The organism is Mesorhizobium sp. M0778, assembly GCF_040320105.1.
GTDB lineage: Bacteria > Pseudomonadota > Alphaproteobacteria > Rhizobiales > Rhizobiaceae > Mesorhizobium.
Window position 1 is genome coordinate 1 of the sequence record NZ_JAMYPA010000020.1, and the last position, 111,062, is coordinate 111,062.

General features: G+C 62.8%; 115 protein-coding genes, 1 tRNA gene and 2 pseudogenes (1 of these 118 running past the window's edge). 49 read left to right on the plus strand and 69 right to left on the minus strand.

Annotated features, from left to right (window positions below; translation table 11 throughout):
* Positions 1-272: 272 nt before the first annotated feature.
* Both pncB and gcvA (NKI22_RS23825) read right to left on the minus strand, forming a co-directional pair.
* The gene (pncB, locus tag NKI22_RS23820; RefSeq protein WP_352816671.1) at positions 273-1,577 is read right to left on the minus strand and encodes a nicotinate phosphoribosyltransferase; all 1,305 of its coding nucleotides are present in this window, start codon (positions 1,575-1,577) and stop codon (positions 273-275) included.
* Positions 1,578-1,771: 194 nt separating this feature from the next.
* Entirely contained in the window at positions 1,772-2,746 is a 975-nt protein-coding gene (gcvA, locus tag NKI22_RS23825) for a transcriptional regulator GcvA (RefSeq protein WP_352467794.1), read from the minus strand.
* A 180-nt stretch (positions 2,747-2,926) separates the two neighbouring features.
* Here gcvA (NKI22_RS23825) and speB point away from each other — a divergent pair, with 180 nt between their 5' ends.
* The 4 genes from speB (at position 2,927) to NKI22_RS23845 (ending at position 6,255) form a co-directional block, all read left to right on the plus strand.
* On the plus strand, positions 2,927-3,988 hold the full coding sequence (gene speB, locus NKI22_RS23830) for an agmatinase (protein WP_352548068.1): 1,062 nt from the start codon (positions 2,927-2,929) through the stop codon (positions 3,986-3,988).
* A gap of 138 nt (positions 3,989-4,126) precedes the next feature.
* The gene (locus NKI22_RS23835; protein ID WP_352548066.1) at positions 4,127-4,936 is read left to right on the plus strand and encodes a transporter substrate-binding domain-containing protein; all 810 of its coding nucleotides are present in this window, start codon (positions 4,127-4,129) and stop codon (positions 4,934-4,936) included.
* Between the two features lie 6 nt (positions 4,937-4,942).
* A complete protein-coding gene (locus NKI22_RS23840; protein WP_352816675.1) occupies positions 4,943-5,611 on the plus strand; it encodes an amino acid ABC transporter permease in 669 nt (222 codons plus the stop codon).
* On the plus strand, positions 5,608-6,255 hold the full coding sequence (locus NKI22_RS23845; RefSeq protein WP_023722520.1) for an amino acid ABC transporter permease: 648 nt from the start codon (positions 5,608-5,610) through the stop codon (positions 6,253-6,255). The genes NKI22_RS23840 and NKI22_RS23845 overlap by 4 nt, the downstream gene beginning before the upstream one ends.
* 16 nt (positions 6,256-6,271) lie before the next feature.
* Here NKI22_RS23845 and NKI22_RS23850 read toward each other — a convergent pair whose 3' ends face one another.
* Positions 6,272-7,675 carry an MATE family efflux transporter gene (locus NKI22_RS23850; RefSeq protein WP_352816677.1) on the minus strand — a complete coding sequence of 468 codons (1,404 nt, stop codon included), beginning with the start codon at positions 7,673-7,675 and terminating at the stop codon, positions 6,272-6,274.
* A gap of 229 nt (positions 7,676-7,904) precedes the next feature.
* On the opposite strand from NKI22_RS23850, the gene NKI22_RS23855 reads away from it, so the two are divergent.
* Complete coding sequence (locus tag NKI22_RS23855) at positions 7,905-8,486, plus strand: histidine phosphatase family protein (RefSeq protein ID WP_031195179.1); 582 nt, start codon at positions 7,905-7,907, stop codon at positions 8,484-8,486.
* Between the two features lie 14 nt (positions 8,487-8,500).
* Here the strand turns inward: NKI22_RS23855 and NKI22_RS23860 are convergent, their stop codons facing one another.
* The 9 genes from NKI22_RS23860 to gcvA (NKI22_RS23900) all read right to left on the minus strand — a co-directional run bounded on the left by NKI22_RS23860 (position 8,501) and on the right by gcvA (NKI22_RS23900) (position 18,421).
* Entirely contained in the window at positions 8,501-10,087 is a 1,587-nt protein-coding gene (locus NKI22_RS23860) for an FGGY-family carbohydrate kinase (RefSeq protein WP_352958949.1), read from the minus strand.
* Positions 10,084-10,767, minus strand: a complete 684-nt coding sequence (locus NKI22_RS23865) for an HAD family hydrolase (protein ID WP_352484350.1) — start codon at positions 10,765-10,767, stop codon at positions 10,084-10,086. Before NKI22_RS23865 ends, NKI22_RS23860 begins: the two co-directional genes overlap by 4 nt.
* Positions 10,768-10,782: 15 nt before the next feature.
* Positions 10,783-12,261 (minus strand): mannitol dehydrogenase family protein, encoded by a 1,479-nt coding sequence (locus NKI22_RS23870; protein WP_023722525.1) that lies wholly within the window; start codon positions 12,259-12,261, stop codon positions 10,783-10,785.
* 70 nt (positions 12,262-12,331) lie between these two features.
* On the minus strand, positions 12,332-13,102 hold the full coding sequence (locus tag NKI22_RS23875; protein ID WP_352938744.1) for an L-iditol 2-dehydrogenase: 771 nt from the start codon (positions 13,100-13,102) through the stop codon (positions 12,332-12,334).
* Positions 13,099-14,103, minus strand: coding sequence for an ABC transporter ATP-binding protein (locus NKI22_RS23880; RefSeq protein WP_352484353.1), 1,005 nt, complete (start codon positions 14,101-14,103; stop codon positions 13,099-13,101). Before NKI22_RS23880 ends, NKI22_RS23875 begins: the two co-directional genes overlap by 4 nt.
* Before the next feature lie 50 nt (positions 14,104-14,153).
* Positions 14,154-14,978, minus strand: a complete 825-nt coding sequence (locus tag NKI22_RS23885) for a carbohydrate ABC transporter permease (RefSeq protein ID WP_352484354.1) — start codon at positions 14,976-14,978, stop codon at positions 14,154-14,156.
* An 11-nt stretch (positions 14,979-14,989) separates the two neighbouring features.
* The gene (locus tag NKI22_RS23890; RefSeq protein ID WP_031195183.1) at positions 14,990-15,862 is read right to left on the minus strand and encodes a carbohydrate ABC transporter permease; all 873 of its coding nucleotides are present in this window, start codon (positions 15,860-15,862) and stop codon (positions 14,990-14,992) included.
* A 113-nt stretch (positions 15,863-15,975) separates the two neighbouring features.
* Positions 15,976-17,286, minus strand: coding sequence for an ABC transporter substrate-binding protein (locus NKI22_RS23895; protein ID WP_352846872.1), 1,311 nt, complete (start codon positions 17,284-17,286; stop codon positions 15,976-15,978).
* Between the two features lie 223 nt (positions 17,287-17,509).
* On the minus strand, positions 17,510-18,421 hold the full coding sequence (gene gcvA / locus NKI22_RS23900; RefSeq protein ID WP_023722531.1) for a transcriptional regulator GcvA: 912 nt from the start codon (positions 18,419-18,421) through the stop codon (positions 17,510-17,512).
* A gap of 110 nt (positions 18,422-18,531) precedes the next feature.
* Here gcvA (NKI22_RS23900) and NKI22_RS23905 point away from each other — a divergent pair, with 110 nt between their 5' ends.
* Positions 18,532-18,717 carry a hypothetical protein gene (locus tag NKI22_RS23905; RefSeq protein WP_352481509.1) on the plus strand — a complete coding sequence of 62 codons (186 nt, stop codon included), beginning with the start codon at positions 18,532-18,534 and terminating at the stop codon, positions 18,715-18,717.
* A 75-nt stretch (positions 18,718-18,792) separates the two neighbouring features.
* Here NKI22_RS23905 and NKI22_RS23910 read toward each other — a convergent pair whose 3' ends face one another.
* Positions 18,793-19,752, minus strand: coding sequence for a sugar-binding transcriptional regulator (locus tag NKI22_RS23910; RefSeq protein WP_023722533.1), 960 nt, complete (start codon positions 19,750-19,752; stop codon positions 18,793-18,795).
* Positions 19,753-20,111: 359 nt separating this feature from the next.
* On the opposite strand from NKI22_RS23910, the gene NKI22_RS23915 reads away from it, so the two are divergent.
* A complete protein-coding gene (locus NKI22_RS23915; protein ID WP_352852147.1) occupies positions 20,112-20,744 on the plus strand; it encodes an HAD family hydrolase in 633 nt (210 codons plus the stop codon).
* Between the two features lie 111 nt (positions 20,745-20,855).
* On the opposite strand, the gene NKI22_RS23920 is transcribed toward NKI22_RS23915, so the two are convergent.
* The 7 genes from NKI22_RS23920 to ureC all read right to left on the minus strand — a co-directional run bounded on the left by NKI22_RS23920 (position 20,856) and on the right by ureC (position 26,443).
* Complete coding sequence (locus NKI22_RS23920) at positions 20,856-21,623, minus strand: class II aldolase and adducin N-terminal domain-containing protein (RefSeq protein WP_352791971.1); 768 nt, start codon at positions 21,621-21,623, stop codon at positions 20,856-20,858.
* An 86-nt stretch (positions 21,624-21,709) separates the two neighbouring features.
* Positions 21,710-22,351, minus strand: a complete 642-nt coding sequence (gene ureG / locus NKI22_RS23925; RefSeq protein ID WP_352791970.1) for an urease accessory protein UreG — start codon at positions 22,349-22,351, stop codon at positions 21,710-21,712.
* Positions 22,348-22,788 (minus strand): DUF3995 domain-containing protein, encoded by a 441-nt coding sequence (locus NKI22_RS23930; RefSeq protein ID WP_023722538.1) that lies wholly within the window; start codon positions 22,786-22,788, stop codon positions 22,348-22,350. Before NKI22_RS23930 ends, ureG begins: the two co-directional genes overlap by 4 nt.
* Entirely contained in the window at positions 22,785-23,456 is a 672-nt protein-coding gene (locus NKI22_RS23935) for an urease accessory protein UreF (protein WP_352495055.1), read from the minus strand. Before NKI22_RS23935 ends, NKI22_RS23930 begins: the two co-directional genes overlap by 4 nt.
* A complete protein-coding gene (locus NKI22_RS23940) occupies positions 23,449-24,033 on the minus strand; it encodes an urease accessory protein UreE (protein ID WP_352852151.1) in 585 nt (194 codons plus the stop codon). The genes NKI22_RS23935 and NKI22_RS23940 overlap by 8 nt, the downstream gene beginning before the upstream one ends.
* Positions 24,034-24,089: 56 nt before the next feature.
* Complete coding sequence (locus NKI22_RS23945) at positions 24,090-24,683, minus strand: hypothetical protein (protein WP_023722541.1); 594 nt, start codon at positions 24,681-24,683, stop codon at positions 24,090-24,092.
* Between the two features lie 47 nt (positions 24,684-24,730).
* Positions 24,731-26,443 (minus strand): urease subunit alpha, encoded by a 1,713-nt coding sequence (ureC, locus tag NKI22_RS23950; protein ID WP_502895920.1) that lies wholly within the window; start codon positions 26,441-26,443, stop codon positions 24,731-24,733.
* 179 nt (positions 26,444-26,622) lie between these two features.
* On the opposite strand from ureC, the gene NKI22_RS23955 reads away from it, so the two are divergent.
* Positions 26,623-27,006: a hypothetical protein gene (locus NKI22_RS23955; RefSeq protein ID WP_023722543.1), complete on the plus strand. Its 384-nt coding sequence runs from the start codon at positions 26,623-26,625 to the stop codon at positions 27,004-27,006.
* A 126-nt stretch (positions 27,007-27,132) separates the two neighbouring features.
* Entirely contained in the window at positions 27,133-27,627 is a 495-nt protein-coding gene (locus NKI22_RS23960) for a hypothetical protein (protein ID WP_352852154.1), read from the plus strand.
* Positions 27,628-27,653: 26 nt separating this feature from the next.
* Here the strand turns inward: NKI22_RS23960 and NKI22_RS23965 are convergent, their stop codons facing one another.
* From NKI22_RS23965 to NKI22_RS23985, 5 genes are read right to left on the minus strand one after another with little or no spacing between them, the layout of a single operon-like run.
* Positions 27,654-27,959: an urease subunit beta gene (locus tag NKI22_RS23965; RefSeq protein ID WP_023722545.1), complete on the minus strand. Its 306-nt coding sequence runs from the start codon at positions 27,957-27,959 to the stop codon at positions 27,654-27,656.
* 8 nt (positions 27,960-27,967) lie between these two features.
* Entirely contained in the window at positions 27,968-28,561 is a 594-nt protein-coding gene (locus NKI22_RS23970; RefSeq protein ID WP_031195187.1) for a HupE/UreJ family protein, read from the minus strand.
* 35 nt (positions 28,562-28,596) lie between these two features.
* A complete protein-coding gene (locus tag NKI22_RS23975) occupies positions 28,597-28,854 on the minus strand; it encodes a DUF1272 domain-containing protein (protein WP_023722547.1) in 258 nt (85 codons plus the stop codon).
* A gap of 23 nt (positions 28,855-28,877) precedes the next feature.
* On the minus strand, positions 28,878-29,180 hold the full coding sequence (locus NKI22_RS23980; protein WP_023677011.1) for an urease subunit gamma: 303 nt from the start codon (positions 29,178-29,180) through the stop codon (positions 28,878-28,880).
* 28 nt (positions 29,181-29,208) lie between these two features.
* Positions 29,209-30,051, minus strand: a complete 843-nt coding sequence (locus NKI22_RS23985) for an urease accessory protein UreD (RefSeq protein ID WP_352852156.1) — start codon at positions 30,049-30,051, stop codon at positions 29,209-29,211.
* Positions 30,052-30,253: 202 nt separating this feature from the next.
* Here NKI22_RS23985 and NKI22_RS23990 point away from each other — a divergent pair, with 202 nt between their 5' ends.
* The 4 genes from NKI22_RS23990 (at position 30,254) to NKI22_RS24005 (ending at position 32,992) form a co-directional block, all read left to right on the plus strand.
* Entirely contained in the window at positions 30,254-30,508 is a 255-nt protein-coding gene (locus tag NKI22_RS23990) for an acyl carrier protein (protein WP_023677013.1), read from the plus strand.
* Between the two features lie 4 nt (positions 30,509-30,512).
* Complete coding sequence (locus NKI22_RS23995) at positions 30,513-31,721, plus strand: beta-ketoacyl-[acyl-carrier-protein] synthase family protein (protein ID WP_352495057.1); 1,209 nt, start codon at positions 30,513-30,515, stop codon at positions 31,719-31,721.
* Between the two features lie 136 nt (positions 31,722-31,857).
* On the plus strand, positions 31,858-32,562 hold the full coding sequence (locus NKI22_RS24000; RefSeq protein ID WP_352852158.1) for a glutathione S-transferase family protein: 705 nt from the start codon (positions 31,858-31,860) through the stop codon (positions 32,560-32,562).
* Between the two features lie 88 nt (positions 32,563-32,650).
* Entirely contained in the window at positions 32,651-32,992 is a 342-nt protein-coding gene (locus tag NKI22_RS24005) for a hypothetical protein (RefSeq protein ID WP_352852160.1), read from the plus strand.
* A 43-nt stretch (positions 32,993-33,035) separates the two neighbouring features.
* Here the strand turns inward: NKI22_RS24005 and NKI22_RS24010 are convergent, their stop codons facing one another.
* Positions 33,036-33,656: a nucleoside triphosphate hydrolase gene (locus NKI22_RS24010; RefSeq protein ID WP_352852162.1), complete on the minus strand. Its 621-nt coding sequence runs from the start codon at positions 33,654-33,656 to the stop codon at positions 33,036-33,038.
* Positions 33,657-34,001: 345 nt separating this feature from the next.
* Positions 34,002-35,108 (minus strand): hypothetical protein, encoded by a 1,107-nt coding sequence (locus NKI22_RS24015; protein ID WP_352852164.1) that lies wholly within the window; start codon positions 35,106-35,108, stop codon positions 34,002-34,004.
* Between the two features lie 248 nt (positions 35,109-35,356).
* On the opposite strand from NKI22_RS24015, the gene NKI22_RS24020 reads away from it, so the two are divergent.
* Entirely contained in the window at positions 35,357-36,247 is an 891-nt protein-coding gene (locus tag NKI22_RS24020) for a D-alanyl-D-alanine carboxypeptidase family protein (protein WP_502897715.1), read from the plus strand.
* A gap of 34 nt (positions 36,248-36,281) precedes the next feature.
* Here the strand turns inward: NKI22_RS24020 and NKI22_RS24025 are convergent, their stop codons facing one another.
* Positions 36,282-37,094, minus strand: a complete 813-nt coding sequence (locus tag NKI22_RS24025) for an AraC family transcriptional regulator (RefSeq protein WP_352852166.1) — start codon at positions 37,092-37,094, stop codon at positions 36,282-36,284.
* Between the two features lie 205 nt (positions 37,095-37,299).
* Between NKI22_RS24025 and NKI22_RS24030 the strand changes: the two genes are divergently transcribed.
* Positions 37,300-38,220, plus strand: a complete 921-nt coding sequence (locus NKI22_RS24030) for a zinc-binding dehydrogenase (protein WP_352852226.1) — start codon at positions 37,300-37,302, stop codon at positions 38,218-38,220.
* Between the two features lie 163 nt (positions 38,221-38,383).
* Positions 38,384-38,460: transfer RNA gene (locus NKI22_RS24035), tRNA-Arg, on the plus strand.
* 731 nt (positions 38,461-39,191) lie between these two features.
* Here NKI22_RS24035 and tnpC read toward each other — a convergent pair.
* The 3 genes from tnpC to NKI22_RS24050 form a co-directional block, all read right to left on the minus strand.
* Positions 39,192-40,796 carry an IS66 family transposase gene (gene tnpC / locus NKI22_RS24040; RefSeq protein ID WP_352709044.1) on the minus strand — a complete coding sequence of 535 codons (1,605 nt, stop codon included), beginning with the start codon at positions 40,794-40,796 and terminating at the stop codon, positions 39,192-39,194.
* A 73-nt stretch (positions 40,797-40,869) separates the two neighbouring features.
* Positions 40,870-41,214, minus strand: a complete 345-nt coding sequence (tnpB, locus tag NKI22_RS24045) for an IS66 family insertion sequence element accessory protein TnpB (protein WP_352642448.1) — start codon at positions 41,212-41,214, stop codon at positions 40,870-40,872.
* The gene (locus NKI22_RS24050; protein ID WP_245274633.1) at positions 41,211-41,591 is read right to left on the minus strand and encodes a transposase; all 381 of its coding nucleotides are present in this window, start codon (positions 41,589-41,591) and stop codon (positions 41,211-41,213) included. The genes tnpB and NKI22_RS24050 overlap by 4 nt, the downstream gene beginning before the upstream one ends.
* Positions 41,592-41,854: 263 nt before the next feature.
* On the opposite strand from NKI22_RS24050, the gene NKI22_RS24055 reads away from it, so the two are divergent.
* Both NKI22_RS24055 and NKI22_RS24060 read left to right on the plus strand, forming a co-directional pair.
* Complete coding sequence (locus tag NKI22_RS24055; protein ID WP_352852168.1) at positions 41,855-42,403, plus strand: T4SS efffector SepA family protein; 549 nt, start codon at positions 41,855-41,857, stop codon at positions 42,401-42,403.
* 85 nt (positions 42,404-42,488) lie between these two features.
* On the plus strand, positions 42,489-43,196 hold the full coding sequence (locus tag NKI22_RS24060; RefSeq protein ID WP_352852170.1) for a DUF2971 domain-containing protein: 708 nt from the start codon (positions 42,489-42,491) through the stop codon (positions 43,194-43,196).
* 106 nt (positions 43,197-43,302) lie between these two features.
* Here NKI22_RS24060 and NKI22_RS24065 read toward each other — a convergent pair whose 3' ends face one another.
* Positions 43,303-44,214: a DNA methyltransferase gene (locus tag NKI22_RS24065; RefSeq protein WP_352938733.1), complete on the minus strand. Its 912-nt coding sequence runs from the start codon at positions 44,212-44,214 to the stop codon at positions 43,303-43,305.
* 1 nt (position 44,215) lies between these two features.
* Positions 44,216-46,684 (minus strand): DNA methyltransferase, encoded by a 2,469-nt coding sequence (locus NKI22_RS24070; RefSeq protein ID WP_352958954.1) that lies wholly within the window; start codon positions 46,682-46,684, stop codon positions 44,216-44,218.
* A gap of 334 nt (positions 46,685-47,018) precedes the next feature.
* Here NKI22_RS24070 and NKI22_RS24075 point away from each other — a divergent pair, with 334 nt between their 5' ends.
* Positions 47,019-47,228: a hypothetical protein gene (locus NKI22_RS24075; protein ID WP_352474763.1), complete on the plus strand. Its 210-nt coding sequence runs from the start codon at positions 47,019-47,021 to the stop codon at positions 47,226-47,228.
* 39 nt (positions 47,229-47,267) lie between these two features.
* Positions 47,268-47,501 (plus strand): hypothetical protein, encoded by a 234-nt coding sequence (locus NKI22_RS24080; RefSeq protein WP_352852174.1) that lies wholly within the window; start codon positions 47,268-47,270, stop codon positions 47,499-47,501.
* Positions 47,502-47,597: 96 nt separating this feature from the next.
* On the opposite strand, the gene NKI22_RS24085 is transcribed toward NKI22_RS24080, so the two are convergent.
* Both NKI22_RS24085 and NKI22_RS24090 read right to left on the minus strand, forming a co-directional pair.
* Positions 47,598-47,912 (minus strand): hypothetical protein, encoded by a 315-nt coding sequence (locus NKI22_RS24085; protein ID WP_352852235.1) that lies wholly within the window; start codon positions 47,910-47,912, stop codon positions 47,598-47,600.
* Between the two features lie 74 nt (positions 47,913-47,986).
* Positions 47,987-48,505 (minus strand): metallophosphoesterase, encoded by a 519-nt coding sequence (locus tag NKI22_RS24090; protein WP_352591929.1) that lies wholly within the window; start codon positions 48,503-48,505, stop codon positions 47,987-47,989.
* A gap of 363 nt (positions 48,506-48,868) precedes the next feature.
* On the opposite strand from NKI22_RS24090, the gene NKI22_RS24095 reads away from it, so the two are divergent.
* On the plus strand, positions 48,869-49,090 hold the full coding sequence (locus tag NKI22_RS24095; RefSeq protein WP_352958957.1) for a hypothetical protein: 222 nt from the start codon (positions 48,869-48,871) through the stop codon (positions 49,088-49,090).
* Between the two features lie 78 nt (positions 49,091-49,168).
* On the plus strand, positions 49,169-49,732 hold the full coding sequence (locus tag NKI22_RS24100) for a DNA-3-methyladenine glycosylase (protein WP_352958967.1): 564 nt from the start codon (positions 49,169-49,171) through the stop codon (positions 49,730-49,732).
* 33 nt (positions 49,733-49,765) lie between these two features.
* On the opposite strand, the gene NKI22_RS24105 is transcribed toward NKI22_RS24100, so the two are convergent.
* Complete coding sequence (locus NKI22_RS24105; protein ID WP_352852178.1) at positions 49,766-50,359, minus strand: DUF3606 domain-containing protein; 594 nt, start codon at positions 50,357-50,359, stop codon at positions 49,766-49,768.
* A gap of 7 nt (positions 50,360-50,366) precedes the next feature.
* Here NKI22_RS24105 and NKI22_RS24110 point away from each other — a divergent pair, with 7 nt between their 5' ends.
* Both NKI22_RS24110 and NKI22_RS24115 read left to right on the plus strand, forming a co-directional pair.
* Positions 50,367-50,720, plus strand: a complete 354-nt coding sequence (locus NKI22_RS24110) for an EF-hand domain-containing protein (protein WP_352852180.1) — start codon at positions 50,367-50,369, stop codon at positions 50,718-50,720.
* A gap of 149 nt (positions 50,721-50,869) precedes the next feature.
* On the plus strand, positions 50,870-51,199 hold the full coding sequence (locus NKI22_RS24115) for a hypothetical protein (protein WP_023720480.1): 330 nt from the start codon (positions 50,870-50,872) through the stop codon (positions 51,197-51,199).
* Between the two features lie 31 nt (positions 51,200-51,230).
* On the opposite strand, the gene NKI22_RS24120 is transcribed toward NKI22_RS24115, so the two are convergent.
* The 11 genes from NKI22_RS24120 to NKI22_RS24170 form a co-directional block, all read right to left on the minus strand.
* Entirely contained in the window at positions 51,231-52,064 is an 834-nt protein-coding gene (locus NKI22_RS24120; RefSeq protein WP_352481464.1) for an SMP-30/gluconolactonase/LRE family protein, read from the minus strand.
* Positions 52,065-52,077: 13 nt separating this feature from the next.
* On the minus strand, positions 52,078-53,853 hold the full coding sequence (locus NKI22_RS24125; RefSeq protein ID WP_352852183.1) for a CoA-transferase: 1,776 nt from the start codon (positions 53,851-53,853) through the stop codon (positions 52,078-52,080).
* Positions 53,850-54,635 (minus strand): enoyl-CoA hydratase/isomerase family protein, encoded by a 786-nt coding sequence (locus NKI22_RS24130; protein WP_352852185.1) that lies wholly within the window; start codon positions 54,633-54,635, stop codon positions 53,850-53,852. The genes NKI22_RS24125 and NKI22_RS24130 overlap by 4 nt, the downstream gene beginning before the upstream one ends.
* 2 nt (positions 54,636-54,637) lie before the next feature.
* Positions 54,638-55,843, minus strand: a complete 1,206-nt coding sequence (locus tag NKI22_RS24135) for a CaiB/BaiF CoA transferase family protein (RefSeq protein ID WP_352852187.1) — start codon at positions 55,841-55,843, stop codon at positions 54,638-54,640.
* 17 nt (positions 55,844-55,860) lie between these two features.
* The gene (locus tag NKI22_RS24140; RefSeq protein WP_352852189.1) at positions 55,861-56,646 is read right to left on the minus strand and encodes an SDR family NAD(P)-dependent oxidoreductase; all 786 of its coding nucleotides are present in this window, start codon (positions 56,644-56,646) and stop codon (positions 55,861-55,863) included.
* A 1-nt stretch (position 56,647) separates the two neighbouring features.
* The gene (locus tag NKI22_RS24145) at positions 56,648-57,643 is read right to left on the minus strand and encodes an ABC transporter permease (RefSeq protein WP_352852191.1); all 996 of its coding nucleotides are present in this window, start codon (positions 57,641-57,643) and stop codon (positions 56,648-56,650) included.
* A 30-nt stretch (positions 57,644-57,673) separates the two neighbouring features.
* Complete coding sequence (locus NKI22_RS24150) at positions 57,674-59,206, minus strand: sugar ABC transporter ATP-binding protein (RefSeq protein WP_352791045.1); 1,533 nt, start codon at positions 59,204-59,206, stop codon at positions 57,674-57,676.
* Complete coding sequence (locus NKI22_RS24155) at positions 59,196-60,179, minus strand: ABC transporter permease (RefSeq protein ID WP_352791043.1); 984 nt, start codon at positions 60,177-60,179, stop codon at positions 59,196-59,198. The genes NKI22_RS24150 and NKI22_RS24155 overlap by 11 nt, the downstream gene beginning before the upstream one ends.
* A 128-nt stretch (positions 60,180-60,307) precedes the next feature.
* On the minus strand, positions 60,308-61,339 hold the full coding sequence (locus NKI22_RS24160) for a sugar ABC transporter substrate-binding protein (RefSeq protein WP_352591958.1): 1,032 nt from the start codon (positions 61,337-61,339) through the stop codon (positions 60,308-60,310).
* Between the two features lie 23 nt (positions 61,340-61,362).
* Positions 61,363-62,214, minus strand: a complete 852-nt coding sequence (locus tag NKI22_RS24165; RefSeq protein ID WP_352852197.1) for an IclR family transcriptional regulator — start codon at positions 62,212-62,214, stop codon at positions 61,363-61,365.
* Entirely contained in the window at positions 62,214-63,356 is a 1,143-nt protein-coding gene (locus NKI22_RS24170; RefSeq protein ID WP_031194444.1) for an extracellular solute-binding protein, read from the minus strand. The genes NKI22_RS24165 and NKI22_RS24170 overlap by 1 nt, the downstream gene beginning before the upstream one ends.
* Positions 63,357-63,962: 606 nt before the next feature.
* Between NKI22_RS24170 and cyoA the strand changes: the two genes are divergently transcribed.
* From cyoA to NKI22_RS24200, 6 genes and pseudogenes are all read left to right on the plus strand, one after another.
* A complete protein-coding gene (gene cyoA / locus NKI22_RS24175) occupies positions 63,963-64,880 on the plus strand; it encodes a ubiquinol oxidase subunit II (RefSeq protein WP_084642829.1) in 918 nt (305 codons plus the stop codon).
* Between the two features lie 2 nt (positions 64,881-64,882).
* The gene (gene cyoB, locus NKI22_RS24180) at positions 64,883-66,889 is read left to right on the plus strand and encodes a cytochrome o ubiquinol oxidase subunit I (protein WP_023720494.1); all 2,007 of its coding nucleotides are present in this window, start codon (positions 64,883-64,885) and stop codon (positions 66,887-66,889) included.
* The gene (gene cyoC, locus NKI22_RS24185) at positions 66,886-67,539 is read left to right on the plus strand and encodes a cytochrome o ubiquinol oxidase subunit III (protein WP_023720495.1); all 654 of its coding nucleotides are present in this window, start codon (positions 66,886-66,888) and stop codon (positions 67,537-67,539) included. Before cyoB ends, cyoC begins: the two co-directional genes overlap by 4 nt.
* Positions 67,536-67,964: a cytochrome o ubiquinol oxidase subunit IV gene (cyoD, locus tag NKI22_RS24190; RefSeq protein WP_023720496.1), complete on the plus strand. Its 429-nt coding sequence runs from the start codon at positions 67,536-67,538 to the stop codon at positions 67,962-67,964. The genes cyoC and cyoD overlap by 4 nt, the downstream gene beginning before the upstream one ends.
* A gap of 306 nt (positions 67,965-68,270) precedes the next feature.
* Positions 68,271-69,441, plus strand: a pseudogene (locus NKI22_RS24195) (DUF3182 family protein).
* A gap of 9 nt (positions 69,442-69,450) precedes the next feature.
* On the plus strand, positions 69,451-69,789 hold the full coding sequence (locus NKI22_RS24200) for a SpoIIAA family protein (protein WP_023720498.1): 339 nt from the start codon (positions 69,451-69,453) through the stop codon (positions 69,787-69,789).
* A gap of 293 nt (positions 69,790-70,082) precedes the next feature.
* On the opposite strand, the gene NKI22_RS24205 is transcribed toward NKI22_RS24200, so the two are convergent.
* Both NKI22_RS24205 and NKI22_RS24210 read right to left on the minus strand, forming a co-directional pair.
* Positions 70,083-70,406, minus strand: coding sequence for a hypothetical protein (locus NKI22_RS24205; protein WP_352816752.1), 324 nt, complete (start codon positions 70,404-70,406; stop codon positions 70,083-70,085).
* A 190-nt stretch (positions 70,407-70,596) separates the two neighbouring features.
* Positions 70,597-71,034 carry an Lrp/AsnC family transcriptional regulator gene (locus NKI22_RS24210; protein WP_352481449.1) on the minus strand — a complete coding sequence of 146 codons (438 nt, stop codon included), beginning with the start codon at positions 71,032-71,034 and terminating at the stop codon, positions 70,597-70,599.
* 130 nt (positions 71,035-71,164) lie between these two features.
* Here NKI22_RS24210 and rocF point away from each other — a divergent pair, with 130 nt between their 5' ends.
* Positions 71,165-72,085: an arginase gene (gene rocF, locus NKI22_RS24215; protein WP_352481448.1), complete on the plus strand. Its 921-nt coding sequence runs from the start codon at positions 71,165-71,167 to the stop codon at positions 72,083-72,085.
* Positions 72,086-72,088: 3 nt separating this feature from the next.
* Positions 72,089-73,156: an ornithine cyclodeaminase gene (gene ocd / locus NKI22_RS24220; RefSeq protein ID WP_023720502.1), complete on the plus strand. Its 1,068-nt coding sequence runs from the start codon at positions 72,089-72,091 to the stop codon at positions 73,154-73,156.
* Between the two features lie 16 nt (positions 73,157-73,172).
* Here the strand turns inward: ocd and NKI22_RS24225 are convergent, their stop codons facing one another.
* Entirely contained in the window at positions 73,173-73,334 is a 162-nt protein-coding gene (locus NKI22_RS24225; protein ID WP_023720503.1) for a hypothetical protein, read from the minus strand.
* Positions 73,335-73,605: 271 nt separating this feature from the next.
* On the opposite strand from NKI22_RS24225, the gene NKI22_RS24230 reads away from it, so the two are divergent.
* From NKI22_RS24230 to NKI22_RS24245, 4 genes are read left to right on the plus strand one after another with little or no spacing between them, the layout of a single operon-like run.
* Positions 73,606-75,555, plus strand: coding sequence for a PrkA family serine protein kinase (locus tag NKI22_RS24230; protein ID WP_023720504.1), 1,950 nt, complete (start codon positions 73,606-73,608; stop codon positions 75,553-75,555).
* A gap of 19 nt (positions 75,556-75,574) precedes the next feature.
* The gene (locus tag NKI22_RS24235; protein WP_023720505.1) at positions 75,575-76,897 is read left to right on the plus strand and encodes a YeaH/YhbH family protein; all 1,323 of its coding nucleotides are present in this window, start codon (positions 75,575-75,577) and stop codon (positions 76,895-76,897) included.
* Positions 76,897-78,435 (plus strand): SpoVR family protein, encoded by a 1,539-nt coding sequence (locus tag NKI22_RS24240; RefSeq protein ID WP_023720506.1) that lies wholly within the window; start codon positions 76,897-76,899, stop codon positions 78,433-78,435. The genes NKI22_RS24235 and NKI22_RS24240 overlap by 1 nt, the downstream gene beginning before the upstream one ends.
* A complete protein-coding gene (locus NKI22_RS24245) occupies positions 78,432-79,004 on the plus strand; it encodes a DUF1772 domain-containing protein (RefSeq protein WP_352548028.1) in 573 nt (190 codons plus the stop codon). Before NKI22_RS24240 ends, NKI22_RS24245 begins: the two co-directional genes overlap by 4 nt.
* 120 nt (positions 79,005-79,124) lie before the next feature.
* Here the strand turns inward: NKI22_RS24245 and NKI22_RS24250 are convergent, their stop codons facing one another.
* Entirely contained in the window at positions 79,125-79,370 is a 246-nt protein-coding gene (locus NKI22_RS24250; RefSeq protein ID WP_023720508.1) for a hypothetical protein, read from the minus strand.
* A 49-nt stretch (positions 79,371-79,419) separates the two neighbouring features.
* Positions 79,420-81,420 (minus strand): protein-L-isoaspartate(D-aspartate) O-methyltransferase, encoded by a 2,001-nt coding sequence (locus NKI22_RS24255; protein ID WP_352481446.1) that lies wholly within the window; start codon positions 81,418-81,420, stop codon positions 79,420-79,422.
* A gap of 299 nt (positions 81,421-81,719) precedes the next feature.
* Here NKI22_RS24255 and NKI22_RS24260 point away from each other — a divergent pair, with 299 nt between their 5' ends.
* Positions 81,720-84,131: a phosphoketolase family protein gene (locus NKI22_RS24260; protein WP_352481445.1), complete on the plus strand. Its 2,412-nt coding sequence runs from the start codon at positions 81,720-81,722 to the stop codon at positions 84,129-84,131.
* Entirely contained in the window at positions 84,131-85,312 is a 1,182-nt protein-coding gene (locus NKI22_RS24265) for an acetate/propionate family kinase (RefSeq protein WP_352938750.1), read from the plus strand. The genes NKI22_RS24260 and NKI22_RS24265 overlap by 1 nt, the downstream gene beginning before the upstream one ends.
* 48 nt (positions 85,313-85,360) lie before the next feature.
* On the opposite strand, the pseudogene NKI22_RS24270 reads toward NKI22_RS24265, so the two are convergent.
* Together NKI22_RS24270 and NKI22_RS24275 are read right to left on the minus strand one after the other, a co-directional pair.
* A pseudogene (locus NKI22_RS24270) lies at positions 85,361-85,647 on the minus strand (ATP-binding protein); the annotation flags it as partial.
* 79 nt (positions 85,648-85,726) lie between these two features.
* Positions 85,727-85,975, minus strand: a complete 249-nt coding sequence (locus NKI22_RS24275; RefSeq protein WP_352816758.1) for a KTSC domain-containing protein — start codon at positions 85,973-85,975, stop codon at positions 85,727-85,729.
* A gap of 96 nt (positions 85,976-86,071) precedes the next feature.
* Here NKI22_RS24275 and NKI22_RS24280 point away from each other — a divergent pair, with 96 nt between their 5' ends.
* Complete coding sequence (locus tag NKI22_RS24280) at positions 86,072-86,674, plus strand: alpha-ketoglutarate-dependent dioxygenase AlkB (RefSeq protein WP_352481442.1); 603 nt, start codon at positions 86,072-86,074, stop codon at positions 86,672-86,674.
* A gap of 55 nt (positions 86,675-86,729) precedes the next feature.
* Here NKI22_RS24280 and NKI22_RS24285 read toward each other — a convergent pair whose 3' ends face one another.
* Positions 86,730-87,194, minus strand: coding sequence for an NUDIX hydrolase (locus tag NKI22_RS24285; protein ID WP_023720514.1), 465 nt, complete (start codon positions 87,192-87,194; stop codon positions 86,730-86,732).
* Between the two features lie 125 nt (positions 87,195-87,319).
* Between NKI22_RS24285 and ku the strand changes: the two genes are divergently transcribed.
* From ku to NKI22_RS24310, 5 genes are all read left to right on the plus strand, one after another.
* Positions 87,320-88,153, plus strand: coding sequence for a non-homologous end joining protein Ku (gene ku / locus NKI22_RS24290; protein ID WP_352481441.1), 834 nt, complete (start codon positions 87,320-87,322; stop codon positions 88,151-88,153).
* Positions 88,154-88,246: 93 nt separating this feature from the next.
* Positions 88,247-89,230, plus strand: a complete 984-nt coding sequence (locus NKI22_RS24295) for a PAS domain S-box protein (RefSeq protein WP_352958961.1) — start codon at positions 88,247-88,249, stop codon at positions 89,228-89,230.
* Positions 89,161-89,646, plus strand: a complete 486-nt coding sequence (locus tag NKI22_RS24300; RefSeq protein WP_352958963.1) for an HWE histidine kinase domain-containing protein — start codon at positions 89,161-89,163, stop codon at positions 89,644-89,646. Before NKI22_RS24295 ends, NKI22_RS24300 begins: the two co-directional genes overlap by 70 nt.
* Positions 89,647-89,721: 75 nt before the next feature.
* A complete protein-coding gene (locus tag NKI22_RS24305) occupies positions 89,722-90,093 on the plus strand; it encodes an avidin/streptavidin family protein (RefSeq protein WP_352816763.1) in 372 nt (123 codons plus the stop codon).
* Between the two features lie 132 nt (positions 90,094-90,225).
* Positions 90,226-90,642 carry an HD domain-containing protein gene (locus NKI22_RS24310; protein ID WP_023720518.1) on the plus strand — a complete coding sequence of 139 codons (417 nt, stop codon included), beginning with the start codon at positions 90,226-90,228 and terminating at the stop codon, positions 90,640-90,642.
* Positions 90,643-90,673: 31 nt separating this feature from the next.
* On the opposite strand, the gene NKI22_RS24315 is transcribed toward NKI22_RS24310, so the two are convergent.
* Positions 90,674-91,084 carry a DUF427 domain-containing protein gene (locus NKI22_RS24315; protein ID WP_352938712.1) on the minus strand — a complete coding sequence of 137 codons (411 nt, stop codon included), beginning with the start codon at positions 91,082-91,084 and terminating at the stop codon, positions 90,674-90,676.
* 181 nt (positions 91,085-91,265) lie between these two features.
* On the opposite strand from NKI22_RS24315, the gene NKI22_RS24320 reads away from it, so the two are divergent.
* The gene (locus NKI22_RS24320) at positions 91,266-92,081 is read left to right on the plus strand and encodes an endonuclease/exonuclease/phosphatase family protein (RefSeq protein ID WP_023720520.1); all 816 of its coding nucleotides are present in this window, start codon (positions 91,266-91,268) and stop codon (positions 92,079-92,081) included.
* Between the two features lie 64 nt (positions 92,082-92,145).
* A complete protein-coding gene (locus NKI22_RS24325) occupies positions 92,146-93,546 on the plus strand; it encodes a phospholipase D family protein (protein ID WP_352938709.1) in 1,401 nt (466 codons plus the stop codon).
* Positions 93,547-94,068: 522 nt separating this feature from the next.
* On the opposite strand, the gene NKI22_RS24330 is transcribed toward NKI22_RS24325, so the two are convergent.
* From NKI22_RS24330 to NKI22_RS24385, 12 genes are read right to left on the minus strand one after another with little or no spacing between them, the layout of a single operon-like run.
* Positions 94,069-94,611: a cytochrome C oxidase subunit IV family protein gene (locus NKI22_RS24330; RefSeq protein ID WP_352938706.1), complete on the minus strand. Its 543-nt coding sequence runs from the start codon at positions 94,609-94,611 to the stop codon at positions 94,069-94,071.
* A complete protein-coding gene (locus NKI22_RS24335) occupies positions 94,608-95,234 on the minus strand; it encodes a cytochrome c oxidase subunit 3 (protein ID WP_352816770.1) in 627 nt (208 codons plus the stop codon). Before NKI22_RS24335 ends, NKI22_RS24330 begins: the two co-directional genes overlap by 4 nt.
* An 8-nt stretch (positions 95,235-95,242) precedes the next feature.
* A complete protein-coding gene (ctaD, locus tag NKI22_RS24340; RefSeq protein ID WP_352816773.1) occupies positions 95,243-96,880 on the minus strand; it encodes a cytochrome c oxidase subunit I in 1,638 nt (545 codons plus the stop codon).
* Positions 96,877-97,848 carry a cytochrome c oxidase subunit II gene (gene coxB / locus NKI22_RS24345; RefSeq protein ID WP_023720526.1) on the minus strand — a complete coding sequence of 324 codons (972 nt, stop codon included), beginning with the start codon at positions 97,846-97,848 and terminating at the stop codon, positions 96,877-96,879. The genes ctaD and coxB overlap by 4 nt, the downstream gene beginning before the upstream one ends.
* On the minus strand, positions 97,845-98,597 hold the full coding sequence (locus NKI22_RS24350) for an SCO family protein (protein ID WP_031194452.1): 753 nt from the start codon (positions 98,595-98,597) through the stop codon (positions 97,845-97,847). The genes coxB and NKI22_RS24350 overlap by 4 nt, the downstream gene beginning before the upstream one ends.
* On the minus strand, positions 98,594-99,046 hold the full coding sequence (locus tag NKI22_RS24355; RefSeq protein ID WP_023720528.1) for a hypothetical protein: 453 nt from the start codon (positions 99,044-99,046) through the stop codon (positions 98,594-98,596). The genes NKI22_RS24350 and NKI22_RS24355 overlap by 4 nt, the downstream gene beginning before the upstream one ends.
* A complete protein-coding gene (locus NKI22_RS24360) occupies positions 99,039-100,175 on the minus strand; it encodes a hypothetical protein (RefSeq protein WP_352816775.1) in 1,137 nt (378 codons plus the stop codon). Before NKI22_RS24360 ends, NKI22_RS24355 begins: the two co-directional genes overlap by 8 nt.
* Positions 100,172-100,705, minus strand: coding sequence for a c-type cytochrome (locus NKI22_RS24365; protein WP_023720530.1), 534 nt, complete (start codon positions 100,703-100,705; stop codon positions 100,172-100,174). The genes NKI22_RS24360 and NKI22_RS24365 overlap by 4 nt, the downstream gene beginning before the upstream one ends.
* Positions 100,706-100,707: 2 nt before the next feature.
* The gene (locus NKI22_RS24370; protein ID WP_023720531.1) at positions 100,708-101,235 is read right to left on the minus strand and encodes a DUF3341 domain-containing protein; all 528 of its coding nucleotides are present in this window, start codon (positions 101,233-101,235) and stop codon (positions 100,708-100,710) included.
* Complete coding sequence (nrfD, locus tag NKI22_RS24375; RefSeq protein ID WP_023720532.1) at positions 101,232-102,599, minus strand: NrfD/PsrC family molybdoenzyme membrane anchor subunit; 1,368 nt, start codon at positions 102,597-102,599, stop codon at positions 101,232-101,234. Before nrfD ends, NKI22_RS24370 begins: the two co-directional genes overlap by 4 nt.
* A complete protein-coding gene (locus NKI22_RS24380) occupies positions 102,592-105,558 on the minus strand; it encodes a TAT-variant-translocated molybdopterin oxidoreductase (RefSeq protein ID WP_352816779.1) in 2,967 nt (988 codons plus the stop codon). The genes nrfD and NKI22_RS24380 overlap by 8 nt, the downstream gene beginning before the upstream one ends.
* Positions 105,542-106,198 carry a cytochrome c3 family protein gene (locus tag NKI22_RS24385; protein WP_023720534.1) on the minus strand — a complete coding sequence of 219 codons (657 nt, stop codon included), beginning with the start codon at positions 106,196-106,198 and terminating at the stop codon, positions 105,542-105,544. The genes NKI22_RS24380 and NKI22_RS24385 overlap by 17 nt, the downstream gene beginning before the upstream one ends.
* Before the next feature lie 247 nt (positions 106,199-106,445).
* Here NKI22_RS24385 and NKI22_RS24390 point away from each other — a divergent pair, with 247 nt between their 5' ends.
* From NKI22_RS24390 to NKI22_RS24400, 3 genes are all read left to right on the plus strand, one after another.
* Positions 106,446-106,682, plus strand: coding sequence for an FAD-dependent monooxygenase family protein (locus NKI22_RS24390; RefSeq protein ID WP_352548013.1), 237 nt, complete (start codon positions 106,446-106,448; stop codon positions 106,680-106,682).
* A gap of 62 nt (positions 106,683-106,744) precedes the next feature.
* Complete coding sequence (locus NKI22_RS24395) at positions 106,745-107,716, plus strand: SDR family oxidoreductase (RefSeq protein ID WP_352481428.1); 972 nt, start codon at positions 106,745-106,747, stop codon at positions 107,714-107,716.
* A gap of 4 nt (positions 107,717-107,720) precedes the next feature.
* Entirely contained in the window at positions 107,721-109,436 is a 1,716-nt protein-coding gene (locus tag NKI22_RS24400) for an HAD family hydrolase (protein ID WP_023720538.1), read from the plus strand.
* Positions 109,437-109,483: 47 nt separating this feature from the next.
* Here NKI22_RS24400 and NKI22_RS24405 read toward each other — a convergent pair whose 3' ends face one another.
* Positions 109,484-111,062, minus strand: the 3' portion of a protein-coding gene (locus tag NKI22_RS24405; RefSeq protein WP_352816785.1) for a xanthine dehydrogenase family protein molybdopterin-binding subunit. The gene runs 701 nt beyond the window's last position; 1,579 of the gene's 2,280 nt are visible here — the last part of the coding sequence; its start codon lies off the right edge, out of view; the stop codon is at positions 109,484-109,486.

Here is a 111,062-nt window from a genome sequence, read left to right on the forward strand (position 1 = left end):
AAGGCAGGAAATGGCAGTCGCTCCTTCGCTCAACTGCCTCTCCAAAGAATCCTTTCTCAGCCTAAACTCAACCCCAAAATCGCCATATGCGATTCCCCTGCCCTCGAGGGGGGAGATTGGCAGTTGAATCGGCCGGCGCTTTTCTTGCCTCGTTGAGGGTTGGCCAGAACGGAGATGAGAGCCAATCTCCCCCTCAGAGGGGGAGATGTCCGGCAGGACAGAGGGGGGTGGGCGGGAACTCATGCTTTCCAAGAAATACTTCTTGTCGGCCCTCACACCTTCACCAGCTGCTCCACGCGGTCCTTTTGGCCGAATATCCGCAGATAGCGCTCGATCTCTTTCTCGTCGCCTGTCGACTTGGCCGGATTGTCGGAGAGCTTGACCGCCGGCCTGCCATTGGCCTCGGTGACCTTGCAGACCAGCGAGATGGCGTCGAGCCGGTTGGTCTCGGTCGGTGCGCAGCCTTCGAAATCATTGGTCAGGTTGGTGCCCCAGCCGAAGGACATGCGCACCTTGCCGCGGAAGTGGCGGTAGGTCTCCTCGATGGTCTCGACCTCAAGCCCGTCGGAGAAGATGAGCAGCTTCTGCTTGGGGTCCTTGCCCTTTTCGCGCCACCAGGAAATGATCTTCTCGCCGCCCTCGATCGGCGGCGCGCTGTCGGGGCGGAAGCCGGTCCAGTCGGCGACCCAGTCCGGCGCATCGCGCAGGAACGCCGCGGTGCCGAAGGTGTCCGGCAGCACGATCAGCAAATTGCCGCCGTAGTAGCGCTGCCAGTCCTGCAACACCTTATAGGGCGACTGCTTCAATTCCTTTTCCGAATTGGTGAGCGCGGCGAACACCATCGGCAGCTCATGCGCGTTGGTGCCGAGCGCTTCGAGGTCGTTGTCCATGGCGAGCAGGACGTTGGAGGTGCCGGTAAAGGCCTCGCCGATGCCCTCCTTCAACGCTTCGACGCACCAGCGCTGCCACAGGAACGAATGACGGCGGCGGGTGCCGAAATCCGAAATGCGGATGCCGGGCAGCGCCTTCAGCCGCTCGGTCTTGGCCCACATCTTGGCCTTGGCGCGGGCATAGAGCACGTCGAGCGCAAACGGCCCGAACGCCCGCATGGCCGCGCGCGAGCGCAGTTCGTTGATAATTGCCAGCGCCGGGATCTCCCACAGCGTCGTATACATCCACGGACCGCTGAAGGTGAGCTCGTATTGGCCGTCGCGCCTGGAAAGCTCGTATTCGGGCAGCCGGAAATTTTCCAGCCAGGCGAGGAATTCCGGTTCGAAGATCTGCTTGCGGCCGTAGAAGGTGTTGCCGCCGAGCCAGATCATCTCTTTCTTCGAGAAGCGCAGCGTACGGGCATGGTCGAGCTGCTCGCGCAACTCTGCCTCGTCGATGTCCTCGGCAAGGCGGACCGAAGTGGTGCGGTTGATCAGCGAGAAAGTGGTATCGACCTTGGGATACATGCCCCAGATCATCTGCAGCATCAAAAGCTTGTAGAAATCGGTGTCCAGCAGGCTGCGGACGATCGGGTCGAGCTTCCAGGTGTGGTTGTAGACGCGCCGCGCTATATCGGTCTTTGCCATCGCTCAATGCCGCCTTCGCTGCTCGCTCTAGCTTTTTGTTTAGCGCAATTCCGGATGGAAAACCGCTGCGCACTTTTCCTGGAATTGCTCCAAATGGCTCTTAGCATCGAATTTTTGAAAGCGCCTCCCGCTTTGCGGGCTGGCCCGACAAAAAGAAGCCCCTGCGGCAAGCGTCGCCTACGGCAATTTCGGCCTCAGGATGCGGTCTTGGCGCCGACCACCTTGAGCGCCGGACGCTTGCGGCGAGTGCCGATGCGGCCCGCCACCGGCGCGTCGGCGCGGCGGTCGGCCTGCTCTTTCTCGGCAAACAGCCAGTCGATGAACAATTGCACGATCGGCGCCGACCTCATCTCGTTGCGGCAGACGACGTAGAAATCGTCGACCGCCGGCACGGAAAGGCTGAACGGGGCGACAAGCAGACCCCTGGCGAGCAGTCCGCTTGCAGTTACCGTGTCGCCGAGCGCCACGCCATGGCCGTGAACCGCAGCCTCGGTCGCCATGCGCGCGTCGCCAAGATGATGGCGGCGGCCGCGCTCCAGGTCCAGCGCGTCGGCGGCGGCCAGCCAGGTGTGCCATTCGCGGCCGTCGTCGCCATGCAGGAAGACGTGATCGGCGAGGTCGCGGACGGTGCGGATCGGGCGGTTGTTGATCAGCGTCGGGCTGACCACCGGGAACAGTTCGAGACCCGACCATTTGCGCATCCAGCAGTCGGTCCAGCTGCCGTCACCATAGTGCACGCAGACATCGATATGCGGGGCGCGGACGTCCTTGGCGTCATTCGATGGGATCAGCGTCAGCCGGATATCCGGATATTGCGAAGTGAAGCTGCCGAGCCGCGGGATCATCCACAGCAACAGCAGCGCCGGCACGCAGGATACCGACAGCGCGCCGGTGCTGGCCGGCCTCGTCATGCGCTGCGTGGCGGCGGCGATGCCGTCGAAGGCGGTCGACACCGCCGGCAGCAACTCGGCGCCGTGCGGCGTGAGCTTCACCCGCTGGCCGGCGCGCTCGAACAGCTTGACGCCCAATGATTGCTCGAGCGCCTTGATCTGATGGCTGATGGCGCCGTGGGTGACGTTGAGCTCAGCCGCCGCCTTGGTCAGCGAGGCGTGGCGCGCCGTCGCCTCGAAGGCGCGCAGCGGGTTGAGTGGTGGCAAACGCTTGGCCATTTGGAACCTGAACTCTGTGAGATTTTCTCACAACAAACACCCTAACAATATCAATTGATTTTTCAATGCAGCTACAGGACACTTTGCCCAAGCATTGCATCAAGACTTGAAATCTACAGGCAGCCAACGGCCGCGGCTACCAAGGTCCTTGGCGCGCTGCACCAGCCATGGAGAACCGACATGGGTTATGATCGCGGCAAGCTCGAAGCATTGCGCCGCAAATATGGCGAGAGCCATGGCGGCGAAATGTTCGACCCGAAATTTCAGCGTGTCGCCGACAAGATCTTCTCCAAGACCGGCACGCGGCTGGCGCCCTATTCCGGCATCCCGACCTTCCTCGCAGCGCCCTATCGTGAAGTCGCCGCCGACAATCCGGATTTCGGCGATCTGCAGGTGGCGATGATCGGCGTGCCGATGGATCTTGGCGTCACCAACCGGCCCGGCGCCCGTTTCGGGCCAAGGGCGCTGCGCGCCATCGAGCGCATTGGCCCCTACAACCATGTGCTGGAATGTGCACCGACGCATGAGCTGAAGGTCGCCGACATCGGCGACGTGCCGTTCCAGAGCCGCTATCGGCTGGAGACCAGCCATGACGATATCGAACGCCGCGCCAACCAGATCGTCGACGCCGGCGTCCTGCCCTTGTCTGTCGGCGGCGATCATTCGATCAGCCACCCGATCCTGAAAGCTGTCGGCAAGAAGGCGCCGGTGGGCATGATCCATATCGACGCCCATTGCGACACCAGCGGCCTGTTCGACATGACCAAGTTCCACCATGGCGGGCCGTTCCGCAACGCGGTGCTGGACGGCGTGCTCGACCCGAGCCGCACCATCCAGATCGGCATTCGCGGCTCGGCCGAGTACCTTTGGGAGTTCACCTACGAGTCCGGTATGACCGTGGTGCATGTCGAAGAGGTGACCGGCCTCGGCATCCCCGCCATTATCGAGAAGGCGCGCAGGATAGTCGGCGACGGCCCGACCTATGTCTCCTTCGATATCGACAGCATCGATCCCGCCTTCGCGCCGGGCACCGGCACGCCGGAGGTCGGCGGGCTGACGACGCGCGAAGTGCTCGAGCTGCTGCGCGGCCTGAAGGGCCTCAATATCGTCGGCGGCGACGTCGTCGAGGTGGCGCCGCAATATGACGCGACCACCAACACGGCGCATGCCGGCGCGCAGGTGCTGTTCGAGATCCTCAGCCTGATGGTCTTCAGCCCGGCAATCACCAGCAAGGCGGGCTGACACGCTCGACCATGATCCCGAAAAGTGGGAACCGGTTTTCGGAGACGATCATGGTCCACTAGAAAATCCCAAAGGCGACCGCCGCGCTGGAGCCGGCGGTTGCACTCACATAAACAAGCTTCCAGCAGGGGAACGACAATGACATTTCACATGAAACTCAAATCATCCATCGCCGCCGTGCTGATGCTCGGCGCAACCGGCTTTGGTTTCACGACCCAGGCCGCCAATGCCGACGCTATCGACGACATCACCAAGGCCGGCGCCATCAATGTCGGTATCTTTTCCGATTTCCCACCCTTCTCCTCGGCCAGCGCCGACATGAGCATCAAGGGCTACGACATCGACGTGGCGCAATCCATCGCCGAGCAGCTCAAGGTCAAGCTCAATCTGGTCAGCGTGACCGGCCAGAACCGCATCCCATATCTTACCGACAAGCGCGTCGACCTGCTGATGAGCGTCGGCTATTCCAAGGAGCGTGAGCAGGTGATCGATTTCGCCGCCGCCTACGCGCCTTACTACATCGCCGTCATCGGCCCGGCAGCACTTTCGGTCAAAGGCAAGGAAGACCTTGCCGACAAGTCGATCGCCGTCAATCGCGGCACGCTGGAGGACACCTCGCTGACCGAGGCAGCACCCGCCTCGGCCGACATCCGCCGCTTCGACAACTATAATTCCGTCATCCAGGCCTTCATCTCGGGTCAGACCCAGCTGATGGTGGTCGGCAACGATGTCGGCGCCCAGGTGCTCGCCCGTCAGGAGGCGCTGAAGCCGGAGCAAAAGTTCCAGCTTCTCACCTCGCCCTCGCATATCGGCCTCAACAAGAAGGAAGACCGCCTCAAGCAAGCGGTCAACGATGCAGTTGCCAAGATGCTGGCCGACGGGAGACTGGACGAAAGCTCGAAGGCCTGGCTGAAGACACCGCTCGATCCCGCCAATCTCAAGGATTGACGGCCGGTGACCTATAGCCTCGACTTCGGCTGGCTTGCCGGGGCGACAGAGGCGATCGCGCGCGGCGCGGCCACGACGATCCTGTTGATCGCCGTGACCACGCTGGCGGGAACGTTGCTCAGCATCCTCGGCGCGGCAGGGCGGCGAAATGGCCCGCTGCTGCTCAAGCGGGCGATCGGCGTCTATGTCGAGGTGATCCGCAACACGCCGTTCCTGGTGCAGCTGTTCTTCATCTTCTTCGGGCTGCCAAGCATCGGCGTGAGGCTCGATCCCGTGCTGGCAGCCATGCTGGCGATGACGCTCAACATGGCGGCCTACACGATCGAGATCGTTGGCGCCGGACTCGACGCGGTGCCGCCCGGGCAGACGGAAGCGGCAATGGCGCTTGGGCTCAGGCCGCGCCAGGTCTTCATCAAAATCGTGCTGCCGCAGGCGCTCAAGGTGATCTATCCGGCGCTGACCAGCCAGATCGTCATCATGATGCTGGAATCCGCCGTGGTGTCGCAGATCGCGGTGCGCGAGCTGACCTATGAAGCCGACATGCTGCAGGCGCGCACGTTTCGGGCTTTCGAGACCTATTTCGTGGTGACGATGGTCTATCTCATCCTGTCGATTGGGCTGCGCCGGCTGCTGGTCGGCGGCGGTCGCCGGCTTCTTGGAGCCGGCGTGTCATGATCGAATTCACCTTCTGGGACATTCTGCGCAACCTGCTGCTGGCGGCGCGCTGGACGGTGCTGTTGTCGTTGGCTGCCTTTGTCGGCGGCGCCGTGGTCGGCATGATCGTGCTGTTCTTCCGGATCGCCAAGAATAAATGGGCGCGCCGGTTTGCCTCCGGCTACATCGCGCTTTTCCAGGGCACGCCGCTGCTGATGCAGCTCTTCCTGATGTTCTTCGGCTTGCCGATGCTGGGCCTGCGCATCGAGCCGTGGACCGCGGCGGTGCTTGGCCTGACCTTCTTTGCCAGCGCCTATCTCGCCGAGATCTGGCGCGGCGGCGTCGATGCATTGCCACGCGGCCAGTGGGACGCCGGCGCCAGCCTCGGCCTGCACTATCTGCAGGAACTCCGGCTGATCATCCTGCCGCAGGCGTTTTCGATCACCCGCGCGCCGACCGTCGGCTTCCTGGTGCAGCTGATCAAGTCGACCGCGCTGACCTCGATCATCGGTTTCGAGGAGCTGGTGAGGACATCCAACGCAATCAACAATGCGACCTTCGAACCGTTCAAAGTCTACGGGCTGGTAGCGCTGATCTTCTTCGTCATGTGCTTTCCGCTGACGCAATATGCGCGCTCGCTGGAACAGCGGGCGGCGGCCCGCTGAGCGGGCGACCAGCAATTCAACGCCCGAACACCAGCGGCGGCGCGATCCTGTCCCGCCGCAGCCAGCGTCCCAGCAGGAGTGCAGCAACCACCGCCAGTCCCGACGATAGGCCGATCCAGATGCCGACGCCGTTGAAACCGAAATGGAAGGCGAGCAGCACGCCGAGCGGCAGGCCGATGCCCCAATAGCCGATCGCGGCATAGATCATCGGCACCTTGGTGTCGTGCAGGCCGCGCAGCATGCCGCTGGCTACCGCCTGCGCACCGTCAAAAACCTGGAACAGCGCGGCAAAAGCGAGGAACGACACGGCCAGCGCGACCACCTCGGCATTAGCCGGATTGCCCAGATCGATGAAGGCCCCGATCAAGAGGTGCGGCCACAGGATCATCACCAGCCCCATCAGCGCCATGAAGGAGACACCGACGACATAGGCGGTCCAGCCAGCCCGGCTGACACCTTCCGGATTGCCGGCGCCGTGGGCAAGTCCGACGCGCACCGTCACCGCCTGGTTGAGGCCGAGCGGCACCATGAAGGTGATCGAGGCGATCTGGATGGCGATCGCATGGGCGGCAAGCGAAGCCGCATCGATCAGACCCATGAGAAAGGCCGCCGCGTTGAAGATCGTCACCTCGAAGGCCAGCAGACCGGCGATGGGCAGGCCGAGCCGCAGCAGGCCCTTGAAGCGCGGCCAGTCGGCCCGCCAGAAGCGTCCGAACAGACGATAGCGCCGGAATTTCTTCTCAAGCATCACCACCGCCGCCATGCCGGCGAACATAAGCGTGCTGGACAGAGTGGTTGCAAGGCCGGAGCCGGCGATGCCCATCGATTGGATGCCGAGATTGCCGAACATGAACAGCCAGTTGAAAAAGGCGTTGCAGGCGACGGCAACGAAGACGATGATCAGTGCCCAGCCCGGCCGCTCCAGCGCCGAAATGAACGAGCGCAGGACGATGTAGCCGAAAAAGGGCAGCACCGCCCATTCGAGCCAGCGCAGATAGATGCCGGCCTGATGCGCCAGCGCCGGTTCCTGACCCATGGCCAGCAACACGCTCTCGCCGTGCCAGAGAAAGACCCAGATCGGAATGCAAATGAGGATCGCCAGCCACAGGCCCTGGCGCACGGTGCGGCGCAGGTCGCGCACCGAGTGGCGGCGACGGCCGAGCTCGGTCGCCATCATCGGCGAGGTCGCCAGCATCAGGCCAAGTCCAAAGATCAGCGGCATGAAGTAAAGGTTGGCACCAAGCGCACCGCTGGCCAGCGTGTCCGGCCCCAGCCGCCCCATCATCATGACGTCGATAGCGGTCATCGCGGTCTGACCGAGATTGGTCAGCACCATCGGCCAGGCGAGCGCCAGCATCGCCCTGATTTCCCGACGCCAAAGGTTTTCCGGCGCGCGAGCGTCGGCTTCGATCGCAGACATTTTTTCCGCCTATCCGATTGCGGCACGTCGGCAAGAGCCGGAAGCCGCGTCTCAGCGCGGAAAATGGCCAAGATCGGCCGGATTCCGCATTACGACGGGTTTGTCTATGAAATGGGCACCGGTGGCAAGAGGCTGACTTGCGGAAGGGTTAAGCCAGTCGGCTCAATGCAGGCTATTGGAGAGGCCATGGAAGCCGCTATGGTCACGGTGGATTCCTTTGAAAGGCAGCCTGATGAGCGCGTTTCCCGAAATCTATCTGGTTCGGCATGGCGAGACGGAATGGAGTGCGTCCGGAAAACATACCGGCCGGACCGACATACCGCTGACGCCGGCCGGCGAGGACGCGGCAAGGCGGGTCACTGAGCGGCTAAAGGGTCTATCCTTCTCGGCGGTGTGGTCGAGCCCGTCGCAGCGCGCCTTCAACACCTGTGCGCTGGCCGGCTTCGGCTCGTCAGGCGTGAAGAAGGACGATCTGGCGGAGTGGGATTATGGTGCCTATGAGGGATTGACCACCAAGCAAATCCTCGCCGAGCGTCCCGGTTGGCGGCTCTTTCGCGACGGCTGCCCGCGCGGCGAGTCCGCCACGGATGTAGGCTCGAGGGCGGACCGGATCGTCAGCCAGTTGCTCGAGGCCAGCGGCAATGTCCTGGTCTTCTCAAGTTCGCATTTCCTGAGGGTGCTAGCCGCACGCTGGCTCGGCCTGCCACCGCAAGACGGCGCGCTTTTCGTGCTGGATACCGCCAGCGTAAGCGTGATCGGTTATGAGCACGGCCTTGACGAACCGGTCGTCCGGCGCTGGAACCAGAGATAGCCGCCGATCCCGATCTATCGGATCGCGTCCAGCGCCTGCCTTTGCCGATGCATCTCGAGAAACACGCGGTAGTCGCGATCGAACCGGCCGGCGGCAGCCGGATTGGGCTCGCGCGTCCTGCCGCCTTGCTGCATGGCGACGCAAGCGGCGTTCAAATCGGGAAAAAGCCTGGCAGCGGTGGCGGCAATCATGCCGGTGCCGAGCAGCACCGCCTCGTCCGCCAGCGGCTCGACCACCGTGCATCCGGTGGCGTCGGCATAGAGCTCCATCAGCAAGGGGTTCTTGGTGTGGCCGCCGGTGACATGCAGCGTGTCGATCAGATAGCCGTTCTCGTTCAGCGCCTCCAGCACATGGCGGACGCCAAGCGCGATGCTGACAGCGGTGCGCCAATAGAGCTTGCACAGACTGTCGAAGGACGAATCCAGCGTCAGCCCGCTGATGACGCCTACGGCATGCGGGTCGGCGAGCGGCGAGCGGTTACCGTGAAAATCGGGCAGCACATGCAGCCTGGCGGCGAGGTTGTCTCCTTCAGCGGCGCGCAGCTCGGCGACGCGGCGGGCGATCCTGGCATGCATGGCGGCATCCGGCTCGCCGCCGGCGCCATGCCAGCGGATGATGTGATCGAGCAGCGCGCCGGTGGCTGACTGGCCACCTTCCGACAGCCACAGGCCGGGAAGGGCGGCGCCATAGTAAGGACCCCAAACACCGGCGAAAGGCTGCGGATCGGGCGACATCGCCATGACGCAACTCGACGTGCCGGCGATCAGAGCCAGATGGCGGCCGATGTTGGTCGCGTCACCGGCGAAGCCGCCGAGCACGCCAAGCGCGCCGGCATAGGCATCGATGACGCCGGCGCCAACCCGGCATTTTTCGGTGAGGCCAAGCTCCGCCGCGGCTTGCGTGTTGAGCGCACCGATATCTGCGCCGACCGGGCTTGCCTTTCCCGGCAGATTGCCGTGCTCGAAAACGTCGCCGAGCCCGACGGCTTCGAAGAAGTCGCGCCGCCAGCCGGTCGCTTCATGGGCAAGATAGGTCCATTTGGCGGTCAGCGTGCATTGTGAACGGGCGAGCGAGCCGGTTGCCTTCCAGGTCAGGAAGTCGGTGAGGTCGAATAGGTAGCCGGCTTCGTTCCATGTTCCGGGCAGGTTGCGCTTCAGCCACATCAGCTTCGGCGTCTCCATTTCCGGCGACATGACGCCGCCGATATAGTCGAGCACGGCATGGCCGCTTTCGGTGCATTCGTCGGCCTCGGCAATGGCGCGATGATCGAGCCATACGATGGTGTCCCAGCGTCTGTCGCCTGATACCGACACGCTGAGCTGGCCGCCATGCCGGTCTCGCACCACCAGCGAGCAGGTGGCGTCAAAGGAGATGCCGACGATATCCTCAGCCTTCACGCGCGCCTTTTCGCGGGCAGCGCGGACGGCCATGCACACCGCCGACCATATATCCTGCGAATCGTGCTCGGCGTGGTCGGCTTTCGGCTGTTGCATGGCGATCGGGTGCTCGGCGCGGCCGAGCAAGGCGCCACCGGTGTCGAGAATGCCGGCACGGGCGCTTCCGGTGCCGACATCGACCGCGCAAACGAAACTGTTGGTCAAGGTGTTCTTGCTCTCGCTCCCAGGCCTGCAATCAGATCGGGCAATTGCAGCATGTCAGCGAATATAAAGTCCGGCTCACTCGACGCAAGCCGCGCTTTCAGTGCCGGGTTGCCGGTGTGCGAGCCCCCGGTGAAGGCAAGGACGCGCATGCCTGCCACCCGCGCCGCTTGGATGCCGGCCGGGCTGTCCTCGACGACGAGGCAGTTTCGCGGGTCCGCTCCCATTTTAGCAGCCGCATGGAGAAAAAGATCGGGCGCCGGTTTGCCCCGCGCCACCATGGCAGCGCTGAACAAATGCGGCTCCAGCAGCCCAAGCAACCCCGTAACCTTGAGCGCATAGCGGATCCGCTCCAGCGTGCCGGAGGAGGCGACGCAGCACGGCACGCCGAGCTTCGGCAGGACCTGTGCCATGCCTGGCATCGGTTTCAGCTCCTGGCGAAACTTGCGCATCAGTTCGGAGCGCATCTCGGTCAGATGCTGGTCGGTGAGATCGAGCCCGAAGTCGCTTGCGAGGATTTCGCGGACGCTCTTCATGCTCTTGCCGAGGAAGTGCTCGTAGGCAACGTCCTCGCTGACGTTGCCGCCGGCAAGCGCGATCATCTCCAGCAATGCCGAGACGGACAGCATCTCGCTATCCACCAGCACGCCGTCACAGTCGAAAATGACCAGTTCAGGCGTCATCGCGCTGGATCGGCTTCAGAGGTCGCCGGCGAGATAGCGCGTCAGTGTCGCGCGCGCGCCGTCCGCCCACAGCGATTTGAGCGCATGGGCGAACGCTTCGGCGAACGGCGGCGAGCGGCCGACATCGCCATAGATGTCCTCCATGGCAAGCCAGGCGGCAGGCATGTCCCTGGCCGCCCTTGCCGTCGCCTGCAGCCGGCTCCAATTCGGGTCGTTGGGCTCGGTGACGGCACCGGAATCCGTCGTGCCGAAACAGTAGCGGCACCAGAGCGCCGATTCCAGCGCCAGGCCGGTGACGCTCTTGCCGGCCTTCAGCCGGTCGGCGATGGTCGGAATGATGAATTTCGGCTGGCGGTTGGAGCCGTCGAGGCAAAGCCGGCGTATGGTGTCGCCGATTTTCGGGTTAGAGAACCGGTGCTTGATGAGCTGGTAATAGTCCTCCAGCACGGTGTCCGGCACCGGTGGCACCGTCGGGATGATCTCGTCATGCTCGAGCTTGTCGAGAAAGCCGCGTACCAGCGGCTCCTGCATCGCCTCATGGACGAAATGGATGTCCATCAGCCCGGCCGGATAGGCGATGGTCGCATGTCCGCCATTGAGGATGCGGATCTTCATCAGCTCATAGGGCGCGACATCGCTGACGAACTGCACGCCGACCTGTTCCAGCGGCGGCCTTCCGTCGGTGAAACGGTCCTCCAGCACCCATTGCTTGAACGGCTCGCAAAACACCGGCCAATTGTCGTCGAGACCGAACTCGCTGGAGAGAATGCCGCGCTCGCGATCGGTGGTGGCCGGCGTGATGCGGTCGACCATGCCATTGGGAAAGGCGACGTTTTCGTTCACCCAGTTTGCCAGATCCTCGTCGATCAGCCGGGCAAGGCCGATGACGCCATCGGAAGTGACGTGGCCGTTGTGGGGGATGTTGTCGCAGGACATGATGGTGAAGGGCACGATGCCATTGGCGCGGCGGCGCAGCAGCCCAGCGAGGATGAGGCCGAATACGGTCTTCGGCGTCGCCCCCGGCTCAGCGTCGGCAATGATGTCGGGATGCGTCGGATTGAACACGCCAGAAGCCGGATCGATGAAATAGCCACCCTCGGTGATGGTCAGGGAAACGATCTTGATCGCCGGATCGGCAAGCCGCTCGACAATTGCGGTCGCGTCGCCCGGCACCAGGAAGTCGATCATGACGCCGGTGACGCGCGCGCTCATATGGCCGCTGTCCTGCTCGACCACTGTGGTCAGCCAGTCCTGTTCCTGCAGCTTGCCGCGGCCGACCTTCTCGCCCTCGAAGACGCCGGCGCCAACGATGGCCCAGTCGTGACCGACGCCCGAATTGAAGAGGTCGTCGAGATAGACGGCCTGATGCGAGCGATGGAAATTGCCGACGCCGAAATGCACGATGCCGGCCTTGAGCGCGGCGCGATCGTATTTCGGGCCGGCGACCTTGGGCGGAAGCTTGGCGAGTATGGAAGAAGAGAGTTTCACGGACATCTGCTTTTACCCTTTAGCGGGACGGCTCTTCCCCCGTGGAGGAGACGGGGAGAAGAGCGCCCTCGCCCCCTCAACTCATCCACTGGCCGCCATCGACATTGTAGGTCTGGGCAATGATGTATTCGGCCTCATCGCTGGCCAGGAACACCGCCATGCCGGTGAGGTCTTGCGCCGTGCCCATGCGGCCATAAGGCACGGCTTCGCCGACCAGCCTCTTCTTTTCGCCTTTCGGCCGGTTCTCGAACTTGGCGAACAGGGCATCGACGTGATCCCAATGCTCGCCGTCGACGACCCCCGGTGCTATCGCGTTGACATTGATGCCGTGCTTGATCAGGTCCAGCCCTGCCGACTGGGTGAGCGAGATGACCGCCGCCTTGGTGGCGCAGTAGACGGCGACCAGCGCCTCGCCGCGGCGCCCGGCCTGGCTTGCCATGTTGATGATCTTGCCGCCCTTGCCGCGGGCAATCATCGAACGGGCCGCAACCTGAAGCGTAAACAGTGTGCCGGCGACGTTGACCGAGAACAATTTGTCGTAGCTTGCCTTGCTGATCTCGACGATCGGCGCCAGGTCGAACAGCGCAGCGTTGTTGATCAAAATATCGAGGCCGCCGGCTCTGGTTTCGACCGCCTTGACAGCCGCATCTATCGACGCGAGATCGGTGACGTCCAGCTTCACCGCGTAGGCGTTGCCGCCGATTTCCGAAGCCGTCTTCTCGGCAGCCTCGAGATTGATGTCGCCGACGGCGACGGTCGCGCCCTCCCGCATGTAGGCTTCGGCAAACGCCCTGCCGATGCCGCGCGCCGATCCGGTGATCAGCGCCGATTTACCTCCGAGCCTCATTGCAGCATCGCCTTCCCATCGGTGCCAAAACGATGCAGCTTGGTCTTGTCCGGTGTCAGATAGATTGTGTCGCCGTGATGGGCGGCAAGTTCGCCGTCGGCACGCACCGTCAGCTGCCCGACACCATCCGCCTGGACGTGCAAAAACGTGTCGGAGCCGAGATGTTCGGCAACGCCGACGGTCGCCTTCCAGTCGCCTGACGTCTTCGAAATGTTCATATGCTCCGGGCGGATGCCGACTGTCCTGGCGCCATATTTGGCGGCCGGCTCGCCTTCGATCAGGTTCATCTTCGGCGAGCCGATGAAACCGGCGACGAACAGGTTCTTCGGTGTCTTGTAGAGCTCCATCGGCGAGCCGACCTGCTCGATATTGCCGGCGTTGAGCACGACGATTTTGTCGGCCATGGTCATGGCCTCGATCTGGTCGTGGGTGACGTAGACCATGGTGGTCTTGAGCTGGTGATGCAGCTCGCTGATCTCCAGCCGCATGGTGCCGCGCAGCGCCGCGTCGAGATTGGACAAAGGCTCGTCGAACAGGAAGGCGGAAGGCTGGCGCACGATGGCGCGGCCGATGGCGACGCGCTGCCGCTGGCCGCCGGAGAGCTGGCCGGGGCGGCGATCTAGGTAGTTGGTGAGGTTCAAGATGCGGGCGGCGTCCTTCACCTTCTTGTCGATGGTCGCCTGGTCCTCGCCCGCCATCTTCAGGGGGAAAGCGATGTTCTTGGCCACCGTCATATGCGGGTAAAGCGCATAGGACTGGAACACCATGGCCAGCTTGCGCTTGGCCGGCGCCTCGCCGGTGACGTCGCGGCCATCGATGATGATGGTGCCGCCGCTGGTGTCCTCCAGGCCGGCAATCAGACGCAACAGCGTGGACTTGCCGCAGCCCGACGGGCCGACGAAGACGACGAACTCGCCGTTCTCGATGATCAGGTCGAGGCCGGGGATGATGGACGTCGCCCCGAAGGATTTGGAGACGTTCTTGAGCGTGATGTTTCCCATGATTTCCTCCCCCGAAGGGCTGTTTTTCGTTTTGCGTCAGGCGATGCCCGTTACTTTACCGCCCCAAACGTCAGGCCGCGGACCAGCTGCTTCTGGCTGAACCAGCCCATGATCAGGATCGGCGCGATCGCCAGTGTCGAGGCGGCCGAAAGCTTGGCCCAGAACAGCCCCTGCGGACTGGAGAAGGAGCTGATGAAAGCGGTGAGCGGCGCTGCCTCGGTGGTGGTCAGCCGGATCGTCCAGAACGCCTCGTTCCAGGCGAGGATGATGTTGAGCAGCATGGTCGAGGCGATGCCCGGCACCGCCATCGGCGTCAGCACGTAGATGATCTCGTTCCAGAGCGATGCGCCGTCCATGCGCGCCGCTTCCAGGATCTCGCCCGGGATCTCGCGGAAGTAGGTGTAGAGCATCCAGACCACGATCGGCAGGTTGATCAGCATCAGCATGACCATCAGGCCGATGCGGCTGTCGAGCAGTCCGGTGTCGCGGAAGATCAGATAGATCGGGAACAGCACGGCGACGGCCGGCATCATCTTGGTGGAAAGCATCCACATCAGGATGTCCTTGGTGCGTTTGCTTGGCGAAAACGCCATCGACCATGCCGCCGGTACGGCGACAAGCAGAGCCAGGACGGTCGAGCCGACCGACAGGAACACCGAGTTCAGGAAGAATTTGAAATAACCGTTCTGCGCCTGGACCTCGGAATAGCTCTCCGTGGTTCCCGACGGGAACAGGTTGAAGCCCTGGATGGCCTCCTGCTCCGATTTGAACGAAGTGATGATCGTATAGAGGATCGGGAAGAAGATCAGCAGCGCGACGATCCAGGCGGCCGCGGTCGCAATCGTCTTGTGCTGGGTGGTGACTGCACGTGCCATCGTTTCCTCCCTTATTTATCCAAATTCTTGCCGACGGCGCGCATGGCGAAGAAGGCGACGATGTTGGCGAGAATGACTGCGATAATACCCCCGGCGGACGCCTGGCCGATTTTGAACTCCAGCAATGCCTTCTGGTAGACGAGGAAGGGCAGGTTGGTGGAGGCATAACCCGGGCCGCCATTGGTGGTGACGAGGATCTCGGCATAGACCGACAGAAGGAAGATCGTCTGGATCAGGATGACCACGGTTATGGCGCGCGACATATGCGGCAGCGTCAAATAGATGAAGCGGCTGATGAAGCCGGCGCCGTCCATTTCGGCGGCTTCCTTCTGCTCGCCGTCGAGCGACTGAAGCGCGGTCAACAGGATCAGCGTTGCAAACGGCAGCCACTGCCAGGCGACGATGATGATGATGGCCAAAAGCGGGTGCTGCCCGAACCAGTCGATCGGCTGCCCGCCGAAGAAGCGCGCAATATCGGCGAAGACGCCGTATTGCGGATGCATGATCATGTTCTTCCAGACCAGTGCCGCCACCGGCGGCATGACGAAGAACGGCGAGATGACGAGGATGCGGACGATGCCCTGTCCCCACATCGGCTGATCGAGCAGAAGGGCCAGCAAGATACCGCCGATCACCGTGATCAAAAGCACGCTGACGACGATGGTGAGCGTGTTGAGGATCGACTGCAGGAATGCCGGGTTGGAATAGAACAGCGCGTAGTTCGAAAACCCGACGAAGCCGTCGCGCATCGGATTGAGCGGATTGTACTGTTGGAAGGAGAACCACAGCGTGAATGCCAGCGGTACAATCATCCAAACCAGCAGCAGCACCACGGATGGCGCCATCATGAAGCGGGCAAGCGAACGGGTCTGCTGAGTAGCCATGACGGTCACCCTTCGAGGTCAGCCAAGTTTTCAGCGGTGTGATAGCCGGCCGCCCGAACTGGGATTCGGGCGGCCGTTGCCGGTCGCCATTGGCAACCGGCACCGGGAGGAGCCTACTTGATGTAACCGCCCTCGGTCATCGTCGCGGTGGCGGCGTCCTGCGCCTGTTTCAGGGCATCGTCGACGCTCGACTGGCCGGCAAGTGCCGCCGAGAAGAGCTGGCCGACAGTGGTGCCGAGGCCCTGGAACTCAGGAATGGCGACGAACTGGACGCCGACATAGGGCACCGGCTTGACGGTCGGATGCGTCGGATCGGCGGAGTTGATCGAGTCCAGCGTCATCTTGGCGAAAGGTGCTGCCTTCTGGTACTCAGGATTGGCATAAAGCGAGGTGCGTGTGCCCGGAGGAGCGCTGGCCCAGCCTAGCTTGGAGGCGACGAGCTCGGAGTAATGCTTGCTGGTCGCCCACGATACGAACTTTTCGGCGGCGTCGGCCTTCTGGGTGCCGGCGGGAATGGCCAGCGACCAGGCCCACAGCCAGTTGCCGCGCTTGCCGAGGCCATTGTCCGGCGCCAGCGCATAGCTAACCTTGTCGGCGACCTTCGAACTCTTCGGATCGGAGACCATGGATGCGGCGACCGTAGCGTCGATCCACATGCCGCATTTGCCCTGCTGGAACAGCGCCAGGTTTTCGTTGAAGCCATTCGACGATGCACCCTCGGGGCCGTCGGCCTTCATCAGGTCGACATAGAACTGCAGCGTGTTCTTCCATTCGGGCTGGTCGAATTGCGGCTTCCAGTTCTCGTCGAACCAGCGCGCGCCGAACGAGTTCGACATGGCGGTCAGGAAGGCCATGTTCTCGCCCCAGCCGGCCTTGCCGCGCAGGCAGACGCCGTTCACGCCGTTGGCGCGGTCGGTCATCTTGTCGGCGGCCTGCTTGATGAAGTCCCAGGTCGGTGCATCGGGCATCTTGAGCCCGGCCTTTTCCATCAGGTCCTTGCGGTACATGACGAAGGAGCTCTCGCCATAGAACGGCGCTGCATAGAGCTTGCCGTCGACTGACAGACCGCCAGCGATGGCCGGCAGGATGTCCTTGGCGTCGTAGTCGTCGCCGAGTTTATCGAGCGGCAGGAGCCAGCTCTGCTTGGCCCAGATCGGCACTTCATAGGTGCCGATGGTCATCACGTCATACTGGCCGCCCTTGGTGGCGATGTCGGTGGTGACGCGCTCGCGCAGCACGTTCTCTTCGAGCGTGACCCAGTTGAGCGTGACGTCGGGGTTCGCCTTGGTGAAGTCGTCCGTCAGCGTCTGCATGCGGATCATATCGGCATTGTTGACGGTGGCGATGGTGATGGATTCGGCATGCGCGGCGAAAGCAAGTGCGCTGGCCGACAACAGGCCTAGGGTGAACGTGCGAAGTTTCATCAAAATTCCTCCCATAAACCAAGATGAGCATTTGCCTTGGCTGTGAGCAATTACTCACTTGCGATGAATTATGTCAAGACGGATTCGTTGCTGCAGCGCAGCACGCCGGGTCTGGTGCAGCGGCAAGCCTGGGACGTTTGCGGTATATGTTGAGAAGGGTTGGGTCGGGCTCATCGCGCCGCCAAAAGCCGGAGCTTTGCTGTCCGGGTGGCCTGGTTTCGGCCTATTGGCAAGCGATCTCGTTCAGGATCCAATCACGAAAGGCGCGGATCTTCGGCACGTTGCGCCGCGCCGTCGGATAGACCAGCCAATAGGCATGGCCGTCGTCACCAACAAGATCGAAGGGCTGAATCAGGCGGCCGTCGGCAAGTTCGGTCTTGAACAGCGCCTTGGTGACGATCGCCACGCCATGGCCGGCAATCGCGGCATTGGCCTCGTAGGCCTGCGCGCCCATGCTGGTGCCGGTGCGTTTGGCCAATTCCGCGACCGGCAGGCCGGCGGCGGCAAACCAATCCCGCCACCAGATGTCGCCCGGGTCGAGGATCGGCAGCCGCAGCAGGTCGGCCGGTTCGTTGACGCCGCCGATGCTGGCCGCGAGTTTTGGGCTGAGAACCGGCGTGAAATCGGCCCTGAAAAGCATATGGGTCTCGACGCCCGGCCAGTTGCCGCCGCCGGAGCGGATGGCGATGTCGATATCCTCTCTGGCAAAGTCGACAACCCTGTTCGAAGTATCGACGCGCACCGCCAGCGACGGATGCGCGACCTGGAACGAACCGAGATGCTGCGCCAGCCAATTGGAGGCAAAGGTCAGCAGCGTCGAAACGCAAAGCACGCCATCGGCGCCGGTGCGCGCGGCGGCATAGGCGCCGCTCAACAGCGCGAACGCTTCGCTGACCGCAGGTGCCAGGCGCTGGCCGGGTTCGGTCAGCACGATCTGTTTTGGTTGGCGCAGGAACAAGGGCGCGCCGATGCGCTCCTCCAGAAGCTTGATCTGATAGCTTGCCGCCGCCTGCGTCATGCCAAGCTCCTGGGCGGCCTTGGTGAAGGAGAGATGCCGCGCCACCGCCTCGAATACCCGGATCGCCTGAAGCGGAGGAAGCTGCGAAACCAGCTGTCGTGAATTGAGCTCCGGCATAAGCCCTCCTTATGGGCAGTGATCGACGTTTGATTGGCGGCACCGGCCGGTCCTACCGATATTCCGTGTTGAAGATCAATTACGCCTAGAGATAGCGAAGGCTGACGATCATGACCACAATACAGGAAAAGCTGCTTCTTGCTCCAGCCCACGGCTGGTTTTCACGGCTGGCGCGGGGATTGGCAAGGCACGCGGCGCGGAGACGCGCCTATCTCGACGTCCGGGAACTGCCGCCGCATCTGCAGCGCGACATGGGCTTCCTCGATGGCAACGATCCTTGTGGCCGGCACCAATAATGTCGCTCGTTTTATCGGGAGTTCAGATGCGTTTCGATTTCACCTGATCGTTTCCGACCGCCAGCGGCTCTGAGATCATGCGCCGGCCAGCAAGGCGGCGGCGGTCCGCTCATCGGTGATGAGGCCGTTGACCAGCCGCCGGTTGACGGCGGCGAAGATGCCCGGCAGCTTGCGGTCGCCCATGGCAAGCGCGATCACCAGCGACTTTTCGCGCGACGGCAGCGGCGCTGACGAGACCCGGTCGTTGGTGATGCCTTCGATCATGCGGCCGTCGCGATCGAACACCCAGCCGACGATCTCGGCAACGCCGCCGGCCTTCTGCAGCGCCTTCAATTCACCCTCCGAAATGAAGCCGTCCTCGTAAAGCGGCGCCTTCGGGCCGAGATCGCCGATGCCGACAAAGGTGACGTCGGCCTCGGCCGCAAGCGCCAGGGTCGGCTGGATCATCGGCTGGCTGAGCAGCATCTCGCGCTCTTCGGGCGAGGAAGCGATGACCGGCAAAGGCATCGGAAACGAGCGCGCCTTGACCCTGTCGGCCATGGTGAAGATGACGTTGTAGAAGGCCGCCGAACCGTCTGGCGAGATATTGCCGGTCAGCGACACCACCTTGTGCTGCGGGCATTCCATCGGCGGCAGCTGCTCGATCGCGGCCTTCAGCGTGCGGCCGGTGCCGATCGCCATGACGATCGGTGTGGGCGACCGCAGCCGCCGTTCGATCTCCGCCGCCGCCGCCTCCGCGACCCCGATGACGGTGGAGGACGAAGAAGGGTCGCTCGGCACCACCTCGACCAGATCAAGCGCAAAGCGCGATTTCAGCCGTGCCGCAAGGTCGAGGCAATTGGCGATCGGATGGTCGACGCGCACCTTGATCAACCCTTCGGAGACTGCAAGCGACACCAGCCGCTGCGCCGTCTGCCGGGAGATGCCAAGCGTGGCGGCGATCTGGTCCTGGGTGTTGCCGGCAACGTAATAGAGCCAGCCGGCGCGCGCCGCGTCGTCCAGCCTGTTGCCGCCGCTATCCTGCCGCGAATTCAAGGTCCTGCCTCCCAGCCCGCCGAGCATAAGAGGCGGAGCACCATAGTTTCGCAGGGAATGAGGTCGTGCGCAATTGCCTATTGTACGAGCAATTGCTTAAGGTCCGGACTTGGTGGCTCGAACGAAGTGACGGGGTCGACCTAGTCTCGTCGCAACAGCAAGGCTGTCGAGGTCGCACCAATCTCGGTTCCAAAGCGCGACGTGTTCGATCGGCCTCATGCGACGCGCTTTAGATTCTTTTTATGCATGTCGTTATCACAAAACCGCTGCACACTTTTGCGCGACATGCATTAGCGGGGACGCGGCGGTTTATCTCCCAAGCTAAACGCTTTAAGGGATTCTGGAGAATGGAGCCTCGCATGACGCCGAAAGCGGTTTTCTGGGATATGGACGGCACGCTGGTCGACAGCGAGCCGCTGCACGAGGCGGCGCTGATTGCGGCGCTGCACAGCGTCGGCATCGCGCCGCCGGCCGACCTGCACGAGCGGGTGCTCGGCATCGCCGCATGGCCGGTCTACGAAATGCTGCGCGACGAGTTCGGCCTCGACCTGCCTTTCGACGACTGGATCGTGCGTAAATACGATCACTATCTGCCGATGGCGCAAACGCTGACGCCTCGCAGCGGCGCGATCGAGATTTTCAATGAGCTGCGCGCGCTTGGCGTGCCGCAAGCGGTGGTGTCCAACTCGGACAGGCTGATCGTCGATGCCAATCTGCGCGCCGTAGGCCTCGTCTATCCCGGTATGAAGACGGTCAGCCGCAACGACGTGCGCGAAGGCAAGCCGCACGCCGAACCTTTCCTGCGCGCCGCCTGGCTGGCCGACGTCGATCCCGCCGAGGCCGTGGCGGTCGACGACAGCGTGACGGGCGCCACGGCGGGGCTGGCAGCGGGAATGAAAACGATCTTCTGGCCAGAGGTGCCCATGGAAGGGCCGCCGGGGGCGATTGTCATCAACGGCGCCGACGAATTGCGGGCTCATTTGGGGCTGTAAGCTTGGCTGAAAAGGCCGCCGCAAGCTAGACTTCCTGCAACGCCGATGATTGGCGAAACCAGCGATAACAGCGTCCTTCTCCCCGTCATTGTACGGGGAGAAGGGCGCAGCTCAGTACCGGTAGACAGGCTCCTGCTCGTCGAGGATAGCCTTCAGTTCGGAGAGGTGGCGTTCGGCCTGGCCGGGATAGTCTTCCTGTTCCCTTGCCGCTTTCTCTGCGATCTCATCCGACAGTACCCGCAGCGGCCGGCCGGTCCACAGCGCCTTGATATAGGTTTCGGCGGCGCGCTCGAAATAGAACATGCGGTTGAAGGTGTCGGCGACGCTGTCGCCGATGACCAGCACGCCATGGTTGCCCATCACCATCACCTTGACCTTCGGGTCGACAAGAAGCTGCGAGCAGCGCTCGCCCTCTTCCTCGAGGGCCAGCCCGCCATAATGAGCGTCGACGACATGGCGGTTGAAGAAGATCGCCGAGTTCTGGTCGACCGGCGGCAGCGTCGAGTCGGCGAGCGAGGCAAGCACGGTGGCGTGGATCGAGTGGACATGCATGACGCAGCGCGCATGACGCACGTTGCGATGGATGGCGCGGTGCAGGCCCCATGCCGTCGGGTCGGGCGCATTCGGGCCTGTCAGCGTGTCGGGATCATTGGCGTCGATCAAAAGCAGGTCGCTCGCCTTGATGCGCGAAAAATGCACCTGGTTAGGGTTCATCAGGAATTGCGAGCCATCGTCGTTGACCGCCAGCGAGAAATGGTTGGCCACCGCCTCGTGCATGTTGAGCCGCGCCGTCCAGCGGAAGGCGCAAGCGAGGTCGACGCGCTCCTCATAGAACGGCAGGTTGGTCAGCACTTCCTTCTGCAGGCGCGTGATGCTCATCGTATGTCTCCGCGAATGGAGCGAGCATGCCGCGCGGCTGGAACACCCGCAACCGATTTCGTTTGGTGCAGGCGAGCACTGTCGCCTTACGCCGCCGTGCTGGCGGCGGCGCCGACCCTTAGGCCGCCATGCTCGACGATAAAATCGATGACCTCCTGCAGCCCCTTGCCGCGCGACAGATCGGTGAAACCGAACGGCCGCTTGCCGCGCATGCGGGCGGCGTCGCTCTCCATGACATCGAGATTGACGTTCACATAGGGCGCAAGGTCGCTCTTGTTGATGACCAGGAAATCGGACCGGGTGATCGCCGGTCCGCCCTTGCGCGGAATCTCCTCGCCCTGGCAAACCGAGATGACATAGAGCGTCAGGTCGGCAAGGTCCGGCGAGAAGGTGGCGGCGAGGTTGTCGCCGCCCGATTCGATGAAGATGATGTCGAGATCCGGGAATTTTTTGGTCATTTCGGCAATCGCCTGCAGATTGATCGAGGCGTCCTCGCGGATGGCGGTGTGCGGGCAGCCGCCGGTCTCGACGCCGATGATGCGATCTTCGGGCAGCGCCTGGAGGCGCGCCAGCATCATGGCGTCCTCCTTGGTGTAGATGTCGTTGGTGACGACGGCGATCGAGAACTCGTCGCGCAGCGCCTTGCAGAGCTTTTCGGTGAGCGTCGTCTTGCCGGAGCCGACCGGACCGCCGATGCCGATGCGAAGAGGGCCGTTCGGGGATATCATGCGGGGAACTCCGTGAAGGCAAGGATGGCGAAGCCGAGGCCGATCAGCAGGCACAGCGGCGAATAATAACGCAGATCGAGCCGCGCGAAAGGTTGCTCGGGCGTCAGCCGGCGCCACCACGGCGTGAAGCCGGCAATGCCGCGCGCCAGGAAAACCAGCGCGATGAGCAGCGACGTGGCGGCAAGCCCGGCCTTGGGAAAGGGCGTGGCAAAGATGCCCTCGAGCGCCATCGGCCACAGTGTCGCCAGGCCGAGGCAGGCGGCAACGGCGAAGCTGGCGAAGGGCGCCGGCATTTCGTCGACGCCATGAAAGCCGATGACGGCGCGGGCGCAGGAGGCAGCATCCCTGCCCGGCCAGATGCCGCCAATGGCCCAATAGACATGCAGCGCGGTGATCAGCAGCAGAACCAGCGAGAGGGCGAAAGCGAGGACGATCATGAGCGGAACAGCCGCGAATACTGGGTCTCGTGCCTACTCGCCGTGATGTCGGAGATAAAAGCGCAGCCGCCGAGATCGTCGAGCGTCGAGCCGGTAGCGCGGGCCGCGGTCGCCAAGGCCAGCGGCTCGAAGCCGGCGAGCAGCGTCATCGCAGCACTCTGGCCGACGACACCGAGCCGGATCGCTGCCTGGACGAGGTTGGAAAAGAAGGCCTGCAGGAAGGCGCCCAGCGCGTCCCGCAGCATAAATCCGTGGCCGCCGGCGACGGCACCGACGGCGACGCAATAGGCACATTCGGCCGGCAGGCGGTCCAGCACCTGGCACGGCCAGGCCGAGGCCGCCTTCAGGAAGGCGGCGCCCTGCAGCATGGTTTCGGCATGACGCTCGCGCGAGCCGGCTAAGGCCTCGCCGAGCGCAGCGACCTCGACGAGATCGCCGGCTTCGCGCGCCCGGCGCCAGCTTTCGGCAAACAGCACCGCATCGTTCCAGCCGGAACCCATCTCGACCAGCGTTTCCAGCCACGCGGCGAGGTCTTTGCTGTCGGCAACCAGCCCGGCATGCACGGCTTGTTCCAGGCCATGGCTGTAGGAAAAGCCGCCGACCGGGAAGGAAGGCGACAGCCACGCCATCAGCCGCAACAATGCAATGTTGGAAGGCTGGTCAGTCATGGTCATGGTCGTGCGAATGGCTGTGGGAATGCGATTCGCTATGGCTATGAGAATGCGCTTCGGCGTGGCTGTGCGTATGCGCCTCGGCATGAGCATGGCCGTGCCCGCCATGGCCGGAATAAGCGCCGCGCACCGGCTTGAACGGCTCGGAGACGTCGCTCACAATGGCGCCCAATCCCTCCAGCATCGCCTTGATGACATGGTCGCGCAGGATGAGGATGCGCCCAGCTTCGATTGCGGCGGCGAGATGGCGGTTGCCGATGTGCCAGGCAAGCTCGGCCAGATGGACAGGATCGCTGGCCCTGATGTCATAGAGCGGCTCCTCGGCCGCGATGATCTCGATTTGGCGGCCATCCTCCAGCACCAGCCGGTCACCATGGTTCAACGTCACCGGTTCGGGCAGGTCGACCAGCACCTTGTTGCTACGGGCCGTTTCGATGGCGCGACGGCGCAGATGCCGCTCGTCATGAGCAAGCACCGCACGGTCGTATGGCGTGGCAGTTCCGGCTTCGCCTGCGGCCAGGACGGAGACGGCGCGCGGGAATTTGGTGAAGTCGGTGCGAATATCGAGCTTCATGTAAGACTGCCTTTCGCAAAAAGCCTAGACTATCCGGTCCGCCGCCCCAATGGGGCTCAGACGATCGTGTCGAAGAGCCGCAGGATGAACGATATCTGATAGACGAGCGCGCCGGCGACAAAGGCGATGTGAAAGCGGCGGTCGCGCAGCAGGATCGCAATGACGCAAAGCGCGACGAAAACCGGCGTGCGGATCAGATATTCGATGCCGAAATGGGCGAAATGCTCCGGCCCTTTCAGCAGCGTGTCGATCACGTCGAGCAGATAGGTCGCCGCCAGCAGGCCGAAGAACCAGGCCCGGCGCGAATAAAAGAAATCCTCATAGCTGGTGTAGTCCAGCATCGAATCCGGGAACAGCAGCGCGCAGAGCAGGAACAGCGCGACGGCGTAGAAGATGATGAACAGGTATTTGCCGAAGGTCCAATTCTCGATCTGGAACAGGCCGAACTCCCACCACCAGAAATGCACCAGCATCAGAAGCACCGACGCAACCCAGGCGAGGTGCACGGGATAGAGCCGGTACTGGCCGGGATGCTGGACGATGCGGGCGAGCCCCGACAGCAGCCGTGTGACGCCAAGGCCGATCACCATGCCCAGGACAATGCGGATATGCGGGAAAATGTCGTGGGCGTAAGGGAGTTGCTGGTCCATAGGCCTGGCGCGGCATGTTCTACATCGGTCGTTCTAACGCCTATGGTTCAGAACAGGAAGTAGCGTTGCGCCATCGGCAGCACGGTGGCCGGCTCGCAGGTGAGCAACTCGCCGTCGGCGCGGACCTCGTAGGTTTCGGGGTCGACCTCGACATGCGGCGTGGCGTCGTTGAGCACCATCGAATGCTTGCCGATGCCGCCGCGGGTATTCTCGACCGCCACCATCTGCTTGTCGACGCCGAGCCTGCCGCGCAGGCCGGCGTCGAGCGCGGCTTTCGAAACGAATGTCACCGACGAATTGGTCATCGCCTTGCCATAGGCGCCGAACATCGGCCGATAGTGCATCGGCTGCGGCGTCGGGATCGAGGCGTTGGGATCGCCCATCGGGGCGGCGGCGATCATGCCGCCGATCAGCACCATGTCCGGCTTGACGCCGAAGAACGCCGGATTCCACAGCACGAGATCGGCGCGTTTTCCCACCGCCACCGAGCCAATGTCCTTCGACAGGCCATGCGCGATGGCCGGATTGATGGTGTATTTGGCGATGTAGCGGCGGACGCGGAAATTGTCGTTGTCGCCGGTCTCCTGCGGCAGCGAACCGCGCTGGCGCTTCATCTTGTCGGCGGTCTGCCAGGTGCGGATCGCGACTTCGCCGACGCGGCCCATGGCCTGGCTGTCCGACGAGATGATCGAGAAGGCGCCGATGTCGTGCAGAATGTCTTCGGCGGCGATGGTTTCCTTGCGGATGCGGCTTTCGGCAAAGGCGATATCTTCGGGGATCGACGGCGACAGATGGTGACAGACCATCAGCATGTCGAGGTGTTCGGCCAGCGTGTTGACCGTGTAGGGGCGGGTCGGATTGGTCGAGGACGGAATGACGTTGGGCAGGCCGCAGACCTTGATGATATCAGGTGCGTGGCCGCCGCCGGCGCCTTCGGTGTGGAAGGCATGGATGGTGCGGCCCTTGATCGCCGCCACCGTGTTTTCGACGAAGCCGGACTCGTTCAGCGTGTCGGTGTGGATCATGACCTGCACGTCGTAATCGTCGGCGACCGACAGGCAGCAGTCGATTGCAGCCGGTGTCGTGCCCCAGTCCTCATGCAGCTTCAGCGAGCAGGCGCCGGCGAGCACCATCTCCTCGAGCGCGGCAGGCAGCGACGCGTTGCCCTTGCCCGACAGGCCGATATTCATCGGGAAGGCATCGAAAGACTGGATCATGCGTGCCAGATGCCACGGGCCAGGCGTGCAGGTGGTGGCCAGCGTACCGTGCGCCGGGCCGGTGCCGCCGCCGAGCATGGTGGTGATGCCCGACATCAGCGCTTCCTCGATCTGCTGCGGGCAGATGAAGTGGATATGCGCGTCGAAGCCGCCGGCGGTCAGGATCTTGCCCTCGCCGGCGATGATCTCGGTGCCGGGGCCGATGATGATGGTGACGCCGCCTTGAGTATCCGGATTGCCGGCCTTGCCGATCGCGGCGATACGGCCGTCCCTGAGGCCGATATCTGCCTTGACGATACCGGCGGTGGCATCGACGACCAGCGCATTGGTGATGACGGTGTCGACCGCGCCTTGCGCGCGCGAAACCTGGCTCTGGCCCATGCCATCGCGGATGACCTTGCCGCCGCCGAATTTCACCTCCTCACCGTAAAGGGTGAGATCCTTTTCGACCTCGATGAACAGTTCGGTGTCGGCGAGCCGGACCTTGTCGCCAACGGTCGGGCCGTACATCTGCGCATAGGCGGCGCGGGTGATTTTAGCCATCAGCAATTGCTCCCGAAATACAGCCCGAAAATACCGCTTGTCGAAGCCGGGACCCACATTGCCGCCATCCTATGGTCACGCAATGACCCGCTGAGCGACACTTTCCGATCCCATTTGGCGGTTGAGGTGGGCGGGCCACCCCAAAACGACCATTTGCCAATCGATGGAAAGGAACATCCATGCGCAAAACGACCCTTCTGGCAGCCGCCGCCACGCTGGTGCTCGCAACCGCCGCCAGCGCCCAGCAACAGCCTGCGCAGCAGCCCAGTCCGGCGCCGGCCGCTCCTGCTCCTGCCGCGCCCGGGGCGCAGCCGCAGGCGCCCACCATTCAGGCGATCAATGTCGTCGATATCAAGGATCTGCCGGCGGATACTCAAGCCAAGGTCAACGAGGTGATCGCTAAGCGCAGCGATGCCGATTTGCAGAAGCTGCGCGGCTCGATCGACGCGACACCGGAGGTCAAGTCCGCGCTCGAAGCGAAAGGACTCACCTCGGCGCAGGTGATCGCCGCCAGCATGAGCACCAATGGCGCGCTGACGCTGATCACCAAGAAAGCCAGCTGACGAGGCGAGGCGGCGGGCCGGCGCCCGGTCAGCCCGCCGCATCGCAAAGGGAACCTTCACAGGGGAAGTTACGTTTCGGTCCTGTCGCCCTGACACAAGCCTCGAAAAGGAGCCTGAGAACGAGCGATGGCGATCACCACCTTCTCCGACACCAGATGGCTGCATGGGATTGCTGCGACCGCGTTTCTGGCAGCCAGCATTCCGCACGCCGCGCTGAACGCGCAGAGCCTCGATAGCGCCGAGACCGTCAACCGGATCGTCGGCTCGGAGGTCGGCCAGGAAGAGACCAAGACAAATGCGGAAGCCGGCAAGGTCAGCTCGGCGATCGACCGCACGCGTGAAAACATCGCTGTCGTGCGCAAGACGTCCAAGCTCGACAAGGTCGATATCGTGTTTCTTACCGACGCCGCGCGCACCGAAGGCGGCCCGCCGCCGGCGATCGAAAACAAGGTCAGGCAACATCGGGACGACATTGCCGAGCTGCGCAAGGAGATCGAGGCGAACGCATTGCTGTTCAACGCCATCGACTCGCGGAGAGTGCAAACCGAGGACGTTCTGGCGGTGGAATTCGACAATCCGGGAAAGGTCGTCATCTATGCGGCGGCCAAGCCGCCCGGCTGAGCCGAAACTGCTCGACGCCTTCGATCTCACAGCTTGCCCATGATCTTCTGCTGAAATCCGTAGACCTCGCGCTTGCCGCCGAACGGCACCAGGGTAACGTCACGCTCCTGCCCCGGCTCGAAGCGCATGGCGGTGCCGGCAGCGATGTCGAGGCGCATGCCGCGGGCCTGGTCGCGATCGAATCTCAGCCCTTCATTGGTCTCGAAGAAATGATAATGGCTGCCGACCTGGATCGGCCGATCGCCGCTGTTGGCTACCTTCAAGGTGACGGTCGCCAGACCCTTGTTCAGCTCTATCTCGCCGCTTGCCGTGATGATTTCACCTGGGATCATTGCGGCCCTCACAGGACGCCGAAAGCAAGGCCGGCGCCAATCGTGGCACAGGCGGCCCCGGCGACGCGGGCAAGTCCGCGGAAGCGCCAGCCGAGGTTGAAACCGGCAGTGATGCCGACGGCGTGGAGCAGCGCGGTGGCGGCGGCAAAGCCCGCCATGTAGCCGAGCCCACCCGCATTTTCGGGCACCTCGGTGCCGTGGGCATAGCCGTGGAACAACGCGAACAGGCCGATGACGGCGACGCCGGCCGAGACCGGAAGGTCGACGGCGAGCGCAACCAGCAGCCCGAGCACCACGACGGACGCCAATATGGCCGGCTCGACGAAAGCCATCGGCACATGCAGGATGCCGAGCGCGCCGCCGGCCAGCATGATGCCGACGAAAGCCAGCGGCCATGCCCAGATCGCTTTGTCGCCCTTGAGTGCTGCCCACAGGCCGACGGCAATCATCACCGTCATGTGATCGAGGCCGGAGAGCGGGTGGGTGAAGCCGGCGGTGAAGGACGAAACCGTGCCGTCGCCGACATGGGCATAGGCTGGCCCAGCTGCCGCCAGCAGCAGGACCGCCGACAGCGTTGTGCGTTTCATCGTAGCGGGGATCATCGGCGTACCTTCCATCTTCGAGATCATCATGCCTCTCACGCGGCCTTGCGGGCCGGGCCGCAGCCCTCTGCCTTGAGAATGCGCTGGGTCGAGGCCGGATATTTCTTCAGCATCGCTGCCGGACGGATCGGGCGGGCCGAGAAGTTGCCGCCACAATTCGGACAGGCGCCGCCGAGCACGTTTTGGGCGCAGTCCGCGCAGAAGGTGCATTCGAAGGTGCAGATCACCGCATCTGTCGCATCGGGCGGCAGATCCTTGTCGCAGCATTCGCAGTTGGGACGCAGCTCAAGCATTTTCCTCTCCTCGCCTTTGGTGATTATCTGATCGGTTCGTGCACGGTCACCAGCTTGGTGCCGTCGGGAAACGTCGCCTCGACCTGCACATCGTGGATCATTTCGGCAATGCCTTCCATCACCTGCGCCCGGGTCACGACATGGGCGCCGGCCTCCATCAGCTCGGCGACCGCGCGCCCGTCGCGGGCACCCTCGACGACGAAATCGGTGATCAGCGCGATCGCTTCCGGGTGGTTGAGCTTGACGCCGCGTTCGAGCCGCTTGCGGGCCACGATCGCCGCCATGGCGATCAGCAGCTTGTCTTTCTCCCTCGGCGTCAGATTCATGCTTTTTCCTGCAGTGGCATAATCGAAATCAGAGTGACCATAATTTGGGCAGGCCCGCCCGCCCGTTGAGCAATTCGACAAGCAGCACCAGCCGCTTGCGGAGCTGGTAGCCGTCCTCGGCGAACAGCCTCGCAAGAAGCTTGCCAGATTTCCGCACACTCCAGAAACTGACGCCGCCCTGGCCGCCGACCATGCCCCGGGCCGGCTCGAGCAAAGCCTCTGCCCGCGGCGACACCATCAGCAGCGTCGCCACGGCGATGCCGCCACCGGCCACAGCCGTACGGTTCAAGGTGGCCGCAATGTCGGGCCCGATGCGGAACTCCTCGGCATGGACCAGCGCTCCGTCCTGGCGAACGCGCCAGCGGTCGTGGAAATAGCCTTGCGCTGCCCGTTCGCCCATGGCCAGGCGGCCGAAGACAGTAGCCTCCAGGATCAGCGCCTCGGCTCCGGCGGCAAGCTCCACGTCAAGCGCGCGGGCAAAGACCGAGCGGTCGAAGACGATGGTTTCCTGCGGCAGCCAGGCAATGTGGCCGCCTTCGCCGACGGTCAGTTGCACCCGCACTTCGGCGCGATCGGATGCGGCGCGGTAGATTTTCTCGCAGGCCTGCGTTGTTATGGTTGCTGAGGCGCCGGCACCGACATCGACCTGCCAGGCGAGACGGTCGCCACCGGTCAGCCCACCGGCAGTGTTGATCAGGACAGCTTCGAGCGGATCGGCCGAGACTGCCGGCATGCGGATCTTGGCCGAGCCGTCCTGGTACAGGCGCCGAAGACGCGTGCGGCCTCCGTTCCAGTCGCAGCCAAGCCGCGCGACGCCCGCAACGCGCTGGGCCGGCGGCACCGAGCTCAAGCTATATGCGATCGTATCCACGACACCAACGTTAAGCACTGCGGCGGCTTTGTCGATATATAGCTTGTTGCTTGACAGCGTTTCGGTTTCTATAGAGGGAGCCACCTTGGTACGGTCATCGGCGCCTGGCGGGGGTAAAAGGCGACGATGACGACGTAATCGAGGACAAAAGGGGCGCTGATCAGTTGGCGTCGGGAAACGACAGAGTTGGGGAAGAAACCGAATGGCTGACCAGCTGGCAAACGATATCATCGCCAAGATCAAGGCTCATGCCGAGCCGGGCGGCGAGGAAATCACCACCAGTACCGAACTGACCGCCCTTGGCATCCATTCGCTGGAACTGACGGAAATCATCTTCGATCTCGAGGAAGAGTATGGCATCGAAATCGAGATGAACACGGTCGATGCCTGGAGCAATCTGAAGAATGTCGGCGACATGGTCGAGGCGGTTCGCGCGCTGATCGCGAAAAAAGCCTGACTGAATGCACAAGCGCATCGTCATCACGGGCATCGGCGGATTATGCGGCCTCGGCACCAACGCACCAGCAATCTGGAACGAGATGCGCACCGGCCGTTCGGCAATCGGTGCGATCGTCAATTCCGAGCTGTATGACCTCAAGGTCAGGGTCGGCTGCGAAATCAAAACGCTTCCCGATCACGGCATCGACCGCAAGCAGGTCGTGTCGATGGACCGCTTCAGCCTTCTGGCGACGATCGCCGCGCGGGAGGCGGCACAGCAGGCGGGATTGAACCTGCACGCGGCCAACACCTATCGGATGGGCACCATCGTCGGCGTCGGCGTCTGCGGCTGGGAGGCAATCGAAGAGAGCTATCGCGCCATCCTGCTCGAAGGCAAGAACCGCGCCGGCATCTTCACCGTGCCGAAAGTAATGCCGGGCGCTGCCGCCGGCCACGTCAGCATGAATCTTGGTCTGCGCGGGCCGGTCTTCGGCATCACCTCTGCCTGCTCGTCATCCAACCACGCCATTGCCTCGGCGGTCGACCAGATCAGGCTCGGCCGTGCCGACGTCATGGTCGCCGGCGGCACCGATGCGCCGCTGGTCTGGGGCATCCTCAAGGGCTGGGAGGCCCTGCGGGTATTGTCGCCGGACACCTGCCGGCCGTTTTCGGCCGATCGCCAAGGCCTTGTGCTCGGCGAGGGTGCGGGCATGGTGGTGCTGGAAACCTATGAGCATGCCATGGCGCGCGGCGCCGCCATCCTTGCCGAAATCGCCGGCGTCGGCCTTTCCGCCGACGCCTCCGACATCGTTGCGCCGACCATCGAAGGGCCGGAGGCGGCGATGCGCTTCTGCCTCGTCGATGCCGGGCTCAATCCGGAAGACGTCGACTATCTCAACGCGCATGGCACCGGCACCAAGGCCAACGACCAGATCGAGACGGCGGCGATCAAGCGTGTCTTCGGCGGCCATGCCTACAAGCTTTCCATCTCCTCGACCAAATCGATGCACGCCCACTGTCTCGGCGCGTCCGGCGCGCTGGAAATGATCGCCTGCGTGATGGCGATCCGCGACGGCATCGTGCCGCCGACCGCCAACTATCGGGAAGCCGACGCCGACTGCGATCTCGACATCACGCCGAACGTGGCGCGCGAGCGCGCTGTGCGCACCGCGATCAGCAACAGCTTCGCCTTCGGCGGCACCAATGCGGTGCTGGCGGTCAAAGCCGCCTGAACCGCACCCCTTGCCGGGTTTCGTCGGGGCCGGTGAAACTTTCCATGCGCATATTGATCGCGCCAGGCGTCGCGCCTAACTCTCTGCGACCCGCCGTGACCGCGCCGTTCGGGGCGCCCCCCGACCAGGAGTTTCGATGACCGATCTGTCCGCGTTTCCGATTGCCACGCGCTGGCCGGCAAACCATCCCGACCGCATCCAGCTTTATTCGTTTCCGACGCCGAACGGAGTGAAGATATCGATCGCGCTGGAGGAACTTGGCCTGCAGTACGAGCCGCATGCCGTCGACATCGGCAAGAACGAAAGTTGGACACCGGAATTCCTGTCTTTGAACCCGAACGGCAAGATACCGGCGGTGATCGATCCGGACGGCCCGGGCGGCAAACCGATCGGCCTGTTCGAATCCGGCGCCATCCTGCTCTACCTCAGCGACAAGACCGGCAAGCTGGTCCCGGCAGACGCAACGCTGCGTTACGAGACGATCCAGTGGGTGTTCTTCCAGATGGCTTCGATCGGGCCGATGTTCGGCCAAGTCGGGTTCTTCCACAAATTCGCCGGGCGCGAAATCGCCGACAAGCGCCCGCTGGAACGTTATCGCGACGAGTCGCGACGGCTGATCGGCGTCCTCGAAACGAGGCTCAAGGGCCGCAGCTGGATCATGGGCGACGATTACACCATCGCCGACATTTCGATGCTTGGATGGGTGCGCAATCTGATCGGCTTTTATGAGGCACGGGAACTCGTCGGTTTCGACGATTTCCCCAGCGTCGGCGCATGGCTGGAGCGCGGCCTTGCCCGGCCGGCGGTGCAGAGGGGCCTCACCATTCCGGCCAGAGCCTGATCGAAAGCCAGACTGGCCCGGCTATTTTGCCTTGGTCCGGGGTTTCGAGCCCTTGCCGACTACGGAAGCGGCAAGCGAGGCCGCACCTTTGGCGGTCGCAAGCACGGCACCAGCGGCGACGTTAGCCGTCGTTTTGACGGTGCGCATTGCGCTGCCTGCGATCGAGCCTCTGCTGCTTGCCGGCTTTTTAGGGCTGGCGGCTTTGGGAGCTGCGGCCTTGTTCGCAGCAGGCACCACCTTCTTCGGCGCCGCCTTGCCAAAGCTGGGCTTTGCAGCGTCCTTGGAGCGGGCCGCCACTGCCGGGCCGGCGCTGGTTTTCGCTCGGGTTGCTTTTGATCGTGTTGCCCTGCCCTTGGCGGGCGCAGGCTTTCTTGCCATGGTTTCCATCGAACTGTTCCCTCATGCGGCACGATTGCCGTGTCCGGGATAACGGCCTGAAAGTGTTAAGGTTCCGGCCGAACAGTCCTTACAGATCAGGCCTGTTCACCAACCACCAGGTCGGCGGGCCGCCGACGGGCAAGCACGCGATCGATGTTCGGCATGTCGTTGGAAGCAATCCAGGCGCGCGCGTCCTCGTCGGACCGGCCGTGCTCGTGCCATCGCTCCAGCAGTCGGCGCTCGAGGTCGGCGCGCGGCACATCGACAAAGATCGAGAAGTCGAACAGCGCCGCCAGCCGCGTCCATGGCTCTTCGTCGAGCAGCAGATAATTGCCTTCGACCAGGATGAATTTGGTGTCGGCGGCGATGATCGCAGCGGCGGCGCGCGACAGCTCCATGCTGCGGTCGAAGACCGGGATCGCGATATCCGGCTCGCCGGCGCGGATGCGCTTGAGCAGCGTTTCGAAGCCGGCAAAATCAAAGGTTTCCGGGGCACCTTTTCGTTGGCGAAGGCCGCGTCGCTCGAGCACGACATCATCGTAATGGAAGCCATCCATCGGCACGACTTCCGCCGTGCCTTCCGGCAGCAGGTCGTGCAAGCCTGCCGACAATGTCGATTTGCCGGCGCCGGGCGGACCGGCAATGGCAACGATGAAGCGCGGCGCCTTGCCGGCGCGCTTGAAGATGGCAGCAGCAATATGGGCGATCTCGGACATTGGAGCCTTTCTGGCTGAGTGTTTTCGATCTTGGCGACAATTCGCGGGAATTTCAAACCCGAGATTAGTTTCCTCGCTCAGGGATTTTGACCGTCCGTCGGCAAATCGCAAAGCTTTGAGATTGCCCGAAACGATCGTCCCTTTCGTCATCCTGGGGCGGAGCAAGGAGCGAAGCGACGCAGCGCAGACCCCGGGATCCATGCCGTGACATCAGGGCGCCTCAGCGGCGCAGAATTCTGTTCCGCCGCATTCCTCGACGACGGTCGCGGCATGGATCCCAGGGTCTCCGCGACGTCGCTTCGCTCCTGCTCCGCCCTGGGATGACGAAGGTGGGGAGGCGAGCTCTCAAGCTGGGGCCGACCTGCCGATCCGCAGGAAGTCGCTGTCGAAGCCAATGTCGCGCACGGCGCCGTCGGCGGCCAGGATGCGCATGCGGCCCGGTAAGCTCGCGACGTCGCGCGGCGGCTCGCCGGACGGCCACGGCAGTGCGCCGATGACATGGCGGAACGAAAAGCTGCGCCCTTCAGAAAGCGCACAGGCGGTCGCCACGCCTTCGCGCTTCAGCCAGTTGTCGCCGAGCGATGCGGCGTGGCCGACAGCGGTGCGGCCATCCTCGATGCCGAGCACGCCGCGATGGCGGCCGCTCCATGGCGCATAATCGCGCCCGCCATTGCTGACCCACAGCATGGTCACCGGCAGTTCAGCCGGGTTCTTCAGCACCAGCACGAGATCTGCTTCCGCCTGGCGCGCCAGCGCGGTCCAGCCCGGCCCGCCATGATCGGCCTCGACCAGCGTGACAAAGTCCTCACGCTGCTGGTCCATGCGATAGGCGGTCAGGTCGATCATGCCGCCGTCGGCGGCGGGAAAGCGCGTCAGGTCGGCGGTCCGTGCCGGGTAGGCGAGCAAAGAGCGGCCGCGAGCCGGATCGGGTTCCGGCGCCTCGTTCGGCGTTGCGGCAAAGCGCTTCGCCGAGAAAGCCAGCCTGCCGCCGGCCGTCATTACCGTCATCGGGTGGTGGGCGACGGGAATGGCGCCGACGCCGCCGGAAAAGACGTGCTCCTGATAGAGAACGGGATGATCGTCGCGCAAGGTCAGGATCTTGTCGACGGTTGCGCCCATGACCGGGCGCTGCAGACGGAAGACGGCGCGCCAGCCATCGGCCGTCGCGGCGCTGTCGACGACGTCCCAGCGACTATTGGCCGGCCAGCCATGCAAGGGTGCCGCTTCGACGTCGCTGCTCGAGAACGGCGCGCAGAGGAAATCGCCGGACAGGTGGACCGTCCCTTCAGGCAGATCTTTCGGCAGCGTCTCGCGCGGCTCTTCGACCCAGGGTGCGCGATGCAGCGGCTTCAGCCGACGGCCGTCGATCTCGATCGCCATGTCGGCGAGATGGCCGACGGCAAGATCAACCGATACCGAAATCCCCTTTGCCGTAATCGTGACCGTATCCATATGCACCTACCGATTCTGCCAGCCCGATTCTGGCGGCCCGATTCTGCCGGCGCCAGCAAAGCCCACTCGCCGCCCCTTGCGCAAGCGCGGTGGCCGGCAATTCGCATCGGACGGCTTGGCACAGCCGCCACGTCGGCCTGTGGACAGGGCACCATTCCAGGGTTCCGACGATATTAACCAAATGGACTGTGCCTTTGCGTTAAGATAGCTTCGCCTCGTCTCAGAAACAGCCTGCCTTCGGAACTGACTTGTCCGCCTTCCGGTTCTTTTCGCTCATCCACAACTACGTCGCCATGCTGGCGCTGCTGCTGCTTGCTGCCGGCTGCACGACGGTGGCGCCGCCCGACAGCGTGCTGGCGGTGCCGGCGCCGCCGCAGAAATACGCCGCGATGGTCATCGATGCCGGCACCGGCAAGACGCTGTTCGAGGTCAATTCGACGGCGCCGCGTTATCCGGCGTCACTGACCAAGATGATGACGCTCTACCTTCTGTTCGAGGCGCTGGACCAGGGCCGCATCAGCAAGGAGACGCAAATTCCGGTGTCGGACAACGCCGCCCGGCAGCCGCCGACCAAGCTGCGGTTCAGGCGCGGCGAGACCATCGACGTCGATTCGGCGATCCGCGCGATCGTCGTCAAATCGGCCAATGACGTGGCGGTCGCCGTCGCCGAATATCTCGGCGGCAGCGAAGAGGCGTTCGCCGGCATGATGACCGCCAAGGCGCGCCAGATCGGCATGAGCAGCACCGTATTCCGCAACGCGTCGGGCCTGCCGGACGGCGACCAGCACACGAGCGCGCGCGACATGGCGGTGCTCGGCATGGCGCTGCACGCCCGCTTCCCGCAGCATTTCCACTATTTCTCCGAAAGCGACTTCATGTTCCGCGGCAGGCTGGTGCGCGGCCACAACGACATGCTCGGCCGGGTGCGCGGCGTCGACGGCATCAAGACCGGCTACATCAGGGCTTCCGGCTTCAACATCGTTACTTCCTATGATGCGGACGGGCACCGGCTGATCATCGTGGTGATGGGCGCCGACAGCGCGCGCCAGCGCAACGACCATGTCGAGGCGCTGATCCAGCGCAGCCTGTCGACGGCATCGGCGGCAAAGACGCGGCTGCTGTACGCCGAGGAGCAGTGACGGCTGACGTCCGGCGGGCGGCGGATCAGGGCGCTCATCGGGCGACAAACGCAGAACCGCCGTTTTGAGCGACACTGCTGAGATACTTCGCAGGCGGCTTGCCAAGCGCTTTCTTGAACATGGTGATGAAGGCGGTGACCGATTCGTAACCGAGATCGGCCGAAACCTGCTGCACGCTCGCGCCGGAGGCGAGCTCGCGCATTGCGACGATCAAATGCAATTGCTGGCGCCAGCGCCCGAAGGTCAGCCCTGTCTCCTTTACCACGAGACGTGCGAGACTGCTCTGGCTGAGCGCGACGCGATTGGCCCATTCCGCCAGGGTGCTGCGGTCGGCAGCATTTTGCGCCAACGCCGCCGCGATACGCCTCAAGCGCGGCTCGGACGAGATCGGCAAATGCAGCTGCTGGACAGGCATGCGCGGCAGTTCGGCGAGCAGTACCCTGGTCAGGAGCTCGCTCCTGGCGTCATCGTCCTCACCGCGATCCGCCAGCTCGATGATGAGCTCGCGCAGCAACGGCGAGATCGAAAGCGTGCAGCACCGGTCCGGCAGCTCGGCAGCTCCCGGCTCGATATAAACGAAGAAAATCCGGGCATTGGCGGTCGCGACATTGCTGTGCTCCATGTTGCCCGGAATCCACACCGCGCAATGGGGCGGCACCATCCACAGGCCGCTGGGGACGCGGCATGTGACGCCGCCGCCGAGCGCGAAGACGAGTTGGCCTTTGCGGTGGTGGTGGTCCGGCACCTCCGCCCTGGTTTCGGTAACGTCAACGCGCACGGCGATTGCCGGCGCAAGGACGTCATCCGGATCGAAATTCGGCCAGGGGTAGCGGAGAGGCTGTTTCATATTGACTGATTTTAGCGATCAAGTGCCAAGATATCTAAATTACTCAAACAGGAAAGTCGATAGTTTAGGGCCTTGAGTAACTCAGAAGACGACAGGGCGGGCTTCCAGATAGTCATACCCTGCTTGCGTTCTGAACGTCGGACCAACAAGCCCGGCGCACGAAAACAGACTGGCGTCCCCCATGCAGCAAGAAAGGACGATACCAATGCTCGCCTTGGTCACATCTCCGGACAGCGCCACCGGGTTGAGGCTCGCCGAGCTTGGCGAGCCCGAGCCCGCCCCGCACGAGGCGCTGGTCTCGGTCCGGGCAGTCTCGCTCAACCGCGGCGAACTGCGCCTGCTCAACATCCGCCCGAACGGCTGGGTGCCTGGCCAGGACGTCGCTGGAATTGTCGAGCGCGCCGCGGCCGATGGCTCCGGGCCGGCTGTCGGCGCCCGCGTTGCGGCTCTGGTCGACCAGGCCGGGTGGGCCGAACGTGTTGCCGTTCCAACCGACCACCTCGCCGTCCTGCCGGACGACGTCAGCTTCGTTGCCGCCGCCACTGTTCCGGTCGCAGGCACGACCGCGCTGCGGACCCTGCGCCTCGGCGGCGACCTGGCCGGCCAGCGGGTCCTGATTACCGGCGCAAGCGGCGCGGTCGGCCGTTTCCAGATCCAGATCGCCCGCCAGCAGGGCGCGTCGGTGACTGCGGTCGCCGCCGCCCGGCATGCCGCGGATCTCCGCGGCCTGGGAGCCGAGCGCGTCGTCGAAACGATCGAGCTGGCCGAAGGACTGTTCTCGCTGATTACCGAGTCGGTCGGCGGCGATAGCCTCGCCCACGCGATCGAACGCGTCGCGCCGGGCGGGACCGTCGTCATGTTCGGCTCGAGCAGCGGCGAACTCACGCCCATCGGCTTCCGCCAATTCGTTCCGGGGCACGAAGGTGCGCGGCTGCAGACCTTCGCCTACTACGCTTCCGGTCCGGAGGTTGGCGCCGACATCGCCTCGCTGCTCGCGCTGATCGCAGCCGGCCGGCTCGAAACGCGCGTAGTCCTGACCGTGCCGTGGCGGCACGTCGGCCAAGCCCTCGACGCGCTGCGGCAGCGCAGCATCAGCGGCAAGGCGGTGCTTACCGTGACCGAATGAGCAGGCCGTGGCGCCGGACGGGACGGTGTCTGTCTCCCCCGGGCAGCTACGGCAACTTGAGCCCGCTGGCGATTGCCCGTTGAAGCCAGCGCCTGCTTCCGCTAAGAAGCCGTGGCTGGCCGGTTTACCGGCTGGTTCGTTTTTGGGATCACCGATCCTGAAGGCACCCGTAGCTCAGCTGGATAGAGCGCTGCCCTCCGAAGGCAGAGGTCACAGGTTCGAATCCTGTCGGGTGCGCCATTTAAAGCTTTTGTAAATCAATAGCTTATGATGACCGCGCCTCCCAGAAATGCTCCTTTCTACAGCCAGTCACAATCTGGTCACAAGGAGCAACGCCACATGGCGTCAATACGCAAACGAAACGACAAGTGGCAGGCGCAAGTCCGACGCACTGGCCATACCCCTAGAACCAAAAGCTTCATCAACCGAGCTGATGCATTGTGCTGGATACGGCATTAAGCCGCTGGCTCTGGCGCGGGGCTTAGACGACCTCATCCGGCGTTGTCATTACACGAACTTGCAGCCGCTATGGCGGCGCGAGAACAGACTGAAGGGTGGGGCCTAGTGCCCCGTCTCACTCGCATATCTGTATCAGCTCGACGTCTCAGCCTTAGGAACGCGCCAAATACAGATATACTAAGACGGCGACGAACGCGGCAAACGTCCAGCCATCATTGACATACTGAATAAGACTAAGAATCTCGATGACCTTCATCATGACGATATCCCATCAATCGCGTGCGCATGCGCTCCGCGTAAGAGAGTGGGATCGTCCATGCGCAGCCTAGGCCCACCGCGCGGGTGCCAGTCACGACACCGGAAGATCATGCTGCCGCTTTACGTCCGGCTGACGGGCTGCCACCCCAACTTCTGGCCTTCGACACAGTCCGGAAACTCGGAATTTAGGCTTATACCGTCGGACTGGTTCCCATTTAGGAGCCTTTAGGCCGTAAGCGGGCAGCTGAGGCCGTTCAGCGCTGGTAATTCCATGGCATGAGGGCGTCGATATTGCTGTTTGGCCAGCCATTGGCAATGCGCTCGAGGGTCAGGGTGAGCCAGGCGTGCGGATCGACCTGATTCATCTTGGCGGTGGTCAGCAGGGTGGCGATGGTGGCCCATGTCCGTCCGCCGCCGTCGCTGCCCGCGAAGAGGCTGTTCTTTCGGGTAATTGTCTGTGGCCGGATGGCGCGCTCGACGGTGTTGGAGTCGATTTCGATGCGGCCGTCGGTGAGGAAGCGCTCCAGCGCGGCACGCCGGCCGAGTGCATAGCGGATCGCCTCGGCCGGTTTCGATTTTCCCGACAGCTTGGGCAGCTCCTTTTCCCACAGCGCAAAGAGAGCGGCAACGATGACGGCGGATTTCTCCTGACGCGCAGTTATCCGTACTGCCGGGTCCTGGCCGCGTACGGCCTCCTCGGCGGCCCACAGTGGGGCCATCTGCGCCACCGTCTGCGAGGCGATAACGGAGGAGCCTGCGGCATGCAGTTCGTAGAACTTGCGCCGCACGTGCGACCAGCACGCCGCCAGCATCACGCCGTCATTGCCCCGATCGGATCGGGCCAGCCGGTTATAGGCGGCGTATCCGTCGACTTGCAGGATGCCGCGATAGCCGTCCAGATGACGGGCGACACATTCGCCGGCGCGGCTGTCCTCGAAGCGGTAGGCGACGATGGGCGGTCCACTGCCGCCAAAGGGCCGATCATCGCGGACATAGGTCCAGAGGTAGGCCGTCTTGGCCTTGCCAGATCCCGGCGCCAGCGTTGGCAGCGTGGTCTCATCGGCGAAGACCCGCTCCCCCTGCTTGATGCGAGCCAGTGCGTAATCGGCGAGCGGCTCGAGCTCGAAGCCGAGCTTGCCCATCCACTGCGCCATCTGTGACCGGTCGATCTCGACCTGATCGCGGGCATAGATCGCTTCCTGGCGGTAGAGCGGCAGGCCATCGGCGTATTTCGACACCGCGATCTGCGCCAGCAGCGCTTCGGTCGGAATGCCGCTTTCGATGATGCGGGCGGGCGCGGCTGCCTGGATGACGCCGTCCCAACCCTTGTAGGCATATTTGGGGCGACGCGTAACGATCACCCGGAACTTCGCCGGGGTGACATCGAGCCGTTCGGAGACGTCCTCGCCGATCAGGATCTTTTCCAGCGCTTCGCAGCCAGCAGGCGTTTCGGGCTCGATGACCACCTCGACCCGTTCGAGATGGGCCGCAAAGCCTTTGCGAGGGCGCGGGGCGCGCTTCGCTTTCGAGCCGCCCGCAGACTTCTCCATCTGCGCTTGGATGGCCGCCACGCCGGTTTCGATCTCGTCGAAGACCAGAGCGTACTGCTCCTCGCTCAGCGCACCGGCCCGCAACCTTTCGGAGCGGCTGCCGAAGCGCGACCGCTCCAGCATCTTCACCACCGCCGTCAGTCGTGCGATCCGCTCCTCAGCGCTCTTGTTGACCAACTCGAGATGCGTATTGTGGGCTTCGAGATCGGCATTACGCTCTTCCAGACCGGCGGCTTTTTCGGCCATGGCAACAACCATCGCCTTGAGCGCGTCAACGTCGTCCGGGAGCGCGAGATCGGGTGCCGACATGGCCAAAATCAGAGCATATTCGCGGGCAATTTTCCCGCGTTTTCAGGCCCCTGATTCATCATGCCGCAGGGTTTTACCCAACCGATTGCGGCCGCCTGACGGTCTCCGTTCGAACCCGTTTCCAGTCCATTCCGTCAACCAGAGCCATGAGCTGAGCATGATTGAGCTGGACCCGGTGGTGGCCGATCCGCGGCCAGCAGAACTTCGCCTCATCCAGCCGCTTGGCATAAAGACACACGCCGCTGCCGTCCCACCAGACGATCTTGATCCTGTCCGCTCTTTTGGCGCGGAATACATAAAGTGCGCCGTTGAATGGATCCGAGCCGGCATCGCGCACCAGTGCCAAAAGGCCGTCGGGACCTTTTCTAAAATCGACGGGATGACTGGCGAGCAACACCTTCACGCCAGCCGGGATCATGCCTGGCGAACCGCCCGGATAATCCGCACCAGCTGCTCCTCATTGATATCGGCACCGGCGCGAATGACCACGCCACCCAGCTCGATCTCCACCGACGCAGACGCTGTCGGCGTGACCTCGACAAAGCCGAGCCGCTCCGCATCCCTGTGTGGCGTGACCGCACCGCTCTTGATCGCCTTGCTCCGCCAGCCGAACAGCTGGGCCGGCGCCATCCCCGCCTGTCTGGCAATGGCCGATACATTCGCGCCCGGCTTCAGTGTCGCCTCGATCAGCCGCGACTTCGCTTCCGCCGACCAGCGCCGGCGCGGACGCTGCGGGCTTGCCTCCAGTCGGTTGGCAACCGCTTCAAGAACATGGAAACTTCTATCATCAGGCATAGGCGCAGACATAGAAATTGACACTGCAAGCTCCTCGGCTCCTTGCTTCAGTGTCAGTATGTCTCGCTCATCACCTCAAGCCGCGCCAGATGGGGTCAGCTTGGCGCTTACTTTAGGCCCGATGGCAAGGCGCCTTCTCACCGGGTGGGCCCGGGGAGCAGTACCTCCCCCTTGCCTCTTGGCGTAATTTTCTTATAATCATTATACGACGTTCACAGACTTTGCCGTATTTGGCTGATTGGAGAGATATTGTGGCGCCTTCCGTGGAACTGACCCCGCAGACTTTCAGGCGACTTCAGGCACATGCGGAGCCGCTTGTTGACACGATCGAAACTGTCATCGCTCGCATGATTGACGCTTATGAGCAGCAGAACGGCGCGCCCACTCATTCATCAGACGGTGAAGGGCAAATCGTTCGTTCCTTCAATCCAAATACACCACCGGATCTTACTCACGCAAAGATCCTGGGGGTGACCTTCGGCAGTGAGAAGTTGGGACGCGGACAGGACAACTGGAACGGGCTGCTGAATGCAGCCGTGCGTGAAGCACGGAAGCAAGCGAAGTCTGACGCCGATTTCGATAGCCTTATGGTAGTGAACTATGTCCCCGGCGAAAAACAGAATGAAGGCTATCGGCCCCTGCCGGGCGCCGGTGTCTCAGTACAGGGGCAGGACGCCAACGGTGCTTGGCGCGCCGCCTGCCATATCGCTCAACACCTCGGATCGTCCTTATCGGTAAAATTTGCGTGGCGAGAAAAAGAGGGGGCCGCCTACCCGGGCGTCACGGGGCAGATGATCGTCCCAAGAAAATGAGCTTGCCTGCGTCATCTGCGACGCCTCTAACATTCTAACATCATGTGTGACGACGCGATTGCACTGGGTTTGCTTGAGTCCTGATATGGCAGAGATCGAAATCTACTCAACACCTCGACGTCTTTATCGCTATCGTTCCCTCATGAAAGCCGACGGAAAATCGAGCGTCGAGCGAGAACTGGATGCGATCATAAACTCATATATATTTTGCCCAACATTCAGTGAGATGAACGACCCGATGGAGGGATTATTGAGTCCTTCAAAGATATTCAAGAATGACTTGGAAATCTTTGAAGTTAAATCAAAGCAGATTTCCACTGCTATGAGCAAACTTGGCATCGCTTCTTTCTCAGAGACATACAATCATGAGCCAATGTGGTCACACTATGCAGGTCAATTCAACGGTATCTGTGTGGCATATGATTTTAAGAAGCTTCTCAGTAGCTTACAGACCGGCGCCTTTGTACGAATGAATTATAGCGAACAGGCACCTATTTTGGACACGTCCTCCTTTCGGCCCGACCAAATGGCAAGAGTGGCTCTTTCAACGAAAAATCACAGATGGATGACTGAGCGAGAATGGCGGCTATTTGCGCCATCGCGTGGCCCGGTAACTTATCGGGAGGCCTCAGCCGCCAGCGCCATCTATATCGGCTCCCGTGTATCTTCTCGCATTCGCAGCCAGATATTTGAGATACTAAAGCCTTCAAGGCCAACCATTCCGATCTTCAAAATGTCGATTGACGGCTATCAGATCAAGTTTGGGCGGCTCCTCCGTCGCCCTACAAAGTAGCAAGCGAGCCGATAGATTTCAGCCTGCTGCAGCTGTGGCCCGACGAGAAAACCGTCTCAATGGCGGACCCAGTGCCCCGTCCGTCACCGGGCATCTGTCCCACGCATTACACCGGCTTGCGGAAGCTAATCAGGTTATGGTGGTGATGATTGATCTTGTAAGCATACGGGTAGCCAAAGGGGAACAGAGGCTTCACTCTATGGAATAGGACTGTTGTACCCACGAACTCGAATCCAACGCTCTGCAATGCGCGCACAACATCGGCTTGTACGCAGACCTCTGCTCGTTCCACGGTAAAGTCGCTAATGATGACCGTGCAGTATCGCCCGGCCCGGAGGCACTTGAACGCCTTCTCCATTATGCTTGCAAATAGCGCTATGAAGCGTTCGTACGTCTCGCAATTCCCAAGGTCGTTACTATGGTCGCTATAGACCTCCACCCCGTCGCGCGCTCCTCTACGATAGGACTTCCCGTTGGCATGTCGGATACCTTTGCCATTGTTAGCTAAGATATTATGGTAGGGCGGGGAAGTAACGATGTAGTCAACTGGTTGCATGTCGTCGAGGCGCTCGAACGAATCTCCGACATGATACGTCCAGCCCGTAGCACCTGCGGCTTTTAATCGTAACTGTGCAAGCTCTCCGTACGACTCATTGAGGTCGATGCCGATGCTTTGGCGGCCCAGTTTACTGGCAGCAACTAGGCTAGACCCGCTTCCTGCGAAGGGGTCTAGGACTGTCATGTCCTTCTTTGTAAACAATGAGATCAGCCGTGCGACATCGCCTACGAGAAAGGGTGCTGGGTGCTTGTATGCCTGCCGATCCTCAGGTGCCGCCTCGGATTCCCAAAAGCTCCGCGAAAGAAGCAACCACTCTTTACCTGTTAAATCGTTCAGGGAATTCCGAGGATCATAGCGTCCCGGCTTTCCCTCCTCGCCAAGGGGTTTCCTCGGTCGCTTAGCCCCGGTGCGGTACCGGCCGTTCGGCTTCCGTGCTTCTTCGTCTTCACCTGCTTCCACGCTATGCTCCGCTAAGGCTTTTCGATGTACTCAATGCCTGCTCCAGGCTCTTGGCTGTGAAGCTGGCTGCTCGTTCGAGGTCAGTGTAGGTCAGGTACCGCCATTGATTGTCTGCGAAAGAGGTCTTGAAAAGCGGATCGACTGTACGCTTAAGCTCGGCCTCACGTGCATCTGGCACTACCATGATCTTCGGCACAGAAGCCGGAGCATTCGAACCTCGCTGTATTGAAGACCCAAAATTCGTACTGTTTTCGACTTCCCAAAGGCAGAGCAACTCGTCTGACCCTTGTGCAGGCAGGAAGATCGCATCGACCATCTCCAGCCGCTCTATGCTTTCCTGCGGAAAACGCCCTCTCAGACCTTGAAGTGTCGTCACGTCCGCCAAGTCTCTCAGTCTTTGAGTTTCGGACACTTGCTCAGGTTGTTCCCTGCGACCAACGAAGCGTCGAACGCCCAACCGTCGGCCTAGTCGCAGGATAGTGGCAATCGAATTGGAGTGCTGTGTTATAGCGGTCAGGGCTTCAGGAGCGAGCCGCCATTTGCCTTGTGACCGGAAGGCAATCTTCTCAAGAATGGTCCCGATCTTTCTCGGGTCAGGGGTCAGACCGTTAGGATATTCCCGAAATAAGTTTGCGATGATGTCGTCGAGCTTAGCGGCTGAGTGCCTGCGCAAATAGGCGACAACAGAGTCGGCAATTCGATCTTGGAGTGGTCGATCAGGATAGCTGATGTAGTCGGAAGGTCGATTGAACCACCACAGATCGCCGACGTTTGGATCGGGATTTGGATACCTCGTGAATGTTTTGTCTGGTCCTTCGTGTTGCATCAGGATGCGAGTTATTTCATCCCTTGAGTCCTGGGGTTGGACAAAGCCTGCCTGTAGTAGTTCTGGCCACAATGACTGAAACAAGAACGTGAACGGAGTGGGCTCATTCCTACGGCCCACGATAGACACTGCCTGAGCAACTACGTAGCGTTCCAAGTCGGAGGCATCGGGCGCGAACCGTGGATCGCGATGTTTCACACAACGGACGTAGAAGTCCGATGCTGAGACACCGTACGGATTGGCAACATTGGATTCACCTGACCTGCGATTGTACTGGTGAGTGACCTTATCGAAGTCGAAGCCAGCGCCCTTAGCGGCCATTACGAAGTCATTGAACTCGCGAACATCTTGATGGTGGAACGTTACCACCAAGCGACCCTTATCGGTCAAGGCTGAGTGGATTCGTTCAAATGCATTCCTGAGTCTACGTTGATAGTTGGTACGGCTTGACGCAGAATTGCGTTCTACTGATATCTCCGCCTCAAGGTCAGGCGTGTACTTCTTGTCTACATGCTCTAACCATGCCAGCCAAACTACGCTCAGTGGCAGGTAGCGTATGAGACCCGCATACGGAGGGTCGGTGATGATGAAATCAGCAGTGCCGGCCGGCACGTAATCGAGCAAGTCGGCCACATCCGCCGTTCCATAGTTGATGTCAGCCGACTTCCGGATTCGCTTGCTTACCCGTAGGTCATTGATGCTAATGCCGCCAGGAAACGTCGCAACAGCATCACGCATCATGGCCATGATCCCTTGGCGACCGGAACAAGCTCGCCAGAACACATCGACAGGGTTTTGCTCCATTCGACGTCTTCGAATTAGATAGTCGGGTCGTCCCCAACTTCCGGAAAAATCGCGATTGGCAGCTTCGTTCCGAGGGATCACCATCTTCGTGCAAAGGTGCAGCGTCTGCACGAATGCAGATAGAAGCTGCAAACGGACATCGCTGTTTGCCACACGGGAGATTGCTTCGAACAGGCCCGCTAAGACATGCAAGTTCCGTTTTGTCCACAGATGATCAATCGTATCGCCACCTGCATCAAGCACGAAGCGTTGAGTTATCGAAGGGTGCCTAGGCAGCTTGCGGGTTGGGTACCAAGCGGGAATTGTGACCGCATCAAGTTCAGCTGCTAATGCCGCGTCGTCTTCATCGGCTTGCGTGAGGCTGCGGGTCTCATCATCGGTCTCAAGTGCCACTCCAACAACCCTATCCCGCTCCCAGCGGTAGTTCAGGACAGTGCTGCAAACGCCGTTGCGGGTGCGGGAAAAGTGTCTGCGGTAGAACTCGTCGGACTGGGCTTCTTGTCGGATGCGAGTAGCTGTCGCCAGAAACAATGCCTCGTCGTACTTGGAAGCGGTGACTTCGATTATGAATGAAGAGAGCGGATTAAGGTCCAGAGCTACGGCTTTACGCCCCAACTTCACTGCCTCAAATGCGGCGATGCCGCTGCCGGCAAATGGGTCAACGACCAAGCCTCCGGGCGGGCAGTAGCGCTCTATGAATGATGACCATATGTTGTGTGGCTTCTTTCCCCAGTACTTCATGGCCCTGTAGAGGCTCGGCCGCGTCTCTTCCACCAAGGGAAAGTTCAATTCCGGTGCGTTCGGATCATATTGCTGTGAGAAGAGTCTGTTGTCTGACACGTAGGCCCCGCACGTGAATCACCACACCCTCGTATAGCCCAGGCGCTGCCGAAAAGTCTCCCTTTTTGTAACCAGCTCGCATCCTAATGGTAAGCCTTCTCCACCTCGGGGAGTCGCTGCGGTTTCGGCGCCACTGCTTGCGTCTTGAATTCGCGGCAAGCGCCCTTCGGACTTGCTACCGGGCGGTTGAACGAAGGGACGGCGCGCTGGGCGCGCGAAGACCGCATCCGCAGTCGGGAACCACAGCTATCGGCAAGCCGTTTACGCTGCAAACCCGCCTGTCGATTCTCAGAGCCGGGCGAGTTCTCCGAGACCCACAAATTGGAGATTGATCATGACTAGCGCTGCCGACCGCGATCCGCGCCACCACACGCAGAAAATGCAGAAAAAGTTGGAGGAGGTGAAGCAGCACCTTCGCGAGGACATCGAGAAGGTCGATGAGCCGCAGCTCAAGGCGATGTTCGAGACGTCCGCCGAGGTGATCGGCGGTCTCCAGAAGGCGTTCCAGGACTATGAACAGAAGAATGAACCCGCTTGGCGTTGAACGGCTTCTTCGCGGGTAGGTTTCAAAGGAGACGCCCCCGTGCCTGTACCACCTGAAATGGATGTCGTCCTCGAAAAGCTGCCTTTGAGGATCGGCGCCTATATCCCCGACGACTTGCTGGAGGACTGGTTTGCGCCGGGAACCGGCATGAACCCGGTCAGCAAGGAGGCGCTTGCCATCGCCAAGAGCTACGGCTGGCGCTTCGAATGCGAGTTCAAGCACTACCCCGAACGCAAGGAAAGCGTGTTCTGGAAGTGGGTGCCGGCGATCTGACCGGCGCTGGACGTTCCGGGGAAACGCAGAACCGGTCGATCTTATTCTTTGACGCAAATACCGGACGGAACCGCTTCACACTTTTCCTGGAATTGCTCAGCCTCCGCCTATCGGCGTCGTCACCTTGCCGGTTCCGCCGCATTCGGGGCAGGTGCGGCCGTCGATCATGCCTGACCCTGCACAGCGGCGGCAAATATTCTCGCCAGCGCCTGGAGTGCCTGCGGGGACTTCGTCCGTGTTGGTCTGACCGGCTTGCCGGGGCTTGCCCTGCAGCTTGTTTCTCAGCCGGGCGACCCAGCCTTCGTCGACCTCGAGCGGCCTGCTGCTGTCGTCCGGCAGGCCTTCGCCGGATTGGCCGATGGTTTCATTGCGCGGCCGGTCATTCATGCCTGTCGTGATCTTCTGAGCCATTGCCGTTGCCTTTACGCCTTGCAATTTTTCGAACGCCTCAGCTCCGCGGAGGTTCCGGTTGCGGCCAGCCGCCTTCAGCCGGGTTTTGTCCGCGCCGGCCGGCGGCCGCGGCTGGCGAGGATGGCGGGAAGCGTGACCGGACGAAAATCCCAGCTGTCGACACCGACGTCATACTGGCGCGTGACCGGGGTGAGCCGGCCGTGCGAATGGCCATGCAGGTCGATCGACCTCCGGCCGATCTGGTTCCAGGTGCGAAAAGGATAGTGGCAAAGGATCAGCAGACTGCCGTCGAGGCTCAGCTCCTTGTAATGTTGCGTGCTCGCCCAACCCGTCGCGTCAATGGTGGTCGCAGCATCGTTGTTGCCGATGATCAAGTGCTTGCTGCCATGAAGAGACGACAGCAGCGACGACACGAAGGACGCCGAGCCCTTGGCAAAATCGCCGAGGTGCCAGACCTCGTCGTCCGGGCCGACAGTCTCGTTCCAGAACGCAATGAGCGCCCGGTCATGCTCCGCCAGCGAGCCGAACGGGCGGCGGTCGATGCGCAGAATGCGCGGGTCGCTGAAATGCGTGTCGGCGGTGAAGTAGATCATGCGCGCTCGCTGGGGCCTGTTGTCGAACTGCCGCGCATGTAGGCGCGTGGCGCACCAAGTCCATCTTGCTCTCCCCAATGCTTGCTCAACCCGCTCGATCGTCGGTTGTTCCTGTAAACAGGCCTGGGCGGCTTCCGCTCGTTGGAACATTAAGAAGGGGGAACTTTAAGAAGGGGGAACTTTTGAAACGTGGGAACTTTGAAATGAGACGCAGGTTAGAATGCTTGAGGCCGATGCTCTGAAAGGACCTCGACGATGACCGACGCAGCACCTGTTGGGCGAAGCCCGGCTCAAGCGCGGGGCGATATGGACGCCGGGCGCGGAGGGGATAAGACACCGGGGATCGACCCAGCCGCGGCTCCCATGGAGACGGACGCGGAATCGGCCGGCAGCGTTCCGGCAAAGGATCGGTCTGCGCCTCATGAAAAGCCGGAGTTCACCAACCCGGCGAGCTATGCCAATGCGATGCGTCCGCTGAAGGATGAGCCCGACGTCCAACCGAGTAGATATGGGCCAGTCATGGTGATTGCCGCCATCGTCGTGCTGGCCGCGGCGGTTTTCATCGGCGCAGCCCTGCTGCGCTGAATATCGCATATCCGAGAGCAGTGGCTGGACATTTCGTGTCCGGTCCAGGAACTTGCTGCCGCGCCAGGTTGAGGCGCGATCCGTCCGGTGCACTTTGACCACGAACCATCATTCTTTGCCCGAGACGCCACCATCGTGGCGCGTGACATGATTGGCGCCACGCTGCTTTTGCACGGCGTTGGCGGCATCATCGTCGAGACCGAAGCCTATCGTCCGGATGACCCGGCTTCGCATGCTTTCGGTGGCAGGACGGTGCGCAATGGCGCAATGTTCGGCGCCCCGGGCAGCGCCTATGTCTATCGCTCCTATGGCCTGCATTGGTGCCTCAATGCCGTCTGCCTGCCCGGCAGTGCCGTGCTTATCCGCGCAATCGAACCGCAATCCGGGCTGGAGGTGATGCGGGCCAATCGCGGCCTTGACGATCCCGGGCTGCTTTGTTCGGGACCGGGTCGCCTTTGCCAGGCGCTGGCAATCGACAAATCCCATGACGGGCTGCCGTTGGACGTGCCGCCATTCGAATTCAGGCGGCCGGGCGACGCCAGCGCCATTCTTACAGGCCGCCGGATCGGCATTTCCAAGGCTGTCGATGCGGAGTGGCGGTTCGGCCTTCGTGGCTCGGATTATTTGAGCCGTAAGTTCTGACGCCTGCGGCAGCGGCAGAGCAGCTGCCTGGCATCACTCGTCGGGTTTGCCGAGATGCATAGGCGTTCTCTGTTGGCGGGCTTCGCTGGTCACCTCGTCGGCTCCGGCAGGTGAAATCCCTCGCAACGCCTTCGCGGCTTCGATCAGGCGCCCGCGATCATTGCCGAAGCTCTTGATCAGCTGGCGGACCTGGTCGGCGGTGATGCCGTTCTGTTGGGCAAAATACTCGACTTCACGTTCATCTTCCGCGGAAACGCGATCGCGGTCGCGGAAATCTCGCTTGCTCTTATCGTCAGCCATTTTTTCCTCCTGGTGGAGCTTCGCATCAATGGCAACGTGGGCAAGCCGCTTTCGTTGCCGCGATCGGGCGGACTTTTGTGCGGCCGTGCCGACTGCCCAGGAACCATGAGGCGAGCAGCCGGTTTGGCTTGGATGCAGCAGACACCAATTCATACCGATGGAGATTACGATGACGCTCGCAAGCAAAACCACAGTAGTTGCCGCGGCGCTGGCTATGTTGGCCGCGCCGGCATTCGGCCAGACGAGCCCACCTGCGCCCGCAACGCCGGCACCGGATCGTGGCGCCGAACAGTCGCCCGGAATGAACGGGCAGAGCAAGGATGCCATGCGCGATATGATGCGCCAGATGATGACCGAGATGCTGGAGGAGAGAATGCAAGAGGATCGCGCGCCCCGGGCGGAACGGCGCGGTCGCGACCGCTGGCATCGCGACTACAGGATGGGCCCGCCTGACCGAGGCTGGGAGACGGGTGGCCGCGGTGGCATGGGACGGGGGATGCATGGCGCGAGGATGCGAATGATGTTCGCCATAGTCGATGCCGACGGCGACGGCGCGCTTTCTCAGAGCGAAGTCCAGGATTTCGTCGGGCGGATATTCAACGCCGTCGATGAGGACGGCGACGACAGCGTCGACATGCAGGAAATCCGATCCTTCTTCCATGGAGGGGGCGCCGAGGATCAGGAGTAAGTCTCCTAGCGGTCGGCAAGGGCTGAGGCGGCGCCCCCAACGTCGACTGGGAAGGGCGAAAACCGTCGCTGGCAGATGCATTGCTTGGCTGGCCTTGCCAAGCCGAATGCCGGGTCGGAACGATTCGAGACAGCAGGAATTCAATGGCTATGACAGAGAAAACCCCGACCATCGCCCGTGTCTGGCGTGGCAGAACCTTGCCTGAGAAGGCAGACGCCTATGAAAGCTACAATTATGAAGCCGGCATCAAGCCGCTGGTCGAGAAGGCGCTGGGCGTGCAGACCTTTCGCGAGGACACGCCGACCCATTCGGAATTCGTGACGATTTCCTATTGGGAAAATGTCGAGGCGATGGCGGCGTTCACCGGCGGCGATCCGACAAAAATCCACCATCTCGAGCGGGACGAAGAGTTCCTGATCGAGTTGCCGTCGCGGGTGCAGGTGTTGCGCATCCGCTCCAGTCACGGCCGCCTGCAATAGCTCTGAGGAGAGCCGCCCGGTTCGGCTCGACCTAATAAATCGCCGTCAAGTCGATCTCGGTAATGTGCCAGCGGCCGAGATTTGAGGTGTAGAGCCTGTCGCCCTTGAAGGCGATGTTGGTGGGATGGGCGAGCGTCGTTGCCGCCGGATCCTCGATCAGCACTTCGAGCCCGCTATCTTTTCGCCAACGATAAATGCGGCTCGGCTCGTAGCATGAGATGAACAGCGAACCGTCCGGCGCGAAGGCAACGCCATCGGGGACGTTGTTCACGCCGTCCACGACGAGCTGGCGAGGTCCTGCCGTGCCGTCGGCACGGATCGGCACATAGCTGACGCAGGCCGCATGGCTTTCCACGACGTAAAGCCCATTCCCACCCGGCGCCATCGCCATGCCGTTGGCGAAGGCCATGGTCTCGCTACACCACAGGCGGCCTTCGCCGGTCTTCAACTCGTAGCGAAAAATGCCGGAGCGGCTGTCTTCGCCGAGGCTGTCGGAAACGTAGAGCCAGCCTCGTGCCTCGTCGACGATCGGATAGTTCGGCACGCGGATGCCAGCCGAGGCGAAGCGCTCCATATGACCCGTTCCGGCATTCCAGCGAAAGATCGCCGAATGCCTGAGATCGCAAGCGAAGCAGTTGTCCGCGCTATCGAAGGCGATGCCGAGCAGAAAGCCCTCCGTGCCGCCCATGTGCTCGACCGAGCTGCCATCGGCGGCGAGGCGCAGCAGGTCGCCGGTTTCGGTGCCGCACCAGATCGAGCCGTCGCGATGGATGGCCACGCCTTCCGGATGGGCGACGCGCGGGCTGGTGAAGATGCCGTCGAAGAAGACCTTCGCGGCCGACATTTCGAGCAACGGCTTTGCCATGCGCCACCCCTCTTCAGCCTGTTGCGGTATGCGACCGCTGCACGGCAATACAGCGCTCGACCATCAGCCGGTCGGCCGCCAGGATCTCGGCGATAAGCGCGCCACGCTCCTTGGCGCTGACGAATTCGAGACGCCGCAGGCCAAGCGGGTCGATGCGGTTTCGCAGGATGTCGAGCGTCTCGTTCGAGGGCAGCGGAACCTCGCGGCAATCGGCATCGAATGTCAGGGCAAAGCCGGTGACATCCTGGATCTGCTGGCGCGTCACGCCCGGCATGGTCTCGACGATAACCAATTGCCGGCTCTCCCGGTCGAGCCGAAAGATGCAAAGGTCGGTGAACACCAGCGCCGCCCCGGTCCGATAGCCCATCGGGTCGCGTTCGGCCTCTGTCAGCAAGCCGCGCGCGGAGCTGGCGATCTCGACGGTGTCGACCAGCGACTGCGGGGAGTGGCGCGGGACGTAGAGCAGATAATCGCGATGCATGTTGGCGACATCAGCCATGCCGCCCTGCCCGGGCAGCCGGATGAGGCTGCCGTCGCGCTTGCGCAGCGCAATGGTGTTGACGCGCCCGCGTCGGTCGACCTGGGCGGCACCGACGATCTCATGCGTCACGGCGCCGGCCTGGTAATAGGTCGAATAGGTGTCGTCGCCGCCGGCATGGGCCACCGCTGTCTCGCAATCGAGGCTCTCGATCAACGACAGGATCATCGGGCTCGGCGCTATGTCGAGATGACCGCAACTCATCGTCGCGATGATCATGTCCGGCGCGTGCGTCGCCTTGGCCAGCCGGTAGGCGACATTGGCGAGCGGCGACACCGCGCCGGCGCTGGCAAAGCTCTCATTGTCGAGCTCGGCGGCGATGCGGGCAGCGATGATCTCGTCGATGGATGCCTTCTTTTCGCCGTGCACGAGCCCGGGCATTGCGAGAACTGTTTCAGCGCGGACTTTCGCAGCGTCTTGAACCCGCTCCGGCACACCTTCCGAAGGCACGCTCAGGCTGTCCGCCAAAGGTATCTCCTTGGCCGCCAACGCTCCCGCCAACGCTTGATAATCCGTCACATAGAATGGCAGGCAGGAGGCGGGATAGGCGCCGCCTGGCGCCAGCGCTATGGCCGACACCTGGTTGCGGGTCAAAATGTTTTGGCGACCAGCATGGCGCAGCGCTCCGACCGGGACGATTTCCTCGACCGTGACCAGCACCTGGCGCGCCGCGCCGGCCATGGCGAAGTCCAGCGCCCGTGGTCCGATGATCTGGACATTGCCGCTCTCGTCGGCACGCTGGGCATGGACGACGAACGTATCGAGCCGCAAGGCCGGGATGACCCCGGTCGTGATTCCGTCGACCGGATCGGGCGCGGCGATCGCGCCGGGCACGCGCGCCGGCATGTCCGAACCCTGCGGAAGCTGAAACGGCATCGACGGCAGGTTCTGCTGTGCCGCCCGCAACGCCTGGATCATGGCCAGCGCGGTCCAGTCGCGAACCGGCACGGCATTCGTCTCGGCAGCCGCGCGGAAGCGGGGCGGCAGGCCGAAAATATCGAGGCTGGAAAAGCAGAGGTCGATTTCCGCCACGGCATTCGCTTCGAGAAGCAGCTCGAGCGGCAGGCCGCCGGCCCAGCAGACGTAGCGCAAATCCCGTACGCCCAACCGCGCGATGGCGCGCAGCAGGGCGATCGGCAGCCGGGCAAAATGATGGCCGCCGACGCCGAAGACGTCGCCGCCGCCGACCATCGCGGCCAGCCCCTCGACATCGGTGAAGCGCGGCCGGTTCGGCTTGACCAGAGACGTCATTTCGCAGCCTTGGCCCGTGCCGCGCTCTTTTCAGCGAACGCCTTGACGCGGCGCTGGCCGATCTCGCTGCGGTAGAGACCACCCAGGACATCGCGTTCCATGGCAAGACCGTCGGCCAGATCGCCCGACACGGCATGCGCTGTCAGCGCTTTCAGCCCGTCGATCGCTGCGGCCGGTTCGGCGGCGATCATCTCGGCGAGTTCCAGCGCCCGCGGCATCAGCCTTTCGGCATCGACGATCTCGTTGACCAGACCGGCGCCGACGAACTCGGAAGCCGGCACGATGGCGCCGGTCATCAGCAGAAAATTGGCGCGGTTGCGGCCGAGCTTCTGGACGCTGCGCTGCGTGCCGCCGCCGCCGGGGACCAGCCCGAGCTTGATCTCGGGCAGGCCGAGCTTCGCGAACTGGTTGGCGATGACGAGGTCGCAGCACAGCACCAGCTCCATGCCGCCGCCGAGCGCAAAACCGTTGACCGCGGCGATGACCGGGTTGCGGTTGTTCTCGATCGCCGCATACATGCGTGTGCCGGCGGCCTGGAAGGCGTCGAACTCTGCAGCTGTCTGGGCAGCATATTCTTTGATGTCGGCGCCGGCCATAAAGCCGCGCCCCTCGCCGGTCACCACGATCGCGCCGACGCCGTCATTCTTCGACAACGCCTCGAAAACTTCGGTGATCTCGCTTTGCATCAGCCGGTTCATCGCGTTGAGCTGATCGGCGCGCCGGAAGGTGACGACCGCGACGCGCCCGGATATTTCCAAACTGAGTGTCCGGTAAACGCTCATCGTCAGGCAGCATCCACGGTCATGTCGCCGGACGCCTCAAGTGCTGCAATCTCGCCGCTGGAGAGGCCGAACTCGGCCAGTATCTCGCGGCCATGCTGGCCGACCAGCGGCGCCGGCCGCTCTATGGTAGCCGGCGTCTCGCTCATCTTGACGGCCGGTGCGACCACCCTGACCTTGCCACCGCGCGGATGATCGTAGCTGGTGATCATGCCCAGGTGCTTGACCTGCGGGTCCTCGGCCGCGCGCCCTATGTCCTTCACCTCGGCACACCAGATGTCGGCTGCCAGCAGCCGCGCCAGCAGATCCTGCGTCGCAAACTTCCTGGTCTCGGCGTTGACCTTGTCGAACACTTCGTCGCGTTTGTCGAACAAGATCTTGAGATCGTCGTAGACGGCCAGCTGCGGCGCCTCCAGCACTTCATACAGCGTCTTGAACGGGCTCATGGCGATCGACACGTAGCCGCCGTCCTTTGCTTCGTAGATGCCGAACGGCGCCTGCATGCCGGGATGGCCGATGCCGGAATTCGGGCGCACGAAATCCTCGCCGAGATTGAGCACGGCGACATATTCCTGGTTGAGATGCGCCAGCATGCCGGCCAGCAGATTGACCTCGATCTTCTGGCCCTTGCCGGTCTTCTCGCGATAGTAGAGCGCCGACAGGATCCCGTAGACCATGTTCATCGCGCCGATCTGGTCGGCGAGCCCGGCACCCGCCGGGACCGGAGCCTGGTCGCCGCGGCCTGTGTTGGAGATCAGCCCAGACAGCCCCTGGATCAGCATGTCCTGGCCGGGACGCTCGACATAGGGGCCTTCCTCGCCATAGCCGGAGCCCGAGCAATAGATAATGGCGGGATTGACCGCCCTGAAATCCTCGTAGCCATAGCCGAGCCTGGCGAGCACCCCGGGGCGGAAATTCTGCACCACCACATCCGCCTTCTTCGCCATATCCATGATGATGGCATGTACCTTGCGGCTCTTCAGGTTGAGCGCGATGGAGCGCTTGTTGCGGTTCCAGGCGAGAAAGTTCGGGCTTTCGGAGCCGCCGACCCATTTGGCGAAGAAGGTCATGCCGCGGAACATGTCGCCGGCGCCGGCACGCTCGATCTTGATGACGTCGGCGCCCATGTCGCCGAGCAGCTGCGTGGCGAACGGCCCTTGCAGCAGATGGCTGAAATCGAGAATGCGGACGCCTTCGAGGGCCTTGTTCATTTTTGTCTCGTTGGTTGTCAAAGCAGGTCGGGTACGTAGCGGGGTGCTGCGGTGAGGCCGCCGTCGACGCGCAGGTCGGTGCCGGTGGTGAAGCCGGCGGCGTCGGAGGCCAGATAGACAGCGGCTTCGGCCACTTCGGACGGTTTGCCGATGCGGCCGAGCGGGTGCATCTTGACCCAGGCCTTGGCGAGATTGCCGCCGATCTCCTTGACCAACTTGTCGTTCATCGGCGTGTTGATGGTTCCGGGCGAGATCGAGTTGACGCGGATGTTGAGCGGGCCGAACTCGACCGCCATCTGGCGCGTCATCGCCATCACCGCACCCTTGGCGCCGGCATAGGCGGTCCAGCCGTCGAGCCCGATATGACCTTGCGCCGAGGCCATGTTGATGATCGAGCCGGATTTCTGCGCGATCATGTGCGGCAGCGCATATTTGCAGCCGCGGAACACGCTGGTCAGGTTGACCGCGATCAGCCGGTGCCACTGCTCGTCGGTCATTTCGTGAACCGGCATGCCGCCGATGGCGATAGCGGCATTGTTGACCAGAATATCGAGATGGCCGGTCTTGGCGACGGCTGCGGCGATGAGGGCGGCGATATCGGCCTCCTCCGCCACGTCGCAATGGACGTAGTCGGCGCGGTGGCCGGCGGCGCGCAGTTCCGCCGCGAATTTTTCACCCTTCTCGTCGGCGATGTCGCCGAGGACGACGTGCGCGCCCTCACGCGCCATCGCCTCGCTGATCGCGTGGCCGATGCCGTCGGCGGCGCCGGTGACGATTGCGGTTTTCCCTTTGAGACGATCCATATCAGCCTCCAATGGCGCGCCGGCGCTTTGCTTCGTCGAAGGCGACGGCGGCAATGATGATCATGCCGGTGATGACCAGTTGCCACTCGGTCGGCAGGCCGAGACCGCGCAGCCCGTTGGACAGGAATTGCAGGATCAGCACGCCAAGCGCCATGCCGGTCAGGCTGCCGATGCCGCCGGCAAGGCTCACGCCGCCGAGCACGGTGGCAGCGACGACCTGGAACTCGAAATTCAGCCCGGCCGTATGCTGGGCAGAGCCGACGCGGGCGGCCAGGATGATGCCGGCAACCGTTGCCAGCAGTGCGCTGATGATGAAGCAGATGAACTTGACGCGGCGCACGTCGTAGCCTGCCAGCCGTGCCACTTCCGGATTGCCGCCGACGGCATAGATCTGCCGTCCGAACGGCCGGTGCTGCATGATGTAGGCGAAGACGGCGAGCAGGACGATGGCGATGACCGCCGAATAGGGAATGACATTGAACAGGCGGCCGTCCGACAGCGCAATGAAGCTGTCGAGCGCGGCATCGTCGGGGATGGCGCGCTGGCCGGTGTAGAGATAGACGCCGCCGCGCATGATGAACATCGTGCCCAGCGTCACGATCAGCGAGTTGATGCCGGCATAGGCCGTCAGATAGCCGTTCACCACGCCGATGATCAGCCCGAACAGCAGCGCACCACTGATGCCGAGCAGCAGCGAGTTGGTTTCGTTCATGATGATGATCAGCGGCAGGGCGATGGTCGCCAGCAGCGACCCTATCGAGATGTCGACCTCGCCGGACATGAAGACGATGGCGCAGCCGATGCCGGCGGTGAGCGCCAGCGACGCCTGTCCGAGCACATTGGTGATGTTGCGCACCGAGAAGAAGTTCTCTGCCGTCAGGGAAAAGAACGCAATCACCAGGATCAGGCAAAGCAGCAGGGCGAGCTCCTGCCGCGCCAGCAGCCGTGCCAGCATGGATGGCCCGGCTTTGATGGACTGGGTGCCTGCAAGACTCATCGCTTGCTCCCTTTGCGAAGCGTCATCATCTTATCCGATCGCCGCATTGAGGATTTTCTCCTGCGTGGCCTCGTCGCGAGGCATGATCGCGGTGAGGCGGCCTTCGCACATCACCGCGATGCGGTCTGCAAGGCCCAGCAGTTCGGGCATTTCGGACGTCATCATGACGACCGCCAAGCCTTCGCCGGCGAGCCGGTCGATGAGCGCGAAAATCTCCGACTTGGCGCCGACGTCGATGCCGCGGGTCGGTTCGTCGACGACGATCACCTTGAGACCGCGCATCAGCCAGCGCGAGATCAGCACTTTCTGCTGATTGCCGCCGGACAGGTTCTTGACCTGCTGGAACAGGCTGGGCGTCCTGATGCGAAAACGGTCGACATAGTCCTGCACCGCCTTGCGTTCCCTGGCCTTGTCGACGAAGCCCATTCTGGCGAAGGCACCGAGCGAGGCGAGGCTGGCATTCTGGTAGACCGGCAGCTCGCCCATCAGCCCTTCGCTCTTGCGATCCTCGGTGAGCAGTCCGATGCCGAGCCGGACGCCGGTGTGGGTGTCGTGCGGCAGCAGCCGGCTGCCATCGACCGAAATGGCGCCGGAAGTGATCGGGTCGTAACCGACGATGGCCTTGGCGAGCTCCGTCCGGCCGGCCCCCATGAGGCCGAAGAAGCCGAGGACCTCGCCGGCATGCGCCTCGAACGATACGTCCTTCAGCTTCCTGGCGGTGCTGAGCCCTTCAACGGAAAGCGCGACCTTGCTGCCCGGCGCGCCGCGTTTGCGCGGGAACAGGTTTTCGATGCGCCGGCCGATCATGTCCTGGATCAGCGTATCGTTGGTGTGCTCGCCGATCGGCCTGGTCGAGACGTGACGGCCATCGCGCAGCACGGTCACGGTGTCGGCGATCTCGAAGACCTCGTCGAGCTTGTGGCTGACATAGAGCACCGCGATGCCGAGAGCGGCCAACCGGCGGATGACGGTGAACAGCAGCGAGACCTCGTTCGGCGTCAGCGAGGAGGTAGGCTCGTCCATCACCACGACGCGGGCTTCATGGGCGAGCGCGCGGGCGATCTCGACCATCTGCTGCTGGCTGACCGGCAGCGATCCCGTGCGCGCCGCCGGGTCGACGTTGAAGCCGATGCGCTTGAACAGAGCGGCCGCATCGGCACGGATCTTCTTCCAGTCGATCGAGCCGCCCTTGCCGGTCGGATAGCCCTCGAGGAAGATGTTTTCGGCGACGCTGAACTCGGCGATCAGCGCGATCTCCTGGAACACCACCTTGATGCCGTCTTTCAGGCTGTCGCGCGGCGACTTGATGTCGGCCTCACGGCCGCGCAGGCGGATGGTGCCGGCATCCTTGCCGTAGACCCCGGCCATGATCTTGATCAGCGTCGACTTGCCGGCGCCGTTCTCGCCCATCAGGGCGTGGATCTTGCCGGGTTCCAGGGTGAGGTCGACATTGTCCAGCGCCACCACGCCGGGAAAGCGCTTGCCGATGCCGCGCATCTCGAGCGCCGGCACGCTTTTATCGACGGCCGCGGTTTTGCCGGGGTGGAGGAAATCAACCGACATTGGCTCTGTTCCGGACGATGTCGAGATAGGTCGCCAGGATGATGACGATGCCAGGCACCACCATCTGCAGGTCCTGGTTCCAGCCGAGGATGATGATGCCGTTGTCGATGACCTTCAGCACCAGCACGCCCAGCAATGTGCCGAGCAGCGAGCCGCGGCCGCCAAGCAGGCTGGTGCCGCCGAGGATGACGGCGGCAATCACAGTCAGCTCGAAGCCGCGGCCGGCGGTCGGCTGGCCGGCATTCATCAGCGACGACAGGATCATGCCGGCAATGCCGACGCAAAGGCCGGTGACGACGAAGGCGAACAGTTTCAGGCGTTGCGAGCGCACGCCGGAGAGGCGAACCGCCCGCTCATTGGCGCCGACCGCGTAAAGATAGCGGCCGAGCGTGGTGATGCGCAGCGTTGCCGCGGCCAGCGCGAAAATCAGCGCGGCAATCACCACCGGCAGCGGGATCGCGCCGATATAGCCGGCGCCGAGATCGGTGAAGCTTGCAAGCCGGTGGTGGTTCTGCACCGCTTCGCGGGTGAACAGATAGACGCCGCCCTGCAGCATCATCATGGTGCCGATGGTGGCGATCAGCGAGTTCACCTTGAGCCTGGTGACAACCAGCCCGTTGAACAGGCCGACCGCACCGGAAAAGGCGAGCGCCGCCAGCAGGCCGAGCGTCAGGCTGTGCGTTGAATTGAGTACGGCCATGCCGATGCAGCCGACAAAGGCCAGCGACGCACCGACCGACAGGTCGACTTCAGCGGTGATGATCAGCATCGTCATGCCGGAGGCGACGATCAGCACCAGCGCGCATTGGCGCAGGATGGCGATGATGTTGGCCTCGGAATAGAATTGCGGCGCCGCAATCGAAATGGCGATGCAGAGCACGGCCAGGATCACGCCGAGCACCAGCTGGCTGCTGCCCAGCAGCTGGCCGCCGATGAAACGCCTTGGCGCGGAGGATTGCGTAAGCTCGCTCATGTCCATTTCATTTTCGGGCAGCGTCGCCGTTTGGAACTTGCCGGCCAAAACAGGGCGGTTGACCTGTTTTCCCGTCTGCATCCGGTCCGATGCCCTTCCCGCCGCGCGGGAAGGGCTACCCGGAATCCTTACTTCTTCAGGTCAGCGGAAGTTTTCATGCATTTTTCCGGTGGCTGGAGCGCATTGACGGCATCCCATTTGATCGTTCGTGTGGTGCCATCGTAGTCGTAGAACTTCTTCCAGTCGTCGCCGTTCATCGGCGCGGTCGGGCTGACGATGTGTTCCGGCACCTCTTCGCCGTTGAAGAGCTTAACCGCTGCATCGATGGCGGTGTAGCCTTCCTTTTCCGGGAACATCGCGGCTTCGATGCGATAGGACGGCTCGTTCTGCATGGCATTGATGAAGGCAAGGCCTTCGCCGCCGGTGCCGACCGTTAACAGGCCATCCTGCGACTTGCCGGCCGCTTTCCAGGCCTGAAGGCCGCCGAGCGACGAGGAATCGTTGATGCCGTAGATGATGTTGATGTCGGCGTTCTTGGCAAGTGCCGCCGAAGAGACTTCGAGCGCGCGGTCCGGATTGCCGCCGCCGTCGAGGTCGTGGACCATGACCGCGTCGGGGACGATGGTCTTGAGGCCGTCCATGAAACCCTGCGAACGCAGCACCGTGGCGGACAGCAGCGGCAGGCCGACATTCATCACCTTGGCTTTGCCTTCGAGCTTTTCCTTGGCGTATTTGCCGGCTTCAACGCCGGCGGTGTAGCCGGTGTCGTAGTCGCAGATCGCGACCATGGTGGTCATGCCCTTGACCGGATTGCCTTCGAGCACGACCGGAACGTTGTTGGATTTCGCCTGGCGCAACAGCGGCACGACGCCTTCCTCGTTGACGGGCGTGATGATCAGGACGTCAACGCCCTTGGCCATGAAATCTTCGGCGGCGGAGACCTCCTTGGCAACGTCCAGATTGGCGTCCTGCACCTCGAGCTCGATACCGAGTTCCTTGGCGCGGGACTGCATGCCCTTGATAACGTTCTGATACCATTCATGCGTGGCGTAGTTGGTGACGTAGCCGATGCGCTTCGGCATGTTTTCGGCGTGTGCCGCGGCGGCGCTCAGAGCCAGCGCGGCCGCCGAGGCAAACAGCATTGATTTGGACCAGTTCATGTTTCTTCTCCCTGTATTTCTTGTCAGTTGCTGAACGGATAGTCCCGCCGTTCCGGGTCGGCACGTGAAGGGTAGGCAGCTTCACCCGCGCCCAGCGCCGCCGATATCGTCTCGGCGGCCGCCTTAGTCCGTTCAAAGACGGTCTTGCGATCGAAGCGGGCGGCCTTTTGCGGCAGGAACGGGACTGTGAGCGCGGCAATGACCGCGCCGGTATGGTCGCGCACCGGCATCGAGATGTTGGTGCAGCCCTCGACAGCCAGCGAAGCGCGCATTTCATAGCCGAGCCTTGCGACGTCGTTCAGCCGCGCTTCGATTTCCGCCCGGCTGCCTTGGCCTTCGCCCGCAGCGACGATCCGCTCGACGATACGGTCGCGCTCGGCGCGGCTCGAATGCGCGAGCAGCACCGCGCCGGAGCTCGTCTCGAGGATCGGGAAATGCGAGCCGAGGGCAACCGAATAACGCATCGGCAAAGGCGAATCGATCTGCAGCACGACCAGCGCGCTCTCACCTTCGCGCACGACCAGATGGCAGCTCTGGTCGGCATTGGCGGCGAGGCCGCGCATCACCGGCAGCGCGCATTCGACCAGGCGGTTTACCGGCGGATGCATATGCGCCAGCTCGAATAGCTTCAGCGACAGGCGGAAGCGGTCCGATAGCGTCCGGAAAATGTAGCCGCGCTTCTCCAGCAGCAGCAGGATGCGGTAGATCTCGTGAATGGAGCGCCCCATTCCGGTGGCGATCTCTGTCTGGGTCAGCGGCTCGCCGCTGGCAGCCATGAATTCCAGGATATCGAGCGCCTTCTCCACCGCCGGCACGCGATAGCCGTTGCGGCCGCTTTCGCCTTCGTCGACGATCTGGGCAATATCGGTGGCCATTACGCGACGCTCCGTTGCGGCTGGCCATGCCTGGTCTCGCGATAGAGCCGGTTCAGCCGATCCGCGAGCTCGGCCGCCGGCAATTCGCCGGCGATGGCCGCGGCAGCATGAGGGGCGCATTGGCGGAAGAAGCTGATGAAGCCCGTATGGGTCGGGCGCAGATAGGAGGCTTCGATCGTCGCCAGCGTCGAGGCGAAGAAGCCGCCCGAGAGCGCGTTGACCTCGGCATCCTGCCACGCCGCCAGCGATCCCGGCTGTCCGCCGGATTTCACATAGTCGCCGCGCTGATAGCCGGGCGAGCACAGAAACAGCGCGTAATCGATGGCTGCCTGCTTGTGTTTCGATTGGGCGCTGACGCCGATGCCGGCGCCGCCGAGCAAGGCGCCGGCGGATCGCGGCGTCGGCACATCGGCGAAGCGCAGATACGGCCTGTCTGCCTTGAAGGCATAGTTCACATAGCCGAAGGCGAACGGCACGTAGACCACATCGTCATGCGCGATCATATGATCGTAGCAGCGGATCGGGTTCCATTTCGGCGAATCCGGATGCGACAGCGCCGCAAGCTGGCGCAATTGCCCAACGGCCTGCTCGATTTTTTCCCTGGCAATGAACTCGTCGCCGTCTTCCCGCGGTTCGCCCAGCGTCAAAAGCAGGCACATGGCGTCAGTCGGCACCAACGGCAGCCCAAGCCATTTGCCGCCCTTCAAGGCGCGCCGGCCGAGCTCCAGCACCTCGTCATGGCTGCGCGGCAGCGGCCCGTAGCGCTCCAGGAGATCGGGGCGATACGAGGCAACCTGGCAGGCAGCATCGATCGGCAACGCCCATTGGCGCCCGTCCCTTGCGTAGGATTGCCAGGATGCGCCGACCGAATCCCGTTCGAAGCCGCGGCGCTGCTCAGCCGACAAATCGAACGGCACCATCAGCCCGCCTTCGGCAATATCGCCGATGAACGGATGGTCGAACACGACAAGATCATAGGCGCCGAGCACCGGACCAAGCGCGCCCTCGCCGAACTCGTAGAGGCTGCGGCGGTCCCATTCGATCTCAAGACCGGGATTGGCGGCACAATACGGCCCGATGCTGGCGTCGAGCGGACCCCAGCAGCGTCGGTGATCCCACGCGAGACCGCGCAGTCTTGTCATGCCCGAAATTCCTCCCTGAACCGCCCAGCCGATTAGTAGCAACTATTTTCACCTAGACAAGTAGTTTTTACATACGCAACCAGTCTCGACTTCGTTTGGCAGGGAAACCGCCCCAACCGCCGCTGGTGCGCATCGCATTGTCGCCGGCCTTCAACCAAAGGCTGCGACGGTCTGGCTTTTTGGAACTTTCGCGACGAACATACGTTCGGTTGGCGCAACCATCTTGAGCAGCATCATTGGGCAGCGTCACTGGATTCAGCGCCGAGTCGTAGGGAGCGGACGAAATGGCCCAACTGTGGGCGCGGCCATGAACCGGTTTGCCGCCTTGGCATTCGCCACGTTTCTGGCGATAACGTCGATCTGGGTACTGTTTCTGGTTTCTTAAGATTTGGCTTTGGTTGCGTGGGATTTGCCGCTGGTTTGTTAGGATTTGGAGGGGTTCTCGACAGGTTGACCGCTTAACGACATCCACGGCATGTGGTTCTGCCAGCCGGAGCCGCGTGCGTGAAGAAACTGTCGCCAGGAGCACACCGGCGCGCACATTCGGGGTTGGCAGCCACGCTGCCTGCAACGTTCCAATCGGTTTTCAGGAAACGGCGAGATCTCATGTTGCTGAGGGCGATCGTTCGAAACTGTGCCGTTCTTGGCCGCGTCGGCGCGACGACGCTACTTGCCGGGCTGCTTGCCGGCTGCCAGGGCGGCGTGCTCGACCCTCACGGGCCAGTCGGCGCGGCGCAGCGCACGATCCTGCTCAATTCGGTTGCCATCATGCTGGCCATCGTCATCCCGACGATCGTGGCGACGCTCGGCTTTGCCTGGTGGTTCCGGGAAACCAACACAAGAGCGCGGTATCTGCCGGAATGGGCCTATTCCGGACGCATCGAACTGGTGGTCTGGTCGATCCCCATCCTCGTCATCCTGTTTCTGAGCGGCATCATCTGGATCGGGTCGCATGACCTCGATCCAATGAAGCCGCTGGATTCCCAGCAACAGCCGCTTGAGGTGCAGGTCGTCTCGCTCGACTGGAAATGGCTGTTCATCTACCCCGAGCAGAATGTCGCGAGCATCAACCGGCTCGTGGTGCCGGCGGGCAGGCCGGTGCATTTCTCGCTTACCTCGGCAAGTGTCATGAATGCGTTCTTCGTGCCTCAGCTTGGCGGCATGATCTACACGATGAACGGCATGACGACGCAGCTTCACCTGCAGGCGGATCAGCAGGGCGAATTTTATGGGCGGTCGGCCCACTTCAGCGGCGACGGTTTTCCAGGCATGCAATTCGTGCTGCATGCTGTCGCGGTCGACGCCTTCGACGCGTTCGTCAATTCGGCGCGAAGCCAAGGACAGGCACTCGACAGGGCCAGCTACCAGGAACTGGCCAGACAGAGCCTGGACGTGCCGCCTTCGACCTATCGCTCGGTCGAGCCGGACCTTTTCCATGAGATCGCGACGCAGGGCGTTCCGCCCGCGCCCGGCCCCCAGGCCGGTCGCCCCGAGCCGAGCGTATCGCCCAAGACAGGAGGCTGACAATGCTCGGAAAATTGAGCTGGGACGTCATCCCGTTCGATCAGCCTCTGCCGATGATCGCCTCGGCGGTCGTCGCCCTGGCAATCCTCGGCGTGCTGGCCTGGGTCTTCCTGGCCGGCCATTTCCCCTATCTGTGGCGCGAATGGATCACAAGCGTCGATCACAAGCGGATCGGCGTCATGTACACGCTGCTGGCGCTGCTGATGCTGCTGCGCGGCTTCAGCGACGCCGTCATGATGCGGTCCCAGCAAGCCCTCGCCTTCCAGGCGCCCGGCTATCTGCCGCCCGACCACTTCAACCAGGTCTTTTCCGCCCACGGCACCATCATGATCTTTTTCGGGGCGATGCCGTTCGTCATCGGCCTGATGAACCTGGTCGTGCCGCTGCAGCTCGGCGTCCGCGACGTTGCCTTTCCGACGCTCAACTCGGTGAGTTTCTGGCTCACCGCCACCGGTGCGTTGCTGGTCAACATCTCGCTGGTGATCGGCGAATTCGCGCGTACCGGATGGCTGCCCTATCCGCCGCTCAGCGAGACCGCCTACTCGCCGGGCGTCGGCGTCGATTATTATCTGTGGGCGGTGCAGATAGCGGGCGTCGGAACGCTGCTCACCGGCATCAATTTCGTCACCACGATCCTGAAGATGCGGGCGCCTGGCATGAGCTACCTCAGCATGTCGATGTTCTGCTGGACTTCACTCGCCGCCAGCCTGCTCATCGTCGCCGCCTTCCCGATCCTCACCGCCACGCTCGCGATGCTGACGCTCGACCGCTATTTCGGCTTTCATTTCTTCACCAACGAAGCCGGCGGCAACATGCTGATGTTCGTGAACCTGATCTGGGCCTGGGGCCATCCCGAGGTCTACATCCTCGTCCTGCCGGCATTCGGCATCTTCTCGGAGGTCATCTCCACCTTCTCCAGCAAGCCGCTGTTCGGCTACCGCTCGATGGTGGCCGCGACGCTCTTCATCTGCATCGTCTCCTTCATGGTGTGGCTGCACCACTTTTTCACCATGGGCGCCGGCGCCGACGTCAACGCCGCGTTCGGCATTGCCACCAGCATCATCGCTGTCGGTACCGGCGTGAAGATCTACAACTGGATGTTCACCATGTATGGCGGCCGCATCCGCTTCGCGACGCCGATGCTGTGGTCGCTTGGCTTCATGGTGACGTTCGTCATCGGTGGCATGACGGGCGTGTTGCTGGCCGTGCCGCCAGCCGATTTCCTGCTTCACAACAGCCTGTTCCTGGTGGCGCATTTTCACAACGTCATCATCGGCGGTGTGCTGTTCGGCGCCTTCGCGGGATATACCTACTGGTTTCCCAAGGCATTCGGATTCCGGCTGCACGAGGGCTGGGGCAAGCTGGCCTTCTGGCTGACGCTGATCGGCTTCTACGCCACCTTCGTGCCGCTCTACACCGTCGGCCTGCTCGGCATGACCCGCCGCATGCAGCATTTCGACGTGCCGGCCTGGTATCCCTGGGTGCTGGTTGCCGGCGCCGGCATGTTAATCACCACCGCCGGCGTGGTCGCCCAGATCATTCAGCTCGTCGTCAGCATCCGACAGCGCGCGGCGCTTCGCGATGTGACCGGGGATCCCTGGGACGGGCGTTCGTTGGAATGGGCCACACCCTCGCCGCCGCCGGTCTTCAACTTCGCCGCGCTTCCGCATGTCGAGGGCGAAGAGCCCTACTGGAGCATCAAGCAGCGGGCACGCGAGCAAAACCGGCTGCGCGACGAGCCTGAATACGAGCCGATCGAGATGCCGCGCAACAGTCCCACCGGGTTCATCTGCGCCTTCTTTGCGACCGTGATGGGTTTCGCCCTCATCTGGCACATCTGGTGGATGGTGGCGCTCGGCGCGCTCGGTGCTTTCGCCACCTTCGTCGTATTCGCGTGGCGCGACATACCCGAATACGTCATTCCTGCCGCCGAAGTCGCCCGGATCGACCGCGCCAACCGAAGTGCCCGCCGCGAGGCGCTGGCCACGTATACGGGGCCAAGGCCATGACCGCGATCGACGTTCGAGAGCGTGACCCCTACCACCTCGGCCATCGCGGGCACGGCCATGCCCCCGGCCATGGCGACGGCGGACCGGCACCGATCCGGATCGTCGTCGGCTACGGCTTCTGGATCTTCCTTCTGAGCGACATCGTGATGTTCTCGGCCTTCTTTGCGGCCTACGCTGTGCTGGCGGGCAAGACGGCGGGCGGACCAAGCGGAGCCGAGCTGTTCGACCTGCGCAACGTCGCGATCGAGACGGCGGCCCTGCTGTTGTCGAGCTTTACCTGCGGTCTCGCCAGCCTCGCCGTGACCGCGCGGCGAAGCTCCTGGTTCTATGTTGCGATGGCTCTCACTTTCGTGCTCGGCGCCAGCTTCATCCTGCTCGAGCTGCGCGAGTTCGCGCATATGATTGCCCGCGATGCCGGACCGACGCGCAGTGCTTTCCTGTCGGCGTTCTTCACGCTGGTGGGATGCCATGGCCTGCACGTGACGGCGGGGCTGCTGTGGCTGCTCACGATGATGGCGCAGATCTTCGCCAAGGGATTCCGCGACGATATTCTTCGGCGTTTCATGTGCTTCAGCCTGTTCTGGCACGCCCTCGACATCATCTGGGTCGCCCTGTTCACGGTGGTCTATCTCCTGGGAGCAAGTCGATGAGCAATGCTGACGACCGCCATGCGCAAAGGCGCGACACCGATGGCCTGGAGCGCTACGACATCGATACGGCGCCGGGTGACGAATACCTCGGCGACGCCGAGGTCGGATCCGGGTTACGCGGCTATGTGATCGGCCTCGGGCTGGCAACGCTGTTGACCATCGCCTCGTTCTGGTTGCTCGGAACCAACCTTATATGGGCACCGGGCATCCCGGTGGCGCTGATTGTGCTGGCGATCGCGCAGATGGGCGTGCATCTCGTCTTCTTCCTGCATATCACGACGGGGCCGGACAACACCAACAACGCCCTGGCGCTTGCCTTCGGCGTGCTGATCGTCGTCCTGGTGATCGGCGGCTCGATTTGGATCATGGCCAACCTCGACCACAATTTGATGCCGACGAATGCGATCATGAACATGAACCGCTAGTGACAGTTCCGGCCGTTGGCCGCAGTTCATGCGACAGCCAGCTCGGTCTCAAGCCCGTTCGAATGTGTCGACGACCTCGGCCGCTCCCAGGGCGCGGGGCGCGGCCTCCTTGAGCACATCCATCACCCTGTCTGAGGCTCCCGCATAAAAACCATGAGCCGCCGATGTTCCGATCGCCGCAACTCGGTCAAACCGGATAGCGCGCCGTTGCCCGGAACATTCGCCGAGGAAGCGGGTTTTTCGGTTCGGACGCATCGCCGCGGAATAACGGCAATGGGCCCGGCAATGGACGAAGGGCGGCGCGACATGACCGGGCTAAGCGGCACACAATCGGGCGGAGCAAAAGGTGTTGTGGTCGCGTTCTCCGCGCCGGGCGGCGAGACCATCTATGCCCACGAATGGGAGACCGTCGCTGCCGTCGCGCGCACGATTGCGGCGTTGAAGGGATTTTCCTTCCGCCAGGGCCTGCGTGACTGGGGCGGTGACAACGGCGGGCTGTATTTCGTGCCGGACGACAGCCTGCTTGCCGCCGATGCGGTCCAACTGGGCATCAACGGGCCCGACGACCTCTTCGGCGGTGTGGTGCCCTGGCGCCTCGCAACCACCAAGGCCATAACCCACGAGCTGGTGGACGGGTCGGCGGCACGGCCAAAAGATTGGCCAACCGGCTTCGGCAGCGCCGTCGGCGCGGCCGTACTGCCAGGCTACACCGCATTTTCACGCGATGACGCGCTGCGCAGCGGAACGTCTGCTGCAGCTCGGGCTGGTCCGGTTCAAGCCACCGCGCGCTTCGCGGGGCCGCGACCAGCACACCGCCGCGACGGTCGCCGATATCGAAAGGCTGCTGGAACGATATCCATCCTCCGACCTAAGCGAATACGGGCTTGTTCTCGAAACGGAGCTTCGCGACATTGTCACGCTGAGCATTGGCAGAACCGCGATCGACGGAACATCGGTCAGCTATTACGGCGTGCAGCGGATGACCGCCGACAATGCCGGACAGCCCGTTTACGGCGGATCCGATCTGGTCGTCGTGCGCGGCGGATGGGAAGCGCTCGACAGGCTGCAGCTGTCTCCGGCGCTGACTTTGGCTGTGGCGCAGGCGAGGACCTACGACGCGGCGATGCTTGGCCATCCCGGATTCTTCGCCTCGAGGCGCAACTACGACATCGGCCAAGGTGTCGATTCCTCGGGCATCTGGCGATCGGGTGTGCTGGAAGCCAGCTGGCGGATCGGCGGCAGCAGCACGGCAGAGCTTGCGGCAATGGAGGCCATGACGCGTGACCCCGACGTACAGCTCGTGCATGCGTGCGCGGTCAAGCAATTCGGCAACACCGCGCAGATGCCGCTGAATGCAGAAATCCACTTCCACGGAGAGGACCCCGTGGAGGGCCAAATCACGCGTTATACCGTCGTCACGCAGGCGATCCGAGGACCGGTCAGGAAGCCAGCCGATCGTCATTTTAGGTCGAAGTGAAACACGCTTTTGGCAGGGAACATCCGCGAATGGCCCGAGTTTGTTTCAGGCAGCCAGCCAATCCCGGCCATCGAAGCGAAACTGAGCGACCACAAGGACATCGGCGTCCTGACTGACCTTACCGATTTCGAAGACATGACGGCTGGCGCCTTGCGGTGCGACCTGCAGTATGGGTTGCGCAAACTTGCCGAGCTCCACCGCTTCAAACGTGCCGCCGTGATTTCCGACAAGCAGGGGATCAAGGCAGCAACGGAAATGACGGACGCACTGTTTCCGCAAATCGAGGCGCGGGTGTTCCCGGAGGACGAGAAGGCCCAGGCCCTGAAATGGGTAGCGGCCGTACAATAGCGGCGTTGCCTGCAGGAGTGATTACGGAAATGGCCTTGCCAACCGTTTACGACAAACGACAGGATCCGGAAGGCCTTTGGGAGGTCTATGACAGCGAGAGTGACGAGGCCGTCGTGGTCGGCGGATTTGCCGCTTTCCGATCTCGACGAAAGCGAAGCCGGTGAAGCGATTGAAAAGCTCAATCGGGGCGAGCTGACGTCGGACAACATCCCCGAGACGGTTCGGTCGGGGTGGCCTCCGATCAAGGACGGATTGTGATGACAACCGGACGGACGTCACCGAGGGTCGCGGATCTACGGCGAGGCCTTGACGCCTAGCTCGTGGGCCTTGTCCTCGAAGTCGTCGCGAATGTCCTCGATCGTCGGCAGATGCAGGCGTCGCAGCTGGGCGTGCAACTTTTTGGCAGCGTCGGAATTCAGGTCGCGCTTGAAATTGGTCGCGGCCTCCTCGGCCGAGCTGTAGCCGCGATAACGCTCAATCTCGGTCTTCGTGGCCTGCTGAACATGTTCGAGCATCTTGCGCTCGGCATCGGATTTTCCGTCGGGTTTGGCCCGCATGACCGGATTGAAGGCTTTGCTGATAACGAATTCGACGAGTTCTTGCTGGGCGTGAGCCATGCTTGTTCTCCCTCGAAGAAGGCCTGTGTGGGCTTGGAACGGTTTCGCGGAAACGCCGAACCGCTCAATCTTTTTGTTTTGACGCAATTCCGAACGGAAAATCGTTCCACGCTTTTCCTGGAATTGCTCTAACCGCGGCGGCAATTGAAGGTTCCGTAGCTTCGTTACCGCTACAGGTCAGGGGCGAAGGTCACAGCCGCGCTTTGGTGGTGCGCGGCGTTGCCAGGAGCAGGCTTGTTTCGCTGCCGGTAATTCCGGGGATCAGGCGGATACGTCTCAGCACCGCATCGAACTCGCTCAGCGTCTGGGTTCCGAGTTCTATCACCAGATCCCAACGGCCATTGGTGGTGTGGATCGTCGAGACCTCGGAGAAGCCGCCCAGCGCCCGGATGACGCGATCTGCGGCATGGCCTTCGATTTCGATCATCATGATGCCACGCACCCGCTGATCGACCGCGTCGGCGCGTAGAATGACGGTGTAGCCGACGATGACGCCTCCTCTTTCAAGTCGCTCGATCCGGGACCTTACCGTTGCCCGGGAGACACCCAGGCTAACGGCAAGGTCGGAAATGCTGCGCCGGGCGTCATGCCGCAAAGAGGTGATGATCTGCTCGTCGAGCTGGTCCATGATTGCTCACAACGGAAGTAGATGCTGCCACTATGGTAAGGCACTTCGACAAATTTGCCAATTTGATATGTTCATTCTGCCAGCGATGCGGGGTTCACTAAAAGGCATCGTAATTTGGTGGGGTACGAGAATGCACTGCGTGATCGTGGGAGCACCGATCCAGGCCGGCTCTGGCCGGATGGGCTGCGAGATGGGGCCGAGCGCGCTGCGCACGGCCGGTCTGGCCGGCGCGCTGACCGAGCTTGGCCATACGCTGACCGACCTCGGAACGATTGTCCCTGCCGACATGCGCCCTGTCGTACACGGCAACGCGGTGGTGAAGGCGCTGCCGGAAATCGCCGCCTGGACGGCAGCGATCAGCGAAACCGCCTATGCTGCGAGCGCCGACGCAATGCCGATCTTTCTCGGCGGCGACCACAGCATTTCGGCCGGCACGCTCGCCGGCATTGCCCGCCGGGCAGCGAATGCCGGCCGGCCGCTCTTCGTGCTGTGGCTCGACGCCCACCCCGATTTTCATACGCTCGACACGACGACCAGCGGCAATCTGCATGGCGTGCCGCTGGCCTATGCCAGCGGGCAGCCCGGCTTCGAGGGCTATTTCCCCCGCCTCGCGGCGCAGGTGGACCCGGCTCGCATATGCGCGCTGGGAATCCGCAGCGTGGACCTGGCGGAACGGGATGCGTTGCGCAGAGCCGGCGTGACGGTCCACGACATGCGTTCGATCGACGAGCACGGCATCGCGCAACTGCTTCGCGCCTTTCTCGAACGGGTGAGCGCCGCCAACGGCATGCTCCATGTCAGCCTCGATGTCGATTTTCTCGACCCGTCGATCGCGCCGGCGGTGGGCACCACCGTTCCCGGCGGCGCCACCTTCCGCGAGGCGCATCTGGCGATGGAAATGCTGCATGACAGCGGGCTCGTCACCAGTCTCGACCTGGTCGAACTCAACCCCTTTCTCGACGAGCGCGGCCGCACCGCCACGCTTTTGGTCGACCTGACCGCAAGCCTGATGGGCCGGCGGATCATGGATCGCCCGACGAGGGGGTTCTGAGCCATGACCGTCAATTTGAACATCGTTCCGTTCGTCAGCGTCGACCGCATGATGAAGCTGGTGCTTGCCATCGGCATCGAGCGCTTCCTGGTCGAGCTTGCCGCCTATATCGAAGAGGATTTCAGGCGTTGGGAGCTGTTCGACAAGACGCCGCGCGTCGCCTCGCACAGCATTGACGGCGTCATCGAGCTGATGCCGACCAGCGACGGGCAGCTTTACGGCTTCAAATACGTCAACGGGCATCCGAAGAACACGCGTGACGGCCGCCAGACCGTGACCGCTTTCGGCGTGCTTGCCGATGTCGGCAACGGCTATCCGATGCTGCTTTCGGAAATGACCATCCTGACTGCCCTGCGAACGGCGGCCAGCTCGGCGGTCGCGGCGAAATACCTCGCTCCCGGGGCCGCCAGATGCATGGCGATCATCGGCAACGGCGCGCAATCGGAATTTCAGGCTATTGCGTTCAAGGCGCTGCTTGGCGTCGACAGGCTGCGCCTCTACGATATCGACCCGGCGGCCTCGACCAAATGCATGAAGAACCTTGCCGGCATGGGTTTCGACATCAAGCTCTGCGCGTCGGCGCAGGAGGCCGTTGAAGGTGCACAGATCATCACCACGGTAACCGCCGACAAGCGATCGGCAACAATCCTGACCGACAACATGGTCGGGTCCGGCGTGCACATCAACGCGGTCGGCGGCGACTGCCCGGGCAAGACCGAGCTGCATCGCGACATTCTGCTGCGCTCGGATATTTTCGTCGAATATCCGCCGCAGACGCGCATCGAAGGCGAGAGCCAGCAGCTCGATGCGGACCATCCGATCACCGAATTGTGGCAGGTGATGACAGGAAAGGCAGCAGGCCGGACGGACGCCGGACAGATCACGCTGTTTGATTCCGTCGGCTTTGCGATCGAGGATTTTTCCGCGCTACGCTACGTCCGCGATCAGCTTCAGCGGACCGGCCTTTACGAGGAACTAGACCTTCTGGCCGATCCCGATGAGCCGCGTGACCTGTTCGGCATGCTGCTGCGCGCCGAAAAAGTGGCCGGGCTGGCGGTTGCCCGCAGCTGAGCTGCGATCCCGTCGGTCAGTCCTTCTTTTCCTGGTACAGGCGCTCGGTCGCGCGCTCGCTTTCCCTGCGCTCCGCCGGGCCGCGACGGCGCTGGGTGAGCAGGGCGTAGGCGATCAGGATTGCCAGCAGCAGTGGACCGCCTGCAACAACGAGCAACCACAAACTAGTCTCAAACATCGAACCGTCTCCTTTCCCTCACAACCGGGAAGGACCAGAACCGTTCCTCCGTCTTGTCGGAGGTCGCCCGCACCGCGTGGCGTGATTCAGGATTTTGTGCCTCGAGCAGGACGTTCCACGCCTTGTCGGCATGCAGGATGCTCTTATCTAGAGTCTTATCATTCGGTCACAGGCACTCTCTGCAAAGTGAAGGGAACCACAAGGGCTTTCCGACATTTGGTTGTTCAAGAGACAAACGTGCAGCCACACCGGCTCCGGGGCTAGGAATACCATGCGTGAGAATCAATCCGACGTCTTCGATCTGTTTTCCGAGGTTTACAAGAATGCGGCGCAGGAGGAGATAAGCCTCCAGCAATATCTGCTTGCCTGCCGCGAGGACAAGTCGATGTACGCCTCGGCGCCCGAGCGGATGGTCGAGGCGATCGGCGAGCCGACCTTTGTCGATACCAGCAAGGACGAGCGGCTCGGCCGTATTTTTTCGAACCGGACGATCAAGATCTATCCGACCTTCGCCGATTTTTACGGCATGGAGGATACGATCGAACGTATCGCCGGTTATTTCCGCTATGCCTCGCAAGGACTTGAGGAACGCAAGCAGATCCTCTATCTCCTCGGCCCGGTCGGCGGCGGCAAGTCCTCGCTTGCGGAGCAGTTGAAAAGGCTGATGGAGCAGCGTCCGATCTATACGCTGAAGGTCGGCGGCCAGGTCAGCCCGGTCTTCGAATCGCCGCTCGGGCTGTTCGACCCCGACCGCATGGGCGACCTTTTGGAGGACAAATACGGCATCGCCCGGCGGCGGCTGAACGGCCTGATCTCGCCCTGGGCGGCCAAGCGCCTCGACGAATTGTCCGGCGACATCTCCAAATTCAGCGTCGTCAAGCTGATGCCGTCCAGGCTTCGCCAGATCGGCATCGCCAAGACCGAGCCGGGCGACGAGAACAACCAGGACGTTTCGGCCCTGGTCGGCAAGGTCGACATCAGGCAGCTGGAAAACTTCAGCCAGTCCGATCCGGATGCCTATTCCTATAGCGGCGGCCTGAACCGGACGACGCAAGGACTGCTCGAATTCGTCGAGATGTTCAAGGCGCCGATCAAGGTGCTGCATCCGCTGCTGACCGCGACCCAGGAAGGCAGCTACAACGGCACCGAGAATTTCGGCGCTTTCCCCTATCAGGGCATCATCGTTGCCCATTCCAACGAATCGGAATGGCTGCAGTTCAAGAACAACAAGAACAACGAGGCGTTCCTCGACCGCATCCTGGTGGTCAAGGTGCCGTATTGCCTGCGGGTCACGGAAGAGCGGCAGATCTACGAGAAGCTGTTGCGCGAAAGCGAATTGGCCTCCAGCCCCTGCGCTCCGGAAGTGCTCGATATCCTCAGCCGGTTCACCGTTTCGACCCGCCTGGCCGAACACGACAATTCGCCGCTCTACACCAAGATGCGCGTCTATGACGGCGAGAACCTCAAGGAAACCGATCCCAAGGCGAAGTCGGTCCAGGAGTACCGAAACGCGGCCGGTGTCGATGAAGGCATGACCGGCGTCAGCACCCGCTTCGCCTTCAAAATCCTGTCGCAGACCTTCAACTACGACACCGAAGAGGTCGCCGCCGATCCGGTGCATCTGATGTACATCCTGGAAGAGGCGATCAAGCGCGAGCAGTTCCCGAAGGAAACCGAGGCGGACTATCTCGATTTCATAAAGTCGGAGCTCGCCACCCGTTATGCCGAGTTCATCGGCCACGAGATCCAGAAGGCCTATCTGGAATCCTACAGCGAATACGGCCAGAACCTGTTCGACCGCTACATCGCCTATGCCGATGCCTGGATCGAGGATCAGGACTTCAAGGATACCGATACCGGCCAGATCCTCAATCGCGAGGTTTTGGACAACGAACTGTCGCAGGTCGAAAAGCCGGCCGGCATCGCCAATCCCAAGGACTTCCGCAACGAAGTGGTGAAGTTCACGCTGCGCGCGCGGGCCAGAAACCACGGCCGTAACCCGTCATGGACAAGCTATGAAAAGCTGCGCGAAGTCATCGAGAAGCGGATGTTCGGGCAGGTCGAAGATCTGCTGCCGGTGATCAGCTTCGGCTCCAAGCAAGACAGCGTGACGGAGAAGCGGCATACCGAATTCGTGCAGCGGATGATCCAGCGCGGTTACACCGAGCGCCAGGTCCGCCGGCTGGTGGACTGGTACATGCGGGTGAACAAGGCGGGTTGAAGCCAGCCCGGGGTAACATATGCCGATCTTCATCGATCGCCGACTGAACCCGAAGGACAAAAGCCTCGGCAACCGGCAGCGTTTCCTGCGGCGGGCGCGCGAAGAGTTGAAGCGCACCATCCGCGATCAGATCCGCACCGGCAAGATCGCCGACGTGGACGCCGAGCATGCCGTTTCGATGCCGGCGCGAGGCACCGGCGAGCCGAGCTTCAACGATGCCCGGAACAGCGGCAGCCGCCAGCACGTCCTGCCCGGCAACAAGCATTTTGCCCCAGGCGACCGGCTGCCCAAGCCGGGCCAGGGCGGCGGCATGGGATCCGCCCCGGGGAGAACCGAATCGGAGGACGATTTCCGTTTCGTGCTGTCGCGCGAAGAGGTGCTCGACCTCTTCTTCGAAGACCTCGAACTGCCTGATATGGTCAAGCTCAACCTCAAGGAGATCCTCGCCTTCAAGCCGCGCCGGGCCGGCTTCGCCGCGACCGGCTCGCCGACCAACATCAATGTCGGACGCACGATGCGCAACAGCCATGGTCGCCGCATAGCGCTCAGGCGTCCCAAGCAGGAGGCGGTCGACGCTGTCGCGCAGGAGATCGCGACGCTGGAGGCCAAGCCGCAAAACGCCGAGATGCGGCAGCGCATCGTGGCGCTGCAGGAAGAGCTTGAGCGGCTGGAGCGCCGCCGCAAGCGGATCGCCTTTGTCGATCCGGTCGATATCCGCTTCAACCGCTTCGACGCCCAGCCGGTGCCGAACGCCAATGCGGTGATGTTCTGCCTGATGGACGTGTCCGGTTCGATGGGCGAACGCGAGAAGGATCTGGCCAAGCGCTTCTTCGTGCTGCTGCACCTGTTCCTGAAGCGGCGCTATGACCGGACCGAGGTCGTCTTCATCCGCCACACGCACGAGGCGCAGGAGGTGGACGAGGAAACCTTCTTCTACAACACCCAGAGCGGCGGCACGGTGGTTTCCACGGCGCTCGAGGAGATGCACCGCATCGTCGAGCAACGCTATCCCAGCCGCGAATGGAACATCTATGTCGCCCAGGCCTCGGACGGCGACAATTTCGTCACCGATTCCGAGCGCTGCATCGCCCTTCTCGACGAACAGATCATGCGGCTTTGCCAGTATTTTGCCTATGTCGAGATCCTCGACGAGCGTGAGAGCCACATCTTCGGCGCTACCGACAACGGCACGTCGCTGTGGCGTGCCTACAGTGCGGTCAAGCTGAGATGGTCGAACTTCCAGATGAGCCGCATCGCCACGGCGGCCGACATCTACCCGGTTTTCCGCCAACTCTTCGCCAGACAGCCGGGTTATCAAAAGAGCGGTGAAAGAGGGGGCTGATGGCGAGCAAATCCGGGTTGCTGTTTTCCGGTTCCGACTGGGATTTCAGGACGCTGTCGCGCGCCTACGAGACCATCGAGGCGGTCGCCACCGAAGAGCTCCACCTCGACGTCTATCCGGTGCAGATGGAGATCATCTCGTCCGAACAGATGCTCGACGCCTATTCCTCTGTCGGCATGCCGCTGATGTACCGGCATTGGTCGTTCGGCAAGCACTACCTCTACCAGGAATTGCTCTACCGCAAAGGTGGGCGAGGGCTGGCCTACGAACTCGTCATCAATTCCAATCCCTGCATCGTCTATCTGATGGAGGAAAACACCATGGCCCTGCAGGCGCTGGTGACGGCGCACGCGGCGCTCGGCCATAACCATTTCTTCAAGAACAATTATCTTTTCCGGCAGTGGACGGACGCCGGCGCCATCCTCAGCTATCTCGACTTTGCCAAGGGCTATATTGCCCGCTGCGAAGAGCGGCACGGCGTCGATGCGGTGGAAGAGATCCTCGATGCCGCACATGCGCTGATGGAACAGGGCGTGTTCAGATATCACCGGCCGCCGAAGCTGTCGTCGGAAAAGCAGCGCGAGGGGATTCGCGAGCGCCTGGAATACGAGGAACGTTCCTACAACGATCTGTGGCGCACGCTGCCGCCTTCCAAGGACGGCACCAAGGTCCGCGAAACGGATACCATGACGGAGCGCAAGAAATCGCTCAAGCTGCCCGAGGAGAACCTGCTTTATTTCCTGGAGAAGAACAGCCTGATCCTGGAACCGTGGCAGCGTGAGGTCATCCGGATCGTCCGCGTGATCGCGCAGTATTTCTATCCCCAGCGGCAAACGCAGGTGATGAACGAGGGCTGCGCCACCTTCGTGCATTACACGCTGATGAACCTTTTGTTCGACCGCGGCCTGATCGGCGAAGGTGCCATGCTGGAAATCCTGCGCAACCATTCGAACGTGATCTTCCAGCCAGGGTTCGACGATCCGCGCTTTTCCGGTATCAATCCTTACGCGCTGGGTCTCGACATGATGCAGGACATCCAGCGCATCTCGACCGCGCCGACGGCTGAGGACCGCGACTGGTTTCCCGATATCGCCGGCAATGGCGACTGGCGCCAGACCTTGCTGGACGCCTGGGCCAACCATCGCGACGAGTCCTTCATCCGCCAGTATCTGAGCCCTACCCTGATACGGAAATGGCGGTTCTTTGTCCTTGCCGATGCCGCCAACGACCCGCATTACGAAGTCGCCTCGATACACAATGAGCGCGGCTACGAGAGCGTCCGCGCCGCACTCGCCCACAGCTACGACATCGGCGCCAGCCGGCCGGACATCCAGGTGGTGGACGTGGACCTGCTCGGCGACCGGCATCTGCGCCTGCAGCACAAGGTCAAGGACGGCATCGTGCTGGAAGGCGGCAGCCGTGACGCCACGCTGCGCCATATCCGCAAGCTCTGGGGCTACGAGGTCAGCATGGTCGCGGTCGACGCGCAGACCGGCGCCACACTCCACGAACGGTCGACCAGCCAGATCGGGGAATGACCGAACCGGCCTGCAGGGAAGTCGGGTGGCGTCGCCTTTACCGGATCACCAACCACGCTGTGGTCAGGGAGCAGGAACATGCGCGTATTGATGATCGCCGCCTTCTTCTGGTCGCTGTCACGATGGCGCTGTCGCTTGCGCACGCTTTGGAGTTGCCGGGCAAGTTGCGCCTCAAGGAGGCTACCTACAAATCAGTGCAGGCGATCTACTATCCCGGCTTCACGATCGGCGGGTTTGCCGAGATCGGCGGCATCATTGCACTCGCCATCCTGCTCTACCTGACGCCTTATCCAAGCGCTCGATTCTGGTGGACCTTGGCGGCGCTTGTCTTCCTGCTGGCGGAACATGCGACCTATTGGTTGGTCACGCATCCCGTCAATAATTTCTGGGTGCAAGACGTTGCCATGCCGCAATCAGCCGCGACGTTTTTTTCAATGTTTTCTCGAAAGCAGACCGGCGACTGGAGAGATTTGCGCAACGTCTGGGAGACTTCGCATGTCGCCAGGGCAGGCCTGGCGATGCTGAGCCTCGTCTCAATTGCTGTCGCCGCGACATTTTTTGCTGAATAGCGCCGAGGGGATCAAGACGGCGCCCTCGTCCGCCAATTTGCGGCCACGAGCGCTGCATCCGTCAGATCGGGGAACGGGAACCGGCGCCATACTGTCTTAACGTTAAGCGATCCCGCCGTTTCAGCGGTCGGCGCGATGCTTGTTGTGGGCGCTTTCCTGGTGCTCGCCGCGGATGATGTTGCGGTCGTCGGGATCGGCAATGTCCTTGGGGTCCGATCTGAGCTCGGCACCGCGCCGGAACGCCTCGCGCTCTTGCCTGGTCTTTTTCAAATCCGCTTCCGCGTCGAAATCCTTGCCAGCGTTTTTCGTGTTCTCGCGCTCTTCGATGATGCGCAATTGCTGCTCATGAGTCTTCTTTCCGGCCATTGGTGACGTCCTTCTTTCGATTTTCCGCTTCCCCCAGGGTCCAAATTCGCTACAGCCCGAAAGGATAGGTCTCGGGAAGGCCTGTCCCCGCATGTTCCGGCCCAAGCGGCGTCACGGCACTGGTTTCATCGAACCAGACGAAAGCATCGAACTGGCGGGCGAGCGAGGCATCCGCATAGTGGCTGTGCAACTCGGTCTCCGGCCGGTAGATAACGCCGATAAAGCGTTCCAGCCGGCGCTCCAGAAGCCGTTGGCGCAGCGTGTCGTCGCGCTCGAAATCGAGCAGGAAAGGCGAGACGCCGCTGTCATGGCAAAGCCGCTCATAGCTGTCGTTGTGGGAAGGACGAACCGGTTTCACTTCCATGTCGCCGTCCCAGTCGGTGGCGGCGGCCACCGTCCCGGAATGCGTGCTGAGCCCAATCAAGGCAACCTCGTCGCCAAAACGCTGGCGGCAGAGCTGGCCGATGTTCACTTCGTCTCTGACGATCCCCATCTCGGTATAGCGGGCATCGCCGATATGGGAATTATGTGCCCACACCACCGCCTTGGCGGCCGGGCCGCGGGCCTGCAGCAGGTGCTCCAGTGTTTCGAACATGTGGGTGTCGCGCAGGTTCCAGGACTGCGCGCCGCCGTAATACATGGTGCGGTAATAGCGTTCGGCGGAGGCGACCAGGCGGGCGTTTTGGGTGGCGTCGAGGAAATCGATGCCGTCCTGCTGCGCATAGTCGAGCTCTCTGGAAAGCAGTTCCCGGCATTGCTCGAGCACGGCCTTCTCGCATTTCTGGTAGCCGGAGGTGAGTGCGACACGGCCATAGGTGGCCGGGTCGTTCTGCCACGGCGTCAGGCAGCCATAGCGCTCGCGTGCGATCCTTGCCGCCTGCGGATCGATCCGGTCGAGATATTGCAAGACCGCCGCGATCGACCCGCCCATATTGTAGATGTCGAGGCCATAGAACCCGGCCCGCCGGGAGGATATCCTGATCCGCTCATTATGCTCTCGCATCCAGTCGACGAACGCCGCGACGTCGGTGTTGCGCCACATCCAGGTGGGAAAGCGCTGGAACGGCGGATCGGCGCCCGGCCGCGGTGGCCGGTGACGGACGTAGCGGTCGATCGCCGCGGCATCGGGCCAGTCGGCCTCGACCGCGACGATGGTGAAGCCATGCTTCTCGATCAGCCTGCGAGTGATCGCGGCGCGCGCGCGGTAGAACTCCGACGTGCCGTGGCTGGCTTCGCCGAGCAAGACGACGCGGCGGTCGGCAAACCGGTCGAACAGCGCACCGAAGGCGGGATCGTCGAAATCCGGAAGCGGTTCGGCGGCGGTCGCTATCATCTGCGGCAGGCTGCTTCTGCGCTGATGCCGGTGCGGAAGATCGGCCGCTATTTGGCTGTCGCTGCCTGGCTCGCCCCAGCCTTGCTCGCCGATCAGTGGAACAAACCGCACGCCGCCGAAATCCTCCTCGGTGTAAGTTGCTGCGCCAGTCCGGGTGACTTTGAGCAGGCGCTGCGAGTCGAATTCGTCGCCGACCGGGATGATAAGCCGGCCGGCGACGTCGAGCTGTTCTTGCAGGGCGAGCGGTGCGCCGGGCCCGGCGGCCGCAACCAGGATCGCATCGAAGGGTGCCGCCTCGGGCCAGCCCTTGGTGCCGTCGCCGGTGCGGACTTCGATATTGTCGTAGCCAAGCTTTTTAAACCGCTGCCTTGCCGTTTCAGCCAACGCGGCGTGGCGCTCGATCGTGTAGACGCGTTCGACGATCCGGCTCATTACGGCAGCCGCATAGCCCGAGCCGGTGCCAACCTCGAGGACGTGGTCACCGGCTCCGATCTCCGCCATTTCGATCATCAACGCAACGATGTAGGGCTGCGATATCGTCTGACCTTCGGCGATCGGCAGCGGCCCGTCCTCATAGGCAAATTCTTCAAAACCAGGCTCGACGAAAGCCTCGCGCGGCACCTCGCGCATCGCCTGAAGGACATTGCGGTCGCGAATGCCACGGCGGCTTAAGTGAATGTCGACCATTTGGTTGCGGGCATGGGAGAGATCGAGCATTTTTCTGCTCCTCCTATGGGCCTCCGCCACAATCGCCCAAGCTGCTCAAACGGCACTTTGGCCGGTCCATGTCCCAGGGCCTCGGCAGTCCGCCTGGATTCATACAATGCGGTGCACCTTCCTAACCGTTGGCAAGCCCCGAGGTTCCCCAAAGACCGACCCGCTTTTGTCGGGCTCGCCAGGTTGCAGGATCGGCAAGCGGCGCTGGTGGCCGCCCAAACTTATTTCGAGGCAAATCCTTTCTCCGGCGCGACGCCACCCCAGATAACGACGGACGAGGGTATTCCGGAGGCATTTCTATGAACGACGAGGCCCGCACCACTGCGCAAACAACCGGCCTTGACCAGATCGATGTGATGGACCGCTACTGGCGCGCCGCGAACTACATTTCGGTTGGCCAGATCTATCTGCTCGACAATCCGCTCTTGCGCGAGCCTTTGCTGCCCGAGCACATCAAGCCGCGGCTGCTCGGCCATTGGGGCACGACACCCGGCCTCAATTTCATCTATGTGCATCTGAACCGGATCATCCGTGAACGTGGTCTCGATGTTCTGTTCATCTGCGGTCCGGGTCACGGCGGCCCGGCAATGGTCGCGAACACCTGGCTCGAGGGGACCTACAGCGAGATCTATCCCGAGGTCGGCAAGGACGAAGACGGCTTGCGAAAGCTGTTCCGGCAGTTCTCGTTTCCCGGCGGAGTGCCGAGCCACGCGGCTCCGGAGACGCCCGGCTCGATCCACGAAGGCGGAGAGCTCGGTTATGCACTGGTCCATGCCTTCGGCGCCGCCTTCGACAATCCGAACCTTGTGGTCGCCTGCGTCGTCGGCGACGGCGAAGCCGAGACCGGTCCGCTCGCCGCGGCCTGGCATTCCAACAAGTTCCTGAACCCGGCATCCGACGGCGCCGTCCTGCCGATCCTGCATCTCAATGGCTACAAGATCGCTAGCCCGACGATCCTCGGCCGCATGGAAGACGAGGCGTTGCGCAGCCTGTTCCTCGGCTATGGCTACGAAACCTTCTTCGTCGAAGGTCATGAACCTGCTGCGATGCATCGGGAGATGGCCCGCACGCTCGATACCGTGCTCGACCGGATCCACTCCATCCAGGAGCCTGCACGAGCCGCGGGCTGGAAGGGAGAGCGGCCGCTGTGGCCGATGATCGTGCTGCGTAGCCCAAAGGGCTGGACTGGGCCGAAAGAGGTCGACGGTAAGAAGGTCGAGGATTTCTGGCGTTCGCACCAGGTACCGGTATCGAACGCACGCGGCGATGCGGCGCACCGCCAGATCCTCGAAGACTGGATGCGCAGTTACGAGCCGGAAAAACTGTTCGATAAAGGCGGCCATCTCCTGGCGGAGCTCGCGGCGCTGGCACCTACGGGGTCACGACGCATGGGCGCAATCCCCTACGCCAATGGCGGCCTGCTGAAACAGGACCTCGTGCTTCCCGACTGGAAAGGCCTGGCGCTCGACGTACCGCGTCCGGGCGGCACTGTGGGAGAGGCGACGCGCACGGTCGGAAGCTATCTTCGCGACGTGGTCCGCTTGAACGCCGAGGCCAGGAATTTCCGGCTGATGGGACCGGACGAGACATCCTCCAACCGCCTCGACGACGTGTTCGAGGTTACGGACCGCGTCTGGATGGAGCGGATCGAGCCCTACGACGTCCATCTTTCCCGTGACGGCCGCGTCATGGAAGTGCTCAGTGAACATCTTTGCCAAGGCTGGCTGGAGGGCTATCTGCTGACCGGCCGCCATGGCCTGTTCTCGTGCTACGAGGCGTTCGTCCACATTGTCGATTCCATGGTCAACCAGCACGCCAAATGGCTGAAGACCTCCGGCGAACTTGCCTGGCGCAAGCCGGTCGCCTCGCTCAACTACCTGCTGACCTCGCATGTCTGGCGGCAGGATCACAATGGTTTCAGCCATCAGGACCCGGGCTTTGCCGATTTCGTCGCCAACAAGAAGGCCGACACGGTCAGGCTCTATTTCCCGCCCGACGCCAACACGCTGCTGTGGATCACCGACCATTGCCTGAAAACCTACAACCGCATCAACGTCATCGTCGCCGGCAAGCAGCCGGCGCCGCAATGGCTGTCCGCCGAAGACGCGGAAGCGCACTGCAAGGCCGGTGCCGGCATCTGGGAATGGGCCGGGACGGTTGCCAAGGGCGAAGATCCGGATGTGGTTCTCGCTTGCGCCGGCGACGTGCCGACGCTGGAGACGCTTGCCGCAGCCGACATCCTGCGCTCAGGCATTCCGGACCTGCAGATCCGCGTCGTCAATGTCGTCGACCTGATGATTTTGCAGTCGAATTCCGAGCATCCGCATGGCTTTGCCGACGACAGATTCGACGCGCTGTTCACCAAGGCCAAGCCGGTCATCTTCGCCTATCACGGCTACCCCTATCTCATTCACCGCCTGACCTACCGGCGCGCCAACCACGACAACATGCATGTGCATGGCTTTCGCGAGGAAGGCACGACGACGACGCCGTTCGATATGGTGGTGCTCAACCAGCTCGACCGCTATCATCTGGCGCTCGCCGCGATCGCGCGCGTGCCGGGGCTGGCCGAGCGGGCGAAGGATCTTGCCGCGGCGCTGCATGGGAAATTGGCTGAGCACACGGCCTATGTCCGCGAACATGGCGAGGACATGCCCGAGATCCAGAAATGGTCCTGGCCACAGGACAGCGCGACGAGGGCCGGCGATTGATGCGACGATCGATCCTTGCGTTGAATGCCGGCTCGTCGAGCATCAAGTTCCGACTTTACGATCTTGCAGCGTCCGCCGAGCTGGATCTTGCCTCGCGCGGTTCACTGGATCTGGGCGATGCGCCAAGGCTGACCGCGAAAGCCGCCGATGGGGAGCTGCAGTGCGATCGGCCACTTGCCGCAGACGCATCACACGACATGGGCATCGGCCAGATGCTGCAATGGATCGAGAACGAACTTGGCGGAAGGAAACTGATCGCCGCCGGACATCGCATCGTCCATGGCGGACGCGAGTTCGTCGAACCTGTCCGCCTGATGCCGACAATTATCGAGGCTCTCGACAGGCTGACGCCGCTTGCGCCACTGCACCAGCCGCGCAGCCTCGCGCCGATCCGGGCGCTTGCCGCGTTGCGGCCCGACCTGCCGCAGGTCGGATGCTTCGACACGGCCTTCCATCGGACCATCGAGCCTCTGGTCAGCCGTTTCGCGCTGCCGCGCCACTATGAGGCAGACGGCATCCACCGCTACGGCTTTCACGGGCTTTCCTACGAATATGTCGCCGGCCGGCTCAAGCAGATATCGCCCGATCTGGCGGCGAAAAGAACCATCGTCGCCCATCTCGGCAACGGGGCGAGCCTGTGCGCCATGCGCGACGGGCGAAGCGTCGATACGACGATGGGCTTTTCGGCGCTTGACGGCCTGGTCATGGGCACACGCTGCGGCGCCATCGATCCGGGCGTGCTTTTGTACCTGCTATTGGAACGAGGGATTTCGGGAGAGGCGCTGCAAGACATGCTCTACGAGGAATCCGGCCTGCTCGGCGTGTCCGGCATTTCCGGCGACATGCGCACGCTGGAAGCCAGCGACGACCGCCGGGCGCGCGAAGCGGTGGAGCTTTTCGCCTTCCGCGCCGCCAGGGAGATTGCCGCCCTCGCCAACACGCTGGGCGGGTTCGAATGCCTGGTGTTCACCGGCGGCATCGGCGAGCACTCGGCTCCGGCCCGCAAAGCGATTTGCGACAGGCTTGGCTGGCTCGGCGTGGCGATCGACGAGGCGGCCAACAGCTCCCATGCCGCGCTGATGAGCCAGGCGGAGAGCAAGGTCGAAGTCCGCGTCGTGGCGACCGACGAAGAAGGTGTCATCGCCCGCCACACGCGCAAGGTAATGGAGGGGCCCGGCTGATGCGGATGGCCTCGAATGACCCCGCTTGCGGCAGCCCTGCTCGTGCGGCTACGAAGCGAGCGCGGCCGATCTGTTGAAGACGATGGTCACTCGCGTTCCTTTGCCGGGGGTCGAGTCCACCTCGAACCGGGCTTTGGCGTTCTCGGTCAGCGATTGCGCGATCAACGCTCCGAGCTTGCCGGGTTTCGGCCAGGTCTCGCCTTCGGGCAGGCCGATGCCGTCATCGGCGACAACGATGCGAAAGCCGTCGCCGTCGACAACACTGCGCGCGTGATTGTCCCGCCTTCGCGACCCAGAAAGGCGTGTTTCAGCGCGTTCGTCAAAAGCTCGTTGAGGTCACTCGCCAACTGCGAAGTCCCGGCGCGGCCACGCATCGCGGAGAGCCGAGATGATGGTTGGGAAGCGCCTGAAGGCTCAGTTCGAATGGCTCTGCTCGACCAGATGGTATCTGTACCGGTCACGAATATGCTCGTTGAAGAACCGGCCCTTTGACGAGGCTTTGCGGAATGCCGCGTGGACCTGCGGCGGCACGTCCTCGTAATCATAGCGGTTTCCGCTCGGGACGAACCATACGGAGAGTACCCTCGTCGCCGGCTGGTAATCGATGTTCCTGATTGCAGTTGAAGGCATCCTCGACAGGTCCAATGCTCGGCAGTGCTCCATTCCATGCCGTCGTGTGAATAACCCTGCACGGAGAGCGAGGTTCCTTGCTGCCGAAGCAGCCTTGCCGCTACGGGGCGGCTTCACCAAATACGGTTGATGCCATCGCCCAAGACATCGGCTGCAGCCCGCCAGGGCGATCTCTTTGCCGCCACCGACGACCGGCCGGAAGGATTCCGCTACCGGCCCGAACTGATCACGCCGGACGAAGAAGCAGCGTTGGCGAGCCAGCTCGCAAGCCAGCCATTTCAGGCTTTCGACTTTCATGGCCATCTGGCAAACCGGCGGATAGTCGGCTTCGGGCTGCGCTACGACTACGACCGGCGCGCAGTCGTCGAGGCACCGCCGATACCCGGCTTTCTGCTGCCGCTCAGGGAAAAGGTTGCAGCCTTTGCCCGCCTGCCCGCCGAGACCTTCGTGCAGGTGCTGATCAACGAGTACCGGCCGGGCGCCGGTATCGGCTGGCACCGCGACAAGCCTCACTTCGAGGCGGTCGCCGGCGTTTCCCTGCTGGCCGCGTGCAGCTTTCGCCTGCGCCGGAAAAACGGCACGCGATGGGACCGCAAGACGGTCACCGTCGAGCCAAGATCGGCCTATCTGATGACGGGCGCCGCGCGCAGTGAATGGGAGCACAGCATCCCGCCGGTTGCCGAGCACCGCTATTCGATCACGTTGCGCACGCTGCGGCCGCAACGCGCTTAAAGCAGAGCGGTGAGGAAGCCCAAGCACTGCCCTTAAGAACTGGGCTGAAACAAATTCATCCGTCGCCATGCCGACTGGCAAAGTCCGCCAACATGGCGCGCTGGCCTTTCAGGATCTTATGGTTGGCTTCAGGCAGGGAGAACCAGCCCGCTCTGTCGACTTCGGCGAATTCCTTCATCGAGCCGGACCTTGGCGGCCATTCCATGACGAAGGTGTTGCTGCTGATGGCGTCGCTGTCGAAATCCGCCTCGACGCACCATGCGATGACGAGCTTGCCGCCCGGCTGCCGGTAGCTGCCAAGGTGTTCGAAACCTCCATCGATGGCGACGCCGAGTTCCTCTTCGGCCTCGCGTTTTGCCGCCGCTAGCTCGTCCTCGTTCTCGTCGATCAAGCCCTTCGGGATCGACCATGCGCCGTCGTCCTTCTTCGCCCAGAATGGGCCGCCCGGATGCACCAGCAAGACCTGGAAATGTCCTTCGCTTCGGCGAAAGATCAGCAACCCTGCGCTGCGTTTGGCCATTGCGCTATTCCCCTGACGAAAATGAAACGAACGTTCTCGTCCGGGCGGGCCTATGGAATAGCCTGCCACGGCGGAACGATTTCCGCTCGCAGCCGTTCCGTCCGTTCGGCAAATGAGTGATCGACATGGCGACGCCACGAGCTGCCTGGAAGGGCTTTATGAAAGTCGGATCTGTTTCCTGTGGCGTCAAGATCATCGGCGCCGTCAGCGAGGCCGAGAAAGTGCATTTCAGGATCCTGAACCGCAAGGACGGTCTTCCGGTCAAGAGCGCCTATATAGACGAGGAGACCGGCGACACGGTCGAGGCGGCCGAGCAGGTAAAGGGCTACGAGGTCGAAAAGGGCGAGTTCATCCGCATTGAGCCGGACGAAATCAAGAAACTGAAGATGGTATCGCAGCATACGCTCGAGATCGGCGAGTTCGTGCCCACCGCCGAAATCGACGCACGCTACCTCGAAAAACCCTACTATCTCGTTCCGGCCGACGCGCCCTCCACGGAGGCTTTCGCGGTGATCCGGGACGCCATGGCCAGGAAAAAGGTAGCAGCCCGCTCCTGCGTCGTACTGTACCAGCGTGGCCGAGAGGTGCTGATCCAGCCGCTGGGCAAGGGCATGGTGATGACTGAATTACGCAACCACAATGAAGTGGTCGCGGCGGACGCGGTGTTCGAAGGGCTGAAGGATCGCAAGGTCGATCCGGAGATGCAGGAAATCGCGCAATTGCTGATCGACAAGAAGCCGGCCAAATTCGACCCGTCGAAGTTCGAAGATACTTATGAACAGGCGCTGGTTGCGATGATCGAAGCCAAGCGCAAGGGCAAGAAACCGCCCAAGCCGGCACCCGAGCCGAGGACGAACGTCGTCAATCTCGCCGATGTTCTGCGCAAGAGCCTGGCGCAAGAAGGCGGCAAGGCTCCGAGCAAAGGTCCGGGAACGGCCGCGAAACGCAAATCAGCCTGAATGTCCGAAAGCAGACCGAACGGAACCGAAAACGCTCGCGCGCATTTAGATGACGAAGCAATCCGTCGGCAAGCCAAGCGGAGCGGGGGACTGGTGGACGTCGTTGAACTAAAGACTGGCGGAATCCCGCAAGTTTCCTCCGCCGATCTGATGCAGGCGTTGCCTGTGGCCGTCTACACCACCGACAGACAAGGCTACATCACCTTCTTCAACGAAGCCGCTGCCGATCTTTGGGGATATCGTCCGGTTATCGGCCAGGATCGCTGGTGCGGTTCATGGAAGCTTCGCCACCTCGACGGGCGACCGATGGCGCACGACGAATGTCCGATGGCCGTTGCCTTGCTGGAAGAGCGGGACGTTCGTGGGGGCCGGGCGATCGTCGAGCGGCCGGACGGCCAGTTCATCCCGTTCAGCGCGCACCCGGCCCTGCTTCGCGATGCGGCCGGCGAGGTCGTCGGCGCCATCAACACCTTGCTCGACCTCCGCACCCAGGCGCTGGCTGACGACGTCGGCATAAGGCTCGCTGCCATCGTCGAATCCTCGATGGACGCGATCGTGTCGAAAGACCTGAACGGCATTATCACCAGCTGGAACGACGCCGCACAACGCCTGTTCGGCTACACGCCCGCCGAGGCGATCGGCCGCCCGGTGACGATCCTCATCCCGCCCGACCACCTGGATGAGGAAGCCATGATTATCAGCCGCATTCGCGCCGGCGAACGGATTCCCTCATACGAGACTATCCGGCAGCGCAAGGACGGCACCCTGGTACCGGTTTCGCTCACCATCTCGCCGATACGCGACGGCATCGGGCGTATCATCGGCGCCTCCAAGATCGCGCGCGACATCAGCCCGCATAAGGAGAGCGAACGGCGCATCCGCACACTCATGCGCGAAGTCAACCACCGCGTCAAAAACCAGTACTCGGTGATCGTCTCGATGATCCGCGAGACCAGCAAGCTGGCGGAGACGCCAGAGGCTTCCTTTCACAGGTCCGGGAACGCATCATGGCGCTTTCGGAATCGCACGATCTGCTGGTCGATGCCGAATGGCGCGGCGCGACTATCGGCGAATTGATCCATGCCCAGACCAAGGCCTTCGCGACACAGGCCCGTCTGTCGATGAGCGGGCCGATGATCATGCTGCAGCCGAACGCCGTGCAATATCTCGGCATTGCCTTTCACGAGCTGGCCACCAATTCGGTAAAGCACGGAGCGCTGTCGCGCCATGACGGACGGGTCGAGGTCGAATGGACCGTGATGCCAGCCGCCGATGGCAGCGACGGCTTCCGCCTTGTCTGGCGGGAACTGGACGGGCCATTGGTGGATGAAAACACGCGACGCGGTTTCGGAACGGTTGTGCTCAAACGCGTCACGCCGCAGGCGCTCAGCGGCACCGGACGCCTGGAATTCGACAGGAGCGGCATCACCTGGACGCTGGAGGCGCCGCTGCACTTCGTGCAGATGTCGATGACTGGCATCGCGGCTGATTGAAGGCCGCTACACCGGCCGCGGCTTGGCGGCCGTGTGGCAACGCAATCCCTGTGGAGGCAATCAGGAGGAGCAACGATGAGTTGGCTGGGCACCTGGCGGAACCAGTACGGGTCGGTGGTCGAAATAACCGGCGAAGAAGGCGGACGGATCAGCGGAACCTTCAGGACGGCGCTGGAGGACAGCGCCTTCTTCGGCATGACGGTGCCGCTGTTCGGTGGCTGCCATGGAGACGTCATCGGATTCACCTGCGCGGCCGAAGGGCGGGTCGGAGCCGCAGCGGTGAGCTATACCGGCATCCTCAGGAACGGGAAGCTGGAGATGCTGTGGCACACTGTTGCCGATGCCGCTTTGTCGGCGGAAAAGGAAGGGGCGCCGGCCCGAGCCAGGAAACTCCCCGCCTGGCGCGCCTTTGGAACCAGCCTCGACAGTTTTGAACGCGTCTCCTGACGTGTCGCGCCTGCTGCGGCGGCATTCAGCACGCAAGTGAGGGAGCAGGGCGTCCCGTTGTGCATCGGAACTCGCGCTGACTATGGCGCGTTGGTGCGCCAGGAATGCGCTGTTCGTTACGGGGTCGATCCGATGAGCGTGCTGTATCGCGCGGCAAAAATCGCCGAACAGGCCCATGCCGCACAGGCGGACAAGACTGGAAGGCCTTATATCGAACATTGCCGCCGGGTCGTCGATGCCGTCGAAACGCTCGACCAGAAAGCCATCGCCTATCTTCACGACGTCATCGAAAAAGGCGACGGCTGGAACCGCGACCGGCTTGAGGCGGCCGGGTTTGGACCGTCCATCGTATCTGCCGTCGATGCCATGACGCGGCGGCCGAACGAGGACGATGCCGCCTTCGTTCGCAGGGCCGCGGCTAACCCGCTGGCATTGCCGGTCAAGCGCGCCGATCTCGCCGACAATCTATGGCAGGCACGGCAGATCGGTGCCTCGACGGCGAAATACGAAGACGGCCTGCGCATCCTCAAGGAAGAGTTCCCGAGCTGACGGAAAGCTGGCGGCTATCGCCGATGTGGGTCTACTCGGTGACGTGCGGCGTGTGCCGCTTGTCTTCCGCGGGATCGGCCTCGATCCGCGCCCGGTCGGGATCGAACGCACCATGGCGGGCGATCGCCAATGCCGGGGTGTCGGGCGTCTCGTAGGCCCACATGAAGTCTTCTGCCGACGAACCGACCGCATGAACACGCCAATAGCTTGCCGTGCCCTTCAGCGCGCCGTGGCTCGTTGTGTTCGTCTTCTCCAACAGGTCGAAATAGATGTCCTCGAAGGGGATGTAGAAAACCGGATCATGGCCGTCTTCATAGAGCAGCTTTGCCCGCTCGCTCGACGCAATAATGGCATCGGAGAACCGAACGGTCACAGTTCCATCGAACGGGACAATCCTGAGCGGGCCGGGGCGGGGGACGGAATCTGCGGCTAAGGACTGCATTCGACTTCTCCGTTGACTGCGCTGCCTTCCCGAAACGTGTTGTTGCCCGTCTGAGTTCCAGACCGCGGGCGCGCCGAGGCCGGTGGTGGAACGGTTTTGCAAGGTCGTCGTTGTTTCAGACCTCCGCACGCGCCATAATCGCAATGGCCGCCACTCGCCGACTCAACCGCAAATGGACCACATGCTGGATCGATCGCCTACCCTCCCAAGGTCGCTTGGCGCTGCGCTGCGAAGGGAAGTGCCGCGGTTTACGGCACCCGGCAGTGAAATTTCATGCACCACGGTCGCATCCTACAATGTGCATAAATGCGTCGGCACCGACGGCAGGTTCGATCCGGAGCGGGTCGCGGCCGTGGTCAAGGAGCTCGATGCCGATATCATTGCTTTGCAGGAGGCCGACGAAAGGACCGGAAGCAGGCAGGGATTGCTGGATCTCGCAGCACTCGAGCGCGACAGCGATCTCGTCCCCACACATGTCCCGGAAAACCGCCGCAGCCATGGCTGGCATGGAAATCTGATCCTGGCGCGACGCGGCGTGGTCGAAAGCGTGAACCAGATCCGGCTGCCCGGCCTCGAGCCGCGCGGCGCGGTTATCGCGGACCTGGAGCTGAAGGGCGTCTCGCTCAGGATCATAGCCGCGCATTTCGGCTTGCTGCGGCGCTCGCGCTCGCAGCAAGCCAACGCGCTTGTCGAAGCCACGCACCCGGTTCTGCGGCCGACAATCTTGCTCGGCGATCTCAACGAGTGGCGCGTCCGCAACAGGTCTTCGCTGCTGGCCCTGCTGCCGCATTTCGGTCCGATCGATGCGGTTCTGCCGAGCTTTCCGTCGCGCTTTCCGCTGTTTGCGCTCGACCGCATCCTGGCCAGGCCGCCGCACCTCATTTCCAGCATCGAGGTGCACAAGACGCCGCTGGCGCAGCGCGCCTCCGACCATCTGCCCATCAAGGCCCGCCTGAACCTGGACGCGATAAGGCAGCCGCGACTGCAACCAGAATGAACCTGAAGGGTTGTTAGTCAGATTTTCAGATCGTTTGCTTCGCTGACGTTCGCCGGTGCATTTCATGGATACAGCCATTTCGCGGTTTGCCCAGGACAAGATCGCGGCCGGTAATAGCGGACTGCTGCTGATCGCCGACAATTATGACGCGTTTGCCGCGCGAATCCTTGCCGCGCGCAGTGCTACCAGCAGCCTCGACCTGATGTACTATCTCTGGCACGACGACCATAGCGGCCGGCTGCTTATGCAGGAGGCCGTCAAGGCGGCGGAGCGCGGTGTCCGCGTCCGCCTGCTGCTGGACGATATCAATCCGCGCAACAGCGACGCCGCTTACCTGGCGCTCAACAGCTACAAGAACATCGAGCTGAGGCTATTCAACCCCAGCGGCATGAGGAACGGCAGCATCTTTCGCTCGCTGGAGATGGTCGCCCGGCTGTTTGCGATGACCCGCCGCATGCACAACAAGGCCTGGATCGCCGACGAGAGCCTGGCCATCGTCGGAGGAAGAAACATCGGCGATGCCTATTTCGACGCTGCGGAGACGAATTTTCGTGATCTCGACCTGTTGCTTCTCGGTCCTGCCGTAGGGCAGACGATGCAGATCTTCGAGGCGTTCTGGAATTGCGAGGCGGCAAAGCCGATCCAACTGCTCAATCCGGCTACGGCGGGCTCGCGCGCCGATTTCCTCGACAATCTCGATGCGACCGCGGACGGCCAGCTTTTGAACAGCCTGCGTGCCTGGCGCACGATCACGGAGTTCATTGTAGCGCACAGCGACGTCTGCTGGACGAAAGGCGTTCGCGTCATTTCCGATCCGCCGGAAAAGGTGCGCGGCAAGAGGCGCAGGAACTGGCTGACAAAGGAGCTGCTTCCCGCTATCGCGGCGACCAGGCAGCGCCTCGAAATTGTCTCGCCCTATTTCATCCCCAGCCGCACCGGGTTGGCCATCCTGTCGAAGCTGGTGGACCGTGGCGCCGAGGTTGCAATCCTGACCAACTCGCTCGCCGCGACGGACGTCGCCGCCGTGCACGGCGCCTATGCCAAATACCGCCGCAAGCTGCTTAAAAAGGGTATCCAGCTTTTCGAATTGCAGCCATTCGACCGCCAGGCCAACATCTCCGTTTTCGGCTCAAAGGGAGCCAGCCTCCACACCAAGGCCTTCACGGTCGACGACACGTTGGGGTTTGTCGGTTCCTTCAATTTCGATCCGCGTTCGGTGTCGTTGAATGCGGAAATGGGCGTGCTTTTCCATGATACCAATCTGGTGATGGAGTTGCGCCGGCGGTTCGAGCGCGAAAAGTCGGCGCAGACGAGCTACCAGCTGGTCTTGGACAAAGGCGCCTTGCGGTGGCTCGGCATGGCGGATGGCGAGATGCGGCAATACTCGCATGAACCCGAGGCCAGTCTCTATCGGCGCATCGTTGCAGCGCTGGTTGGATGCCTGCCTATCGAATCGCAATTGTAGAGGCGACGGATTTGCCGGAACGCAACTCTTTGCTGGAACGGAACTCCGGGATGACGAGTTGTAACCGTTGTCCGGAGCATGCCGATGAAGACCACGATATACAGTTTTCTTGCCGAGCTCTTGCCATTCTGGATGGCGCATAAACGCAAAATGCGCGCCGACCGTGTCGCTGAGCGGCCGACACGATCTGCCGCAGATGACGATGTTCGGCCGTCCGGCGACCCGAATCGCGCAACACCGGCGCGACGGCGCAACGCGTCTTAGGGCGGGATGCCTTCAAATTACATCCCGCTCCAACTGTCTGGTTAGCCGCATTTCTGCGACGCCAAATGATTTCCCTGGCTGCAAAGCTCTAGCTCCTTGGCGATCACGCTATTGTCAAGTATCGCTATTCGAAATCCGGCGTTGCCAAGCATCCATTTTGCAGCACGTACGTTAATGGCACTACAGTTTGCCGCTACAGGTGAGCCCCATGAGTGATAGTGCGATAGAATTCTTGCAGGACTGGATTCACGAAAACGTTCATGTGCCGCCGCCTCCGATCAGGCTTGAAAGAGAGGCGGAAATCCTCGCCAGGGAATGCGAGGAAGAGGCGGCCGACGCCGGCGTACCCATCGAAGACATCGAGGAAGAGGTTGGCGACCTCAAGGATCTGCTCGTCGCCAAGCTTGAAGACGCAGCCGAGGACGAGGCCCGGCATCTGAATGGCGATGGCCAAAGGGCTTCCATGCCGGCGGCCGCGCAAAAGCCGTCCGTGCAAAGCCGTTCCGGAGCCGCTGTAAGGGTATGAACGAGGTGCGCCGCTTCGGCCTCGTGTCCGATCAGCGTCAGCCCGAACAGGATCATCAGCCAAAGCCCGGCAGCAGCGACCGCAAGACGCGGCAGGACGCCGGCGCTGGCCAGATGCATGAACAGGATGGCGATGACGGCAGCCTTGGCCGAGGCGATCGTCAGGTTGAGTGCCGAATTGAAGGCGCCAAGCGCCAGGAAGGACGAGCCGACAGTCAGGGCCAGCAAGGCCAGAAGCCCGACATAGGCAAGCGTGAGTTTGCGGAACTCGCTCATCTGTTGATCAGATAGAGGACGGGGAACAGGAAGACCCAGACGATATCGACGAAATGCCAATAGAGGCCGATTGCCTGCACGCGGCGGAACCGGCTGGCCTCGATCGTGCGCGGCCACAGAGCGAGGATGCCGCCGATGACGATTACGCCGCAAATCAGATGCAAGGCATGCAGTGAGGTCATCGCGAAATAGAGGCCGAAGAAGAATTCGGCATGGACAGGATCCGGGCCCTTATAGATGAAAGGCGCGCCGAGCACCGGCGCCAGCCCTTCGCCGAATTCCCTGGCGTACTCCGTCGCCTTGATCGCCAGGAAGACGACGCCGAGCAGCGCCGTCGCAGCCAATGCCCGGCCGGCGGCGCGCCATCGCCGCGCGGCCGTGTACATATGGGCGAGCGCCATGGCGAAACTGCTGGTGATCAGGACGACGGTATTGGCCGTGCCCAGTGGCAGCGACATATGCTTCGCCGCGCCGGCGAAGGCGTCGCCATAACTCAACCGGGCAAACATGAAGACGAGCAGGATGGCGCCGAACAGCATCGCCTCGGAGCCGATGAACACCCACATGGCAAAGCTGGCGGCTGCCGTTTCGCGAGCCGGCCGGTCGAAGGCGATGCTTGTCATCGGTGACTTCAAACCAGATCCTCCACCGGGTCCGACCGTTTCTCGGTCAGGCCTTTCATCGGATAATCGTAGGCTGGCCTGGTGACGGTCGGCATGCGATCGAAATTATGCGCCGGAGGCGGCGAGCTTGTTTGCCATTCGAGCCCGGTGGCTCGCCATGGATTATCCGGCGCCCGCGCGCCTCGAAACAGCGACCACGCCAAATAGAGGAGCGGCATCAGATAGCCGATCGCCAGCACCACGGCGCCTGCCGACGACAGGATGTGCCAGAAAGCGAATTCCGGCGGATAGGTATGGTAGCGCCGCGGCATGCCCAAAAAGCCGAGCACATATTGCGGAAAAAAAGTCAGGTTGAAGCCGATGAAGGTCACAGCCGCGGCTATACGGCCCCAAATCTCCGAATACATGCGGCCGGTGAGCTTCGGCCACCAGAAATGCAGCCCGGCCATGTAGGCGGTCACCATGCCGCCGACCATGATGTAGTGGAAATGGGCGACGACGAAATAGGTGTCGTGAACGTGGACGTCGACGGCGAGGGCGGCAAGGAAAAGGCCGGCCAGCCCGCCAAAAGTGAATAGCGCCAGGAAGAACAGGGCATAAAGCATCGGCGTCTCGAAGCTGATTTCGCCCTTGCGCAGCGTCAGGCTCCAGTTGAACACCTTTATCGCCGATGGGATCGCGACGCAGAAGGACAGGAACGAAAACACCACGCCGGCATAGGCCGACTGCCCGCTGACGAACATGTGGTGGCCCCAGACGAGAAAGCCGAAGACGGCGATCGCCATTGAAGCCAGGGCGATGGCCTTGTAGCCGAACAGTGGCCGGCGGCTGAAGCACGGCAGCACTTCCGAGACCACCCCCATGCCCGGCAGGATCATGATGTAGACGGCGGGGTGCGAGTAGAACCAGAACAGATGCTGGAACAACAGCGGATCGCCGCCGAGGTCGGGATTGAAGATGCCGATGCCGAAGACGCGCTCCAGCACGATGAGGATCAGCGATGCTGCAAGCACCGGCGTTGCCAGCACCATCACCAGGCTGGTGGCGTACAGCGTCCAGACGAAGATCGGCAGCCGGAACCAGGTGAGGCCGGGCGCCCGCAAGGTGTGGACGGTAACGATGAAATTGATGCCGGTCATGATTGTCGAAAAGCCGACGATGAAAACGCCAAATGCCGCGGTCGAGACAAAGCCGTTGGCATAGAGCGTCGACAGCGGCGTGTAGAAGGTCCAGCCGGTGTCGACGCCGCCCAAAAGCACCGAGGCGAGCGCGAACAGGCTGCCGAACATGAAGACATACCAGCTGGCCAGGTTGAGGCGGGGAAAGGCAAGATCGCGCGCGCCGATCATCAGCGGCAACAGGAAATTGCCGAGCGTCGCCGGGATCGACGGCACCAGAAAGAACCATACCATGATGATGCCGTGCAGCGAAAACAGCCGGTTGTAGACATCGTCGGAGACCAGGTCGCCGGCCGGCGTCGCAAGCTCGATGCGCATCAGCACGGCAAACGCACCGCCGAGGAAGAAGAAGGCCGTCAGCGAGACGAGATAGAGCCACGCTACCCGTTTGTGGTCGGTTGTCAGCAGCCAGGCGCGCGGCCAGGCACCCTCACTGAGATAGTTTGCCGGCGCCAAATCGCGATTCATTGCGGCGCCTCGCTGTTTGCCGCCGGGAACGAGGGAAATTGGAACGAAAGCGACTTGAGATAGGCCATCAGCATCTGCAACTCGGCTTCATCGACCAGACCGTCGAAGCTCGGCATCACCGGCTGGTAGCCGGCGGCGATTTCCTTGTTCGGGACAAGGATCGAATCGCGCAGATAGCGTTCGTCGGCGATGACCGTCTGCCGGTTCGCCAGCGCCACCGGCCGGCCGAAAATCCCATCGAGGCCGGGCGCCCGCACCTTACTGGAATTGCCATGACAGCCGGAGCAGCCGAGCGCGCGGAACAGTTTCCCGCCGCTCGCGGCGAGGCTTTCGCCTTCATCTTGGCTGCCCAGCCACGACGCATATTGCTCCGGAGCCAGCACCGTTACCCAGCCGCCCATTTCGGAATGCTGGGTGCCGCAATATTCGGCGCAGAACAGATGGTAGCGGCCCGGTTCGGTGGCAATGAACCAGACGTTGGTGGTGCGTCCCGGCACCGCATCCTGCTTCACCCGAAAGGCCGGCACATAGAAGGAGTGGATGACGTCCTGCGATGCCAGCGACACCACCACCGCCTTGCCGACCGGCACGTGCAGCTCGTTGATCTCACGCTGGCCGCCGGAATGGCGGAACTCCCACATCCATTGCTTGCCGAGGCCGGCGATCTCGATAGCGTCCGGCGGCGGATGGTCGCGCCGCACAAACAGGACTGCGCCCCAGCCGAAGAAGATGAAGGCCATCACCAGGCTGGCAATGCTCCATGTCATCTCCAGCGGCAGGCTGCGGGCACGCGCCCCGGTACGGTCGGCGGCGGAGCCGACGCGATATTTGACGGCGTAGCCGACCACGAGAACGGTCAGGAACAGGCCGAGCGCGGCCGCGAAGGCCAGCAATGTATAGAACAACGCATCGATGCTGCTTGCGATCGACGAGGCTTCCGGCGGGAAAAACCGGATACCGAAGCTCACGCCCGCCTCCTGCGCGCCAGCTGCAGTATGGCCGTCGCCAACCCCACCACCATCACGATGCTGGCGAGCTTCAAGGCAGCCCAAATCGCCGGCGTATATTGCCCCTTAGAGGTATCGAAGCCGGCGCAGAGCAGGAAGGCATGATCGGCGATCGAGCCGAGCTTGCCGGAAGATGCCTCGACAAGGGCAAGCTTAAGATCGCGCGGCGTGAAGCTCAGCGCCGGCAGCACCTGCGCTATCCGGCCTTTCGGCGTCAGCGCGATGACGGCGATCGGATGGGCGAACTGGTCGATCCTGGCGCGTGTGTCGAAGCTGATGCCAGCCTCCGCCGCAAGGGCGGCACCGGCGCCGTCGGCACTGGTCAGGAACCGCCATGCCGACAGGTTCCTCGCGTCGGCCACAGCGGCGACGGTGGTTTGCGCATCGCTCGCATCACCGGCCGTGTCGGCGGCATCGATCGAGACGAACAAAGCGCGATAGGTTTCGGGATCGAGCGACGTCTTTTTCAAATCCGAAGCGACCGCCTGTTGGGTCACACCACAAAGGTTCGGACATTTGTCATAGCCGAAAATCAGCAGCGCCGGCCGGCCCGCAAGCGTTTGGCCGATCGTGCGCTGCACGCCGGATGCATCACGAAACACCCGGTCGAGGCTGAGCTGTGCGCCGATTTCGGGATCGAAGGCCGGGCGTGCGACGGCCGTGGCGGGCAGCGCCACGAGGAGGGAAAAAGCGGTTAGCCAAGCCTTCACGGCCTGCCTCCCTGGCCTGGCGCGGTCCGGCAGCGAGCGGCCTGTGGCGCGCGTGGTATCTCGGCCTCGACCAATCCGCAGTCGGCGCCGGCGGCCGCCGGCGGCTGCCCCCAGTTCGGCAAACCGTGGCTGACGATCGCCCACATGGCGTCCTCGATCGGAATGCGGGCAATGCCGGCGGTGCGGTCGACCCAGCCGACTTTGTTCAGTGCCTGCTCCTCCGCCTTGCGGAAGGCGGCTAGGTCGTCTTCCGGAAAGCGCTGCAAGGCGGGACTGGCTCGGTTGCCGGCCGACGATGGCCCCGGCAGCGGCCACAACGGTCTGGTGTCGAAGACGAGCCCGAGGACGATGGCTGATGCCGCCAGGAACAGCAGCAAGCCGGCCGCGAAGGCAAGCAGCGCGCCCGGCCAGATATCGCGCGTTTCGGGATGGCGGGCCGCCCTAGCCATGCGCCGGCCCCCGGCGCCAGAAGCCGATACCGTCCGGCCGGCCAAGCACGAAAAGCAGCAGCGCAAGCCAGAGGCCGCCGGCTCCTGCCAGCGCGGCAAGGTCGCACCAGAACGCTGTCACACCGCCACCGGCAAGCGGCGGTCTGATCCGCCACAGGACATCGACATAATGGCCGGCCAGCACGATGCCGCAGATCGACAGAAGGCCGGCATGGCTGCGCTTTAGATCCCGGCTGAGCAACCCGGCAAAGGGGATCGCGAATTGCAGCGCAATCAGCAGCCAGAGCAGATATTGCCAGCCATTGCTGCTGCGAATGAGGTACCAGCGGATCTCGTTCGGCAGGTCGCCGCCCCAGGTCACCAGCCATTGCATGAACGACAGGTAGGCCCATAGCAGCACGAAGCCGAACAGCATGTTGGCCAAATCCTCGCTCAGCGCGACATCCTCCTCGCCGCCCGGCATGACCTCGATCGAGCGGTTCGCACACAGCACCGTCATTGCCAGAGCGTAAGCGCCGACGACTTCGGCGGATGCTTCCAGCAGCGCATAGATCGTCGAGGAGAACTCCGGCTCGAGCGAGAGCATCCAGTCGATGGCAAAGATCGTCACCGTCAGCCCATGCGCAATCAATCCAGCGGCATAGGCCTTGCCGCGGCCGGCGCTGCCGCGGCCGCTATCGGTCGTTGTCCAGTCGAGCACGCGCCACGCCAGCACCAGCCAGATCGTAGCGCAGGCGGCAAAGCGCAACAAAAAGAACGGAACGTTCAGATAAGAGAATTTCAGGCGCACCGTCTCGGGCAATGCAGCCGCATCGGCACTCGCCCAGGGAAAGACCAGGTCGAGCCTGGGCAGAACCGGCAGCAGCAGAAGCAGCGCCAGCGGCAGCGTCGTGACCAAGCCGCGTAGCGGCTGGCGGATTGCCTCGCCCCAGCGGCCACCGGTCAGCCCATGCACCATCAGGATGGTCAGCGCACCGAGCGGCAGGCCGAGCAGGAACAGCGCCGCAGGCAGCCAGCCGGCCAACATGGCTCTGAGGTCGAAGGCCAATCCCGCGGCGCAAAGCACAAGTCCGGCGGCGGCCACGGCAAGCGCCGGCAAAATCAAACGTTCGGTGGCAAGCCGCATCATCGATCTGGCTCCGCATTGAGCTCGGCGCGGAGGCTTTCCGGCAGTTCGGCAATTGGCGCCTCGCGCGAATATTGCAGGGCGCGGATATAGGCGACGATCGCCCAGCGGTCGGCAGGCGGGACGCGCGCCGCGTAGGAAAACATGGCGCCATAGCCGTAGCTGATGACCTCATAGAAATGCCTGTCACTCGCCTTGCGCAGCGCGTCCTGATGATAGGTGGGCGGCGCTGGAAAGCCACGCTCGACGACTATGCCGTGGCCGTCGCCGGTGCGGCCGTGGCAAGGCGAACAGAAGATGTCGAAGCGCTGCCGGCCTCGCCGCAGCAGCGTCATGGTGACCGGATAGGGAAACGTGTCCGGCACCGGCGAAAGATCGGCATCGCGTGCGACCGTGTCCTCGGCCGGCGCCCGCGCCGACATGCCGTTGGCGAACTGGTTGCTCTTTTCGAGCGGATCGTAGCGCGGCTGGTCCTCCATGTCCTGCCGGCAGCCGGCGAGCAGCAAGGCTGCCGCCAGCAGACTCGTGCGCATGTTCACGCCTCCACCTCCTCGACGGTTTCGGCGCCAAGCCGGGTCAGCTGGCCCTTGGTCACGCCCTTGCGGAACTTCGGATCGGCGGCTTCGACGAGCAGGTAGAACTTGCCGCCGCGCGCGTAGGTGAAGCTCGTGGCATTGAAGACCGGGTGGTAATATTCGGGCAGGCGATTGGCGGCCAGCCCGCCGAAGAATGCGGCCAGCGCGGCGCCAAGTATCGCCGCCTCGAAGGCAATGACGAGAAAGGCCGGCCAGGAATGCAGCGGCCGGCCGCCGACATTGAGCGGATAGTCGATCTCGACCGAATAGAGGATCAGCCTGTAGACAAACACCGCGCCAGCGACGGCGCCGCCAAGGATGGCCCACGGCAAGCGCGTCTTGCGCATGCCGAGCATCTCGGCCAACCCACGCACATGGAATGGCGAGAACGCGTCCATGCGCCGGTAGCCACGCGCCCGCATGGTGCGGACCGCCTCGGTCAGCGCTTCGGGATCGGCGAAAGCCGCGATGACGCCGTAAAGTCTCATCCTGCGCTGCCCCTTTCCTCGGCCAGCTCCTCGACCTCGAAGATGGTGATGGCCGGGAGGATGCGGATGAACAGGAAGACCAGTGCTAAGAAGGTGCCGATCGAGCCGAACAGGATGCCGAAGTCGAGCCACCTCAATGACTGCTCGCCCCAGGACGACGGCAGGTAATCGCGGCTTGGCCCGGTGACGACGATGACATAGCGCTCGATCCACATGCCGACGTTGATGATGAGTGCAATGGCGAACAGCCCCGGCATGTTGAGGCGCACCCGTCGGAACCAGAGCAATTGCAAAACTGCGCCGTTGCAGGCGAGCATGGCCCAGAACAGCGGCGCATAAGGTCCGAAGGCGCGCTGCCACATCATCGTGCGCTCGTAGATCTCGCCCGAATACCAGGCGAAGAAGGCCTCGGACGCGTAGCCATAGATGACGATCATGCCGGCGGCGATCATCAGCTTGGCGGCATTGTCCATGTGCCGCAGCGTGATCAGATCCTGGACCGAAAACGCCCAGCGCAGCGGGATGGCGATGGTGAGCACCATGGCGAAGCCGGACAGCAGCGCTCCGGCAACGAAATAGGGCGGAAAGATCGTCGAGTGGAAGCCCGGCGGGATGGCGAAGGTGAAGTCGAGCGAGACGATCGAATGCACCGAGACGACCAGCGGCGTGGCCAGTGCCGCCATCAGGAAATAGACCGTCTGATAGCGCGCCCAATGAAAGGCCGAACCGCGCCAGCCGATTGCCAGTATGCCGTAGAACAGCTGCGCCGGGCGCGATTTCGCTCGGTCGCGCAGGACGGCGAGATCGGGCAGCAGGCCCATATACCAGAACATCAGCGAAACGCTGGCATAAGTGGCGATCGCCGCGAAATCCCAGACCAGCGGGCTGCGCCATTGCGGCCAGTGCATATGGGTGTTGGGCAGCGGCAGCAACCAGTAGAAGAACCACGGGCGGCCGAGATGCAGGATCGGGAAAAGCCCGGCCATTGCAACGGCAAACAGCGTCATCGCCTCGGCAAAGCGATTGATCGAGGCGCGCCATGGCTGGCGCAGAAGCAGGAGCACGGCCGAGATCAGCGTGCCGGCATGGCCGATGCCGATCCACCAGACGAAATTGCCGATCATCGTGCCCCAGACGACGGGGACGTTGATGCCGTAGGCGCCAACGCCGACCGAGATCAGATAGGTGATCGAATAGAGGAAGATGAGGACGAAGACGAAGCAGGAAAAAAAAGCTGCCCAGAAATAGCGCGGCAGCCTGCCGTCGAGGACGATCGCACTGATACGGCCGCTGATCTCCGGAAGGTCGTGCCTGCCACGCAGAACGGGCAATGCGCCCGGTTTTGCAGCAAAAGCCTCAGCCATCGGCTTTCCCGCCCGACGAGAGACGGCCATTGATATTTTTGATCTTGCCGAGATAGGTGGTGCGCGGTCGCGTATTCAGCTCCTCGAGCAAGGCGTAGTGATGCGGTGCCGCTTTTTCCTGCGCCACCCTGGCGCCCTTGCCGTTGAGATCGCCGAAGACGATCGCCTGCGTCGGGCAGGCCTGCTGGCAGGCGGTCACCACTTCGCCGTCGGCTATGGCGCGGTTTTCGGTCTGAGCCTTGATGCGCTTTTCGGAAATGCGCTGGACGCAGTAGGTGCATTTTTCCATCACGCCGCGCGAACGGACGCTGACGTCTGGATTGTGCACGGCCTGTTCGGGTCCCGCCGCATCCTTGTCGAATTCCTGGAAGTCCAGGAAGTTGAAGCGCCGCACCTTGTAGGGGCAGTTCTGCGAGCAATAGCGCGTCCCTATGCAACGGTTATAGACCTGCGCGTTGAGCCCGTCATGGGTGTGGGTGGTGGCGTTGACCGGACAGACGACCTCGCACGGCGCCTTCTCGCAATGCATGCAAGGCACCGGCTGGAAAAAGACCTCTGGATCGTCGGGCGGGCCGGAATAGTAGCGGTCGATCCGCAGCCAATGCATCTCATGGCCGAGTGCCGACTCGTCCGGCCCGACGGTGGCGATGTTGTTTTCCGCCTGGCAAGCAGAAACACAGGCCATGCAGCCGATGCATGCCGACTGATCGATCGACATGGCCCAGGCTTCCTGGCTGTATTGCCAGTCAGGATAGAGCGACTCGCTTGGCGTCGGCGGCACGCCGTCGCGCACGAAGTGCGGATTTTTGCGAAAGGCATCGAGCGAGGCATGGCGAACGATCGCCCTGCCCTCCATCGCCTGGTGGTGTTGTGTGGTGATGACCCGTGCGCTGCTGTCGCGCGGCGTGATCATGGCGCCATCGACGATCCAGGGAGCCTCAGGGCTTCGCAGCCTGTACGCGTCGTGGCCGTCAGCGAGTGCTGCCACCGAACCGAGCTTCCGGCCGAAACCCAGAGCAAGCGTCACGGTGTCGTCGGGATGGCCAGGCATGATCCAGACCGGCGCATCGATGTCCATGCCGTTCGAGGCGATGTTGACGACCCGGCCGTTTTCCACCTGAAGCCGTCCTGATGTCGCCGGCGACATCAGGGCTGCGTTGCCCCAGACGATCTTGCTCAGCGGCCGCGGCAGCTCCTGCAGCCAGGACGAATTGGCATTGCGTCCATCGCGCAGCCAGGGATCGGCAACGAAACGGATTTCGACGCCTTTTGCCGCTTCGATGCGCGGCTTCAGGCCGCGCAAATCCGGGGGCATCGCGACATCGGCTGGAATGCTGGCACTGCCGGACACAAAGCCGTCGCGAAGCGCCTTTCGCCACGCAGGATCGTCCAGTGTCTGCGCCCAGGTCCGGCGGACGAGCTGCAGCGCAGAAACAGCTAATTCACCGCCAAGCACGGCGAGGAGTTCATGCACGGTCCGCCCCCGGTAAAGCGGCCTGATCAGCGGCTGCACGATCGACGCGGTTCCGTCATGGGCGCGCAGGTCACTCCAGCTCTCGAGATCATGCGCAGCAGGGATATGCCAGTGTGCGACGAAGGCGGTTTCGTCGCGGTGGAGACCCCAGTGGACAAGAAGCTTCAGCTGCGAAAACACGTCGTGGACATCAAGTCCCGCAGGCGCAGTGTGGAGAGGATTGGCGCCAAGTATGACAACGGTGTCGATGTCCCGCGCGGCGATCGCCTGGCAAAGTGCCGCGAGGTCGCCCTCGATGGGCATCGCGTCGGGCGGCTCGATCAGTTCCACGGTGTTGCCAAGCGCACCAAGCCGCGCATTCATGGCAAGAGCGGCGGCATGGACGAACGGCGTTTGATGGGCGCCCGGCACGATCAGCGCCGAGCGGCCGGCCGCCTTCAGGTCGTTCGCGGCGGCAGCCAGCCAGGTCGGGTCCAATGCCAAGGCGCTTGGCGCCGCTTCGCCGCCAAGCACGGCGCTCAGCGCCGCTGCGACGGTTTCGACCTCGCTCGGCCGCACCGGCCGGCGATGATCGGCGGCAGCGCCGGTGATCGTCGGCGTCGACTCCACCGCATAGAGCCGGCTCATCGTATCGTCCGCCCGGCGCACGCGGCGTCTTGCAGCGAAATCACGGGCGTAGGCGAGACGACCGGGGCCTTCGCCCAGGAAATCCGCGTCGAGACTGAAAATCACGTCGGCGCGATCAAACCGGCAGACCGGTGCAAGCGCCCTGCCGAACAGGATCTGTGTGGCTTCGGTGCCGGACGGCGTCGCCAGGGGATCGTGCCGGAACAGCCTCAGCCTGGGATAGCGCGCGCGCAGCGCCTCGAGCTGCGCCTTCATGGTGGGCGAGGTCGTTGCTTCGATCAGCAGCGCCGTGCCAGCTCTAGCGAGCCGCGAGGTGAGCTCGGCCATGTCGGCAAGGAAGTCGTCATAGGCTGCGGGTTCGCCATGCTTCAGCGGCATGCGCGAGCGATCGGGGTCGAACAGCGACAGCACCGCCGCCTGCATGACAGCGTCCGTCGCGCCGCGCGAGGCCGGATGGTCGGGATTGCCTTCCACCTTGGTCGGCCGGCCCTCATGGCTTTCGACCACCGCACCGATGCCGTAGCCGTCGCTCGACAGCGTGGTCGCGTAATAAAGCGGCCGGCCGGGAACGATGTTTTCCGGCTGGCGGATATAAGGCAGGATGTCTTCGGCCCGGCTGCAGGCGGCAAGCCCGGCCAGCGACAGCGATGCACCCATCAGCTTCAGCAGCGTGCGCCGGTCGAGCCGCGCCGGGATGCGCTCGGCGATCGAAGGAAATTCGGCATCGACGAAGCGGCGGAATTCCGGTGTATCGGCGAGTTCGTCGAGGCTCCGCCACAGCTCCGGACCAGGCGAAAGCCGTTCGCGCAGGCCGGCCATGTCTGGAGCCGCAATCGGCTTGTCAGCGGTGGCAGACATAACAGTCGGTCATGGTCTCGGGGTGGATATCGAGAAGGCTGATGAGCGACCGGCGGATTTCGGCGATGCCGGCCGGCGGCTTCCAGTGCATCAGGAACACGTCCTGCGGCGGACGCAAATTGGGCTCGGGATCGCGATGGCATCCCAGGCACCATTCCATCGACAGCGCGTGCGCCCGCCGTATCAGCGGCATGTCGTCGACCTCGCCATGGCACGTCTCGCAGGCGACGCCTTTGGCGATATGGATCGAATGATTGAAATAGACGAAGTCGGGCACACTGTTCACCCGCTGCCACTGCAATGGCTGCCCGGAGGCAAGGCTCGCCCGTACCGGCGCCAGCATGTCCGCGTTGGTGAAGAGCTGCGAATGGCAGGTCATGCACACCTCCGTCGCCGGCAGACCAGCCGATGACGAAGTCTCGACGCCGCTATGGCAATAACGGCAATCGAGGCCGAGCTCGCCGACATGGTGCCTGTGGCTGAACGGCACTGGTTGCGCCAACGGCCGGCCAACGCCGGTGACGAAGTCCGAACGCAGGATGGCGGTACCGCCGAGAGCCGCAAAGATGGCCATGAAACACGCGCCCCACAGAGCGAAGCGTGAAATGCCGTTGGCGCTCCTTGAAAAGACCTGCGGCATCCCCTCGCCGATTTCACATCCAGCAACCGTATCCACCCCCCAAAGCCCCTAACTGCGGCTGCGTGGGTAAGTTCCGGCCGGGGCAGCGGAGATCACAGAATGGTTACCCCGCCCTGGCCCATCGGGTCGGCTGACCGGAAACCATCGAACACTCCATGCGTTCGGATGAGGTCACGTTTCGTTTCACCCGGACAACCATCATGACCATCCCCGACCTCCATCCCATTCGCCGCTGGGCGCGCGCGGCATGAATCTCGCCGCATCATTCGCCAGGCGTTTCGTCGAAGGCACGCTGGCCGGCTACACAAGCGAACGCCACCCGATAGGGCGACGGTGGATCACCCTCAGCGAGCGCATCCTGTCAATGGCCCGGTCGGACAATGGCATCATGCAAAGCTTCAGGAACGCGGCCTTCAGCGTCGTCGGCCATCTACCGCGGCTGCAACGGCCACTGCTGGAGCGGGTCGCCGGGCTGAAGGAATGAAGTGGTCGCATAAACCTTTTCGCCGGACGTGCGTTGTTGGGTTTCAAGCCAGGGAGATGACCATGCAGATGAAATCGGAAATCGCCGGCGAGGCCGCCAAGCAACGGCACATCCAGCGCCGTATCGACGAGAAGGACAAGTCCAAGTCCAAGGGCAAGCCAAAAGGCGCCATGCAGGCCGGTGCCCGCAAATATCCCGAGCCGCCCTTCCCCGAGCAGCACCAGCCGAAGCCGGGGCATGAATGGGCGATCGAGCCGGCGCCGCTTTACGATGCGCCATTTTATATCGGATCGAAAAAACTCGACGGCAAAGTGGCCGTCATTACCGGCGGCGATTCAGGCATCGGCCGCGCGGTGGCCGTGCTCTATGCACGTGAAGGCGCCGATGTGGCGATCGTCTATCTGTCGGAGGACAAGGACGCCGAAGAGACCAAAAGGGCCGTCGAAACCGAAGGCCGGCGATGCATCCTGATCAAGGCCGATGTCAGCGAACGCGGCCACTGCCACAACGCGGTGGCTGAGATCGTGCAGCAGTTTGGGCGGATCGACGTGCTGGTCAACAACGCCGCTTTCCAGGTCCATTCCAGCGATTTCAGCGAGCTGACCGAGGAGCATTTCGACACCACGCTGAAGACCAACCTCTACGGCTATTTCCACATGGCGCAGGAGGCCGTTCCGCACATGAAACCCGGTTCGGCGATCATCAACACCGGTTCAGTGACCGGCATCGAGGGATCGAAGCAACTGGTCGATTACTCCATGACCAAGGGCGGCATTCATGCCTTCACCCGCGCGCTCTCGGGCAACCTTGTCGACAAGGGCATAAGGGTCAACGCCGTGGCACCAGGCCCGGTTTGGACGCCGCTCAACCCCTCGGACAAGGAAGCCGGCGATGTTTCGAAATTTGGCGCCGACACACCGATGAAACGACCGGCACAACCGGAAGAGATCGCGCCAGCGTATGTGTTCCTCGCCTCGCCGCACTGCTCGAGCTACATCACCGGCGAGATATTGCCAATCGTCGGCGGCTACTGACGACATGTATTTCATAGCCTTGGCCACCGACTACGACGGCACGCTGGCGCATGAAGGGATTGTCGCCGAAAAGACACTTGCGGCGCTTCAACGCTTCAAGAAGAGCGGCCGCAAGCTCATTCTCGTCACCGGGCGCGAGCTGCCCGACCTGAAACGCGTCTTTCCCGAAGTCGCGATCTTCGACAAGGTGGTCGCGGAAAACGGGGCGCTGATCTACACGCCGGCCAGCGAGGAGGAGCGGACGATATCTCCGCCGCCCGCCCCCGAGTTCATCGCCAAACTCAGGAAACACGGTGTCAAACCGCTTTCGGTCGGACGCTCGATCGTCGCCACCTGGGAACCGCATCAGGTTACCGCGCTCGAGGTCATCAAGAAATTGGGGCTGGAGCTGGAAATCATCTTCAACAAGGGCGCGGTGATGATCCTGCCCAGCGGCATCAACAAGGCGACCGGGCTGACAGCCGCGCTTCAGGACCTCAGATTGTCGCCGCACAACGTCGTCGGTGTCGGCGACGCCGAAAACGACCACGCCTTCCTGCGCGCCTGCGGCTTCAGCGTCGCCGTCGACAACGCACTGCCGGCAGTCAAGGATACGGCGGATCTCGTGACACGAGGCGCGCGCGGAAAAGGCGTCGAGGAACTAATCGCCAAGGTGGTCGAGCGCGATCGCGAGCTTGTGCCAAGCCGCGATGGCATTCTGCTTGGCTCGGACGATGGCAAGGAGGTGTATCTGTCGCCAACCGATACGGTGCTGATCGCCGGCAGCTCGGGCATCGGCAAATCGACCTTGGCGACCGCATTGACGGAGCGTTTTGTCGAGAGAAAGTTCCAGTTCTGCATCTTCGATCCGGAAGGCGACTACGATGGCCTCGAGGGCGCCGTCCGGCTGGGCGACGGCTCGAACGCGCCGACGAAGACGCAGTTGCTCGATCTCCTGGAGAAGCCGGACAACAATCTGGTCGTCAACGGCCTGGCGCTGCGCGTCAACGAGCGGCCGGACTTCTTTGCCGACCTGCTGCCGGGCCTTGGCGGTGTTCGCTTCCGCACCGCGCGACCACACTGGCTGATCATCGATGAGGCGCATCACCTCTTGCCGAAGCGGCGCGACGACACGCCAATGGTTCTGGCGATGGAATTGCCGGGCACGATCCTGATCACCGTTCATCCGGATGCGATCTCAACCGAAGCATTGCGGCTGGTCACCGCCGTCATCGCACTCGGCCCCAAGGCGAAAAAGGTCGTCAAGACGTTCTGTCGCGAGACCGGCACCGAACCGCCAAAGGACAAGGATCTGAGCTCTCCAAAAGACGAGCACGTGCTGTTCTGGCGGCCGCAGGCGCACAAGAAACCTGCCATGGTCGAGCCGATCGAGCCGCGGCAGTCGCTCAAGCGCCATAGCCGCAAATATGCCGAGGGCCAGCTCGACGAGAAGGGCAGCTTCTATTTCCGCGGCCCCGACCATGCGATGAACCTGCGCGCCCATAATCTGATGATTTTCGCCCAGATCGCCGAGGGCATTGACGATAAGACCTGGGAACATCATTTGCGCGCCGGCGACTATTCCAAATGGTTTCGCCACCAGATCAGGGATAAGGAGCTGGCGCGCGAAACCGCCGAAGCGGAGAAAGACGACACACTTTCGGCGCAGGAGAGCCGCAACCACGTCCTGGACGCAGTGCGCCGCCGCTATACCGCGCCCGCCACCGCGCCGAAGGAATAGATGCAAACTGCGCCTAGCCGGTCCGAAGCCGGGCTGAGTTGGAGAGGTCAGACGATCAGGTGATCGATCCTGATCGGCAGGTCGCGAATGCGCTTGCCGGTGGCGTGGTAGACCGCGCTCGCGACCGCCGCGGCGGTCCCGACATTGCCGAGTTCGCCCAAACCCTTGACGCCGGCCGGGTTCACCTCGTGGTCAATCTCCGGAACCAGTATCACTTCCAGCTGCTTCACGTCGGCGTTGACCGGCACGAGATAGTCCTGCAGGTCGCGATTGACGTAGCGCGCATGACGCTTGTCGATTTCCGTCGCCTCGTGCAAGGCTTGGCCGATGCCCCAGATCATGCCGCCCATCAGCTGGCTGCGAGCGGTGCGGGTGTTCATGATGCGCCCGGCGACAAAGGCGCCGACGATGCGCGGGACGCGGATCTCGCGCGTATGGCTGTTGATGCGCACCTCGACGAATTCCGCGCCAAAGGCGTATTTCACCGAATCCTTGTCCTGGTCGCCGCCGTGGAACTCCGATTGCCCGGCATAGAGCTTCTTCAGCGCCTCCGGTGACGATCCCTTTGGCGCGAATTCGGCATATTCCTCGATCGCACCGATCTGCATCGTCTTGAAAACATCCGACAGCTTGGCCGATTTGCCGTTGTCCGCGACGATTTTCTCTTGGCTCATTTCAAGCTTGGCGTTGCCGGACCCGGCCAGCGGCCCGGCTTCGGCGACGGCCGCGGCGAAGAGCTTTGCGCGGACGGCATCGCAGGCCTTCAGCACCGCCGAGCACACGCTTGCCGTCGAAATCGACCCGCCGGACACCGGTGCCGGCGGCAAGGCGCTGTCGCCCATTTCGACGCTGATCTTGTCCATTTCTATCCCGAGCCGTTCGGCTGCCATCTGCGCTGCCACCGTGCGCACGCCGGTGCCGATCTCATGCGAGCCGCATTGGACGCGAACCTCGCCGTCAGTGGTCAGGCGGACGCGGGCGGCGCATGGCGCAGCCGCCGTCGGATAGATTGCGGTGGCGCAGCCCATGCCGACCAGCCAGTCGCCGTCACGCATCGAGCCAACCGCGGCCTCGCGCTTGGACCAGCCGAAGGCCTCGGCGGCCTGGTCGTAGCATTTCACGAGCGAGCGGCTGGAGAAGGGCTTGCCGCCGATCGGCTCCTTCTGCGGCTCGTTGACGCGGCGGAACTCGACCGGGTCCATGCCGAGCGCCACCGCCATCTCGTCCATGGCATTTTCCAGCGCATAGACATAGGGCGTCTCCGGCGGCGAACGCATGTAGCCAGGCGTATTGCGGTCGGCATGCACCAGCGAGACGTGGGTCAGCACCGAGCCGTAATCGTACATGCGTCCGGTGGCCGAAGTGCCACCGACGACATAGGGATCGGGCCGCGACGTGACTTCCCAGCCTTCGTGTGCAAAGGCGGTGATGCGGCCGTCCTGGTTTGCGCCGATGCGGATGCGGTGCCGGGTCTCCGCCCTGTAGGTCTGCGTGCCGTACGCCTGAATGCGGCTGACGACGCAGCGCACCGGCCGGCCGACGCGGCGGGCCGCAACGGCAACGATCGCCGTGCGGGCCGTCATCGGCCCCTTGGAGCCGAAGGCGCCGCCGACATAGGGACTGACG

Bases quoted from the DNA above. Each gene is read 5' to 3' on its own strand.
- pncB (WP_352816671.1), bottom strand. From the start codon at position 1,577: ATGGCAAAGACCGATATAGCGCGGCGCGTCTACAACCACACCTGGAAG.
- gcvA (WP_352467794.1), bottom strand. From the start codon at position 2,746: ATGGCCAAGCGTTTGCCACCACTCAACCCGCTGCGCGCCTTCGAGGCG.
- speB (WP_352548068.1), top strand. From the start codon at position 2,927: ATGGGTTATGATCGCGGCAAGCTCGAAGCATTGCGCCGCAAATATGGC.
- NKI22_RS23835 (WP_352548066.1), top strand. From the start codon at position 4,127: ATGACATTTCACATGAAACTCAAATCATCCATCGCCGCCGTGCTGATG.
- NKI22_RS23845 (WP_023722520.1), top strand. From the start codon at position 5,608: ATGATCGAATTCACCTTCTGGGACATTCTGCGCAACCTGCTGCTGGCG.
- NKI22_RS23850 (WP_352816677.1), bottom strand. From the start codon at position 7,675: ATGTCTGCGATCGAAGCCGACGCTCGCGCGCCGGAAAACCTTTGGCGT.
- NKI22_RS23865 (WP_352484350.1), bottom strand. From the start codon at position 10,767: ATGACGCCTGAACTGGTCATTTTCGACTGTGACGGCGTGCTGGTGGAT.
- NKI22_RS23870 (WP_023722525.1), bottom strand. From the start codon at position 12,261: ATGTCCGTGAAACTCTCTTCTTCCATACTCGCCAAGCTTCCGCCCAAG.
- NKI22_RS23875 (WP_352938744.1), bottom strand. From the start codon at position 13,102: ATGAGGCTCGGAGGTAAATCGGCGCTGATCACCGGATCGGCGCGCGGC.
- NKI22_RS23880 (WP_352484353.1), bottom strand. From the start codon at position 14,103: ATGGGAAACATCACGCTCAAGAACGTCTCCAAATCCTTCGGGGCGACG.
- NKI22_RS23885 (WP_352484354.1), bottom strand. From the start codon at position 14,978: ATGGCACGTGCAGTCACCACCCAGCACAAGACGATTGCGACCGCGGCC.
- NKI22_RS23890 (WP_031195183.1), bottom strand. From the start codon at position 15,862: ATGGCTACTCAGCAGACCCGTTCGCTTGCCCGCTTCATGATGGCGCCA.
- NKI22_RS23895 (WP_352846872.1), bottom strand. From the start codon at position 17,286: ATGAAACTTCGCACGTTCACCCTAGGCCTGTTGTCGGCCAGCGCACTT.
- gcvA (WP_023722531.1), bottom strand. From the start codon at position 18,421: ATGCCGGAGCTCAATTCACGACAGCTGGTTTCGCAGCTTCCTCCGCTT.
- NKI22_RS23905 (WP_352481509.1), top strand. From the start codon at position 18,532: ATGACCACAATACAGGAAAAGCTGCTTCTTGCTCCAGCCCACGGCTGG.
- NKI22_RS23915 (WP_352852147.1), top strand. From the start codon at position 20,112: ATGACGCCGAAAGCGGTTTTCTGGGATATGGACGGCACGCTGGTCGAC.
- NKI22_RS23920 (WP_352791971.1), bottom strand. From the start codon at position 21,623: ATGAGCATCACGCGCCTGCAGAAGGAAGTGCTGACCAACCTGCCGTTC.
- ureG (WP_352791970.1), bottom strand. From the start codon at position 22,351: ATGATATCCCCGAACGGCCCTCTTCGCATCGGCATCGGCGGTCCGGTC.
- NKI22_RS23930 (WP_023722538.1), bottom strand. From the start codon at position 22,788: ATGATCGTCCTCGCTTTCGCCCTCTCGCTGGTTCTGCTGCTGATCACC.
- NKI22_RS23935 (WP_352495055.1), bottom strand. From the start codon at position 23,456: ATGACTGACCAGCCTTCCAACATTGCATTGTTGCGGCTGATGGCGTGG.
- NKI22_RS23940 (WP_352852151.1), bottom strand. From the start codon at position 24,033: ATGAAGCTCGATATTCGCACCGACTTCACCAAATTCCCGCGCGCCGTC.
- NKI22_RS23945 (WP_023722541.1), bottom strand. From the start codon at position 24,683: ATGGACCAGCAACTCCCTTACGCCCACGACATTTTCCCGCATATCCGC.
- ureC (WP_502895920.1), bottom strand. From the start codon at position 26,443: ATGGCTAAAATCACCCGCGCCGCCTATGCGCAGATGTACGGCCCGACC.
- NKI22_RS23955 (WP_023722543.1), top strand. From the start codon at position 26,623: ATGCGCAAAACGACCCTTCTGGCAGCCGCCGCCACGCTGGTGCTCGCA.
- NKI22_RS23960 (WP_352852154.1), top strand. From the start codon at position 27,133: ATGGCGATCACCACCTTCTCCGACACCAGATGGCTGCATGGGATTGCT.
- NKI22_RS23965 (WP_023722545.1), bottom strand. From the start codon at position 27,959: ATGATCCCAGGTGAAATCATCACGGCAAGCGGCGAGATAGAGCTGAAC.
- NKI22_RS23970 (WP_031195187.1), bottom strand. From the start codon at position 28,561: ATGATCCCCGCTACGATGAAACGCACAACGCTGTCGGCGGTCCTGCTG.
- NKI22_RS23975 (WP_023722547.1), bottom strand. From the start codon at position 28,854: ATGCTTGAGCTGCGTCCCAACTGCGAATGCTGCGACAAGGATCTGCCG.
- NKI22_RS23980 (WP_023677011.1), bottom strand. From the start codon at position 29,180: ATGAATCTGACGCCGAGGGAGAAAGACAAGCTGCTGATCGCCATGGCG.
- NKI22_RS23990 (WP_023677013.1), top strand. From the start codon at position 30,254: ATGGCTGACCAGCTGGCAAACGATATCATCGCCAAGATCAAGGCTCAT.
- NKI22_RS23995 (WP_352495057.1), top strand. From the start codon at position 30,513: ATGCACAAGCGCATCGTCATCACGGGCATCGGCGGATTATGCGGCCTC.
- NKI22_RS24000 (WP_352852158.1), top strand. From the start codon at position 31,858: ATGACCGATCTGTCCGCGTTTCCGATTGCCACGCGCTGGCCGGCAAAC.
- NKI22_RS24010 (WP_352852162.1), bottom strand. From the start codon at position 33,656: ATGTCCGAGATCGCCCATATTGCTGCTGCCATCTTCAAGCGCGCCGGC.
- NKI22_RS24015 (WP_352852164.1), bottom strand. From the start codon at position 35,108: ATGGATACGGTCACGATTACGGCAAAGGGGATTTCGGTATCGGTTGAT.
- NKI22_RS24025 (WP_352852166.1), bottom strand. From the start codon at position 37,094: ATGAAACAGCCTCTCCGCTACCCCTGGCCGAATTTCGATCCGGATGAC.
- NKI22_RS24030 (WP_352852226.1), top strand. From the start codon at position 37,300: ATGCTCGCCTTGGTCACATCTCCGGACAGCGCCACCGGGTTGAGGCTC.
- tnpC (WP_352709044.1), bottom strand. From the start codon at position 40,796: ATGTCGGCACCCGATCTCGCGCTCCCGGACGACGTTGACGCGCTCAAG.
- tnpB (WP_352642448.1), bottom strand. From the start codon at position 41,214: ATGATCCCGGCTGGCGTGAAGGTGTTGCTCGCCAGTCATCCCGTCGAT.
- NKI22_RS24050 (WP_245274633.1), bottom strand. From the start codon at position 41,591: ATGCCTGATGATAGAAGTTTCCATGTTCTTGAAGCGGTTGCCAACCGA.
- NKI22_RS24060 (WP_352852170.1), top strand. From the start codon at position 42,489: ATGGCAGAGATCGAAATCTACTCAACACCTCGACGTCTTTATCGCTAT.
- NKI22_RS24075 (WP_352474763.1), top strand. From the start codon at position 47,019: ATGACTAGCGCTGCCGACCGCGATCCGCGCCACCACACGCAGAAAATG.
- NKI22_RS24085 (WP_352852235.1), bottom strand. From the start codon at position 47,912: ATGGCTCAGAAGATCACGACAGGCATGAATGACCGGCCGCGCAATGAA.
- NKI22_RS24090 (WP_352591929.1), bottom strand. From the start codon at position 48,505: ATGATCTACTTCACCGCCGACACGCATTTCAGCGACCCGCGCATTCTG.
- NKI22_RS24095 (WP_352958957.1), top strand. From the start codon at position 48,869: ATGGAGACGGACGCGGAATCGGCCGGCAGCGTTCCGGCAAAGGATCGG.
- NKI22_RS24105 (WP_352852178.1), bottom strand. From the start codon at position 50,359: ATGGCATCCTTGCTCTGCCCGTTCATTCCGGGCGACTGTTCGGCGCCA.
- NKI22_RS24110 (WP_352852180.1), top strand. From the start codon at position 50,367: ATGATGCGCCAGATGATGACCGAGATGCTGGAGGAGAGAATGCAAGAG.
- NKI22_RS24115 (WP_023720480.1), top strand. From the start codon at position 50,870: ATGACAGAGAAAACCCCGACCATCGCCCGTGTCTGGCGTGGCAGAACC.
- NKI22_RS24120 (WP_352481464.1), bottom strand. From the start codon at position 52,064: ATGGCAAAGCCGTTGCTCGAAATGTCGGCCGCGAAGGTCTTCTTCGAC.
- NKI22_RS24125 (WP_352852183.1), bottom strand. From the start codon at position 53,853: ATGACGTCTCTGGTCAAGCCGAACCGGCCGCGCTTCACCGATGTCGAG.
- NKI22_RS24130 (WP_352852185.1), bottom strand. From the start codon at position 54,635: ATGAGCGTTTACCGGACACTCAGTTTGGAAATATCCGGGCGCGTCGCG.
- NKI22_RS24135 (WP_352852187.1), bottom strand. From the start codon at position 55,843: ATGAACAAGGCCCTCGAAGGCGTCCGCATTCTCGATTTCAGCCATCTG.
- NKI22_RS24140 (WP_352852189.1), bottom strand. From the start codon at position 56,646: ATGGATCGTCTCAAAGGGAAAACCGCAATCGTCACCGGCGCCGCCGAC.
- NKI22_RS24145 (WP_352852191.1), bottom strand. From the start codon at position 57,643: ATGAGTCTTGCAGGCACCCAGTCCATCAAAGCCGGGCCATCCATGCTG.
- NKI22_RS24150 (WP_352791045.1), bottom strand. From the start codon at position 59,206: ATGTCGGTTGATTTCCTCCACCCCGGCAAAACCGCGGCCGTCGATAAA.
- NKI22_RS24155 (WP_352791043.1), bottom strand. From the start codon at position 60,179: ATGAGCGAGCTTACGCAATCCTCCGCGCCAAGGCGTTTCATCGGCGGC.
- NKI22_RS24160 (WP_352591958.1), bottom strand. From the start codon at position 61,339: ATGAACTGGTCCAAATCAATGCTGTTTGCCTCGGCGGCCGCGCTGGCT.
- NKI22_RS24165 (WP_352852197.1), bottom strand. From the start codon at position 62,214: ATGGCCACCGATATTGCCCAGATCGTCGACGAAGGCGAAAGCGGCCGC.
- NKI22_RS24170 (WP_031194444.1), bottom strand. From the start codon at position 63,356: ATGACAAGACTGCGCGGTCTCGCGTGGGATCACCGACGCTGCTGGGGT.
- cyoA (WP_084642829.1), top strand. From the start codon at position 63,963: ATGTTGCTGAGGGCGATCGTTCGAAACTGTGCCGTTCTTGGCCGCGTC.
- cyoB (WP_023720494.1), top strand. From the start codon at position 64,883: ATGCTCGGAAAATTGAGCTGGGACGTCATCCCGTTCGATCAGCCTCTG.
- cyoC (WP_023720495.1), top strand. From the start codon at position 66,886: ATGACCGCGATCGACGTTCGAGAGCGTGACCCCTACCACCTCGGCCAT.
- cyoD (WP_023720496.1), top strand. From the start codon at position 67,536: ATGAGCAATGCTGACGACCGCCATGCGCAAAGGCGCGACACCGATGGC.
- NKI22_RS24205 (WP_352816752.1), bottom strand. From the start codon at position 70,406: ATGGCTCACGCCCAGCAAGAACTCGTCGAATTCGTTATCAGCAAAGCC.
- NKI22_RS24210 (WP_352481449.1), bottom strand. From the start codon at position 71,034: ATGGACCAGCTCGACGAGCAGATCATCACCTCTTTGCGGCATGACGCC.
- rocF (WP_352481448.1), top strand. From the start codon at position 71,165: ATGCACTGCGTGATCGTGGGAGCACCGATCCAGGCCGGCTCTGGCCGG.
- ocd (WP_023720502.1), top strand. From the start codon at position 72,089: ATGACCGTCAATTTGAACATCGTTCCGTTCGTCAGCGTCGACCGCATG.
- NKI22_RS24225 (WP_023720503.1), bottom strand. From the start codon at position 73,334: ATGTTTGAGACTAGTTTGTGGTTGCTCGTTGTTGCAGGCGGTCCACTG.
- NKI22_RS24230 (WP_023720504.1), top strand. From the start codon at position 73,606: ATGCGTGAGAATCAATCCGACGTCTTCGATCTGTTTTCCGAGGTTTAC.
- NKI22_RS24235 (WP_023720505.1), top strand. From the start codon at position 75,575: ATGCCGATCTTCATCGATCGCCGACTGAACCCGAAGGACAAAAGCCTC.
- NKI22_RS24240 (WP_023720506.1), top strand. From the start codon at position 76,897: ATGGCGAGCAAATCCGGGTTGCTGTTTTCCGGTTCCGACTGGGATTTC.
- NKI22_RS24245 (WP_352548028.1), top strand. From the start codon at position 78,432: ATGACCGAACCGGCCTGCAGGGAAGTCGGGTGGCGTCGCCTTTACCGG.
- NKI22_RS24250 (WP_023720508.1), bottom strand. From the start codon at position 79,370: ATGGCCGGAAAGAAGACTCATGAGCAGCAATTGCGCATCATCGAAGAG.
- NKI22_RS24255 (WP_352481446.1), bottom strand. From the start codon at position 81,420: ATGCTCGATCTCTCCCATGCCCGCAACCAAATGGTCGACATTCACTTA.
- NKI22_RS24260 (WP_352481445.1), top strand. From the start codon at position 81,720: ATGAACGACGAGGCCCGCACCACTGCGCAAACAACCGGCCTTGACCAG.
- NKI22_RS24265 (WP_352938750.1), top strand. From the start codon at position 84,131: ATGCGACGATCGATCCTTGCGTTGAATGCCGGCTCGTCGAGCATCAAG.
- NKI22_RS24275 (WP_352816758.1), bottom strand. From the start codon at position 85,975: ATGGAGCACTGCCGAGCATTGGACCTGTCGAGGATGCCTTCAACTGCA.
- NKI22_RS24280 (WP_352481442.1), top strand. From the start codon at position 86,072: ATGCCATCGCCCAAGACATCGGCTGCAGCCCGCCAGGGCGATCTCTTT.
- NKI22_RS24285 (WP_023720514.1), bottom strand. From the start codon at position 87,194: ATGGCCAAACGCAGCGCAGGGTTGCTGATCTTTCGCCGAAGCGAAGGA.
- ku (WP_352481441.1), top strand. From the start codon at position 87,320: ATGGCGACGCCACGAGCTGCCTGGAAGGGCTTTATGAAAGTCGGATCT.
- NKI22_RS24300 (WP_352958963.1), top strand. From the start codon at position 89,161: ATGGCGCTTTCGGAATCGCACGATCTGCTGGTCGATGCCGAATGGCGC.
- NKI22_RS24305 (WP_352816763.1), top strand. From the start codon at position 89,722: ATGAGTTGGCTGGGCACCTGGCGGAACCAGTACGGGTCGGTGGTCGAA.
- NKI22_RS24310 (WP_023720518.1), top strand. From the start codon at position 90,226: ATGAGCGTGCTGTATCGCGCGGCAAAAATCGCCGAACAGGCCCATGCC.
- NKI22_RS24315 (WP_352938712.1), bottom strand. From the start codon at position 91,084: ATGCAGTCCTTAGCCGCAGATTCCGTCCCCCGCCCCGGCCCGCTCAGG.
- NKI22_RS24320 (WP_023720520.1), top strand. From the start codon at position 91,266: ATGCTGGATCGATCGCCTACCCTCCCAAGGTCGCTTGGCGCTGCGCTG.
- NKI22_RS24325 (WP_352938709.1), top strand. From the start codon at position 92,146: ATGGATACAGCCATTTCGCGGTTTGCCCAGGACAAGATCGCGGCCGGT.
- NKI22_RS24330 (WP_352938706.1), bottom strand. From the start codon at position 94,611: ATGAGCGAGTTCCGCAAACTCACGCTTGCCTATGTCGGGCTTCTGGCC.
- NKI22_RS24335 (WP_352816770.1), bottom strand. From the start codon at position 95,234: ATGACAAGCATCGCCTTCGACCGGCCGGCTCGCGAAACGGCAGCCGCC.
- ctaD (WP_352816773.1), bottom strand. From the start codon at position 96,880: ATGAATCGCGATTTGGCGCCGGCAAACTATCTCAGTGAGGGTGCCTGG.
- NKI22_RS24355 (WP_023720528.1), bottom strand. From the start codon at position 99,046: ATGGCTAGGGCGGCCCGCCATCCCGAAACGCGCGATATCTGGCCGGGC.
- NKI22_RS24360 (WP_352816775.1), bottom strand. From the start codon at position 100,175: ATGATGCGGCTTGCCACCGAACGTTTGATTTTGCCGGCGCTTGCCGTG.
- NKI22_RS24365 (WP_023720530.1), bottom strand. From the start codon at position 100,705: ATGCGCACGAGTCTGCTGGCGGCAGCCTTGCTGCTCGCCGGCTGCCGG.
- NKI22_RS24370 (WP_023720531.1), bottom strand. From the start codon at position 101,235: ATGAGACTTTACGGCGTCATCGCGGCTTTCGCCGATCCCGAAGCGCTG.
- nrfD (WP_023720532.1), bottom strand. From the start codon at position 102,599: ATGGCTGAGGCTTTTGCTGCAAAACCGGGCGCATTGCCCGTTCTGCGT.
- NKI22_RS24380 (WP_352816779.1), bottom strand. From the start codon at position 105,558: ATGTCTGCCACCGCTGACAAGCCGATTGCGGCTCCAGACATGGCCGGC.
- NKI22_RS24385 (WP_023720534.1), bottom strand. From the start codon at position 106,198: ATGCCGCAGGTCTTTTCAAGGAGCGCCAACGGCATTTCACGCTTCGCT.
- NKI22_RS24390 (WP_352548013.1), top strand. From the start codon at position 106,446: ATGAATCTCGCCGCATCATTCGCCAGGCGTTTCGTCGAAGGCACGCTG.
- NKI22_RS24395 (WP_352481428.1), top strand. From the start codon at position 106,745: ATGCAGATGAAATCGGAAATCGCCGGCGAGGCCGCCAAGCAACGGCAC.
- NKI22_RS24400 (WP_023720538.1), top strand. From the start codon at position 107,721: ATGTATTTCATAGCCTTGGCCACCGACTACGACGGCACGCTGGCGCAT.